The following is a 111,500-nucleotide window of genomic DNA, read 5'->3' on the forward strand; positions in this document are numbered from 1 at the left end:
GCTCAACATCAATGTGTCGCACGCGCTCCCGATGTGCATACAGGCATGACCGCGCGACATCGAACACCGCGCAAATCAACTCGATTGATTCGTCACCACAAATCTGATCGATTACCTGGTACGTTCTATCCCTTCCGACATCAAGAGCGCGGTAGCCTTTTTTAAAATGGACTTCTCCCGCTCAAGACGTTCAATGCGCGCCTCCAGCTCCTGTATTCGCTGCTGATCCGGCGTGATCGCCTTGCCCTGTGGCGTGACGCCTTGTCGCTCCAATTGAAGCTGCTGAACCCAGCGGCGCATTAGCGATTCTCCGACGCCGATCGACCGGCTGGCCTCCACGTGGCTGTATCCCTGATCCAATACCAAGCATGCTGCCTGCTGCTTGAACTCAGGGGAAAATGTACGTCTTTGCTTGCTCATCAAACACCTCTCCATGGCGAGCATTCTCGCCTAAATTGGTGTCCGGGTACATTAAACCACTACAAATCGATTGCGACGCGCTATTCTAAGTTTGCGTGTTGATGAGGTGGGCCAGACTGTGGAAGAGACGCTACAAGAAATTAGCGACAAATTAGATACAGGTACAGACGAAGACTTTGCGCGGGTAGCTTTCATCAAAGATCGCCTCGAATATTTAGGGCTGCGGTTCTGCCTGGCTCGACAAGAAATGAATCTGGTTCGGGAGGGATATTTGATGCTTGCCTGGCCTGATCGCTTGGTGCGCAAACATCCAGAGCTAGCTGGGCTCCATCCAATAGCACATCAAGCACTTACACTCGGGTAGCGTCGTCGGTGTTTGCAGTAAGTCGGACGCCATCATAAAGCCTGTCTTGATGTTGGCCTGGGTGACCTTGTAACCTAACGTCATCGCCAGGTGGGTCTTGCCTACGCCGCTGGGGCCGACCCGTACCACGTTCTCGTTGCGTTCGAGGAAGTCCAAGCCACCCTGGTAGTCGCGTTCGACAATCTCGCGGTGCAAGATACTAGCCGCTATCCAGTTATGCCGCGCTGCCGTCTACTGTTCGCGCAGTTAGGCCCAACATGTCGGCCCTGAACGAAAGAAAATCAAGTAGGTTCAGTATCCTGCCCGGTCAGCAGCGCTTCAGCTTCTCTGACCAAATCGCTCGCTGAACAATTCAAGGCTTTGGCGAGTTTCAACATGGTGTGAAAAGTGGGCTGCTTATGACCATTTTCCAGCCAACTTATAAAGACGCGCTCCAGCCCAGCCTGAAGGGCCAGATTTTCCTGGCTCAACAAAGCATCAATTCTCCGGCGACGTAACGCACGTCCAAAAGCTATTGCAGGTTCCACAACACTCCTTTACTTTCCAGTAAAGCAGCGTAAGGAACTTCGATAGCCACGTCTTTATACTATGGTATACAATTGGGGGAAATTGCTATAGTGCAATTCTTGTATTACTATCCATAATCCACACGAATTGAGGGTAAATCGGTATATCTAAAAAATTGTGTTAGTCCCTGCTGCCCTCCACAGACTTATAGGATCCATTGACGCATGACTTCTCCATCCGCACGACTCATCGAATGCATTTCCCATGTTGATCTTCCTCATCATGACGCGGTGCTCGCCTTGGTAAAGAGAGCCATTTTGCTTCCCAAGCTCATTCGACCGCTGGCGGCGGCTATCCTGGCTTACTTGTTGCTGGCTTACGTTTCCGGCCTGGGGACGAAAGCATTGCCGATTGCCGCAGTTGTCGGCGCCGTGATGCTGCTGGTTACTTTCCTTGACAACAATGTAATGCGCTGGGCGGAGAGAAACAGCTCACGCATTGCCATGGTGTTCGCGGTTCTTGCTTTGTTTTTCGGTCTTGCTGGCACGCTCCTTACCAAGAAGGAGCCGTTGATCGTTCTCGCGGCCGGCGCTGGAGGCTTTTTTGTTACCTGGATCGTGGTCACCATCGGCCTGGTATTCCTAACGCTTTTGATTCGTTTGATTTCCTTCCTCCTGCGTGCGTTTGCATCTCCCATCGCGGCCCCGGTATTGGCCATATTCGCAAAAATCCATAATCGCCTGTTGCGTACGAAATATAAAGGCTGGGTAACATCGCAGGGCACACCCATCATTGAGTTTGGCAGTGAGGGCGTGAAGAACTTTGCTCCAGGCAATGATGCGATTTTTGTGTCGTCGCCGCGTTTCCGTTGCGGTGGCGCGGCAATGGCCGCCGGGATTCCCCTGTTCACCTACCATGAGGTAGGCAATGGCGCCATTATCGACCAGCGTGTCCGTGCTGCTTACGACGCATTACGTGCCACTGCAAGCGCGAGCCACGACGACATCGCGAATCATCCGCTCATGGAATTCAACCCTGCCAACGGGCTCCCCATGGTGGCCGGGATAGGCAGTGTGGATGTGATGGGCAACACTTTTGGCACCGACAGTCATCAGTCCTATCACACCACGGATATGGGACAGGACAGCTTCAACAATCACTGATCGCATGATTTTCCTGGCTTGAACGGAAACTTGATGATCGATATTATTCATTAAATATTGAGGACGAAATATGAGTAAGGAAGTAGTGTTGAAAACCGTGATGGCCAGCTTGCTCACGTCCGTCGTGCATGTGGCTGTCGCGGCGGATATTCGTGACCAGTTCAACGTGCAAACATCAAAAGCTGAGCTGGTGGTGCCAAATGCGCGCGCTCAGGATGTGGCGGCGCAAGTCAAGGATGCCTTGTCACAGTTCGCTATTCCATCCTCATATAACGTGCACAGTCTTCCGGCGGCGTTGCCTGCTCACCCGCTGGAGCCGACGCTCCAGGATTTCCTTGTCCAGGGGCAGCCTGTCAGTGAGTACCAGTGTCGCAACGGTTACGCAGAAGTCACCAAGACCCCGGCACCGATCAAAAATCCATTCATGTTTGCCGCTGAACGCGTGCAAGCGTGTCTGTACCCGTTTGAGCGTGGCGTGAAGATTTATCTGATCTTTGCTTCCGTCAAGAAGACCGAATCGCTGACAGCCGGATTATTCAATGGCATTACCAGCGCTATCCGAGGTAAGGACGAAGATTACAACGCCAAGCGCCTGAAAGAAGAAATTGCGGCCATACGCAAGAATCTGCCCCAGTTGCTGGTTGAGAAAATCGATATTCCTGGCACGACGCTTGAGGAGCCGGACAAGGATGCAGTGGCCAAGTTGATGCCGGCCAGGAGCGAAACAATTGCCCAGCCGTCCGTGACAGCATTGCCCGCCGGTTCGCCATCGATATCTGGGAAGGTCGGCGTGGCATCACAGAGTAACAGTAAAGTGGAAGCGCGCAAGAGCCTTGCAGGAATGGGGTTGACGTATCACTCGGCCGAGCAGTTTTTTGCAGCCATTCGCCGGGATGATGACGTGGCGGTTCAGCTCTTCCTAGCCGCAGGTTCCATGAAAATACTCACCAAAGACACCAATGGCAAGACTCCAGAGCAAGCCGCCCTGGAATCGAGTGCATCGGCCGCATGGGAAGCGATCAGGCAGTTTGCAGCGGATAACCCCCAGGCTGCGGCGAAAGCCCCTACTAATCCGGCTGCGGACCCTGCACAAGCGCTTGCCGCAGCCCGCGAGTCCTTGTCTCCGGAAGTGCTGGACGGGATTGAGAAGATGATTAAAGAGCAGCGCCTGAGCGGGGCTGAAGCGGAAGCTTTTCGCACCAAGGCGACGCTGCAGTATGCCATTCAGTTTAAAGGTATCCCGAAGACGATGATGAAGTAAAGCACTTCGGTACGGCATCCTGGCAGCGCATCATCGCATCGGGTTTTGCGTGATACGGTCCAGGCCAAGTTCTGCTACGAGTTCTGGACGACCGGCGCAAGGTAATGCGTTTTCAAGGATCGTCATCACGGGAGGTGGGCGCTGGCGGCGTGCCGGCAGTGCATTCTCGTGCACTTTCATGATGAGGAAGAAGCATGTTCGACTTTTTGAATGCTGTCTATTTGGCAGCCATTCTATTTGCCAGTATTACGATGTATCCAGTCGGTGAAACCGCCGTGCCTATTCGTTTGGATGGAGCTGTGGAAGTGCGTTTCGTGCGCGAATGGTGGCGTGACGATGGCGACGGCAAGTGTTTTTATACTGGCATGGTGGTTCCGTTTGAACGTACCTGGCCGGAGGAGATTGAGCGTGGTGGCGAGAAAGTCGTCCTACCTCCAGAGCCGGGCAAGATCGCTGGCTATGTCGCGGTTATTCACCGTAAGGAGTGCAAGGGGCTGGAGGCCGAGGCCATCTTGCGCGCAGGCATCGTCCGATCACGAACACTTCTGTTCGGCAGCCGTGGTCCCCAGGTGGACAAGCACACTTTTTTCCCGGCTGGCGATATGCTCGAGACCCCAGCAGAGAAAGTACAGCCCTGGCTCCCGCAAGTTGTCGAACGCTTGGAGCGCCTCAGTGAGCAAGATAAAGTAGCCAAGGCATTTCTGACTGCTAGTGCATCAGAACTGGCCACAGTTCTGCCTGGTCGTAACGGCAAGCAGCAGCAGTCTACGGCCCTGGTACCAGAAAGTGCCAACCCAGGTCCGAGCGGAGATCAGTGACAGAACTGATCTCCGCAGCGGGGGGGAGAGGGCGGTACGCGCCTGCGTTGCGTTCTCTCATCGTGAGCCTGTGGCTACTCGACAAAATGACCATGCAGTCCTACAGACAAGGGAGTGGAGTCAGCCTTAAGAGGTCGGCGTCCAGTCGATAAACAGCAAGGCGCTCGCTCAGAACTCGGGCGTCGAGTTCACGGATTTGGCGCGGATATCCACTATCAGGCAAATGAGTTAATGCTGCGCGCAGACGCTTTCCGATGTTCTTGGCACCGGAGGCGGTCACAACAAACCATATTTTCTCGACCAAGCTGGATGGATGTTCGAAGATGCGCCTCAAAAACCAGACAAGTTTCTGAAAGTCCCGTGCACCTCGGTATCCGTTCTCTACCTCAACCCAAATCGGTCCGGAGGCACCGTGTAACAGCAGATCAGGAATCTTTTGAAGACTGCTACCTTCATCATCTTTATAGCTGAAGGCCGACAGCCTGGCTGGCGCGCTACCTGCACGAATCTGTAATTCTGACCAGCCAATGTGCTCATCGAGTCCTCGGGTCAAAGCGGCAAAAACGGAATTGCATGCTGTGCGGTGTTTGTGTGCATGACGAATCCAGTCACGTGCGTGTGCTCGTTTATCAGGTAGTTCGACGAATTCCGCGAGCGCTGCCACCCCTGCACGATTCAAAGCCAAGATCATCTCTCCCGCAACAGAGTCTCCATTGCGCTTCTTTACCAGATACCCGAGCGTCAACAAGCTACGAATTGTACGACCGGCCATTTTGCGGCTGCTTACGTCGCATTCACCGAGCACAGCCATCGAAATTTGACGTGTGGTGGCGTAGCCTACGCAAGCCAGGAACTTAAGCGTCTTGACACGATACTCACGGCCGATCTGTTGTTTGCTTTTCATTTAAGAGAAATCCTGTACATTGTTGTTACTGTGTATGGCTCATAAGCCAGAAGCTCTTCAAGCTTTTTAAGGAAGTCGACGGTCATCGGATCGCCATCTTCCCGCGTGTGTTCCATTGCGGATAGTTAAACTTAAATGTCCCGCTGCTGGGGGCTAGCCTTTGGTTTGCGGCCCATGGCCGCGCGTAAGTCCAGGTCACTGGAGAGCATTGCCGCAAGAATGAGCCGGGTAGCTTCAGCATGGCCTTTTTCTTTCCAGATGCTTACGGCATCTGCCCCGACGGCTTCATCGGCATTCGCGCTGAATTGTTGACGGTTGTCCGATCGGAGTGCCATCAGCATTTCTACAGCCCCGTCGAAGCGCAGCCTCAGTTCGCGCACCATGGTCTTGTTGAAACTGGATTCTGTCGCGGTAGTTTCGGCCAAAGCGAGCTCTTCATTCGGCAGTGTTAGTGCCTTGGCGTACCGGGTGTAGAACTCCATACGCAGTGGTGATTTTTTTGGCAGGCATGCGTAGTCGGCACGAACGCCAATAGCACGCTTGTCGGCCGCCAGCATCTGTCCCAGGTCCTGCGCAGCATCGAGAATCCAGATGATTTCATTCTCCGCGTCAAACTTGACAATGCCCAACTCGATGAACTTCTGGATGTAGCCCATCAGATCAGCCTCCTCCATGGACAGGTCCATGCAAGCCTGATCGCAGTTCAAGTAAAAGATACAGATGTAGTTACCCATCAAGCAAGAGTTGAGGTAGAGATGCACTAAGAGGCCTTGCGGACCGGTTTTTGCAATGAGGCGACTACGACGATCAGACCAGTAGGTGTTAGGCAATTTGAAGAAACGCATGGTAAAAATCCTATACTTTGATGAGATTGGTTCGGGTTGGTGGCCAGTGCTACCTGACGGTTGAGCAACTGTGAGGAAGTGTCCTTTCTACTTCCGTATAGGCTGGCCAGCGGGGCATGAAGAAATTGGCATGCAATAGGCCTAGATTTGTGCGTGATGAGTTAAATGTGATTGAGCTGGGTTCAAGCAATGCTGGAGGTTTGGATGGCTTAAGCGGTAATGTCCTCGCGAGTGGAGGTATTTATCGAAGTGCTGCACCGTGAAGTGTGCCGTAGTTGCGGGATATCGGTCTCTGTGGCTAACCGGGTAAGGGAGGTGGCGGCGACGTGGATGCGCGAGCCTGCAATTGATAACGGTGGCGTATAGTCAGGTCTGGATTGTGTTTTTAATATGAAATAAGGTAGTGCCCTTCGAAGGACCTTCGAAGCATAAAGATTAAGATAAAGATCATTGAGATGCTCAAGCAATGAGTAGCGCACGTGCGCGCGAGGAAGCTTCCTTTCGACGCTCGGATGAAGTGTTTCGCTTTTGGTTGTGCTGTGATTGTATGGAATGCGCTGCAATGATTGGGACCGGGGATGCGCGGGCAGAAATGGTTTTTTCCTGGCTTGGGGAGCTTCGGCAACGTGCGCTATATTTGCGGCGTAGATCGTTTTCGCCTGCGGCTGGCATCCAACCAGGGAGGACGCTGTCGCGTCCTCGCCGGCTTCTGGCCGGCAGCGCGGAGTCCATCGGCAGCCACGGTGAGGTGCAAATAACGGGTTACCATGAATCAGTGAATGCTTGAGGACGGTGCGGTTCGTCGAGGCAGCAACTTCCAGCTTTCGTCCTCTTATTTGCAGTGTCAGGCGGCAAAGTCGGGGGCGGGGACGTCAGGCCTGCTGATGAGCCGTTCGCTGCTTATGCGGCGGACTATTTCATGCGTTTGATTGCCCCTTTGCGCGGAGGTGTCGGCTTGCAGGCGACGAGGACGCGACAGCGTCCTCCCTGGTGGTGGTGGCGCCGCAGGCCAGGTTGCAGCAGGCGAAGGAGGTATCGAACCTGCTCGAATAGTCATGTATCAGGGGTGCCTAATCGCTATTTTTGTTCGTTCGGCGTTTCTTGTTTTTCATTTAAAAAACTCGACTTCGTTGTTTCCTCGAATAGCTCTACGGGTGGAAACAACACTTGTTGGGCCTCCATGTGTTTGAGTCAGAGTACGGCCTTCGCCCTACGGGCTGCGCGGAGTTGAAAACTCCTTGCGGGACAGCGTATTTGGCTTCACGGGCTGGACGCCCTACCAAATACTTCGGGCTAGTGCCCGATGTCCTGCGGCCCCGCGCTACGCTCGGGTTCCCCGCTTTCAGCAGCGCCCAAAGCTGACGCTCTGAGCGGTCCAGATGGACTCGACCTTATCCCTTCGGGATGCGGTCGCCTTCGAAAGCGAGGAACCCGACCGCAGTCGGGGCCGGGGGCTTTCGCCCCCCGGTGGGCGGTCAGCGCTCGGGGCGCTTCAATTTGACCTGGACGGTCAATTGCCCTTCCACCGGCTCCCCCAGTTGCACTGCCCCGCGTGGGCGCGGGGACCAGTCGCTCCGGCCGTGTGGCCTACGCGCCCCTTCGGGTGCGAGCATTTGCTGGCTGGGTGGCTTTACGTTGAGATTGTGGATGGCACCTGTCCAAGAGCGTTCCGAGCGCATTTGCTTCGCAAATGTCCCCGGGATGGAAAAGAACGCTCCGGGGCGAACTTATGATTGTTTGTTAAAAGGGGTTGCTGTATACGCAGAATTTAACATAGCTCAAACAAATTGAAACCGCTGTTCCCATCCTATACTAGGTAGGAGGAAATATGTTGCCGCAAGTCTACTATGTGGGGATTTGCGAAAAGGCAATAGTTAACCATACTCGCGGGGGGGGAGGGGGCGCCCGGTGCCTTCCCCCCCGCACCTAGTATTGCAATTCTTTTATTGGTAGCTTGGCAGTCTCCTGTTATGACACGCCTGCGTCCGCCTCGGTCGTTGTGTGAGTTGATTCGCAGAAGTAGCGCTCTAGTGTGGGCAGTGCTGCCTTGCAGTTGATGCCGAGCCAAAACTACGCTAGTTTGTGGACCGTTTTTCAAAAAAAGTGGACTTCCACTACTCCAGTAGACATTCCTCCCCTATCGCTGTTGAAGCGAATTCGCGGACATCCTCTGCCCGGGTAGGAGTTGAATGGAAGTTGGAGCTTGGCATAAGTCGACGATGACGCATTCGTGATCAGATTTTATTTTCAGTCATGCTCATCAATTACCATAGGGCGCATTGAACTTCAAGAGTGTGAGAATTCGCGTATTTTTCAACTGGACAAGATGCTATGCTCATGGGCATCAGGCGAGTTCGGCCAGAAATCGTCATAGATGCTATCAACGATACCATTTTGCGCCGTTCATGCCACAGTTGCGAAGACCAAGGAGAGGGCTTGAATTTTACAATCGAAGATATTCGGAGGGCGCTAGATGCAGCACCACCGACAATCAGCCCAGTCGGAATAATTTCTACTGGGAGATTAGCTGGAAAACCTGGAGAAGTCGAGTATACAATTCACGCAGGGTGGGACCTGTTGATTGCGAATTTATGTGATCGCTCATGGGGAGCGTTTAATGTTAGCCTCCTGCGTCATATTCGAACGCTCGAAGCAAAAGGCGTTGACATCGAACCCATTCTCGAGTTAGCGCAGTTCGAAGATTATCATTGGCGCTGGCTCGACAAGAGTTTGTTCTATAAAGGCGATTGCTACAAATGGTTCTTTCTAATTGCGGAAAACTACCCACAGGCAGCATGTCTCATCTATCACCCGAAATCTAGTGTTGTCGGTGCGGGAGATATTTTCTATGTTGAGTATATTGCCACCGCCCCCTGGAATCGCGAAAATGTTTTAGCTGAGCGTGTTTTTAAGGGCGTAGGACCGAAACTTCTGGATCGCGTAATTAGCTATGCGCAAAACGAGTTAGAGCTCAGGCCAGGATTTTCGCTGCACTCACTTCCTAAAGCCGAGCAGTTTTATGAAAAAATTGGGATGAAGGCTTTCCAAGCATACGACAAAGAGGGCATGAAGTTCTTCGAGTGGGTAGTTCCCGAATCGTTGGAGAAAGGATGACTTTATGCAAATCCTAAGTACGCTCGAGGAAGATTTTCCTTGCCCGCCTTCCACTTCGGTCGAACCTCGCAAATATTACGACGCGTTCCTCAAAGCCGAAGCGATCTTAGCAGCGGCGCCAAGAAAGTATCGAGAGACCGCTGATGCACGCCTTCCGGAGTTGACTAGCTTTATATATCGCGGCGGTGATGCAGCTTCTGCGCTCTACCGAAAACGCGATGACGCTTCTGAAGTCCTGATCAACCTTTGGTTGTCTTCTGTTCGCCGAACAGCGGGATGGTACGTCGCAGTCAATTCAATTCCTGCGTTTAAAGGTTTAGATGGGGCTATGTATGCCGATCTGCCAAAGCGGTTTAAGGATCCAGAAAGTTTGCCGAAAATTGGCCAATATTTAGCGCCTTACGGTATTGTTTTTCTTTGGGAGGAATCAATTCCTCTAATGAAGCTTGATGGCGCTGTTTTTTCTCTACCGTCGGGGCATATTGTTGTTGCGCTAAGCCTGAGATATTCTCGTCTTGATCATTTTTGGTTCACGCTCATGCATGAACTTGCGCATGTAGTGCTGCACGCTGATCAATTGGATAAGCCAATTCTGGATGATTTCGATGCTGAGTCCGACAGCCTTATTGAGAAACAAGCTGATCGACTAGGATCGGATAGCTTAATCCCGAGAAACGAATGGCGTAGTTGCCCTGCTCGATATACTAAGTCAGCTGATGATATCGTTAGCTTTGCAGAGCGGCTATGCATTCCTGCGCAATGTGTTGCTGGGCGCCTGCAGAGAGAATTGAAACGATATGATTTGTTCTCTGAGATCATTAATCAATATAACGTCAGAGAGATATTCAGTGGAAATTAATAATTACTATACACCATTTTTGAAATTCAAAGTTAATGAGGTGGCGGGCATCTCTGCAATAAATTCTAAACTGAAGGAAGAACTGACGCCCTTCTTTGATATTGCTCGTAAAGACGGTATGAGTAGAGATGAATTTGAAGAAATTGTCAAGAAGTGTTGCAGGAAGGCTGAGAAATACCTAAAAGAATTCCCCTATATATTTCTCGATTCATTTGACATTCCTGATGCAATAGCGACTGCTGGATCACCAAATTGCAGAGTTATTATTGATGAGTTTGCTGAATTTGAATACGTGCCTGTGCTAGGTTTGGATCGTGCGGCGAATCATAATCAAGCTATTTTTGATGCAAAAGCTGGTTATGAAATAATTTCTGACAAGGTGGCAATACGATTTCAACCTGACGAATTCGCTTCGTTTGATCTAATAAAAGACGAACTGCTTGAGCTAATTGAAGATGGGGGAAAAGTCTTCTCAGATTGGATCTTCGTTTTTGATTGTCGAGTTTGTTTAGATAGTAATCGGATGAAGCTCGCGACTGAAATCGCGAATTTTGTCTCAGCAGCTCATAAGGCTATTGAGATTAAAAAGTACATTGTCGTTGGTTCTTCTATTCCAGCTGCAATCACGGACATTGCAAAACCAAGTGATGAATCATTGGTGTCCAGGGCCGAGCTCGAAATTTTTCATGCGGCTCAATCAATGGTAAAAGATATATCGTTATCGCTCGGTGACTACACTATCGTGAGCCCGATGTACTCCGAACTGACAATTGCACCTGAGTTGCTGCTTAGCGTGACTGCGCCAAAGGTGTTTTATGCCTACGGAAATTACCACTACATAGCTAGAGGCGGCCGAATAAAAACTGGTGGGTACGGTCAATATGACGTAATCTTCGAGGGAATCGTGAGTAAGAGTTTCTATCGTAAGGCACCTTATTCCTGGGGGGATAATTTTATTCAGGAGCGTGCGGACGGGATGCGTGCAAAGAATGTTACCCCTTCAACGATTCTGAAGCCAACAATCTGCGCTCATATTGAATACATGGCGAGGGATTATCCAAAGTAGAATTTTTCGAACTGCGGGCTGTAAGTGCTTGCCCAACAATCTCATTAATTGCGCTGGTTGGAACACTCGAAGCAATAAGCTCAGCAATCCTTTGTCTATTCATTTTTTCTAATAAAGGGCTGCTGAAATTTGGAAATTTAATCAATTCTGAGCGCCATAAGCTCAGCAAGGCGATCTCCGGTAAATACGACGGATTTCGAGTGACTCCGCGCACATGTTTAAAGGTTACGGAGTTGTTGCGAGTTGAATTGGCAAGCATGATACCCCAATGCTTCGGTACAATTACTTCTGCTCTTTTTAGGTGGTTTACCGTGGTGACTAATGTAATTAAAGGAAAGGCTTGGTCATAATACTGAGATTGGCGCACGATCCGGTTTATTGAGTCAGTTTCACCTTTGATTTCATAACAATGCATTGTTTTGTAGACGGCGACAACGTCTGCAATTGCATTGCCATTGCAGACATGAACCTCTTCCAATGTTGCGCGCGGTGGCTTCGCCCGTCGTCCTAAATGGACAAGGAGTGCCTGTCTTATTTCTTTGTCCGTCAGTTTTTGCATAGTGGAAAGAGTTCTGCGAGGATGCTGTTCATTGAGACACCAACTAGGGTCCTGTCTAAAGTAACCTGGTATTTTCTCAGATAACGCCACGCTTCACCAGTCTGGTGTTGGTATCGTATGTGCAAGATGTAGAAACGGCATACTGTATATTTACACAATACACCACGGAGCGAAAATTTGCGCGCGTGGGTGGCGCTAGATAGGACGAAAGTGTACCGATTTTCGAGCCGATGAATACTAGTATTGGTACCGATAGCTTTTAGGGAAGTGCCGATCAATTCGCTTTCTTAACGACGCTGATGCGCCAAATTGTTGACCGGTGTGCCACTCAAACCCGCAGCGACGCAGCAATCAGCGTTGCGTCGACGACGGTACTGGCAGGATTCGAGACCACGTTAAGGTTGGACATTCGTCGGCTTGGCTTGGGCAATTGGCAGATCGCTCGGATCGTGGATCGGCTACAGAGCAAGATTTCGGATTTGCGTGAGCGCGTATGTTGAGGGAGCTATTCTGCAAATGTTGCACTATGGCTTGGTCAACGCCTCCCGGATTGATGCATTTTCCAAGAATAGTGCAGATTTTGCGGTATTTTTTAGTAGAACTGTTTCGAAGTTGTTGCTAAGAAGCCTGGGTGAGGGTGCCGCGAAACATTTCCTGGGTGGTGATCAGGCGGTTCTTGACGTCCAAAAACAACACATGGAAGGCTTCATGCGCCAAATGGCCCAGGGTCAGGCGCAGATAGTCTTTGACCGCATGCGGGGAGTTGAGGGCCTGGCCCGCCTGCAAGTCCTCGATGATGGCGCGCCGCGCCAGCTCCAGCACCGCTTGCAGCTGGGCAAACTTGGCGCTGCCCATGCCATGCACGGCGGAAAAACTCACCAGGCTGGCGCCAAACAGGCCCCGCAGGGAGCCGAAGTGCTCGACCGTATCGCGCGCCAGCTGCACCGCGCTCTTGCCGCGCACGCCCGTGCGCAGGAAGACGGCCAGCAATTCCGCGTCCGACAGCGAGTGCGCGCCATCCTCGATCAGGCGCTCGCGCGGCCGTTCACCGGCCGGCCAATCCTTGATGCCCATGCTGTTCTCCTGTTTTGCCCGGGGAGCGCGCCAACATGGCCTTCTTTGACGATGCCATGGGGCAGGCGCGGCCAGTGTGGCTTACAATATCGTTTTGCATCAGCTATTTGAAAACTCACTATGTCCAACGAGCAACCAGCAGTCGTCACCGAAGCGGCTTATCTCACCCTGCATTATCGTCTTGCTACTGTTGACGGTACTGATATTGTCACTACCTTTAGCGGAAATCCCGCCACGTTGATGCTGGGACAGGGGCAGCTGGCGCCATTCCTCGAACAGCGTTTGCTGGGCTTGCCTGAAGGCACGCACCAGACCTTCGAGCTGGCCGCAGGCGAAGGCTTTGGCGAGCGCAATCCCGAGCTGGTGCAATCTGTCTCGCGCGCCACCCTGGACGAGAATTCCGTGCCCGGTGCCGACTACAAGATCGGCGACCTGGTCGACTTCGCCGCCCCGGGCGGCGGCCGCTTTGCCGGCGTGCTGCGCGAAATGCGCGACGATTCGGCCCTGTTTGACTTCAATCATCCGCTGGCCGGCCAGCCGCTGCGCTTTGAAGTCAAGCTCATCTCGGTCCTGTAAAGAAGGAGTAGCGATGGATAAAGAACTGTTACTGGCCCAGCCCCGCGGTTTTTGCGCTGGCGTCGACCGGGCGATCGAAATCGTCGAACGCGCCTTGCAGCAATTTGGTGCGCCAATCTATGTGCGCCATGAAATCGTCCACAACGCCTATGTGGTGGCCGACCTGCGCAACAAGGGCGCGATCTTCATTGATGACCTCGATGATGTGCCTGCTGGCAATACGCTGGTGTTTTCCGCGCATGGCGTGTCGAAAGCCGTGCGCGCCGAGGCGGAATCGCGCGGCCTGAGCATCTTTGACGCCACCTGCCCGCTGGTCACCAAGGTGCACATGGAAGTGGGCAAGATGCGTCGCGAAGGCCGCGAGATCATCATGATCGGCCATGATGGCCATCCCGAAGTCGAAGGCACGATGGGCCAGGCCGAGATGGGCATGCATCTGGTGGAAACGCTGGAGGATGTAGCAACCTTGCAGGTCGCCAATCCGGACAGCGTGGCCTATGTTTCGCAGACAACGTTGTCAGTTGACGACACTCGCGACATTATCGAGGCCTTGAAAGCGAAATATCCGAATATCGCCGAACCGAAAAAGGGCGACATTTGCTACGCCACCACCAACCGCCAGGAAGCCGTGAAATTCATGGCGCCGCAAGTGGAACTGGTGATCGTTGTCGGCAGTCCAAACAGCTCGAACTCGAACCGCTTGCGTGAAGTGGCCGAGAAGATGGGCACGCCTGCCTACATGGTCGACAATGCCTCGCAAATCGACCCGGCCTGGCTGGAAGGCAAGCTGCGCGTGGGCGTGACGGCCGGTGCGTCGGCGCCGGAAGTGCTGGTGCAAGCCGTCATTGACCGCTTGAAAGAGTGCGGCGTCAGAAGCGTGCGTCCGCTCGACGGCGTGCAGGAAGCCGTCACCTTCCCGATGCCGAAAGGCCTCGATGGCATCAAGCGCGATGTTGCCTGAGGCTCTATGGCTGCCGGGTATCGATGAAATAGTTGCCTCAAAACCGAATTTAATTCGGAAATGATTAATTTATTCCAAGTTTAGTTTTTGCAAAAGATCGTTATGATTGCCTCAAGCTTGAATATGTTGTCGTTATGACTAAGCAAGGTCACGCCCGTTTTTAGTGCGTGCACCATGCTGGTGAGACGGTCCAGGGATGGCACTGCAGGAATTTTTCCTCCGGTGCCGTTTTTGTATCAGCGATGACGGTTCTGGCGGAAGTTGTTCCCGACAATGTAGATTTGATAGGGCAATCTGACCATGGATACATTCATCCAGCAAATCATCAACGGCTTGGTGCTGGGCAGCATGTATGCCCTGGTGGCCCTCGGTTACACGATGGTGTACGGCGTCTTGAACCTGATCAACTTCGCCCATGGCGACGTGCTCATGATCGGCGCCATGGTGGGCTTGAGCATCCTCAAGCTGCTGGGCATTTATGTGCCGGACTGGCCCGGCTATTTGAAACTGGCCACCGCCATCCTCGGCGCCATTCCCATCTGTATTCTGGTCAACATCATCATCGAGCGGGTCGCCTACCGCCGCCTGCGCAACGCCCCCCGCCTCGCTCCCCTGATTACCGCCATCGGCGTCTCCATCCTGCTGCAAACCTTTGCCATGATGATCTGGACACGCAATCCCTTGCCCTTCCCGCAACTGCTGTCGACCGATCCCATCAACATAGGCGGCGCCGTCATTTCGCAGACGCAAGTCTTGCTGCTGGCCCTGGCCGCGCTGTCGATGGGCGCGCTGGTGATCCTGGTGGAAAAAACGCGCATGGGCCGCGCCATGCGGGCCACGGCGGAAAATCCCCGCGTCGCCGGGCTCATGGGCGTCGATTCCGACAAGGTCATCGTGGCGACCTTTGCCATCGGCGCCTTGCTGGCGGCCGTGGCGGGCGTGATGTGGGGCGCCAATTATTCTTCCATTCAATATTCGATGGGCGCCATTCCCGGCCTGAAGGCCTTTTGCGCGGCCGTGCTGGGCGGCATTGGCAATATTTATGGCGCCATGCTGGGCGGTGTCCTGCTGGGCATTATCGAAAGCCTGGGCGCCGGCTACATCGGCGACTTCACAGGCGGTTTCCTGGGCAGCCACTACCAGGACATCTTCGCCTTCGTCGTACTGATCATCGTGCTGACCCTGCGCCCGTCCGGCATCATGGGCGAACGCGTTGCCGACCGCGCCTGACGTGACACTGGGAGAATAATCATGGCACTACTCGATTTCGACGTCAAAAAGAATCCTGCCAAGGCGTACGCCGGCATGCTGGGCCTGGCTGCGCTGCTGCTGATCTTCCCGTTTTTTGCCGCCCAGTTCGGCAACTCGTGGGTGCGCATCATCGACATGGCCTTGCTGTACATCATGCTGGCCCTGGGCTTGAACATCGTCGTCGGCTTTGCCGGCCTGCTCGACCTGGGCTACATCGCCTTCTATGCCGTGGGCGCCTACCTGACGGCCTTGCTCGCTTCGCCGCAGTTCGCCATCCTGCTCGAATCGGTGGTGAACCAATATCCGGTACTGGGCGAGGCCCTGGTGCAACTGCTGGGGCCGGAAATCCGCGAAAACGGCATCCACCTGTCGATCTGGGCCATCGTGCCGCTGGCCGCCTGCGTTGCCGGCCTGTTTGGCGCACTGCTGGGCGCGCCCACCCTCAAGCTGCGCGGCGACTACCTGGCCATCGTGACCCTGGGCTTTGGCGAGATCATTCGCATTTTCATGAACAATTTGAACGATCCCATCAATTTCACGAATGGCGCGCAAGGCATCAATCTGATCGACCCCATCCGCATCGTCGGCGTCAACCTGGCAGGCGAGGCGGGCACCAACAGCACCGTCATGGTGGGCGGCTTTTCCATGCCGTCCGTGAATGCCTATTACTTTCTGTTTCTCTTCCTGTGCATCGCCGTCGTGTTCATCACCAAGCGCCTGCAGCATTCGCGCCTGGGGCGCGCCTGGGTCGCCATCCGCGAAGACGAGATCGCCGCGAAAGCCATGGGCATCAACACGCGCAATGTGAAACTGCTGGCCTTTTCCATGGGCGCCTCGTTTGGCGGCGTGGCCGGCGCCATGTTCGCCTCGTTCCAGGGCTTTGTCTCGCCGGAATCGTTTGCCCTGACGGAATCGATCGCCGTGCTGGCCATGGTGGTGCTGGGCGGCATCGGGCATATTCCCGGCGTGATCCTGGGCGGCGTGATCCTCGCCTCGATACCCGAGGTGCTGCGCCACGTCGTCGAGCCGACCCAGCAGGCGCTGTTCGGCCACGTGGTGATCGAGGCGGAAGTGCTGCGCCAACTGTTGTACGGCCTGGCGCTGGTCCTGATCATGCTGCATCGCCCAGCCGGCCTGTGGCCATCGCCGAAGCACGAGGACCGGCCGGATCATGATGTGGACCAGCCGAATAAATCAACTGGCGTCGTGTCCGCCTAGCCCAGGGACGAGGAGCACCATGAGCGAACAGATCATTCTCAATATCGCCGGCGTGAATAAGCGTTTCGGCGGCCTGCAGGCGCTGACCGACGTGGGCATTACCATCAAGCAAGGTCAGATCTACGGCTTGATCGGCCCGAACGGCGCCGGCAAGACCACTTTTTTTAACGTCATCACCGGCCTGTACCAGCCCGACACGGGTACTTTCGAGCTGGCCGGCAAGCCGTATTCGCCGTCGGCGCCGCACAAGGTGGCCAAGGCGGGCATCGCGCGCACTTTCCAGAACATCCGCCTGTTTGGCGACATGACGGCGCTGGAAAATGTCATGGTGGGACGCCATGTGCGTTCGCACCAGGGCGTGTTCGGCGCCATTTTCCGCCACAAGGCGGCGCGCGAGGAAGAGGCGTCCATCCGCCAGCGGGCCATGGAACTGCTCGACTTCGTCGGCATCGCCCAGTTCGCCAACCGCACGGCGCGCTTCCTGTCGTATGGCGACCAGCGGCGCCTGGAAATCGCCCGCGCGCTGGCCACCGATCCCACCCTGCTGGCCCTCGATGAACCGGCGGCCGGCATGAATGCGACGGAAAAGCTGGCCCTGCGCGAACTGCTGGTGAAAATCAAGGCCGAAGGCAAGACCGTGCTGTTGATCGAGCATGACGTGAAGCTGATGATGGGCCTGTGCGACCGCATCACGGTACTCGAATATGGCAAGCGCATCGCCGAAGGCTTGCCGGCCGAAATACAACAAAACCCGGCCGTCATCGAGGCTTACCTGGGGGGATCGCACGCATGAGCAACAATGGATTGAACCGGAATGTCTTGAAGATTGCGGGCCTGCACGTGGCCTATGGCGGCATCAAGGCCGTGAAAGGCATCGACCTGGAAGTCAATCAGGGCGAGTTGATCGCCCTGATCGGCGCGAACGGCGCTGGCAAGACGACGACCCTGAAAGCCATCACGGGCACCTTGCCAGCGTGCAAGGTCGAGGGCACGATCAGCTATATGGGCGAGTCGCTGAAGGGCACGAAATCGTTTCACCTGGTGGAAAAGAAACTGGCCATGGTGCCGGAAGGGCGGGGCGTGTTTACCCGCATGTCGATCCGCGAAAACCTGATGATGGGCGCCTACACGCGCACGGACAAGGTGGGCGTCGAGGACGATATCGCCAAGTGGTTCGACGTGTTTCCTCGTCTGAAGGAGCGGGCGGCGCAGATGGCCGGCACCCTGTCGGGCGGGGAACAGCAGATGCTGGCCATGGCGCGCGCGCTGATGTGCCACCCGCAGTTGCTGCTGCTCGACGAGCCGTCGATGGGCCTGTCGCCCATCATGGTCGAGAAAATCTTTGAAGTGATTCGCAAGGTGTCGTCCGAAGGCATCACGATTCTGCTGGTCGAACAGAATGCCCGCCTGGCCCTGCAGGCGGCGCACCGCGGTTACGTGATGGATTCCGGCCTGGTGACCATGAGCGGCAACGCGGCCGCCATGCTCGACGACCCGCGCGTCAAGGCGGCCTATCTGGGAGAGTAAGCGGCGAGACGCAGTGGAAAAAGTCAGCAGGCATAAAAAATGCCCCGGCTAGGCCGGGGCATAATGGCATCCGTGGGGGAGTAGCGGGATGGATGCCTGGAGGAGCTGGTGAGACGGGAGCGCCGTGGCGCTCCTTTGACAATTACTTGGCGGCAGCGCGTGGCACGACTTTTTCAGCCGCTTGCGTGAACTGGTTCACGGCCGATGCCAGGTTCGCTTCGATGGCTTCGACGGCTTGCTTGCTGGTTTTCGAGAATTGCTCGTAGCCTGCATTGGCGTTGCCGATGGCACTTTTCAGGATGGCAACTGCGTTTTCCGAGCCGGCTGGCGCGTTCTTGGTGACTTCTTCCACCAGCGAAATCACTTTACGGTTGGTTTCAGCGATTTGCGATTCTGCCGCTTTGCTGAATTCAGCTTGCGTGCCGGACGTGATGGCAGCCAGGTGACGGCCGTAAGCGATGGCTTTCTCGGCGCTAGGCTGGGCTTGCGCTGCGCTCAGCGAGAAAAATTCTTGTGGATCTTTTGCCGACAGCAATTGCTTGGCGGCGGCGGTCGATTCTTCCAGGGTTGCCTTGGCGGCGGTCAGGTTCAGTTCGACGATCTTCTCGATGCCTTCGAAGGCCTTGCCCGTCAGCGACGAGAACAGGGCGAATTGGGCTTCCAGGTTGGCTTTGGTAGCGGACGAAAACTGCTCAGGAATTGAAAACATATAAATCTCCAAAAATATCGAATCTGGTTAATTTGATGCTGCGTGTACCGTTTGGGGAAGCAGGTGAATCTAAATTTTTCAAGCTGAACAAGAATTGTGCAACGCAACAAACCCTATTCTACGGTGAAAAAAAGCGAAGTCAAGCGAATCTTGTGCGATGCAACAATTGAATAGATTTGCATCAAAAGCCGTTGTTTCTAAACAGAAATATTTGATTTCTGACTGCTAATGGTTTAATCCTAAACTTTCATTTCCCCGCCTTTCGGGACGGGTGCGGCGCAGCATGCTAGACTTTGGCTCCCGTACCGGCGCAGTGCCCCGGTGTGTATCCTGTTTCCCGAGCCGATACCATGTCCAATCTTCCCGCCGCGGCTGACGCCAGCGGCAAATCCTCATTGCTTGCCACCCTGACACCGATGGCCTTGCCTGCTTTCTTTGTGTTGTTGTGGAGCACAGGTTTTATCGTGGCCAAGTTTGGCCTGCCGTACGCGCCGCCGCTGACCTTCCTGCTGCTGCGCTTCCTGGGCGTGCTGGTGATCCTGCTGCCGCTGGTGCTGATCCTGCGCGCACCCTGGCCCGTGGGCCAGTTCCGCCAGATCGCCGTGGCCGGCATATTGATGCAGGCGGGCTACCTGGCCGGCGTCTGGTGCGCCATCAAGCTGGGCATGCCGGCCGGCCTGTCCGCCCTGATCGTCGGCATGCAACCCGTGCTGACAGCCTGTGCCGCGCCGCTGATCGGCGAATCCGTGCGTCCGCGCCAGTGGCTGGGCCTGTTCTTCGGCCTGCTGGGCGTGGCCCTGGTCGTGTATGCGAAGATCAACCTGGTGGGCTTGACGGTGGAAAGCGTACTGCTGTGCGTGTTTGCATTGCTGTCGATGACGGCCGGCACCATGTATCAAAAACGCCATTGCCCGCAGTTTGACTTACGCACCGGCACGGTGGTGCAGTTTGCCGCTTCCATCGTCGTGGTCTTGCCATTTGCCCTGTATTACGAAGGGCTGGACATGCACTTTAGCAATGTGCAGTGGACAGGCAATTTCATCGGAGCCTTGCTGTGGTCGGTACTCGTGCTGTCCATCGGCGCCATCTTCCTGCTGTTTGCCCTGATCCGCCGCAGCGATGCGACGAAAGTGACGGGCTTGCTGTACCTGACCCCGCCGACGACGGCCGTGATGGCCTGGCTGATGTTTGGCGAAGCGTTTAATATGCTGGGCATTGCCGGCATGCTGGTGGCCGTCGTCGGCGTGGTATTTGTGGTCAAGAAATAAGAACGCGCAGAGAACAGCAGGAGAGCAGGGCAGTGAACAAACACGTATCTGGAGTACCCGAAGAATATACACAGCAGCAGGCCGTGGACGCTGCCATCGTGTCGCGCCGCTCGATCCGCGCCTTTTTGCCCACGCCGGTGGCGCCGGAAGACATCGCGCGCATCCTGGAAGTGGCGGCGCGCGCGCCGTCCGGCGCCAACATGCAGCCGTGGAAAGTGTACGTGCTGACGGGCGAAGCGCGCCAGCGCTTGTCGCGCCGCATCCTTGATGCTTATCAAGCACCAAAGGCGCCCGACGCACCGGCCCGCACGGCATCGTATACTTATTACCCGCGCCAGTGGACGGCGCCATTCATCGAGCGCCGGCGCAAGATCGGCCTGGATCTGTATCAGTTGCTGGGCCTGGAGCGGGGCGACACGGCCGGCATGGCAGCCCAGCACGGGCGCAATTTCCAGTTTTTTGATGCCCCTGTCGGTCTGATCTTTACCATCGAGCGGGTGCTGGAGCAGGGTTCCTGGCTCGACTATGGCATGTTCTTGCAAAACATCATGCTGGCGGCGCGCGCGCGTGGACTCGACACCTGTCCGCAAGCCGCGTTCATCCATTACCATGACATCATCCGCGACGAGCTGGGCGTTCCCGCCAGTGAAATGGTGGTGTGCGGCATGGCGCTTGGCCATGCCGATCCGGACAAGGTCGAGAACCGCTTGAGCACGCAACGCGAGCCGCTCGATGGCTTTGTTAAATTCATGGACAAATAAACACTGCCATCGATTGGCACAGGCAAACAGGCCATTAAGGATGAGCTTGTTTGCTGATCACCAACGATTTGTATTCCATTACTGCAATAAATACTGTCTTAACTGTTAAATAGGCTTGCGATTACTCTGCATTTCGCTACACTGCAATAAGGCAACAGCTTCACGGGGAATTATCGAATGGCTAAGTTTAAACTTGCGCTGGGTGTCCTGGCTTCCCTGTTGTTTGCACTGGCGCCGGCTGCGGCCGTGCACGCCAAGGAAGCGAACGGCAAATCCTCAGCCGCCAAGAAACAAAATACCAAGAAAATCAAAGTCGTGCTGCGCAAGGGCGCGACGGCCGCGCCGCGCGAAAAAACCGTGCGCCGGGTCGTCACGGTGCGCGGCAAGCGCAAGGTCGTCTATCAAAAAGTCACCAGTGTCGCCGTGCCCATGGCCGCGCCGATGCCCACCATGGGCGACCTGGCTGGCCTGAACCTGACGCGCGATCCGCTCGACCTCAAATCAAGCGTGGCGCTGGTGCTCGACCAGAACAACGCTGAAGTACTGTTTGAAAAGAATTCCAATGTGGCCTTGCCCATCGCCTCCATCACCAAAATGATGACGGGCCTGGTGGTGGTCGAAGCGCGCCAGGACATGGAAGAGCTGCTGACGGTCACGGACGAGGATGTCGACCGCGCCAAGTTCAGCAGCTCGCGCCTGAAAGTGGGCTCGCAGCTGACGCGCGGCAATATGCTGCACATCGCCCTGATGAGTTCGGAAAACCGCGCCGCCTCGGCCCTGGGGCGCAACTATCCGGGCGGCTTGCCCGCCTTTGTCGACGCCATGAACAGCAAGGCGCGCCAGCTGGGCATGATGGATACGCATTACGTCGATTCCAGCGGCTTGTCGAAAATGAACGTGGCCAGCGCGCGCGACCTGGGCAAGCTGGCCATGGCCGCGCTCCAGCATCCGCTGCTGCGCCAGTACTCGACGGACCCGAAAGCCATTGTCGAAGCCAGCGGCCAGCCCATGCAGTTTGGCAATACGAATCACCTGGTGGCCAATCCGGGCTGGGACATCGGCTTGCAGAAAACCGGCTTCATCAACGAGGCGGGACGTTGCCTGCTGATGCAGACGGTGATCGAAGGGCGTGCCGTGATCATGGTCTTCCTCGATTCCAAGGGAAAACAATCACGGACGGCCGATGCGGGCCGCATGCGCAAGTGGCTGGAAGCGCTGAAGCCTGCCAACATGAGTTTGCCTGGCGGTTAATGCAGAAGGCTGTCATTACGACGCCTGACAAAACCGTCGCGAGCGGTAGTGATTTGTGGCCAAGAAGCGCCACCGTACTCCAGTTCTAGCTCAGTTCTAGCTCTAGTACGGTGAGCATCGCAGGCCGCAAAGCGCGCCGTGCAGCAGGTTTGGTCAGGCGTTCTCAGTCTTGGGGGATAAAACCCAAAGTAAGCGAAATCTGGTTCGCCGTTTCCACCAGGTCGACCAGCCACTCATCCTGCAAACGGTCGGCGGGCGCCGAAATCGACAATCCCGCGATCAGCTTGCCGGAGTCGTCGCGGATGCCGGCAGCCATGCAGCGCACGCCCAGTTCCAGTTCCTCATTGTCGCGCGCATAGCCGCGCTCGCGCACCAGGCTCAGTTCGCGTTCGAGCTTTTGCAGATCCGTGATGGAATTCTTGTTATGCCCGGCCAAGCCCGTGCGCGTGGCATAGGCGCGGATGGCTTTCGGCTCATCGACGGAGAGGAAGAGTTTGCCTGTCGAGGTCAGGTGCAGCGGACCGCGTCCGCCGATGGCGCGCACCACCTGCATGCCCGAGCGCTCGGAAAAGGCGCGGTCGATGTAGACGATCTCGTCGCCCTGGCGCACGGACAGGTTGATGGTTTGCTGGGTTTTCTTGTGCAGCTGGCGCATGAAGTCCAGCGCCGCTTCGCGCACGCTGAGGCGGCTTTTCACCACATTGCCCAGTTCCAGCAGGCGCATGCCCAGGCGATACGTGCCCGGTTCGATGCGGTCGACAAAGCGCGTCAGCACCATATCGTTGAGAATGCGGTGCGCCGTCGAAGGATGCAGGCCGGACACTTTCGACAATTCCTTCAGGCTGACCGGGTCGGAATATTTGGCCAGGGCATCGAGCAGGGCGACCATGCGCTCGATCACCTGGATCGTTGTCTTCGGGGCAGCGACCGGTTCAATTTTCATGATGGATTTGGTGCAATGCAGTATTCATCCTTCTTTATACCATGATGTGAAAAAATAGTGAAATGTTCCGAGATATTCAGCGAAAAAATTGTCACAATCCCTATGCCGGCCATCATAATGTGGCCATGTGTGTCACTTTGGAAAACCATGCAACCTGTAAATGAATTCAAGAGCAAGAGTGGCCTGAAACGCATTGTCTCCGCCTTTTTCTATTCGCTTGACGGCTTGAAGGCCGCCTGGCGCCAAGAACACGCGTTTCGCCAGGAACTGGGCCTGTTCGTCGTCGGTACGGTGATTGCCTTGCTGCTGCGTATCTCTGCCTTTGAAAAACTGGTGCTGATCGGCGTGCTGCTGCTGGTATTGATCGTCGAACTGATCAACTCCGCGCTGGAAGCCGTGGTCGACCGCATCTCGCTGGAGCGCCATCCGCTGTCGAAGAATGCCAAGGATTTCGGCAGCGCGGCCGTGCTGCTGACCTGTATTCTGGCCTTTGCCACCTGGGCGGTGGTGTTGTTCAACCGTTTCTATTAACCGTTCAATTCCCGCAGCGCGCTGTCCATATGCGAAAAACGCATATCAAACGGTGAAACGCTTCGTTCTCTTTATGGTCGTCGGGCCGTAATCTGGTGGCTCTGAAAGTTCAACCACCGGGGATCTTAGATGCTGTCGAAAAAAATCATCATTGCCGCCGCCATCAGCGCGTTTGCCGTCCTGCAAACGGCGCAAGCTGCCGATATCACCCTGCTCAACGTGTCGTATGACCCGACGCGCGAGCTGTACCAGGATGTGAATACGGCGTTTGCCAAGGAATGGAAAGGCAAGACGGGCGACAATGTCAAGATCAAGCAGTCGCACGGTGGTTCCGGCAAGCAGGCGCGTGCCGTCATCGACGGCCTGGAAGCGGATGTGGTGACCCTGGCCCTGGCCTATGACATCGACGCGCTGGCCGAGCACAAGCTGCTGGCCGGCGACTGGCAAAAGCGCTTGGCGCACAACAGCTCGCCGTACACCTCGACCATCGTGTTCCTGGTGCGCAAGGGCAACCCGAAAGGCATCAAGGATTGGAACGACCTGATCAAGCCGGGCGTGTCCGTCATCACGCCGAACCCGAAAACCTCGGGCGGCGCCCGCTGGAACCACCTGGCAGCCTGGGGCTACGCCTTGCGCCAGCCGGGCGGCAACGAAGCCAAGGCCAAGGACTTCCTCGGCAAACTGTATAAAAACGTGCCCGTGCTCGATTCCGGCGCGCGCGGCGCCACCACGACTTTTGTCGAACGCGGCATCGGCGACGTGCTGATCGCCTGGGAAAACGAGGCGTATCTTGCAGTCAAGGAACTGGGCCCGACCAAGTTCGACATCATCACCCCGTCCGTCAGCATCCTGGCCGAGCCGCCGGTCGCCGTGGTCGACAAGTTTGCCGACAAGCACGGTACGCGCAAGGTGGCCGAGGCTTACCTGAACTACCTGTACACGGACGAAGCGCAAGACATCATCGCCAAGAACTATTACCGTCCTGCCACGGACAAGGCGGCGAAGAAATACGCGTCGCAGTTTGCCAAGGTCAACCTGTTCACCATCGACCAGGTCGCCGGCGGCTGGACGACCGCACAAAAGGCGCACTTTGCCGACGGCGGCATCTTCGACCAGATCTACCAACCTAAGTAATACCGGATGGCAATCGGCAACGATTGCCACACCGTGACTGAAAGGCAATCATCATGGCGCTGCGCAGCTTTTCCGATTACCGGGTACTGATCGTGCCGGGCTTGCATAACAGCGGTCCCGAACATTGGCAGAGCCGCTGGCAGCGCCTGTATCCGCAATTCGAGCGGGTCGAGCAGGATGACTGGTCCACGCCCGACCTGGCCACCTGGTCGGCGCGCCTGGATCGGGTGCGGCGGCAGGATGCGCGCCCGACCCTGATCGTTGCCCACAGCTTCGGCTGCCTGACGACGGCGCACAGCCTGGCGCGCGATCCGCACGGGGTAGCCGGGGTGCTGCTGGTGGGGCCGGCCGATCCGGACAAGTTTGGCGTGGCGAAAGCCTTGCCGCAAAAGCGCCTGCCTTGCCCCGGCATCCTGATCGCCAGCCAGACAGATCCCTGGATGACGGCCGAGCATGCCACGCAATGGGCGCGCCGCTGGAATTGCAAGTACATCGATGGTGGCGAGCTGGGCCACATTAACGCGGAGTCGAACTTGGGCGACTGGATCTATGGCCAGGCACAATTACAGACGCTGTTTGATCTGGCGCAAGGAGAGCGCCGCCACCGCCAGGCCGCTTGAGTATCTGTCCTAAGCTACTGCGGCTATTGCGGCTGCTGCGCCTGGCGATTTGCGGCCTGCAATGCTCACCGTGCTGAGCACGGTTGCGCTTCCTGGTCACTACTCGCTGCCGCTCGCTACGCTTCTGTCAGATACGCATTACTATATTATTATTGAACGCCTACCACTCATTGAGGAGATCACGATGACTTTACGCCTGGGCGATGTCGCCCCTGATTTTGAACAAGACAGCTCCATCGGCCCGCTCAAGTTCCACGAATGGGCTGGCAATTCCTGGGTGGTGCTGTTCTCCCACCCGGCCGACTTCACGCCCGTGTGCACGACGGAACTGGGCCTGACCGCCAAGCTCAAGCCGGAATTCGACAAGCGCAACGTGAAGGCCATCGCCCTCTCCGTCGACGCGGCCGAATCGCACAAGAGCTGGATCAAGGATATCGAAGAAACGCAAAACACCGTGGTGGGTTTCCCCATCATCGCCGACGTCGACAAGAAAGTGTCGGTGCTGTACGACATGATCCACCCGGAACAGTCCGTCACGGCAACCGTGCGTTCCGTCTTCATCATCGACCCGAACAAGAAAGTGCGCCTGATCCTCACGTATCCGCTGAGCACCGGCCGCAACTTCAATGAAATCCTGCGCGTCATCGATGCCCTGCAATTGACGGACGGCTACACGGTGGCCACGCCAGGCAACTGGAAAGACGGCGACGACGTCATCATTCCATTGACCGTGCAAGACCCGGACGTGATCAAGCAGAAATATCCGAAGGGCTTTACGGCAGCGAAACCATATTTGCGCCTGACGCCGCAGCCGAACAAGTAAGAGCACCGAAAAAACGTCCATGGCGTCGTTGCATTGCCTCGCCGTACATTCGTACTGTCTTCGGCAACGCGCCTAGCCCTGAACGTTTTATTCGGCACTCTTGTTCCTACAAAAACGCACCTCGCCGGTGCGTTTTTTTTCGTCCAGCGTTTCCATTACTAAGTATGCAAAATCCATCTAAGCAAATGAGAAATGGTTAGTTCTTTTTATAACGATTGCATGTGAATATTGCGGCCTATAACTCAAAAATGTAATAAGAAGGAGTGTCCGTATGTCTGCAGTAGCACCGGTCAAGGCGCGCGGAGCGCCGTTTCGGGTCATGCCAGGGTTTAAGCTGTCACTGGGCTTCACGCTCTTTTACCTGGCCTTGATCGTCCTCATCCCGCTGTCGTCGGTGTTCCTGAAAACCTTCACCATGACATGGGACGCCTTCTTCAGCGCCGTTACGTCCGACCGCGTGATGGCGTCGTACCGTTTGACGTTCGGCGCCTCGTTGATCGCCGCCCTGTTGAATGTGGTGTTTGGCGGCATCCTGGCCTGGGTGCTGGTGCGCTACAAGTTCCCTGGCAAGCGCATCATCGACGCGTTGGTCGACTTGCCGTTCGCCTTGCCCACAGCCGTGGCCGGTATCACCCTGACGGCGCTGTACTCCTCGAATGGCTGGTTCGGCCAGTTCATCGAAGGCGTGCTGGGCATCAAGGTGGCGTTCACGCCGCTGGGCGTGGTGGTGGCGCTGACCTTCATTGGCTTGCCCTTCGTCGTGCGCACCGTGCAACCGGTGTTGGAAGACGCGGAAAAGGAACTGGAAGAAGCCGCTGCCAGCCTGGGCGCCAACTCCCTGCAGACGTTTATCCGCGTCATCTTTCCCACCATCCTGCCATCGTTGCTGACGGGCTTTGCGCTGGCTTTTGCGCGCGCCACGGGCGAGTACGGCTCCGTGATTTTTATCGCCGGCAACATGCCGATGGTGTCGGAAATCACGCCGTTGTTCATTATTACCAAGCTGGAGCAATACGATTACGCGGGCGCCACGGCCATCGCCGTGGTGATGCTGGTGGTCTCCTTTTTGCTGCTGTTGACGATTAACCTGCTGCAAGCGTGGACGCGTGGAAAGGCCAAGAAAACATGAGTACGAATATCACTGCCGTCGCCGGCGCGGACAATGCCCTGCCCAAAACGCGCCGCATCGAACCGAATATCGGCCCCGTCGTGCTGGAGCCATTGTGGGTGCGCACGGTCCTGATCACCATCGCCCTGCTGTTCCTGACGACCTTCCTCATCGTGCCCCTGGTGGCCGTGTTTGCCGAAGCGTTCAAGAAGGGCTGGGAAGCGTATATCGCCGCCATCATCGATCCGGACGCGATTTCCGCCATTAAATTGACCCTGATCACGGCCGCCATCGCCGTGCCGCTGAACCTGGTATTCGGCGTGGCCGCTTCCTGGTGCATCGCCAAGTTCGAGTTTCGTGGCAAGAGCATCCTGCTGACCCTGATCGACTTGCCGTTTTCCGTCTCGCCCGTGATTTCCGGCCTGATCTATGTGCTGATGTTTGGTGCCCAGGGCTGGTTCGGCCCGTGGCTGCAGGCGCACGATATCAAGATTTTGTTTGCCGTGCCCGGCATCGTGCTGGCCACCATCTTCATCACCTTCCCGTTTGTGGCGCGTGAACTGATCCCGCTGATGCAGTCGCAGGGCAGCGAAGAGGAAGAGGCCGCCATCGTGCTGGGTGCATCGGGCTGGAACACGTTCCGCAGGGTCACTTTGCCGAACATCAAGTGGGGTCTGCTGTATGGCGTGATCCTGTGTAACGCCCGCGCCATGGGCGAGTTCGGTGCCGTGTCCGTGGTGTCCGGCCATATCCGTGGCGAAACCAACACCATGCCGCTGCAAGTGGAGATTCTGTACAACGAGTACAACTTCGCCGCCGCGTTTGCCGTCGCCTCCCTGCTGGCCTTGCTGGCCCTGGTGACCCTGGCCCTGAAAGCTTTCATTGAGTGGCGTTTGAACGAGAGCGACGCCGACGATTCCGCCTTACGTTCTACGGAGCACTGATCATGACCATCGCAGTTAAAAACATCAATAAACGTTTCGGCGATTTCGTCGCTCTCGACAATATCTCGCTGGACTTTCCCGCCGGCGAACTGACGGCCCTGCTGGGCCCTTCGGGTTGCGGCAAGACCACCTTGCTGCGCATCATTGCCGGCCTGGAACATCCGGACAGCGGGCAAGTGCTGCTGGACGCGGAAGATGCGTCAAACCGCCACGTGCGCGAGCGGCAAGTCGGTTTCGTGTTCCAGCACTATGCGCTGTTCAAGCACATGACCGTGTTTGAAAACGTGGCCTTCGGCTTGCGCGTGAAGTCGCGCAGCGAGCGTCCTTCGGAAGACCAGATCCGCCGCAAAGTGAAAGATTTGCTGGAACTGGTGCAGCTGGACTGGCTGGCCGACCGCTATCCGCCACAATTGTCGGGCGGCCAACGCCAGCGCATCGCCCTGGCGCGCGCCCTGGCTGTCGAGCCGCGCGTGCTGCTGCTTGACGAGCCGTTCGGCGCACTCGACGCCAAGGTGCGCAAGGAATTGCGCCGCTGGCTGCGCCGCCTGCATGACGACTTGCACGTGACCAGCATTTTCGTCACGCATGACCAGGAAGAAGCGCTGGAAGTGGCCGATCAGGTGGTGCTGATGAACAAGGGCACCGTCGAGCAACTGGGTTCGCCAGAACAAGTCTACAACCACCCGGCCTCGCCGTTTGTGTATGGTTTCCTGGGCAACGTCAACCTGTTCCACGGCCGCGTGCATGACGGCGTGATGGCCACCGGCGACGCCAGTTTCGAGGTGCCCGATTATGCGGGCGTGAGCGACAGCAAGGGCACGGCCTATGTGCGTCCGCACGACCTGGAAATCGACCGCTATACGCAGGGCGCGGAAGGCATCGTCGTGAAACTGAGCCGCGCGCACGCGATCGGCCCGCTGGCCCAGCTGGACTTGCAGCGCGTCGATAACAGCGAACTGATCGAAGCGGTGATGTCGAATGAGCGTTTTACCCATTTGCAGCTCAAGGAAGGCGAGACCCTGGTGGTCCGCCCGAAACGCCTGCACGTGTTCGTCGAACCAACAAGAACCTAAAAGGCTGGAACCACCATGAATTTTCAACAACTGCGTTCCATCCGCGAAGCGGCCCGCCGCGGCTATAACCTGACGGAAGTGGCCAACGCGCTGTTCACGTCGCAGCCGGGCGTGAGCCGGCAAATCCGCGAACTCGAGGATGAGCTGGGCGTGGTCATTTTCGAGCGCAACGGCAAGCGCTTGACGGGCTTGACGGAGCCGGGCAAGGGCATTTTGAAAATCGTCGACCGCCTCTTGATCGAGGCGGAAAACCTGCAGCAGGCCAGCCTCGAATACAGCGGCCAGACCAGCGGCACCTTGTCGGTGGCGGCCACGCACACGCAGGCGCGCTATGCGCTGCCGAAAGTGGTGCAAAGCTTCCGCGCAGCATTCCCTGACGTGCGCATCGCGCTGCAGCAGAGCGCGCCCGAGCATATCGCGGAATGGGTGCTGTCCGGCAAGACCGACATCGGCATCGCCACGGAAGGCCTGAGCCAGTTCCCCGACCTGGTGTCGTTCCCGTGCTACCGCTGGAGCCATCTGATCGTCGTGCCGGACGGCCATCCGCTGCTCGAACACTCGCCGATCCGCCTGGAAGACCTGGCCAAGTACCCCCTGATTACCTACGACAAGGGTTTTACGGGGCGCGGACATATCGACGACGCGTTTGCCAAGGCGGGCGTGGCCACCGACATCATCCTGACGGCCATGGATTCCGACGTCATCAAGCAATACGTGGCGCTGGGCCTGGGCGTGGGTATCGTTGCTTCGATGGCATTCGACCACGGCCGCGACAAGGGCTTGCGGGCCGTGGAAGCGTCGCACCTGTTCGCCACCAACACGACACGCCTGGCCGTGCGCCGTGGCGCCTACCTGCGTTCGTATGCCTACGAATTCATTTTGCAGCTGGCGCCGGACCTGACGCGCGAAGATATCGACCGCGCCATGGCGGGCGAGGAAGCCCTCTAGGGCATGGCCGCCCGCTGCGCCCGCGTCAGGCTGGCCACGGCGCGCGTGTACGAATCGTGCACCAGCTCGGCCAGGTAGTCGGCGGGGAACCGCGCCACGTCGACGATGGTTACCCAGTGAAAACGGCCCATGTAGCGGGCCGGTTTCACGCCGGGCATGTCCGTCAGCTCGATAAAACGTTCGGCGCTGGCGCGCAGGCTGAAGCGCCACTGTTCAGGCGTGCTGGTCTTGAAGTAGGCAAACTTCTTGCCGCTCACTTCGTACACGAGGATGTTCGACGGCGGGCCGTACAGGACGGCCTGCGCGCCGGGCAGGGCCGCGCATAGTTCCTTCAATGCGGCGACCTTCATTCTTCGACCGCCACGAACTGCTGCGTGTTATGGTCAAAAGCAAACGCCCCACCGGCGGGTGCATCCAGCAGCCTGATAAAGCGGTCATCGACGCTGAGCACGGCGCCCAGCGACACCAGGGCCACGTTGGCGCTGTCGTTCATGTAGGCGTCGCTTTCGTCATTGGCCGTGAAGCGCCAGCCGCTGTCGCTGTCGTTGTCCGCTACCTCGCGGTACAGATAGCCGACAGGCGCGCCGTCTTCCAGCACTTTTTTTGTCACGAAGCACAGGCCCGCATAGCGGTTGACGAGGTTGTCGTCATCGTCGTGCTGCGTATTGATGATGTGGCAGGCCGCGAAGGTGATGGTGTCCTTGGCGTGCAGATCGGCGATGTAGCGGGGCATGTTGTCGAGCTTGCCAGTGAAGCGGCCATGCGCTTCCACGGTATCGACCAGCACCCACATGCGCTCGGCGCCCGGTGCTTGCGGGTCGTCGCTGTGGAAGGCGAAGATCAACTTGACCACCTCGCCGGGGCGCACCTGGGCGATGGCGTCGGGTGGGGATTTGTAAAAAGTGTAGGGGTGGCGCGCCGCCAGTTCGGCAGCGTCGGCCAGGTGCCAGCTGGGCATGGTGATCCGTCATCGGAGTGGAAGAACTCCCATGGTAGCTGATTGCCCGCCTGCCTGGCCACAGCGCTGCGATGTTCAGGCCGCCTTGCGGGTGAACAGTCTGGCAGCCAGCAGCACGCCGGCCGCACCCATGATCCAGGCCGTGGTACTGCTGGAAAAGCCGAGCAGCGTATTGGTGGCGATCTTGCCTGCCTGCGGCTTGATCAGCGCCATGCGGCGTTTCGTCATCTGCACGCCCAACTCGCTCAAGCGCTTTGTCGTCAGCCGCGCCTCCGCTTCCGGCAGCAGCACGGTTTCTTCATCGGCCACATGGTGCAGCACATCGCGCATCAGTTCCAGCAGCAGGGCGTCATGCTGGGAGGCGGCGGCATCCGTTGCGCGCAACTGCGCGATCAGGCGGCGCATTTGCTGGTGCTCCGGCACGCTTTTCTGCATGACCGCGGCATCGCCAACGAGTTGGCGCATTTCGGGGTAAAAGATTTCTTCTTCCAGGCTCGCGTGGATTTCCAGCGCGCTGCAGATGGTTTCAGCCAGGGCCTTTTTGACGGCGTGCTTTTTGTTGATGGTGTATTGGTGAAAGGCCAGCAGCACATGGCTATGGTCGAAGCGGATCATGTCGGTGATGGAGGGGCTCAACTTGTTCAAAGTCTGCATGGCGTGCTCCGTGATGGATGTCGGCAGGAGCAAGCATGATAGGACGCGGCCAGGCGCCGTTCGGCAGCAAACATGGCGATTGTCTGCGCTGGCGCAATATGGCGCGCGATAATATCGGATGGGCTTGTTTGAATAGCGCATGCGCGAGTGCGCATTAACAACACTTCACTCCAGCCCGCCCAATTCGCGCTCCAGTTGCACGCAGCATGACACTGCGCAAAGCAGACTCATACAATCAATGCATGAGACCGATTGGAATTTTCAATGGTCGAGGATGTTTCTTTTATTGCATTTTGATTTCCTGAATGATATCTTTTGTCCAAGCGCAAATAAATGTGACAAAAATATAATTAACATTGCAAATTTTGAAATCGATCAATAGGGGAAACCATGAATACGACTAAACATGCTGTGCTGGGTCTCTGCCTCGCCGTGTCGGCTTGCCTGGCGCCGCTGGCGCAAGCGGCCAGCTGGGTAGAAATCAGCAATCCTGCCAAGGGCGGCTTCACGGTGGGCGGCAATACCGTCACCTACGGCCCTATTGCTGCCGAGTCAGTCTGGGTATATGACGGTGCCAACCCGGCCGGCGCGCAAAGCGCGGCCGCGATCAAGAGCCTGGTCACCACCCAGTTCGGCTTGCCAACCAGCGGCACCGCTTCCCTCGTGCTGGCTTCCCAGGGCGACCTGGCCAGCAGCAAGTCCGGTACTTTCAGCATCAATTCCAGCTTCGACTACCTGGCCATCCATTATGGCCGTGGCGAATTGCTGTTCCACTGGGATAGCCCGGTCGCGGCCAACACGGTGTTCAATTTCGGCAACCTGCCGCGTGGCATCAGCAACTTCCGCGCCTATAGCGCCGTGTCGGCCGTACCGGAACCGGCCACCTACGGCATGCTGTTGATGGGCCTGGGCTTGCTGGGCTTCATGGCGCGCCGCCGCCGGGGCTAATCCCGGGATAGCCAGACGCAAGTGCTGATAAAAAAAGCCCGGAGGCGCATCGCGTCTCCGGGCTTTTTTATATGCCGGCGTGCCGCTTACCAGCTGTAGCCAGCCTTGGCGTAGTAGTAGCGGCCGTTGAAACCGTTCGGCGCGAAGATGCTGTACGGCTGCGTGCCTGCCACGTTCAGGTTGCCGGCGCTGGTCACTTGCGCCGGGTAGCGGTTGGTGACGTTGTCGATGCCGGCCACCAGGCGCCAGTTCTTGCCCAGCTTCACGGAACCGGACACGTCCAGCACCCATTGCGGGTCATACGTCTGGTCCAGCTTGACATCGTTCTGCGGCACCGTGAAGCTGCCGTAGCGTGTCACCAGGCCGTGTACGTTCCAGATGCCGAAGCCGTAGTCGGCGGCCAGGCTGAACTTGTCTTTCGGCGACGTCACCGTGATGCGGTCGATACTCTGGCGGTCGATCAGCTTCAGGTTGTTGGCCGTCAGGATGGCCGGGTTGTCGGCGATTTTCTGTACCTTGCTCTTGTTGTGGTTGTAGGCCACGGTAAAGTCCAGGCGGTCCTTGTCCTGCAGGTCGATGCGGTAGGTGCTGACGATGTCGACGCCTTGCGTGCGCGTGTCGACGGCATTCGTGAAGTAGCGCGCCGCGCCCACCGGCGTGCCTTGCGCTGCCAGCTGGGACTTCAGCGCATCGTTCAGCGCCAGGTTGGCCGAGAACAGGATGCGGTTGTCGATGTCGATGCGGTAGGCGTCGATGCTGGTGGTGAAGTTGCGGTTCGGCTGGAATTGCAGGCCCAGGCTGTAGTTGCGGGCTTTTTCCGGCTTCAGGTCCTGCGCTCCCAGGGCGCGCGCCTGCGGCGTGTTGACGGCGAAGGTACCCGTCTCGATCGGCGTGTTGACGCCGTTGATGACCTGGAAGTTGGTGGTGGTGATGGTGTAGTACTGCTGCGCCAGCGACGGCGCGCGGAAGCCGCTCGACATCGTGCCGCGCAGGGACAGCGCATCCGTGAAGGCATAGCGGGCCGAACCCTTGGCCGAGGTGGTGCTGCCAAAGTCGCTGTAGCGCTCATGGCGCAGGGCCACGCCGCCGGACAGCTGTTTCGTCACTTCCGCTTCCAGGTTCACATACAGCGATTCGTTGTGGCGCGAATGGCTGCCCGCGTTGGCCGGGCGGAAACCGGCAAAGCCTTGCGAGCCGGTGCCGATGTACGACGCCTCGTCGCCGGCGCCGATGCTGTATTTCTCGCGGCGTGCTTCCGCGCCGACGGCCACCGTCAGCGGACCCGTAAAGTAAGACACGGGGAATTCGCGCGCCGCGTCCAGGTTGAACACGGTCTGCTCGTTTTTCAGCGAACCGGCATAGAAATGTGTGGGGCTGTTCGCGCCCTGCACGCCGATCGACAGGTTGATCGTGTTATCCAGGTCCAGCTCGAATTTGTTGCTGCCGTAGTTCAGGCTGGCATCCCAGCGCCAGCCGGCCGCTTCGCCGCGCAGGCCCGTGACGATGGACTGGTCCGTCAGGGTGCTGTTTTGCAGTGGCAAGAAGCCTTCCGGGTACACGGGCGTGCGCAGGGCGGTGCCGTTGTAGGCCGTGCGCCAGGTGGCGGCGGCCGACGTGTCGCGCTTGCCATAGTTGCCGAAGGCATACCAGTCGATATTGTCGTTGATGCGGTATTCGCTGTTGACGAAGACGGTGGCTGGCTGGGTTTCTGCGTCGCCATAGCGCTGGTTGACCTTGCCGTAGCGGGGCTCGGCCGGGTTGCGGAAGTCGGCGCCGGCGCGGTTGGTCGGGTCGCGGTCTGCAAACTCGGCCGAGATGCGCACCCAGCCGTCGTCGCCCAGCTTGAAGCCGGCCGAACCCTTGATGCTTTTTTGCTTGCCGTCATGTTCCTGCGTCTGCGCATAGCCCACTTCGACGTCGCCGCCGGCCGCGCCTTTTTTCAGGATGATGTTGATCACGCCGGCAATGGCGTCGGAACCGTACTGGGCCGCCGCGCCATCGCGCAGCACTTCCACGTGGTCGATGGCGGCCAGCGGGATGGCGTTCAGGTCGACGGGTGCCGAGCCGCGGCCCAGCGAACCGTTGACGTTGACGACGGCAGACGTGTAGCGGCGCTTGCCGTTTACCAGCACCAGGGTCTGGTCGGGCGACAGGCCGCGCAGCTGCGCCGGACGCACGGCGTCGCTGGCGTCGGCGCCCGTGGCGCGGGCAAAGTTCAGCGACGGCAGCAGGCGGCTCAGCACGGTGGCCAGTTCCGTCGATCCCGTGCTTTGCAGGTCGCGCGAGGTGAGGATGTCGATCGGCGATTCGGAATCGATGGTGCGGCGGTTCTTCGCGAAGGTACCGGTGACCACCACCGATTGCAGTTCGCCATCGGCTGGCAATTCCTGCTGCGCTTGCGCTTGCATCGGCAAGCTGAAGCAGGCGATCAGGCTGGCGGCGAGGACGGTTTTCACGGGGAGGGCGGGAATGTGGGGGCGGGCGGTGCTTGAACTCATCGACAATATCTCTCGGTTAGGGGATGCGCGGACCATGGCGGTCCGGTGATGACATCAGAGTAACAGTGGGCTTGGGGCGTGCTTACGAATAGTTGTGTCTATCGATATGCAATAAATATCTGAACCACGGCCAAATGGCGCGGGTAGCGCATATAGCCTTGTTTCCAGCATACGACCGGGCATGGCAAGGCTGCAATGCTGCACGGCAGTAAATTGCGGGGTGTTGTATAAATGCGACTATGCGCGATGAGAGTTGGTCGTCTGGCCTTGCATCATGCTGCACTGCACTGCACTGCACTGCACTGCACTGCACCGCCAGACGCGGCCGCTTACTGTCCCGGGTTGGGCAGGCTGGCGTGGATGGCATCGACGGCCGCCACCAGTTCCGGCGACAGGGTGATGTGCCAGGCATCGATGTTCTGCTGCAACTGCTGCAGGCTGGTGGCGCCGATGATGGTCGAGGCGACGAACCAGCGCGAATAGCACCAGGCCAGCGCCAGTTGCGCTGGCGTCATGCCATGCGCGCGCGCCAGCGCCGCATATTGCCGCGCCGCTTCGACGGTGGCGGGGCGGATGTAGCGGGGGCTCCAGCCGGCGGGGAAGATGGTCAGCCGTCCCTTGGCCTGCGGATCGTCGAGGTATTTCGCCGTTAGCTGGCCGAACGCCAGCGGGCTGTAGGCCAGCAAGCCCACGTTCTCGCGGTGGCAGGTTTCGTCCAGCAGGCTGGTTTCAAAATGGCGCGCCGTCAGGTTGTACAGGTTCTGGATCGAGGCGATGCGCGGCAGGCCTTTGATTTCGGCCTGCTTGATGCATTCGGAAACGCCCCACGACGATTCGTTCGACACGCCGATGTGGCCGATCTTGCCTTCATCGACCAGCTTGCCCAGCACGGCCAGCGTGTCCTCGATGGCCACCGACGCGTGCTCCTTGCGCGGATTGTAGACGCTGGCGCCAAAGATGGGCAGGTTGCGGCTGGGCCAGTGCAGCTGGTACAGGTCGATGTGCTCCGTCTGCAGCCGGCGCAGGCTGCCTTCGACGGCGGCGCGGATGTTTACCGCGTCGTGGTCGGTCTTGCCATTGCGGATCCAGTGCATGCGCGAGTTCGGCCCCGCTACCTTGCTGGCCAGGACGATGTCGCCGCGCTTGCCGCTTTTCTTCAGCCAGCTGCCGATGTAACGCTCGGTGCTGCCCTGCGTCTGCGCGCTGGCCATCACCGGATACATCTCGGCCGTATCAATGAAATTGATGCCGCGTTCCAGCGCATAATCGAGCTGGCTGTGCGCTTCCGCTTCGCTGTTCTGCTCGCCGAAGGTCATCGTGCCCAGGCAGATTTTACTCACTTCCAAACTGCTGGCGCCCAGCTTGATCTTTTCCATGCGCCTTCCTTAGCGGGCCTGCTTGCCGCGCAGCGCGCGGGCGCAATCCTTGATCAGCGCAGGGCCGGCGTAAATCAGGCCGCTGTACAGCTGCACCAGCTGCGCGCCCGCTTCGAACTTGGCCACGGCGTCGCTACCCTGCATGATGCCGCCCACGCCGATGATGGGCAGCGCATCGCCCAGTTCCGCCTTCAGCAGGCGGATGACATTATTCGACAGCTCGAACACGGGTGCGCCCGACAGGCCGCCCGCTTCGGCGCCGTGCGGCATGCCTTCCACGGCGCTGCGCGAGAGGGTCGTGTTGGTGGCGATGACGCCGTCGATCTGGTGGCGCGTGAGCGATTCGGCGATGCTTTTTACCTGTTCGCCATCCATGTCCGGCGCGATTTTCAGGGCCAGCGGCACGTAGCGCTTGTGCTTGTCGGCCAGGCGCGCCTGCGCCTCTTTCAGCTGCGACAGCAGGGCGTCGAGTTCCGATGCGCCCTGCAGCTGGCGCAAATTCTTCGTGTTCGGCGAGGAGATGTTCACCGTCACATAGCTGGCATACGGGTAGACTTTTTCCAGACACAGCAGATAGTCGTCGGCCGCCCGCTCGATCGGCGTGTCGGCGTTCTTGCCGATGTTCAGGCCCAGCACGCCGGCGCGGTTCTGGTAGAACTTCGACGCCTGCACATTGGCCACAAAGGCGTCCACGCCGCCATTGTTAAAACCCATGCGGTTGATGATGCCCTGCGCCTGCGGCAGGCGGAACATGCGCGGTTTCGGATTGCCCGCCTGCGCGCGCGGCGTGACGGTACCCACTTCGATCGAGCCAAAACCCAGGTCGGCCAGCGCATCGATGTAGGCGCCATCCTTGTCCAGGCCGGCGGCCAGTCCGACGGGGTTCGGGAAGGTGATGCCCATCACCGTGCGCGGATCGGCCGCCGGCTTGCCGGACAGCCTGGTCAGGCCCAGCGCGCTGGCGCGTTTCAGGGCCGGCAGGGTGAAATGGTGGGCCGCTTCGGCATCCATCGAGAACAGCAGCGGGCGGGCGAGGGAGTACAGGAATTTTTCAGACATGGGGCGCTTTGAGTAGGTGTGCGGGCCAATGGGAAGAGCTGGTGGCCGGCGATGTAATTGCCGGTATTTTACCGTGTTCCGCGCTGGCTCCGGTGTATAGTTGTCATTGGCATCAAGCAACATTGAGTCCGACCCGGACCGTTGACATCCTCTGCTTCCTTACATCATAAGTGAGACATCGATTGAAAAAGACACGCATCTTGACCGCCATCGCGGCCGCCAGCGCACTGCTGCTGAGCCACCCGGCCCTGGCCCTGCCGAATACCCAGGACACCCGCATGCTGAGCGAACCGGCCGTCTCCAGCCGGCACATCGCCTTCATCTACGCGGGCGATGTGTGGCTGTCGAACCTGGACGGCGGCGGCGCGCGGCGCCTGACCTCCGACCTGGGCGACAAGTCCAATCCCGTGTTCTCGCCCGATGGCAGCCTGATCGCATATAGCGCGAATATCGATGGCAATGTCGACGTGTATGTGATCGCGGCGGCGGGCGGCGTGCCGCGCCGCCTGACCTTCCACCCGGGTGCCGACCTGGCGCAGGCGTTCACGCCCGATGGCCAGTCCGTGATGTTCACCTCGCCCCGCGCCGCCTTCAACAACCGCTTTCAGAAATTGTTTACGGTACCGGTGGCGGGCGGCGTGGAAACACAGCTGGAGATCCCCAACGCCTCGCGCGCCGCCTATTCGCCCGATGGCAAGCGCATCGCCTACAACCCCCTGATGCCGGCCTTCAAGCAGTGGAAACGCTACCGTGGCGGCACCAATTCCTGGCTGTGGCTATTCTCGTCGTCCGACAAGTCGATTGAAAAAATCCCCCAGCCGACGACGCGCTCGAACGACGTCGACCCCATGTGGCTGGGCGACACCGTGTACTTCCGTTCCGACCGCAACGGCGAATTCAACCTGTTTGCCTATGACGTGAAGACCAAGGCCGTGCGCCAGCTGACGCAGCACACTGACTTCCCCGTGCTGAACGCCTCGGCGGCGAACGGCAAGATCGTCTACGAACAGGCCGGCTACCTGCACGCGTTCGACATCGCCAGCGGCCAGGCACACAAACTGACCATCGGCGTGGCCAGCGATCTGGGGCAGACGCGCCCGCGCTGGGTCAAGAATGCGAAGTACATCCGCGACGCTTCCATCTCGCCATCGGGCGCGAGGGTCGCGTTCGAGTACCGGGGCGAGATCGTCACCATCCCCGCCGACAAGGGCGATGTGCGCAACCTGACGCAGACGGCCGGCGCCAACGAGCGCTCGCCGATCTGGTCGCCCGATGGCCGCTCGGTCGCGTATTTCTCGGACGAGTCGGGCGAGTATGAATTGCATGTGCTCTCCCAGGATGGCAAGGGCGCGGTGCGCAAGTTCAAGCTCAATGGCAGCGGTTTCTATGACAACGCCGTCTGGTCGCCCGACAGCAGGAAGATCGCCTTTGCCGACAATGGCTGGAGCATGTATGTGATCGATGTCGGCACGGGCAAGGTGCAGAAGATCGCCACGGAACCGATGTATGGCGTCGACAAGAGCATGCGCGCCTCGTGGGCGCCCGATTCGCGCTGGCTGGCCTACACGCTCAATTCGCCCACCTATACGCGCAGCGCCTACATCTATTCCATCGAACAGAACAAGTCGATGCCCGTCACCGATGGCCTGTCCGACGTGGCCCAGCCCGTGTTCGACAAGAGCGGCAAGTACCTGTACTTCTTTGCCTCGACGAATGCCGGCCCCAGCAACAACTGGTTCTCGCAGCAGAACACGGACAACCTGGTGACGCGCACGGTATGGATGGCCGTGCTGCGGCGCGACTTGCCGTCGCCGCTGATCAAGGAAAGCGACGAGGAAAAGGCTGCCGGCGCGGACGCCAAAAAAGACACGGCGAAGGCGGAAGCGGAGCCGAAGAGCGAAGCGAAGATCGATCCGAAAACGGGCCGCGACGACCCGAAAGTGACGGTGCTGCCGGTGGCGCCCATCCACATCGATTTCGACGGCATCGCCACGCGCATCGTCGACTTGCCGCTGCCTGCCGCGCAGTTCTCCAATCTGACCGCTGGCGCGGCGGGGCAGATCTTCCTGCTGCGCGAAAGCGATGGCAAGAAGGCCGTGCAGCGCTTTGATCTGAAGGAGCGCAAGGCGGAAACGGTGGTGGCGGAAGCCGATGATTTCGACATTTCCGCCGATGGCAAGAAGCTGCTGTACCGCCAGAAGGATAACTGGGCCATGGGGTCCGCCACGGGCAAGCTGCTGGCGCCAGGCGAAGGCAAGGTCAAGGTCGATGCCATCGAAGTGAAGGCCGACCCGCGCGCCGAATGGACGCAGATTTTCAACGAAGTGTGGCGCATCAACCGCGATTACTTCTATGACCCGGGCATGCATGGCGTGGACTGGAAAGCCATGCGCGACAAGTACGCCGTCTTCCTGCCCGAGCTGTCCAGCCGCGCGGACCTGAATCGTTTGATCCAGTGGATGTGCAGCGAGCTGGCCGTGGGCCACCACCGTGGTGGCGGCGGCGATGATTTCATCGAGGCGAAGAAGGTGCCGGGGGGCTTGCTGGGTGCCGACTACGAAGTGAGCGACGGCCGTTACCGCTTCAAGAAGGTGTACGGCGGCTTGAACTGGAATCCTGAACTGCGCGCGCCGCTGACGGAACCCGGCCTGAACGTGAAGGCCGGCGAGTACCTGCTGGCCGTCGACAGCCGCCCCTTGGCGCCGCCGACGAATATCTACAGCGCCTTCGAGAATACGGCCGGCAAGGCCATCGACCTGACCGTCGGTCCTTCGGCCGATGGCAGGGGCGCGCGCACGATCACCGTGGTGCCCGTGCCAAGCGAGGACGCCTTGCGCAACCGCGACTGGATCGAAGGCAATATGCGCAAGGTGAACGCGGCAACCAATGGCAAGGTGGCGTATGTGTACGTGCCCAATACGGCAGGCCTGGGCCATACCTACTTCAAGCGCTATTTCTTCCCGCAGGCGGACAAGCAGGCCATCATCGTCGATGAACGCTTCAATGGCGGCGGCAGCGTGGCCGATTACTACATTGAGATCCTGCAGAAGAAGGAAATCGCCTGGTGGACCATGCGCTATGGCGCGGACATGAAGACGCCATCGGCCTCGATCCAGGGGCCGCGCGCCATGCTGATCGACGAGACGGCCGGCTCGGGCGGCGACCTGCTGCCGTGGATGTTCCGCAAAAATAACATGGGTCCGCTGATCGGCAAGGCGACCTGGGGCGGTCTGGTGGGCATCCTCGGCTTCCCCGTGCTGATGGATGGCGGCACGATCACGGCGCCGAACCTGGCCTTCTGGACCCGCGAGAATGGCTGGGGCGTGGAAAACGAAGGCGTGCCGCCCGATATCGAAGTCGAGCAGACGCCGGCCGACGTCATCGCCGGCCGCGATCCGCAGCTGGAAAAGGCGATCGAGGTGATCCAGGCCGAGCTGGCGAAGAACCCGCCCGTGCGTCCGGCGCGTCCGGCGTTTCCGGACAAGAGCAAGTAAAAACGGCAACCCCGTTGCAAAGACTGGTGTCGGACCCTGAGGGTCCGACACCGGCCCTTCGCCGTTGGCTTTGATTTACAGTATCACCCACTGCCCCTTGATGCGCGCTTCCAGCGGCTTGAAGTTGATTTTATATGCCATCTTCGGGCTTTGCTCGATCCAGTAGCCCAGGTAGCGATGTAGCCGGGTAGGTCGGATGAGCGGGGTAACGCCCCGCGTAATCCGACGCCATTATTGGCGCCGCGGGTGGTGTCGGATTACGCGCTTGAGCGCTAATCCGACCTACCATGCTTTGTTCGATCGGCCGGGTAGCCGCGTAGGTCGGATTAGCGGAGCGTAATCCGACACCATTGTTGGCTTTGCAGGGGCGGATTACGCGCTTGCGGCCTCGGCACCCGCCGCCAATCCGACAGCATTGTTCGGCCCCGGGTTTACAGTATCACCCACTGCCCCTTGATGCGCGTTTCCAGCGGCTTGAAGTAGATTTTATATGCCATCTTCGGGCTTTGCTCGATCCAGTAGCCCAGGTAGCGATGTAGCCGGGTAGGTCGGATGAGCGGGGTAACGCCCCGCGTAATCCGACGCCATTGTTGGCGCCGCGGGTGGTGTCGGATTACGCGCTTGAGCGCTAATCCGACCTACCATGCTTTGTTCGATCGGCCGGGTAGCCGCGTAGGTCGGATTAGCGGAGCGTAATCCGACACCATTGTTGGCTTTGCAGGGGCGGATTACGCGCTTGCGGCCTCGGCACCCGCCGCCAATCCGACAGCATTGTTCGACCCCGGGTTTACAGTATCACCCACTGCCCCTTGATGCGTGCTTCCAGCGGCTTGAAGTTGATTTTATATGCCATCTTCGGGCTTTGCTCGATCCAGTAGCCCAGGTAGATGTAGGGCAGGCCCAGCTCCTGCGCCTGGGCGATTTGCCACAGCACGTTGTAGGTGCCGTACGAGGCGCCCGGCACGTCCGGATCAAAAAAGGTGTAGACGGACGACAGGCCGTCGGCCAGCACGTCGATGATGCTGACCATGCGCAGGATGCCGCCGGGATCGCGAAATTCCACCAGGCGCGTATTGACCCGGCTTTGCAGCAGGAATTGCGCGTACTGGTCGCGGCTGTCCTGGTCCATGCCGCCGCCCGCGTGGCGCGTGCTCTGATAGCGCAGGTACAGCTCGTAGTGCTCGTCCAAAAAGGAGAGGGTGGCCACGCCCGCCTGCAGCTCGGCGTGCCGGCTCCACGCACGGCGCTGGTTGCGGTTCGGCGTGAACGACTGCGTCACCACGCGCACGGGAATGCAGGCCTGGCAGCCGTCGCAATACGGGCGGTAAGTAAAAATGCCGCTGCGGCGAAAACCGTTGCGCACCAGTTCCGAATACACGTCGCTGTTGATCAGGTGCGAAGGCGTGGCCACCTGCGAGCGGGCCTGGCGGTCGTCCAGGTAGCTGCACGGGTAGGGCGCCGTCGTGTAGAACTGGAGGGTGGCAAACGGTAGTTCGTTCAGGTGCGTCATGCTGATCCTGTCTGGTCTGTCCGCGGCGGTGTGCCTGGCGCTGTGCCTGGAGCTATCATAACTTTTTTATGCCGGTGCTGCAGATTGCCAGTCCGTGATTTGCGCTGCTTCAATGGCGCTTCGCAGATGGGCCAGGAAACGCGCGCGCGAAATGGGCGCCGCGCCCAGCGAGGCCAGGTGCCTGGTTTCCTGCTGGCAGTCGATCATGGCCACGCCGCGCGCCTTGAGGAAACGCACGAGGTGCGCCAGCGCGATCTTCGAGCCATCCGTCACGCGCGCGAACATCGATTCGCCATAGAACATGCGCCCGATCGACACGCCATACGCGCCGCCCACCAGTTCACCGTCGAGCCACAGTTCCGAGGAGTGCGCGTAGCCCAGCTTGTGCAGGCCCGTGTAGCCGGCGATGATCTCGTCGGAAATCCAGGTGCCGGGACCGTCCTTGCGCGGCGCCGCGCAGGCGCGCATGACGGCCTCGAAATCGCTGTCGAAGCGCAGCTGCCATCGCCCGTCGGTGGCGGCGCTGCGCTCGACCTTGCGCAGCGTCTTGGCCAGGCTGTCGGACACCTTGAAGTCGTCCGTCATCAGCACCATGCGCGGATCGGTGCTCCACCACAGGATGGGCTGGCCTTCGGAAAACCAGGGGAAGATGCCGTGCCGGTAGGCGTCGAGCAGGCGCGCGGGCGACAGGTCGGCGCCGGCCGCCAGCAGGCCGGGCGCCTCGCCGGTCAGGGCGCGCGAGACGTCGGGAAACGGGGTATGGATGTCGAGCCAGGGAATCATGCAGTATCGGTGATGGCGGTGGCGGCGGGGTCAGGCAGCGTGTCCGGTATCGGTATCGGCATCGGCATCCGGGCGGGCCATCGGACGCGTGATGTCGCCCGTATGGAAACCGTAGCTGCCGCCTTTGCGGATTTTGACACGGTCGGCAAAGAACAGTTCCAGGGTGGCGCGGATGGTGGGGAAGGCCAGGTCGTCCCAGGGAATCTGCGCTTCCGTAAACAGCTGCACGTCCAGGCTTTCGATGCCCGGCGCGAAATCGAGGTCGCGCAGGCGCGCCAGGTAGAACAGGTGCACCTGATGCACGCGCTGGACGTTCAGCAAGGAAAACAGGGGGCCAAGTTCGATGTTCGCACCCGCTTCCTCCACCGTTTCGCGCTCGGCCGCGTCGGACGTGGTCTCGTCGTTTTCCATGAAGCCTGCCGGCAGAGTCCAGTAGCCGTAGCGGGGTTCAATGGCCCGCTTGCACAGCAGCACCTGCAACTGGCCATCCTGCTCCCATACGGGAATCGAACCGACCACCATTTTCGGGTTCTGGTAATGGATGGCGTCGCAGTTGGCGCAGACATAACGCGGACGGTTGTCGCCTTCCGGGATGGACAGGCTGACAGGATGGGCGCATTCGGAGCAGAATTTCATGGGCAGGCTAGCAATAGGGATGGCATCGGTAAAGTGATAGTGTAGCGCTTACTGTACACCGATTGCGTGCCGTGTGGCGTGATGGGCGGGCACAATCCCCACTGACGATCGGCCAAACGTTGAATGCGCTTCCTGGTGCACTTTTAATAAAATGGCTCTATTGCAGCAGAATTTGAGATAGCTATTGCCTAAGTACCCCGTTTGCGCATATAATTCGTCTGCGGGGTGGAGCAGTCTGGCAGCTCGTCGGGCTCATAACCCGAAGGTCACAGGTTCAAATCCTGTCCCCGCAACCAATACCGGAAAGCCGCTGATTCTTGCAAAAGATCAGCGGCTTTTTCATTTCTGGCTGACGCTATGCATCGTCCACCCATCGGCAATCCGCGCGCGCCGGTCCTGCAGTGGAATTGTCAATTCTTGCCCTTTACGCCGCGCAACAATCTGGTATATAATTCTTGTGCGGGGTGGAGCAGTCTGGCAGCTCGTCGGGCTCATAACCCGAAGGTCACAGGTTCAAATCCTGTCCCCGCAACCAATTCGAAGCCGCTGATTCTCGCAAGAGGGTCAGCGGTTTTTTCGTTGTGCGCAGCGCTTCACTCCTGCGCCTGGCGTGCGTACACCACCAGCCGCAGATGGCGGTCGGCGTCGATCGTCAGCGAGGTGTGCTCGTAGGCGAGCTGCGCGCCATCGACGTCCAGGTGGCGCACGCCTTCGCACGGCGCATGCACGTCATGGCGGCGCCACCACAGCTTGAACTCGGGCGAGACTCTTTCCAGTTCCTCCACCAGCGCGTGGATGTCCGCTTCCTGCGTGGCGCGCGCGTAGTCGCGGCGAAAGCTCGACAGCATCAGCGGCGCCTGCTCTTCCCAGCCGACCAGGCGCTGGCGCAGCAGCGGGTCGGTAAACAGCAGCCATAGCAGATTGCGCCGCGCAGCGGCATGCGCGCCAAAGCCAAACAGGGCATCGGCGTGCGCATTGAACACCAGCACGTCCCAGCGCAGGTTGAGCACATAGGCCGGATGCGCCAGTTCGTGCAGCAGGCGGCGCACCAGCGGCGGCACCACGCAAAACGTCTTGCCCTCTTCGGCGGGCGGACGCGCGTGCGCCAGCAGGAACAGGTGGCGCCGTTCCGCCGCATCGAGTTTCAGCACTTCGGCCAGCTTGTCGAGGAAGGCGCTGGAGACGCCGATGTCGCGCCCCTGTTCCAGCCAGGTGTACCAGGTCAGCCCCACGCCAGCCAGTGCCGCCACCTCTTCGCGGCGCAAGCCCGGCGTGCGCCGCCGGCCGCCGCCGGGCAGGCCCACGTCTTGCGGCGAGAGCCGCGCGCGCCGCGCCTGCAGGTAGGCGGCCAGTTCGTGGCGGGTGCGTTGCAAGCTGCGCATGGTGCTGTCTTTCAGGTGAGCCTGTTGCTACAAGTAATAGCATAAACAGTTAAATTGTAATTGTTTATATTGTATTCCAGAATGCCTGCTTTCTTTTTGAAGGCTGTCCATGCTTGATTCCTCCTCTTCCATTTCGCGCGCGCCCGTCGCTGCCACCGCTGCGCTGCCTGCCACTGTCTACCTGATCGCCATGGGGGCCTTCGCGCTCGGCATGGCGTCGTACGTGACGGCGGGCCTGATGCCGATGATCGCCGGCGCCTTTGCCGTCTCCGTGGCGATGGCCGCGCAGCTGGTGACGGCGTTCACCTTGGCCTACGGCTTAGGTTCGCCGCTGGCCGTGGCCTTGCTGCCGGCGCGCGCGCAGCGCTCCGGCTTGTTGTGGGCGCTGGCCGTGTTCGTGCTGGCGAATGGCGCCAGCGCGCTGGCGCCAGGCTTTGCCAGCTTGCTGGCGCTGCGCGCCGTCGCCGGCATCGGCGCCGGCGTCTACCTGGCGCTGGGGATCGCGGCGGCGGCGGGCGTGGCGGCGCCACAGCAGCGGGGCAAGGCCATCGGCGTGATCATGGGCGGCATGGCCAGCGGCACGGTGCTGGGCGTGCCTTTGAGCTTGCTGCTGGCGCAGCAGCTGGGCTGGGCCGCCGCACTGTGGCTGGTGGCGTTCCTCGGTGCGCTGGCGCTGGCCGGCTTGCTGTGGAAGCTGCCCGTGCTGCCGCCGGCGCCTGCCATCGCGCTGCGCCGCAAGCTGGCCTTGCTGGCGGACGGACAGGTGCTGGCCATCTTGCTGGTGTCGCTGCTGGCGGCCATTGCCAGCCTGGGCATGTACACGTTTGTCGCGCCGCTGCTGGCATGGTCCGCGCACGGCGAGGCGCTGTCCGTCACGCCCTTCCTGTGGGCCTGGGGCGTGGGCGGCATCGCCGGCAGTGTGCTGGTCGGTCCATTGGCCGACAGGCTGGCCGCGCCGACACTCACTCTGTGCATCCTGCTGTTGCTGGCGCTGGCCCTGGGCGCGCTGCCGCTGGCGGCCGGCTGGTCGGCATGGCTGATGCTGGCGCCTGTCGTGCTGTGGGGCGCTGCCGGCTGGGCCCTGCAAGTGCCGCAGAACCAGCAGCTGCTGGCCGTGCGCACGGCGCAGGGCGACGGCAACCTGGCCATCGCCCTCAACGAGTCGGCGCTTTACCTGGGCAGCGCCATCGGCGCGGCCGCCGGTGGCGTGCTGCTGTTGCTGGACTGGCCGGCGTGGTCGCTGGCGCTGGGCGCGGCGGCGGTGGCTGGCCTGGCGGCTCTGCTGCAGCTGGCGCAGTGGCGTAATGCGGACCAGTAGGTGTGGCAGGTGAGGCTGGCCGCATTCTTCTATACTGCAGCTCCTTGCACAGGAGCGTACCCATGTCACACAGTACAACAGCGCCGGGTTTGCCCGATATCCTCGCTCCCGGTTTGCGGGTGGTGTTTTGCGGCCTCAATCCCGGTGCGGACGCGGCCATCGCCGGCCACCATTTTCTTGGTCGTGGCAACCGCTTCTGGCCCGTGCTGCACCTGGCCGGCTTCACGCCGCACCAGGTGGTGCCGCAGGACGACGGCAGCGTGCTGGCATTTGGCATCGGCCTGACGGCGGCCGTCGGGCGCCCGACGCAGCGGGCGGACCAGGTGGCGACCGATGAATTCGCGCAGGCGGCGGCGGGCCTGCTGGAAAAGCTGGCGCTGGCGCAGCCGCAATGGATCGCCTTTTTGGGCAAGGCCGCGTATGCGGCCATGACGGGCCAGCGCACGATAGGCTGGGGCGAACAGCCGGAGCGCTTCGGCGGCGCGCGCGTGTGGATACTGCCCAACCCGAGCGGGCTCAATCGCGGCTATTCGAAGGAACGGCTGGTCGAGGCGTATGCGCAACTCCAGCGTGCGCTGGGCTGAGGCTCATTTGATGTTCAGTCGATGTTCAGTCGATGCTCAGCTGGCGCGCGCGCAGCAGCGGCGTGACGAAATCGAAGAAAGCGCGCAGTTTCAATGGCAGCGGCGTTTGTCCCTTGTGCAGCAGGCTGACGGGCAAGGGCGCCGCCTCGAACGGTGCGAGCACGATGCGCAGCGCTTCGTCGCGCAGGGCGTCCATGACCTGATACGACAGCACGCGGATCAGGCCCGCATCCAAGGTGGCGGCGGCGATTGCCGCATCCACCGTATTGACGGCCAGGCGCGAATGCACGGGCACGGATTGCCTTGATCTGCCCGTGCCGAAGTCCCAGGCACGGCGCGATTCCAGCACCTCGAAACTGACGCAGGCATGCGCGGCCAGGTCGCCCGGCGTGGCCGGCGTGCCATGCCTGGCCAGGTAGGCGGGACTGGCGCAGACGACCCGGCGCACCGTGCCGACGCGCGTCGCCACGAAGCTGCTGTCGGGCAGTTCGCCGATGCGCACGGCCACGTCCACTTGCTCGTCCATCAGATGCATGACCCTGTCGGTCAGCACCAGCTTGATCTCGATCTCGGGATACTGGGCCAGGAAGGCCGCCACCACGGGCACGATGTGCAAGCGCCCGAAGACGACGGGCGCCGTGATCGTCAGCTCGCCTTTCGGCGTCGCATATTCACCCGTTGCCGTGCGCTCCGCTTCGCCGATTTCGTCGAGGATGCGGCGGCAGGCGGCCACATAGGCGCCGCCCGCCTGCGTCAGCGACAGCTGGCGCGTGGTCCGGTGCAGCAAGCGCGTGCCGAGGTGCGACTCCAGCGCCGCCACCTTGCGGCTGACATTGGCCAGCGGCATGCCGAGCTGGCGCGCGGCCGCCGACAGGCTGCCCGCGTCGACCACCGCCAGCAAGATGCCCATGGATTCGAGCCTGTCCATCGCTTGCTCCCCTGTGAGTACTATCAAAATATGGAAGAATGATTCTCGATGTTAGGGGATTCTCTTTGCTGGTGCAAGTACGTAAGCTGGACTCCTTCGCCATGGCATGTCGCCGTGGCACCCTGAAAGGAGAGCGCCATGCGCCCCATGCCCCACCCCCCTCTGGCGCCAGACAGTGTGCCAGCCGCGCCGCGCGGCAAGATCCTCATGATGGCGGTGATCGCCGGCGCGGTGATCACCAACATCTATTGCACCCAGCCGATCCTGCCGCTGATCCAGGCGGGCCTGGGCGTCGACCTGGCGGCCGTCAACCTGGTGGCCGGCGCCGCGCTGCTGGGCTTTGCGACAGGGCTGGCGCTGCTGCTGCCGCTGGGCGACCGTTACGACCGGCGTACCCTGGTGCTGGGACAGATCGCACTGGCAGGCCTGTTCGCCGTGGCGGCCGCGCTGGCGCCCGGTATCTGGCCACTGATCGGCGCCTCGTTTGGCCTGGGCATCGTCAGCTGCGTGCCGCAGCAGCTGGTGCCGCTGGCCGCCAGCATGTCGCCGCCCGGCGAACGAGGGCGCTCCGTCGGCATGGTCGTCAGCGGCATCATGGTGGGCATCCTGCTGGGGCGCACGGTGGCCGGCGTGGTGGGCGAAGCCTTCGGCTGGCGCGCCGTGTACGCCATGGAAGCGGCCTTCATGCTGCCCGTATGGATCGCGGCGGCGGCCCTGCTGCCGCGCGGGAAACCGGGCAGCGAGTTGTCCTATCTTGGCTTGCTGGCGTCGCTGTGGCCACTGGCGCGCGACCACCGGCCTCTGCGTGAATCGATGCTGGTCCAGGCCCTGTTGTGGGCGTGCTTCAATGCGTTCTGGGTCAACCTGGCGGCGTTGCTGGCCAACGGCGCATGGCATCTGGGCAGCGCCTGGGCCGGCGCCTTCGGCATCATCGGCGCGGCCGGTGCGCTGGCCGCCACCCTGGGCGGCAGGGCCACCGACAAGCTCGGTTCGCGCACCGTCATCGGCTTGAGCATCGCCATCGTCACGCTGTCCTACCTGCTGCTGGCCGGCGCCGCCTCGTCGCTGGTCTTGCTGGTGATCGGCGTCATCGTGCTCGACATCGGCGTGCAGGCGGCCCTGGTGGCCAACCAGACGCGCGCCTTTGCTGTCGATCCCGCTGCGCAGGGGCGCATCAACAGCCTGTACATGACGGCCACCTTCATCGGCGGCGCCGTCGGCGTTGCCATCAGCGGCTGGCTGATGCAGCGCTATGGCTGGACGGGTGTGGCCGTGTTTGGCATCGGGCTGGGGATGCTGGCGGGCCTGATCCACCTGGCCGGAGCACGCGCACAGCGGCGCGCGGCCAGCTTCACTTAGCGTGGCTGGTCCAGCTGCGCGTACACGGCCTTGGCGATCTTGCCCAGTTCCTGCCTGGGCAGGTTCGCCGACAGCGCATAGCCAAGCTGGCCGTCGATCCAGTAAAACACGCCGAGGTCTCCGAGGTCCTTTTCCTGCGTGTAGCGGAAGGCCGTTTCCTGCTTGCCGGCGCGTTCTTTCGCCACATACAGGGTCAGGCGCTGGCCTTTGCCATCCTCATACATGAACTGTGCCACGGGGCCGTCGCCATCGCCTGGCAGCAGGCGTCCGCCGATCAATTGAAAGCCGAGTGGCGACAGGGCGGGCGGCTGCAGTGCCGTGCCCAGGCGTTTCGACAGCCATTGCACCAGATGCGTTTCCTGTTCCGCGCCCACTTCCACCGGGTGGCGCACTTCCGGCGTGTAGACGGCGTGGGCGATGGCGGCGCTGCGCGCCAGGGACATCGGGCTGCCGCTGGCGGGCGCGCCTTCGCCGCCGCGCAGCAGCCAGCCGCCCGCGCCGCCCGCGACCAGCAGCACGATGGCCGCTGCCGCCTGCATGGCGTGGCGGTGCCAGGCGCCATTCGCCGCCGCAGGCGACGCTGCCTGCAGCAGCGCCGGCGGCACGGTTTCATCGAGCACGGGGTCGAACAGGGCGCGCAGCTGCCGGTTCTGTTCACGCCAGGCGTCGACCCGGGCCGCATCGTCCGGATGCGCGCGCAGGTGGGCGTCGATGGCGGCGCGCTGTTCCTCGGGCAGGACGCCGTCGGCCAGGGCGTGCAGTTGCGCTTCGCTGATGGCTTGCGTAGTCATTTCACGACTTTCAGGGTGGGCACGCCATGGCCGTCGGCAGGGCGGCCGTCGAGCAGTGCGCGCAGTTTCTCGCGCCCGCGCGACAGCCGCGACATGACGGTGCCGACGGGGATGCCCAGAGTGGCCGCCACCTGCTCGTACGGCATCTGTTCCAGCGCGACGAGCAGGATCACTTCGCGCTGGCCCAGCGGCAGGCGGCCCAGCGCCGCATCCATTTCGCCGATGGCGATGGCTTGCCCTGGCGCGCGCTCGGGCGCGGGCAGCAGGGCATCGTCGTCGAGTTCCTGCAGCGGCGGGCCGGCGCGGCGCAACTGGTCCACGTGCAGGTTATGCATGATGGAAAACAGCCAGGGCCGCATCTCGCCGCTGCGCTGTTCCAGCTTGCGCCAGGCCCGCTCCACGGTGTCCTGCACCAGGTCGTCCGCATGCAGGGCGCCGGCCAGCGCGCGCGCATAGCGGCGCAGGCCGGGCAGGCACGCTTGCAGCTGGTGGCTGTCCTCTTGCGTGGTCATGGTGGCGGCGGGGTGGAAGGCTCAGGGCTTGACGACGTGCCACACGTTCTTGAAGTTGTCGCCCGTCGCGTCGCCCGGCTTCTTGTCTTCCTTGTACAGGTACAGGGGCTTGCCCTTGTAGGTCAGCTGCATGGCGCCATTGTCTTCGCGCTTGATGCTGCCGTACGGGGCGGCGGGTGCCGCTTCGGTGGCGATGACGGCGGGCCAGGCCACCAGGCAGCCGCCGCTGCAGGCGCTCTTGCCGCTGTCGGCGACATCCTTGTCGAACACGTAGACGGTCATGCCGCTGGCATTGACCAGCATGCCGTTGGCGGGCATGGCGTCGGCGGCGAAGGCCAGCGGGGCGGAAAGCAGGGCGGCGAGGGCGGTGGCGGCGAAAGTGGTGGTGAAGCGCATGGCGGTCTCCTTGAGGTTGTTGAGGGCTTGCAAGGGATAGACGCCTGCCGCCCGCCATTTATTCCCGGGTCGGTGAACTATTTTTTTCCGGCGCATGCAGGCTGGCCCACAGGTGGGCGGCGGCCATGGTACGGTGCGGCGCGTAGTGGCGCAGCCACTGTTCCGTGCGCGCCATGTCCGGCTTGGCTTCTTCGCCGAGCAGCTTTTGCAGCGCGGCGCGGATGGCCACGTCGCCATGCAGCGAGCAGTCGGCATAGCCGTAGCCGCGCAGCAGCGCGTAATTGACGGTCCACGGGCCGATGCCCTTCACGGCCAGCAGCGCTTGCGAGATGGCCGACACGTCGCCGGAGGGCGGCAGCTCCAGCGACAATGCTCCATCGTTGACGAGATGCGCCAGGCGCAGCACGGTTTCCGCCTTGGCGCGCGAAAATTTACGGCTGGTCAGGTCCTCGATGGCCAGCCGCGCCACATCCTGCGCCTCCGGATAGCACCACAAGCCGCTGCTGTGCCGGCGCCCCGCCTGCAGAATGAAGGTACGTCGCAGGGCGATGGCAAACGGCAGGTTGATCTGCTGGCCGATGATGGCCCAGGTCAGCGCCTCGAACGGGCTGGCCGATTGCACGATGCGCAAGCCCGGATTAAGCCGCACCAGCGGCGCCAGCAGCGTATCGTTGGCGGCCAGTTGCGCGAACGGCAGCGGGTCGATGCGCAGGCCGAGGATGTTCAGCAGCGCGCCATGCAGCGGCGCCTGCAGGCCGGTGTTGGCGGCGCCATCGATCTCGGCGCGGCAGATGGCCGCAGCGTCTGTCAACGCCACGTCCAGCGCCACGGGCACGCCTTGCAGCAAAATGCCCTTGCGCAGGCCTGTAGGCGTGACCTGCTCCGCCACGGCTTCCCCGTCGCGGCTGTGAAAGGCGATGACATCGTCGCGGCGGTAGCCGGCGGGCAGGGGGAGGGTCCAGTGCAGCAGGGTCATGGTGGTCAAATCAGGGAAGGTAGCAGGGGCGCGCCGCTGGCGCATCTCGTTTCTTGCTTGTCCGGCTTCAGCGCGCGCAAATATCGGTGGTGGGCGGGCTCAGGGCGGCCGCGTGCTGGATCTGCAGGGCGGCCGGCACGCCATTTTTCACGGCCGTCAGTTCGGCCAGGATGGAAATGGCGATTTCGGCCGGCGTCTTGCTGCCGATGTACAGGCCGATGGGCGCGTGCAGGCGCGCCAGCTGGTCGGCGCTGACATCGAACTGCAGCAGCCGTTCGCGCCGCTTGGCATTGTTGGCACGCGAACCGATGGCGCCGACATAAAAAGCGGGCGACTTCAATGCTTCCATCAGCGCCAGGTCATCGAGCTTGGGATCGTGGGTGAGGGCGACGACGGCGCTGCGGCTGTCGAGTCTTAGTTCCAGCACCAGGTCGTCGGGCATGGCATGCAGCAGGGGTACGCCGGGCACATTCCAGCCGCCGCGGTATTCCTCGCGCGGGTCGCAGACGATGACGCGGTAATCCATGGCCGTGGCGATTTGCGCCACAAAGCGCGACAGCTGGCTGGCGCCGATGATCAGCAAGCGCCAGCGCGGGCCATGCTGCGTGGTCAGCACGCCATTGTCCAGGGCCAGCACGGCGCCTGGCGCGGCGCGCTGCAAGGTCACGCCGCCGGTATTCAGGTCGAGGCGGCGCTCGACCAGTTCATGGGCTTCCAGGCGCGCCAGCAGCTCGGCTACGCCGCTGTCCGCATGCAGCGGTTCGATGGCCAGTTCGATGGTGCCGCCGCAGGGCAGGCCGAAGCGGTGCGCTTCGTCGGCGCTGATGCCGTAGCTGACGATGTCCGGCCGCGTGCGCACGATGCCGTGCGTGCGCACAGTGTCGATCAAGTCGTCTTCGATGCAGCCGCCGGAAACGGAACCGACCACCGTGCCGTCTTCGCAGATGGCCAGGGTCGCGCCCACGGGGCGGGGACTGGAACCCCAGGTCTTGATGACGGTGACGAGTTCGCAGCGCTGCCCGGCGGCGAGCCAGGCGGCACAGGTTTTCAGGACTTCAAGGTCGATGCTATCCATGGGGTGCGCAGTGTGCTTGCCGTGCCGGGTCGGCAAAGTATGGAATATTCTTCAATATTGTGGCTATACTACGCTCTCCAACAGCCTGCGGAGAGATTTCATGTCAAACGACCACGAGACCCAAGACGACGGCATTCCCAAGTTCGGCAAGCTGCTCATCGCCCTGTTCCTGGCGGTAGTGTTTTGCGGCGCCCTCACATGGGTCATGGGCACCTACTTCCCCAACTTCCCCGGCGCCTGACCAAACCTGCTGCGTCAGGCGCCGCCTTGCTGCATCAGGTCTAAGGTTTCAACGGCTTCTTCGCCGCCTGCTTGGCGCGCACGTCGGCCACGGCGCGGTTGATGGCGGCCATGCGCGAGTTGGTGCCAGGGTGCAGGGCCGTGTAGCCGTTGGCGACCGTGGCCGGCACTTGCGTGGCCAGGCGCTGCCAGAAGCGTGCGGCGTTGTCGACGTTGTAGCCGGCGCGCGCCAGCAGGTAGATGGCCAGGGCATCGGCCTGGGCATCGAGTTCCTGTGGCATGGCCTTGATGCCGGCGGCGCCCGTCAGCATCGACACGTCGGGCTGCACGGCGCCCAGGCTGTCGATGATGCTGCCGGAAGTTCCCGCCGTGCGCTGGCTGCGCGCGTGGTCGAGAATGTTGTGCGCCATTTCGCGGGCGATGACAAAGGCGATGCCTTCATCGTTCTGCGCCGCGTTGATCATGCCGCGCGTGAGCATGATGCGCGAACCGTCCGAATAGGCATTGATATTGTCCGCATTGCCCAGGGCGACACGGAAGGCGCAGGCGCGCGTGACGGGAATTTTCAGGTCCTGTTGCTGGCCTTCGCGGGCGATGGTCATGTTCAGGCTGGCACTCTTGGATGCCAGCGGGCCGACGATGGCGCCGAATGGACCTTCCGCCTTGGGGCCGGCCGGCAGCGGCTTGCCTTCGGCCGCCAGCAAGGCGTCGCCCTTGCGCAGTCCGGCGCGCGCGGCGCCGCTGCCCGGCAGCACGCCGGACACCTGCATCTGTTCGCCGTAACCGAGCGCCGCCTGTGCCGCGTCGGCATAGATGCCAGGGTAGGAATACTTGTTCTGGGCCGTGAAGCCCAGCAGGTTGCGCGCATACGTCTTGCACAGGTCCGCATTGTTGATCAGCAGGGGCGCCGAGACTTTCGACAGGCGGTCCTGCAGCGCCACCATCTTCACCAGTTCTTCCTGCGCCGCCTTTTGCTGCGCCGTGAAGGCGGGAGCGTCGGGCGCCGGCACCACGTTGAACGGGCCGCTGACATTCGTGCCCGGGGTGGTACAGCCGGCGAGGATGGCCGCGCTGGCCAGCAAAAGGGGAGTGGCCAATCGGCGCAGCGAAGTTTGGGCTGGGATCAGATGGCGGAAACCTGGCATAAGTAAGTCCTTAATGTTTGCCGGTGCTGCCGAAACCGCCAACACCGCGTTCGCTGTCGCCGAATTCCTCGACGACGTTAAAGCCCACTTGCAGCACCGGCACGATAATTAGCTGCGCCAGGCGTTCCATGGGATTGAGCGTGAATGCGCTCTGGCCCCGGTTCCAGGTCGATACCATCAGCTGGCCCTGGTAATCGGAGTCGATCAAGCCTACCAGATTCCCCAGCACGATGCCGTTTTTGTGGCCCATGCCGCTGCGCGGCAGGATCATGGCAGCATACGACGGGTCGCCGATGTGGATGGCCAGGCCGGTGGGAATGAGCACCGTCTGTCCCGCTTCGATGGTGATGGCGTCGTCGATGCAGGCGCGCAGGTCGAGGCCCGCGCTGCCCGGCGTGGCGTAGGCTGGCAGCAGTTCTTTCATGCGTGCGTCGAGGATCTTGATGTCGATATTTTTCATGAATCTGATTAACTAAGCTAAGTCGTATGAGTGGTTATTTGAGCAGCGAATTCTTGGCGATGCGCTTGGAGATTTCCGAAATCAGCTGGCGTGCCAGGTTCAGTTTCGAGGCGCGCGGCAGCACGGTATGGCCTTCTTCATCGAAGAGGATGATGGTGTTGTCGTCCTGGCCAAAGGTGTTCTGGCCGATGTTGCCGACCAGCAGGGGGATGCCTTTCTTTTCGCGCTTGGTCGAACCGAATTCCACCAGGTTTTCCGACTCGGCGGCAAAGCCGACACAGTAGGGGTAGCCGGCCAGGTTGGTGCGTGCCGCCACGGTGGCGAGAATGTCCGGGTTTTGCGCAAACTGCAGTTCCGGCACGGAGCCGTCGGCCTGCTTTTTCATTTTCTGCTCGCTGGCGTTGACGACACGCCAGTCGGCGACAGCGGCGACGGCGACGAAGACATGCTGGTCGTCGACGTGGGCCAGCACGGCATCGTGCATCTGCTGCGCGCTTTGCACATTGATGCGGCGCACGCCGAAGGGCGAATCGAGGGCCGTGGGGCCGGAAATGAGCAGCACCTCGGCGCCCGCTTCGCGCGCCGCGCGCGCCACCGCGTAGCCCATCTTGCCCGAGGACAGATTGGTGATGCCGCGCACGGGATCGATGGCCTCGAAGGTGGGGCCGGCCGTCACCAGCACGCGCTTGCCGGCCAATACTTTCGGCTGGAAGGCGGCGATCAGTTCCGTCAGCAGCTGTTCCGGTTCCAGCATGCGGCCCAGGCCCGTTTCACCGCAAGCCTGCTCGCCGGCGGCGGGGCCAAACAGCTCGATGCCGTCATCGCGCAGCTGCTGCACATTGCGCTGCGTGGCGGGGTTCTGCCACATTTCCACGTTCATGGCCGGCGCCACCAGCAAGGGCAGGTGGGAAGGACGGGCCAGGCACAGGGTCGACAGCAGGTCGTCGCACACGCCATGCGCCAGCTTGCGCATGAAGTCGGCCGAGCATGGCGCGATCAGGATGGCATCCGCGTGGCGCGTCAGATCGATATGCGCCATGTTGTTGTCGATGCGCGGGTCCCACTGGCTGGTGTGCACGGGGTGGCCGGACAGCGCCTGCATCGTCACGGCCGTGATGAAGTGGCTGGCCGCATCGGTCATCACCACTTGCACCGAGGCGCCCGCTTTTGTGAGCGCGCGGCACAATTCCGCCGCCTTGTAGCAGGCGACGCCGCCCGAGAGTCCCAGGACGATTTTTTTGCCGGACAGTTCCATGCCGTTCTCCCGCAGTCGTGATTACTTGTTTACCCGGCGCAGTTCATCGATGATGAACAGGGCCGCGCCGATGCAGATGGCGCTGTCGGCGATATTGAAAGCGGGGAAATGGCCCCAGCTTTTCCAGTGGAAGTCGAGGAAATCGACCACGTGGCCATACATCAGACGGTCGATGGCATTGCCCAGCGCACCACCGAGTATCAGCGCCAGGGCCCAGCAGAACATGCGCTGGCCCGCGTGCTTTTTCAGCAGGTAGATGATGTAGATGGCGGCCGCCAGGGCGATGCCGGTGAAGAAATAGCGCTGCCAGCCGCCCTGGTCGGACAGGAAGCTGAACGCGGCGCCCTTGTTATACGCGAGCACCAGGTTGAAGTACGAGGTGATGACCATCTCTTGCGCATAGCGGAAGGTCTTCAGGATCGTGATCTTGGTGATCTGGTCGAACAGGATGACGATGGCGGCGATGCCCAGCCAGGGCACCAGCGACGATGAGGAGGACGATTTCGATGAAAAACGGTTTTTAGTGGCCATATTTTTCCAGGGAAGATAAAGCCGCCGCTGCCCTTGCAGGCCGCGGCGGTGGGAGCGGGGCGGGAGTCATCCGGCCCCGGCTTGCTGTTTTAGGCGAAGCGGCGAACTTCGCCCTTGCCAAACAGGTTGCTGACGCAGCGGCCGCACAGGGTAGCATGCGCGGCGTCCGTGCCCACGTCCGCACGGTAGTGCCAGCAGCGCTCGCACTTCGGTGCCGTCGATGCGGCCACGACCACCTCTTCGGCCGCTTCGTCGGCCACTTCAGCCACGGTTGCCTGCGAGGTGATGAAGACGAACTTCAGGTCGTCGCCCAGGGTCGTCAGCAGCTTGTACTTCATCGGCGCGGCCTTGATCGTCAGCTCCGCCTGCAGCGAGGAACCGATGGCGCCCGAGGTGCGCAAGTCTTCCAGCTGCTTCGTCACATCCGTGCGCACGGCGCGCAGGGCCGTGTATTTCTCCAGCAGGCCGGCGGCGTCCGCCACTTCCGGCAGCTGCCACCAGGTTTGCGTGAAGATGGTTTCGTCGCTGGCGGCATACGCTTCGCTTCCTGCGAAGACGGCCCACGCTTCTTCTGCCGTGAACGACAGGGCCGGGGCCATCAGGCGCAGCAGGCTTTGCGTGATGTGCCACAGGGCGGTCTGCGCCGAACGGCGCGCATGTGACGTCAGGCCCGAGGTGTACAGACGGTCCTTCAGGATGTCCAGGTAGAAGCCGCCCAGGTCTTCCGAGCAGTAGGTCTGCAGTTTTGAGACCACCGGGTGGAATTCGTAGCGCGCGTAGTTGTTCTCGATCTGCTGCTGCAGCGAGGCCATGTTGGCCAGCGCATAGCGGTCGATCTCGAACATGTCCGCCACCGGCACGGCATCCGTGGCCGGGTTGAAGTCCGACGTATTGGCCAGCAGGAAGCGCAGGGTGTTGCGGATGCGGCGGTACGATTCCGTCACGCGTTTCAGGATTTCGTCGGAGATCGACAGCTCGCCCGTGTAGTCGGTCGAGGCGATCCACAGGCGCAGGATGTCGGCGCCCAGGGTGTCGGAGATCTTTTGCGGCGCCAGGGTGTTGCCCAGCGACTTGGACATCTTCTTGCCTTCGCCATCGACCGTAAAGCCGTGCGTCAGCAGGGCTTTATATGGCGGACGGCCATTCAGCATCGACGACACCAGCAGGGAGGAGTGGAACCAGCCGCGATGCTGGTCCGAACCTTCCAGGTACAGGTCGGCCGGGAATTGCAGCTGCGTCGAGTGCGAACCGTGGCCCTGCGGGCCGCCCAGCACCGTCTGGTGCGTGGCGCCGGAATCGAACCACACGTCCAGGGTGTCCTTGTTCTTGGCGTAGATGGCCGCTTCGTCGCCGATCAGGTCTTTCAGATCCAGCGCCTGCCATGCCTCGATGCCGTCTTTTTCGATCAGCTTGGCCACTTGCTCCAGCAATTCCGGCGTGCGCGGATGCAGGTCGCCCGTTTCCTTGTGCACGATGAAGGCCATCGGCACGCCCCACTGGCGCTGACGCGACAGGGTCCAGTCGGGACGGTTGGCGATCATGCCGTGCAGGCGCGCCTGGCCCCAGTCCGGGAAGAACTCGGTGTCGGCGATGCCTTTCAATGCCGTCTCGCGCAGGGTCGCGCCGCCGTCTTTTGGCGTCACGTCCATGCCGGCGAACCACTGCGAGGTGGCGCGGTAGATGACGGGCTTTTTATGACGCCAGCAATGCATGTAGCTGTGGTCGAACATCTTGACTTCGAACAGGGCGCCCGCTTCTTTCAGGGCGGCGCAGATCGGCTTGGAAGCATCCCAGATGCTCATGCCGCCGAACAGGGGCAAGGTCGAAACGTAATTGCCGTCGCCCATGACGGGCTTGATGATGTCGTCGTCCTGCATGCCGTGCGCCTTGCACGAGATGAAGTCGTCCACGCCATACGCGGGCGCCGAGTGCACCACGCCCGTGCCGCTTTCGGCGGTCACGTAGTCGGCCAGGTACATCGGCGAGAGGCGGTCGTAGAAAGCGTCCGACGCGTGCAGCGGATGGCGGAAGCTGATGCCTTCCAGCGCGGCGCCGTCGCAGGTGGCGATCGTCGTGCCATCGAGCTTGAAGCGCGCCAGGCAGGATTCGACCAGGTCTTGCGCCAGGATCAGCAGCAAAGGCTGGCCGTCGCGCGTGGTTTCGACCAGCGCGTATTTCAATTCAGGATGGACGTTCAGCGCCTGGTTCGACGGGATGGTCCAAGGCGTGGTGGTCCAGATGACGACGAAGCCGTTTTCGGTCGGCAGTGTCGGCAGATTGAAGGCTTTGGCCAGCTTGTCGAATTCGGCGAACTTGAAGCCGACATCGATGGCCGGGTCGCGTTTGTTTTCGTATTCGATTTCAGCTTCCGCCAGCGCCGACTGGCAATCAAAACACCAGTTGACCGGTTTCAGACCACGGTAGACGTAGCCTTTTTCCAGCAGCTTGCCCAGCGCGCGCAGCTCGTCGGCTTCATTGCCGTGCGCCATGGTCAGGTAGGGGTTGTCCCATTCGCCCAGCACGCCCAGGCGGATAAAGTCCTTCTTCTGGCGCTCGACCTGCACGTTGGCGTAGGCGCGGGCTTTTTCCAGCACTTCGGCCGTCGGCAGGTTCTTGCCGTGCAGTTTTTCGATCTGGATCTCGATCGGCATGCCGTGGCAATCCCAGCCCGGTACATACGGCGCGTCAAAGCCGGCCAGCGAGCGCGATTTGACGACCATGTCCTTGAGGATCTTGTTGACGGCGTGGCCCAGGTGGATGTCGCCATTCGCATACGGCGGGCCGTCATGCAGGATGAATTTCGGACGGCCGGCGGCAGCCTTGCGCACGCGCTCGTAGATTTTCTTGTCTTGCCATTGCTGTACCCATTGCGGCTCGCGCTTGGCCATGTCGCCGCGCATCGGGAACGGGGTTTCCGTCATGTTGACCGGGTATTTGCTTTCTGGCTTCTTGTTCTGCTTGGGCGCGGCTGGCTTGTTTTGATCGGACATAGTCTTCTTTACTTGTATGGTGTAGATGTTTTGCAGCAGGTGTGTGGCGGCGGCGGGCGCCGCCAGGCGGCGGAGTTGGCCGGGGTCAAATTCGGTCGGTGGCGGTAATGGCGCTGCGGCGCTGCGCAAAATAGGCGCGTGCCTGGTTCGAGTCGCGTTCGATGGCGGCCGTCAGGGTGGGCAGATCATCGTATTTCTCTTCGTCGCGCAGCTTTTCCAGGAATTCCACGCGCACCAGCTTGCCGTAGCAGGACTGATTGAAGTCGAACAGATGCACTTCCAGCAAGACGCGGCCGCTGTCATCGACGGTGGGGCGCACGCCCAGGCTGGCCACGGCCGGCAGCGGTTGCGGGCCCAGGCCATGCACTTGCACGATGAAAATGCCGGACAGGGCGGGGCGGTGCGCCACGCGCAGGTTCAGGGTGGGGAAACCCAGGGTGCGGCCCAGTTTCTGGCCATGGATCACATGGCCGGAAATGGCGTAGGGATGGCCCAGCAGCTGCGTCGCCAGCGGGAAATCGCCGGCGGCCAGCGCCAGGCGCACGGCCGACGAGGAAATGCGCGTGCTGCCATTCATCACGGTCGGTAACGTTTCAACGTGAAAACCGTATTGGCGGCCCGCTTCCTGCAGCATGGCCACGTCGCCGGCGCGCCGGGCGCCATAGCAAAAGTCGTCGCCGACCATCAGCCACTTCACGTGCAAGCCGTCGACGAGGACTTTTTCCGTGAATTCCTGCGGCGTCAGGGCGGCGAACTGGGCGCTGAAGTGCTCGACGACGACACGGTCGATGCCGGCATCTTCCAGCGACTGCAGCTTGTCGCGCAGGTTGGCGATGCGTTGCGGGGCTTTCGACAGGTCGCCAGCGCGCTGCGCGAAGAATTCGCGCGGATGCGGTTCGAACGTCATCACGGCCGCCTCGATGCCGAGCTCGGTCGCTGCCTCGCGCACGCGCGCCAGCAAGGCCTGATGGCCGATGTGGACACCGTCAAAATTGCCGATGGTCAAAGCGCAAGGCGCGCGTGCCTGGGCATTGGGAAGTCCGCGGAATACCTTCATGGGAATCTGATGAAAAACTGTGCCAAAAGGGGGATTATACGGACTGTTTCAGGGATGCACAGCCGCAAGGGCGGCCTGAAGGGTAATTTCCCCCCTGAAATGGACAAAAAGCGTTGCCGGCAACTGAGCTGGCAACGCTTTTGGTATGGATTCAGTACACTCTCAACGTCGAACCCAAGCGTGGCGAGCGGCAGTGATTTGTGGCCGAGAAGCGCAACCGTACGCTGGTACGGCGAGCATCACAGGCCGCAAAGCGCGACGCGCGGTAGCTTGGGTGCGATGTCAATTACTTGTTCATCAACGTCCAGTAGCGTGCCAGGTCTGCCGCGCCATCCGTGCCTTTGACGGCTTTCAGCGCGGTGATGGCGTTGGATTTCTTGCCGGCGTGGATGTAGGCGATGCCCAGGTGCAGCTTGGCTTCTTCCGCGTACTTGGCGGTGCCCATTTTCACGGCGTCGTTCATCAGGGCCAGGCCCTTCTCGGTTTGGCCGTCATACACCAGGGCGAAGCCCAGCTTGCTCAAGCTGTCGGCGTCCTTGTTCTTGACGTATTCCGCTTCCGACTTGGCGGCGTTGGCCTTCAGGTCAGCCTGGGTTTTCAGGGCAAGGTCTTTCAGGCGCTGGTGGCGGGCCGCATCGGCGCCGGTACCCAGCACGCCTTTTTTGTAGCCTTGCTCGATGATGGCCAGTGCTTCGCCCGGATTGCCTGCCTGCAGGGCCAGCTGGCTGATTTCCATGTATTCGGAAGGCTTGGTGAACAGGCCGTTGGCCAGGCGCAGGCGTTGCACGTCCAGGCCCAGGCGTTGCGAGAAGCCAGGCTTGCCCGATACGCGGTTCAGCAGGTCAGCCCAGTAGCTGGTCTTTGGATAGCTGGCGGCCAGTTTTTCCAGGGTGGCGACGTAGCCAGCCTTGTCGTTCTGCTTCAACTGGATGTTGGCCAGCATTTGCAGGCTCGCTTCCGAGTTGCCGCCGCGTGCCTGCAGCTCTTTTGCCGCTTCGGCGTAGTTGCCGCTGACGTAGTAGGTCTGGATCAGCAGTTCGCGCATCTGTGGATCTTCGCGGTCTTTCAGCGAGCGTTTGATCCAGGTGATGGTGTTAGGCCAGTCCTTGGCGCGGTAGTACATGCCGGCCAGGGCTTGCGTGAATTTCGGGGCTTCGGCGGCGCTCAGGCGGCCGGAGTTGATGACGGCTTCGAAGGCCTTGATGGCGGTACCGTTGTCGCCGGCGGCGGCAGCGGCCGAAGCGCGTACGCGTTCGATCTGGTAGCTTTCAAAGGCGGTCTTGCCGCCCACGCTGTCTGCTTCGCGCAGTTTGGCCAGCGCTTCCTTGTTTTTGCCGCTGCTAGCGAGTTTTTGTGCTTCTTGCAGTGGCTTGCCGACTTCGGCGCGCACGGTGTCGGCGGCATATGCCAGCGAGCCCAGGCCGATTACAGGAGTTGCTGCGGTAAAACCGATAGCGGCCATGACGAGGCCGAGATGAGCGAGACGAAACTTGGACATGAGAAAGTCTTTCAGTAAAAAGCGAATAGGCAGGAAGTCCTGCCTATTCGGATGTAAAGATAACCTGATTGCTACAGCTTACTGGAATTGCTCGTTGCCGACCAGACCGATTTTGGTCACGCCCAGACGCTGCGCCGACGCCATGACACCGGCGACGACTTTGTATTCCACCAGCTTGTTAGGACGCAGATGCACTTCTGGCTGGTCTGCTTGCGCAGCAACATTGCTCAGTTTGGCTTCCAGCGTATTACGATCAGGTACGACCTGATTGTCCCACAAGATAGTGCCATCAAAATCGACATCGATCGTGACGACCACTGGTTCGGTTGTCGGTGGCGGCGGGGTGCCGACCGGCATGTTCAGGTTCACCGAGTGGTTTTGCTTAGGAATCGTGATGATCAACATGATAATCAGCACCAGCATCACGTCGATGAGGGGCGTCATGTTCAGTTCCATCATTGGTTCCGGATCCGCGCCTGGAGCGCTTCCCGAACCGACATTCATACTCATAGTGTTTCCTTTAAGAAGTCCAACGAAGCACCGGGCGAAACTGCCGCCCGGCAAGCTTCCTTCAGTGGCGCCCCTGTGTTGCCGGGACGCCGCTGTCAGTCGCTATCAGCCCTTGTCAGGTGGTTCGGTGATGAAGCCGACCTTCTGGATCCCGGCACGTTGGGTCGTGTAAATAACCCGGCCGATCGATTCGTAGCGTGTTTCTTGGTCGCCACGAACGTGTACTTCCGGCTGCGGTACTTTCACTGCTTCAACTTTAAGATAATCGAACAGCTCGTTCGTGTCTTTCAGTCTGGTCTGGCCCAGGTAAATCTCGCCATCCTTGTTAACAACGATGTTAACGTTTTGCGGCTTGGTTTGAAGGGCTTGATTGGCCTCAATCGGCAGATCGATTTTCTGCAGCTTAAGGACAACCGGACTCGTGATCAAGAAAATGATCAGCAAAACCAACATGATGTCGACAAGCGGCGTCGTGTTGATTTCTGACATTACCTGATCTTGTTCTCCGCTGTCGGAGCCGACGGACATCGACATGATTCTTATCCGATCTTTTTAGCGCCGGCAGCACGGCCAGCTTCGCTGGTGGACATTACGCCGGAAACCAGGACCGAGTGAACGTCGGCGCTGAACGAGCGGATGTCTTCCATTGCGGTTTTGTTACGACGAACCAACCAGTTGTAACCCAGAACGGCAGGAACAGCGACCAGCAGACCGAAAGCGGTCATGATCAGTGCTTCACCAACTGGACCTGCAACTTTGTCGATCGATGCGTTACCGGTCATGCCGATAGCGGTCAGTGCGTTGTAAATACCCCAAACGGTACCGAACAGACCGATAAACGGTGCGGTCGAACCAACGGTTGCCAGGAAGGACAGGCCATCTTGCAGACGCGATTGAACTTTGTCCGAAGCGCGCTGGATCGACATCGTCACCCAGGTCGACAGATCGATTTGTTCCAGCAGGGCGCCGTCATGGTGAGCCGTTGCCTTGGTGCCCGATTCAGCGATGAAGCGGAATGGCGAACCTTCTTCCAGGGTTGCCGAACCAGCAGCGATCGAAGGAGCTTTCCAGAATTTGGCAGCTGCTTCTTTAGCTTGCTTGAAGATCTTCATTTGATCGATCAGCTTGGTGATGATGATGTACCAGGTACCGATCGACATGATGACCATGATGATCAGGGTAGCGCGTGGCACGAAGCCGCCGTCCCATACTGCTTGCAGGCCGAACGGGTTGTGGACTTCTTCGGTTTTGGCTGGAGCTGCTGCGTCAGCGGCTGGAGCGGCTGCGTCTGCTGCTGGGGCTGCTGCGTCAGCAACTGGTGCTGGTGCTGCTGCAGCGTCTGCCGCTGGAGCCGTAGCTGCTGCCGATGCTGGCGCGTCAGCGAATGCCGGAGCTGCTACCAGAGCGGTAGTAGCGGTAACGGACAACAGAACCGCGGCAAAAAATGCGGACAAACGGGTATTCTTAAACATGCTTCCTCCAAAATTAAAAATAACAGATCGCTGAACGTAATGACAACGAAATCATAGTGTGAGACAGGGGATAACTGCCTCGGGTTTTAATCCAGCGACCAAACGTATTGCATTTGCTGCCAGCCTTGTTCCGGCTTGCCGTCGACTGTTGCCGGCTTAAATGTACAGCGGCTGATACCTTGCACCGCAGCTCTGTCCAGGTCTCTGAAGCCGCTGGACTTCACGATCTTCGAATCAGCGACCTTGCCGTCCACACCGATCAGGAACGACAGTGTCACGACACCGGTTTCCTCGTTGCGCTGCGACGACTTTGGATAAGTCGGCTTTTCGCAGACGCTGAAGTCAACCACGGCCGGTGTGCGCACCGATTTGGCTGGTCCAGGAGTTGGCGCAGGCTGTGCAGGCGGTGCTGGCGGTGCCAATACATTCGTGGCTGGCTTCACAGCAGTCGTATTTGCAATCACGTTCTGTTGTGGTGGCGGCTGCTGCACGTTCACCTCGACTGGCGGAATGAATGGCGGCGGTGGTGCCTTCATTTCTGGCGGCGGTGGTGGCGGTGGAAGATCCTTCGGTGGAGGCGGTTTGACTTCCTCGATAATCTTGGTTTCAACCGGTTCCATCATTTTGGTGACCAACCGCTTGCCCAAGCCCGTCACGATCCCGTAAGCCGCGAGAACGTGCAGCAGGACAACGATAGTGATGCCTGTGTAGTTCTTGGGACTTTTCTCGTTCGAAAAATTCATGCCTGCTTTCTCCAAATACCATCTCTTGTCTTGCAACTGAACCCCAAAATGACGACACAAAGCTCCAGCCGTATCCGGGACGTCGCCGAATTATACATACGAATTCTTTATTTTACACAGATTTTTAACGCCTAAAACCGGTTAAATTTTTGGCGCTTTTGCGCCCTGAAAACGTACTTGCTTATGTCATCTTTGCACGCTTTCGGACAGAAAAAAAGGCGGTCTTATCGGTTTTTTACAGCTGTTTTGGACGACTACTGCTAAGTTCTCCGATGTGCCGATATGGCGGAATTATATTTCGTGATATTCAATATGGAAACTGCTAAATTTGGAGAAAAATCTTTCTTTTTGGAAATATTTTAGGTCTGAACCAGACCACTTAGCCTGGCGCGCGCACCAAACAGGTGCGGGAAGGACTTTGCACAGGTCAAAAAAAGCGGCCCCGGAGCCATCTCCGAGGCCGTATGGCCATACTGAATTCCTATGTAGCCATAGGCAACGCTTATATTCTTGCTATTGATTATTATCAATAAACCTATTTATGGCCGGACAGCTGGGTCATCGCGGCGGTTCCGTTTTTCCCTCCGGCAATTTAATGTCCCCAGGACGAGCCCCTGCGGGTCGACCGTATCGAGATGCACATCGAAGCCCCACAGGCGCGCCACGTGTTTGATCACTTCCGCCGCCTGCTGGTTCAATGGCCGGCGCTGGAATTGCGTATGGCGCAAGGTCAGGGCACGGTCGTCGCGCGTATTGACGGACCATACCTGGATATTCGGTTCGCGGTTGCCCAGGTTGTACTGTTCCGCCAGCTGCTGGCGCACATAGCGGTAGCCGGCGTCGTCATGAATGGCCGAAATGGCCAGTTTTTCATTTTTATCATCGTCGAGGACGGCAAAGAAATGGAATTCACGGATCAGGCGCGGCGACAGGTATTGGGCGATGAAGCTTTCATCCTTGAAATTGCGCATGGCAAAGTCCAGGCTCTTGCGCCAGTCGCTGCCGGCCATGTCGGGAAACCAAACGCGGTCTTCGTCCGTCGGGTGCTCGCAGATGCGGCGGATATCGCTCATCATGGCAAAACCCAGCGCATACGGATTGATGCCGCTGTAATAAGGACTGTCGATGGGCGGCTGGTAGACCACGTTGGTATGGCTTTTCAAAAATTCCATCATGAAGCCGTCGCCCACCACGCCTTCATCGTAGAGCTGGTTCAGGATGGTGTAGTGCCAGAAGGTGGCCCAGCCCTCGTTCATGACCTGGGTTTGCCGCTGCGGATAGAAATACTGTGAAATCTTGCGCACGATGCGCACCATCTCGCGCTGCCACGGTTCCAGCAGCGGCGCGTACTTTTCGATGAAGTACAGCAGGTTTTCCTCGGGTTCCGGCGGAAAGCGGGGGATGGCCTTGCGCTGGTCTTCCTCTTCCTCGTCCTCGTCGCGGCGGGGCAGGGTGCGCCACAGCTGGTTGATCTGCGACTGCACGTATTCTTCGCGTTCTTTCTGGCGCGCATATTCCTTGGCCATGGACAGCTTGGCCGGGCGCTTGTAGCGGTCCACGCCATAGTTCTGGATGGCGTGGCAGGAGTCGAGCAGCAATTCCACGGCATCGACGCCGTGGCGCTGCTCACATTCTGCAATATAGTTCTTGGCAAACACCATATAGTCGATGATGGCGTCCGCATCCGTCCAGGCGCGGAACAGATAATTGCCCTTGAAGAAGGAATTGTGGCCATACGCCGCATGCGCGATCACCAGCGACTGCATGGTCAGGCTGTTTTCTTCCATTAAATAGGCGATGCACGGGTTCGAGTTGATGACGATCTCGTAGGCCAGGCCCATCTGGCCCCGCTTGTAGCTTTTCTCGGTGGACAGGAAATGCTTGCCGAACGACCAATGGTTATACGAGACGGGCATGCCCACCGACGTGTAGGCATCCATCATCTGCTCGGCCGTGATGATTTCCAGCTGGTTCGGATAGGTGTCGAGGCCAAACTGTTTCGCCACCCGGCGGATTTCCTCGTGGATTTGTTCGATCAGCTCGAACGTCCATTCCGACTGCTCGGGCAGGGCGTTCGGGTGGCGCAGGCGCACGAACGGCTCGCCCGGGGTGCTGCTGGCGCGGTCAAAGGCTGCACTCATCATTTCACCTGTTTCTTGAACAGTTCGCGGAAGACCGGATAGATATCGGCCGGCGTGACGATCTTTTGCATGGCGAAATGGGCGTGATGGTCGAGCACGCCCGCATATTGCTCCCACAGGTTTTGCTGCGGGCCATCGGTGATCTCGACATACGTGTAGTACTGCACCTTGGGCATGATGGTATTGATCAAGAGCTGGCGGCACAGCACGGAATCGTTGTCCCAGTTGTCGCCGTCCGACGCCTGCGCCACGTAGCTGTTCCACTGGCCGGCGCCGTAGCGCTCGTCGATGATGGTGTTGAGCAGATGCAGGGCCGACGACACGACGGTGCCGCCCGATTCGCGCGAATTGAAGAATTCATGCTCGTCCACTTCGGCCGCCGCCGTATGGTGGCGGATGAACACCACCTCGATCTTGTCGTAGGCGCGCTTGAGGAACAGGTATAACAGGATGAAAAAGCGCTTGGCCGTATCCTTGCGCGACTCGTCCATGGAACCGGAAACGTCCATGATGCAGAACATCACGGCTTGCGTCATGGGCTTGGGTACCTTGATGCGGTTGCTGTAGCGCAAGTCGAACGGGTCGATGAAGGGGATGGCCAGCAAGCGCGTGTGCAGGTGGTGGATCAGGCGCCGCAGCTCCTGCACTTGCGGATCGCTGTCGGGCAAGCCTTGGTGCAGCAGGGTGGCCAGTTCGTCTTCCGCCTGCGCCAGCTGCTTGCGGGCGCCGCCGCCGACGGCGATGCGCCGGCCCAGCGCGCCGCGCAGCGAACGCAGCACGTGGATGTTCGATGGCGTGCCCGACATATTGTAGCCGGCGCGCTGGTTCTTGAATTCCGTCGTGGCCGTCAGCTGGGTTTTCACCATGTGCGGCAATTCCAGGTCCTCGAAGAAATAATTCATGAATTCTTCGCGCGACAATTCAAAGATGAAATCGTCTTCCGTCGTCTCGTCGCTGTTGCCCGCCTTGCCCCGTCCGCCGCCAGCGCCGCCTTTCGGCCGCGCGATCTGGTCGCCCTTCAGGTATTCCTTGTTGCCGGGATTGACCACTTCCCAGACGCCGCCATGCGCGTGGCCGAACGCCGGTTCGCCCACGTCCTTGACGGGGATGCTGACCTTTTCGCCATTCTCGACGTCCGTGATCGAGCGCCCCTTGATGGCGCGCCCCACGGCATCCTTGATCTGGCCCTTGTAGCGCCGCAGGAAACGCTCGCGGTTGACGGCGGATTTATTCTTGCTCTGCAAGCGCCTGTCGATGAGGTATGTCAAAGGGTGCCTCCTTGCTTCTCGTCTTGCGCGCTCCGTCCGTTGCCGGGCGGGAGCGCGCCCGCTGTCGCGCTAGGATGACTTGCGTACGCGCAAGTACCACTCGCATAACAGGCGTACCTGCTTGGCCGTGTAGCCTTTTTCCACCATGCGGGCCACGAAGTCGGCGTGCTTGTTGGCATCGTCGGCGCTGGCCTTGGCATTGAACGATATCACCGGCAGCAATTCCTCCGTATTCGAGAACATTTTCTTCTCGATCACCGTGCGGAACTTTTCATAACTGGTCCAGGCGGGATTCTTGCCGCCGTTGGACGCCCGCGCGCGCAGTCCGAAGTTGACGATTTCATTGCGGAAATCCTTCGGATTGGAAATCCCCGCCGGTTTCTCGATCTTTTCCAGTTCGTTGTTCAACGATTCGCGGTCGAAACTCTCGCCCGTGTCCGGATCGCGGTATTCCTGGTCCTGTATCCAGAAGTCGGCGAACGTCACATAGCGGTCGAAGATGTTCTGGCCATATTCCGAATAGCTTTCCAGGTAGGCCGTCTGGATCTCCTTGCCGATGAATTCCACGTAGCGCTGCGCCAGGTGTTCTTTTATATAGGAGAAGTAGCGCTGCTCGAGTTCCGGCGCGAACTGCTCGCGCTCGACCTGCTGCTCCAGTACATATAATAAGTGCACGGGATTGGCGGCCACTTCGGAATTATCAAAGTTGAACACTTTGGAGAGGATCTTGAAGGCGAAGCGCGTCGACAGCCCGTTCATGCCTTCGTCGACGCCCGCGTAGTCCACGTATTCGTGCATGGACTTGGCTTTCGGGTCCGTGTCCTTGAGGTTTTCGCCATCGTAGACCAGCATCTTGGAAAAGATGCTGGAGTTTTCCGGGTCTTTCAGGCGCGACAGGATGGCGAACTGCGCCATCATGCGCAGGGTACCCGGGGCGCACGGGGCTTTTTCCAGCGAGGAATTGGCCACCAGCTTGTCGTAGATCTTGATTTCATCGGACACGCGCAGGCAGTACGGCACCTTGACTATATAGATACGGTCAAGGAAGGCCTCGTTGTTGCGGTTGTTCTTGAAGGTCTTCCATTCCGATTCGTTCGAGTGGGCCAGGATGATGCCGTCAAACGGAATCGCGCCGAAGCCTTCCGTGCCCTTGTAGTTGCCTTCCTGCGTGGCCGTCAGCAGCGGGTGCAGCACCTTGATCGGCGCCTTGAACATTTCGACGAATTCCATCAAGCCCTGGTTGGCCAGGCACAGGCCGCCCGAATAGCTGTAGGCGTCCGGATCGTCCTGCGCATAGTCTTCCAACTTGCGGATGTCGACCTTGCCCACCAGGGACGAAATATCCTGGTTGTTCTCGTCGCCCGGCTCCGTCTTCGAGATGGCGATCTGTTTCAGCACGGAAGGGTAGCGCTTGACGACGCGGAACTGGTTGATATCGCCATTGTATTCGTGCAGGCGTTTCACGGCCCACGGGCTGGGGATGTTGCGCAGGTAGCGGCGCGGGATGCCGTAATCCTCTTCCAGGATGGTGCCATCCTCTTCCTCGTTGAACAGGCCCAGTGGCGACTCGTTGACGGGCGAGCCTTTCAGGCAATAGAAGGGCACGTGTTCCATCAGCGACTTGAGTTTTTCCGCGATCGACGACTTGCCGCCGCCGACAGGTCCCAGCAAGTACAGGATCTGCTTGCGTTCTTCCAGGCCTTGCGCCGCGTGGCGGAAATACGAGACGACCTGCTCGATGACTTCCTCGGTGCCGTAGAACTCGCGGAAGGCGGGATAGATCTTGATGACCTTGTTGGCGAAGATGCGCGACAGGCGCGTGTCGTTGCGCGTGTCGACCAGCTGCGGCTCGCCGATGGCGGCCAGCATGCGTTCGGGCGCGCTGGCATACGTCAGCTTGTCCTTCTTGCACAGGGCCAGGTATTCGGTGAGCGACATTTCCTCTTCGCGGGTGCGCTCGTAGCGTGCTGCATAGTTGTCAAAAATGGTCATGTCGAATGTCCTTTAATGTAAAACTAAACTGCCAGTCACCATGGCCGCCCGCCTGGCACTTGCCTGGGCTTGCCGCTTGAACTTTTCCTGTACCCCGTATCGATTTTTATTGTTGTTTCAAGCCCGGCTGTCTTTGCGAGTCCGGATTGCCCGAACCAAAAAACTGGCGCTTGATGCCGTGTGCTGACGTGGCCAGCCGGCTTTTTTTTCATGTGCTGATAGCGCTTGATGCACCTACCCTTACCCCATGAAATTAATTATTGCTCTAAAGGATCAGGAAGTCAAAAGATATGTCGTAATATCCTTAATACATGTGTGTAAATGATTGATTTTATTGGATAAATCGTCAAAATTTTCAGCGTTTAAGATGAACTTTTTAGCGCCTCTTGAATCATCATACGACAATTCGCCAGCATGTGCCGGTGCCGCCCCGATGGCCGCCGCCACGGCCTTGCCACAAGCTCGACGCTGGCCCTGCGCCGGTGAGCCTGGCCATCTTGCGCTAAGATGCCCGCATGTTTGATGGCAGCCGCCATGGCGCGTCACTGCGCGCCGCCCTGGCGTGTGCATGCCAGCATTTTTATCGACACCCTATAAGGAACACCCATGATGAACCCCCAATTGCGCGCGATCGTCCGCGGCATGCCGAAAGCCGAACTGCATATCCATATTGAAGGCTCGCTGGAACCCGAACTGATTTTCGCACTGGCCAAGCGCAATGGCGTGCCTCTGGGCTATGAATCGGTGGAACACTTGCGCAGCGCCTATGCTTTCACGGATTTGCAATCTTTTCTCGACATTTATTACGCTGGCGCAAGCGTGCTCCTGAAAGAGCAGGATTTCTATGACATGACGCAGGCCTACCTGCAGCGCGCCGAGGCGGACAATGTCTTGCACACGGAAATTTTCTTCGACCCGCAAACGCACACGGCGCGCGGCGTGGCGATGGCCGATGTGATCAACGGCATTTACCGCGCCTGCCAGGACAGCCCCGTCAGCGCGGCCCTGATCCTGTGCTTCCTGCGCCACCTGAGCGAGGAAGAAGCGTTCGAGACCCTGGAAGACGCGCTGCCGCACCGCGACAAGTTCATCGGCATCGGCCTCGATTCGTCGGAAGTGGGCAACCCGCCCGAAAAATTCTCGCGCGTGTTTGCCCGTTGCCGCGAACTGGGACTGCATCTGGTGGCCCACGCGGGCGAGGAAGGCCCGCCGGCCTACATCCGCACGGCGCTCGACGACTTGCAGGTCGAACGCATCGACCATGGCGTGCGCTGCCTGGAAGACGCGGACCTGACGGCCCGTCTGGCGCGCGAACAGATCGCCCTGACCGTCTGCCCGCTGTCGAATACCAAGCTGCGCGTGTTTGACCAGATGCATGACCATAACTTGGTGCAATTGCTCGACGCCGGCCTGCTGGTGACGGTGAACTCGGACGACCCCGCGTATTTCGGCGGCTACATGAACGACAACTTCGACGCCATCTTCGATTCCCTGCCACTGGGCCTGGCGCATGCGCAGCGCCTGGCGCGCAACGGTTTCATCGCCGCCTTCTTGCCGCAGGCGCGCAAGGATGCCTTCCTCGCCACCGTCGATGCGTATTTCGCGCAGCACGCCGCCGCCCACGGCGCCACGCACTAATCTTTTCATAAAGACCCGCCGCCCATGTTCCGCCTCTCCCTGAAAATGACCGGCCGCGACTGGCGCGCCGGGCAACTGCGTTTCCTGCTCGTCGCGCTGATCGTGGCCGTGGCGGCCCTGTCGGCCGTGGGCTTCTTTGTCGACCGCCTGCGCGCAGCCCTGAACCGCGACGCGCACCAGTTGCTGGGCGCCGACCTCGTCATCAGCGCCGACCAGCCCGTCAATCCGGCCTGGCGCGCCGAGGCCGTCAAGCGCGGTTTCATGCTGGCCGACACGGTGACGTTTCCCAGCATGGCGCAGGCGGGCGAGGGCGAGCAGTCGACCTCGCAGCTGGCGTCCATCAAGGCCGTCTCGCCCGGCTACCCGCAGCGGGGCAAGCTGAAAATCACCACGCATGCGAGCGAGGCGCAGGATGCCGTGGGCCGGCCGACAGACCAGGTGCCGGCGCCGGGCACCGTGTGGGTCGATGCGGCCATCCTGTCCAGCCTGAACGCGAAGCTGGGCGACAGCTTGAAACTGGGCGACAAGGCATTTACCGTCACGCAGCTGATCGCCAGCGAGCCGGACCGTGGCGCCTCGTTCCTGAATTTCGCCCCGCGCGTGATGCTGCCGCTGGGCGACCTGGCCGCCACGGCGCTGGTGCAGAATGGCTCGCGCGTGTCCTACCGCTTGCTGCTGTCGGCGCCGCCGGCCAAGGCGGGCGAAATTGCGCAATATCAAGCCTGGCTGGAAAGCCAGATCAAGACGCAGGCCATCAAGGGCGTGCGCATCGAATCGCTGGAATCGGGCAGCCCGCAGATGCAATCGACCCTGGACCGCGCCGACCGTTTCCTGTCGCTCGTCGGCCTGCTGTCGGCCATGCTGGCCGCTGTCGCCGTGGCGATGGCGGCGCGCCGCTTCATGCTGCGCCACCTGGACGCCTGCGCCATGCTGCGCTGCCTGGGCCTGACGCAAAACCAGGTCACGGCCATGTACGTGATCGAATTTTTACTCGTCGGCCTGGCCGGCAGCGTGGTTGGCGTGATGGTGGGCTTCGGCGGCCACCTGGTGCTGCTGGAGCTGCTGGGCAAGCTGGTGCAAAGCGACTTGCCGCCCGTCTCGATGCTGCCCGCGCTGCAGGGCGTGGCCACCGGCATGCTGCTCTTGCTGGGCTTTGCCCTGCCGCCGATTTTGCAGCTGCGCAATGTCCCGCATAACCGCGTGATCCGCCGCGAACAGGAACCGCCGCAGGCGCTGGCCGTGGCGACCTACGGCCTGGGCATCGCCGCCTTCGTCGTGCTGCTGCTGTGGCAGGCGGGCGACGTGAAACTGGCGCTGATGACGGCGGCCGGCTTCCTCGGCGGCTTTGCCCTGTTCGGCCTGGCCGGCTGGCTGGGCATCAAGTCGCTGAAGACCTTGCGCGGCGCCTTCAATCACCAGGGCTGGCGCTTTGCCGTCACGTCCCTGCAGCGCCGTCCGGGCGCCACCGTCATCCAGGTGGTGTCGCTGGCCCTGGGCCTGATGGCCTTGCTGCTGCTGACCGTCGTGCGCGGCGACCTGATGGTGGCCTGGCGCAACGCCACGCCGCCCGATGCGCCGAACCGCTTCATGATCAATATCCTGCCAGAACAAAAAGACCCGATCGCCGCGCGCCTGGCCAAAGCCGGCGTGGCCAACGCGCCCCTGTATCCGATGATACGCGGGCGCCTGGTGGCGGTGAATGGCAACGCCATCACGGAGACTACCTACGAGGACGACCGCGCCAAGGGCCTGGCCGACCGCGAGTTCAATCTGTCGACGATGGCCACCATGCAGGAAGAAAACAAGCTGGTGGCCGGCAAGTGGTTCGGCAATGCGCCGGGCGCGCCAGCCGAGGCATCGGTGGAAGAGGGCATCGCCAAGACCCTGAAACTCAAGCTGGGCGACAAGCTGCGCTTCGATATCGCCGGCCAGAGCGTGGAAGCGGCCATTACCAGCTTGCGCAAGCTGGAATGGGGCTCGATGCGCGTCAATTTCTTTGTCATCATCAATCCGGCCGCCATGGCCGATACGCCGCAGACGTGGATCACGGCATTTCATTTGCCGCCGGCGCAGGTGGACCTGGGCAATGCCTTGCTGCGCGAGTATCCGAACCTGACGGTGGTCGACGTGGGCGGCGTGCTGAAACAGATCCAGGGCGTGCTGGACCAGGTGGTGACGGCCGTCGAATTCCTGTTTGCGTTCACTTTGGCCTCGGGCTTGCTGGTGCTGTATGCGGCCCTGATGGGCTCGCAGGACGAGCGCACGCGCGAAGCGGGCCTGCTGCGCGCCCTGGGCGCCACGCGGCGCCAGCTGGCGCAGGCGCAGCTGATCGAGTTCTCGCTCGTTGGCGCGCTGGCCGGCTTGCTGGCGGCGACGGGGGCGGCGGCCATGGGCTGGGCCCTGGCCACGTACCAGTTCAAGTTCGCCTGGAGTTTCGCGCCCGGCGTGTGGGCCTTTGGCTTGCTGGCCGGCGCCCTGTGCGCGATCGCCGGTGGCTGGCTGGGCTTGCGCAATGTGCTGAAACATCCTCCGCTGCAGACCTTGCGCGAAGGCTAAACCTGAACGCTGTCGCCCGCCTGCGCGCGTAAAAACTGCGCGTAGGACATGACCGGCTGCCCCAGCTGGTGCGGCGGCACGTCGAACAGGGCCCAGAAATACGTGATGCGGCCCTGGCACACCGTTGGCGCGGCGCAATAGCGGAACCAGTTTTCGCCGATGTGCGCCGCATACATGCCATCGCTGTCGGCATCGGAAAAGTAGGGAATCACGCGCATTTCCAGCAGGGCATGCAGCAGGGATTCGGGTGCGTCGCTGTCGCGCGCCATTTCGTACTGCGTATGCAGGCTGCGTTCCGTCTCGACGATCATCAGCCGGGCCTGGCCCTCGCGCGTGAAGAACAGGATGCCGCTGGGATTGGGGAAAATGTAGAACTCGACAAAGCCGTGGCGCTGGCACAGTTCATGGACGACGGCGGCCAGCGCTTCGTCTTGCAGGAAACTGTAGTCGTGCAGCAGCAGCAGGTCGCGCACGGTGTCGGTTTTCTGCAGGAAAAATTCACGCTGCAGGCTGATGATTTCCTGCTCCAGGATATCGAGCGCATCGTCATCGCTCTTCTTGATATAGCGGTCGATCAAGCCCCGGTTGAAGGCCGTCACGGCCATCTTTTCATCGGCCGCCCCCGTAAATAAAATCTTCTTGCAAGGCAAGTCGCGGACGGCCTGGCAAAACTCCAGCCCATTCATCTGCGGCATCGAATAATCGACCACCAGCACGGATGGCACGGCGAAGCGCTGCGCCTGCGCGCTGATGCGCCAGATGCGTTCGATGTCGATGGCGACATTGCAATCGTTGGGCGCCATGTTTTGCAGGTCGAAATTCACGTGCAGGGGCATGGCTTCGCGCTGGCCCGCCTGCTGCAGCCAGCGCAGGGCCGTGCTGGTGTCATGAAAGGTCTTGCGCGCCAGCGCGGGGTCGAGCTGGAACGCCATGCTTTTCAGGAAGGAATCGCTGTCATCGATCAGCACGGTGAGGGTCGGATGGGTGTAGACGGGCAGTTGCATGCGTCACCTTGCTAGGAAGTGGGTTGGAAGCGGGCAGGCACGGGCTGGGGGAATTCCAGGATGAAAATCGCATACGCATGCTCGCGCGAGACGCAGCGGATGCGCGCCTGCCAGGCGTGGGCGATTTGCCGGCACAGGGCCAGGCCGATGCCGCTGCCGTTGTGCACCGGATACGAATAAAAGCGCTCGAAGATCAGCGGCAGGCGGTTCGGCGCGATGCCGCAGCCCGTGTCGATGAACAGCAGCCTGGGCACCGGACGGGCGCCGTCGATGATGATGCGCACGCGGCCCTTGCCGGCCCGCTGCACGGCTTTCAGTGCATTTCTCAGCAAATTGAGCAGGATCACCACGCACAGCTCGTCCTGTCCCGCGAACTGGAAGTCGGCGCGCACGTCCACCGTGACGCTGGCGCGCTGCTTGTTGCCGGTAAACGGATAGCGCTTGAGCACGGAATGCACCATGGCCAGCATCGACAGCGCCTGGCGCGGTTCCAGGTTGCGGTTGACGGCGCTGGCGCTCAGCAGGAACAGATCGATCATGTGCTGCATGTGGCGTACCTCGAACTGGATGCGCGACAGCGCTTCCTCGATGGGCGGCATGGCCCCGGTATCGCCGGCCAGCTGCGGCATCAAGCGGCGCATGCCGCGCACGTTCGCTTCCACGCTGGTGAGCGGGGTGCGCAGTTCGTGTGCCACGGAACCGAGCCCGGCCGCCAGGCCCGCCAGGCGTTCCCGTTCCAGCACCTTGCCGCCCACCTTCACGACGGAGAGCGCGGCGATGGTGAACCAGTGCACGGGCAGTTGCTGCAGCACTTCGCGCCGCAGCAGGAAGCCGCCTTCCCCTTGCAGGATGACGGCCACGCAGGCGGCACTGGTGCCGATCAGGTAGGCGCGGCAAGCGAGCTTCGTCTCAAAATGGAACAGCACCACCAGGCCGATCAGCAGCGATTCGCTCCAGATGGACGATGCATGGTTCATCACAAACATGAAGGTAAAGAAAAACGGCAGGATGTAGCTGAGCGCGAACAGCAGGTAGCGCGACAGCCAGCGGGCCGAGAAGCGGCGCGCGAACAGGCCGGCCACGCAGATGCCCACGCCCGTCAGGCGCAAGGTCAGGTTTTCATATGCCTGGGGAAAAAAGAATTGCCACAGCAAGTAGTACAGCGGCATCGCCACGGTGCCCACGGCGGCCAGCATGGCGACCCGGCTGGCCAGGTTTGCATGCGGCACTCTTTCATGCAGCAGCGTATGGACCAGCGTCTGGCGCACGCGTTGCCGCCAGTGTGTCCATCGTCCTTGCCATTGCTGCGTCATGACTCTGCCTTGATGCTCTCCAGAACGTCATCATCGCGTAATTTTTCCTGGTTGAACGGCTAACTGGCCTGAGCTTGATATACGTCAATGGACGGGTTCGCAACACGGTCAAGGCTTTAATTTGCAACAAACATTTCCCTAGGATAAATCACATGACCATTGCCAACACCCTTCAAACCCCATCCTTTGTCCGCGCCGAACACTGCCTGCCCGACTACATCGCGCGGCGCATGGATGCGCATCACGTCACGCGCATCGAACAGTTACTCGGTGGACAGCACCCGCATGCCTGGCAGCCCACACCGGCGCACGCCATTTTTTTGGCGGGCAACGACTACCTGTCCATCGCCGCCGAGCCTGCCCTGGTGGCGGCCCAGGTGGCATCGCTGCAGGCGAACGCGGGCGGCATGCTGATGTCGGCCGTGTATTTGCAGGAAGGCAGCGAGCAGCACCGGCTGGAAAGCCGGCTGGCCCGCTACATGGGCTGCGAGGATGGCATCCTGGCGCAGTCGGGCATGGCGGCCAATGTGGGACTGCTCCAGTGCATCGCCGGCCCCGGCATTCCCGTCTACCTCGATATGCAGGCCCATGCGTCACTGTGGGAGGGCGTGCTGTCGGCCCAGGCCCAGGCCGTGCCCTTCTTGCACAACGACATGGCGCACTTGCGGCGGCAGGTGGCCAGGCATGGCCGCGGGGTGATCGTCGTCGATGCCCTGTACAGCACCAACGGCAGTCTGGCGCCGCTGCTGGAACTGCTGGAGATCGCCGAGCGCAGCGATTGCGTGGTGGTGGTCGACGAGTCGCATTCGCTGGGCACGCATGGTCCGCAAGGCGCGGGTCTGGTGGAAGAGTGGGGCCTGGGCCACCGCGTGCATTTCCGCACGGCGTCGCTGGCCAAGGCGTTCGCGGGGCGGGCCGGCTTCATCAGCTGCTCCAGCCGCTTCAAGGGATATTTCTTGTCCGAATCGCGCCCCGCCATCTTCAGTTCCTGCCTGCTGGCGCATGAGCTGGCCTGGCTGGGCGCGGCACTCGACTTCATCATGGCCGCCGATGGGCGCCGCGCCGCCTTGCGGCGGCACACGCTGCAGGTGCGCGAAGGCTTGCGCGAGCTGGGCTACAACGTCAGCGATGGCACGGAGCAGATCGTGGCGCTGGAGGCGGGCGGCGAACCGGCCACCCTGGCCCTGCGCCAGGCGCTGGAGCGGCAGGGCATTTATGGCGCCATGTTTTGCGCCCCGGCGACGGCGAAAAACCGCGCGCTGGTGCGCCTGACCCTGAATGCGGCGCTCGACGAGGCGGCTATCGCCAGGGTGCTGGCCGGCTGCGCCGCCATCCGCGCCGAGGCGGGCGTGGAGCACTGGCAGTCGACGCGGCGTTTGCGCAAGCTGGCGCTGGTGTAAGGCCGGCGGTGCGCAGGCTGGCTCAGTTGGCCAGCTTGCCGAGAGTGGCGGACAGCGCCGTCAATGCGTCCGCCGGCGCGTCCTGCAGCAGCTCGCGGCCCACCGCGTGCGCCGTGGCGCTGGCATGGTGCAGCAGTTCCTGGCCGGCGGCGGTCAGCACGGCATAGCCGACGCGGGCGTCGCGCGTATCGGCCTGGCGCGCCACCAGGCCGATTTTTTCCAGCGGCATCAGCGAACGCGTGACGCCGGATGCTGTCAGCGCCAGGCGCTCGGCCAGGTCGATGCGGCGCAGGCGCGCACCGGGCGCACGCTGCAACTGGTACAGCAATTGATAGTCGCTGAAGCTCAGGCCGTGCAGATTGCCCAGGGCGCTGTCGAAGCGGCGCACCATCAGCGCCTGGGCGCGCGCCAGGCGCAGGCAAAAGTCCAGCGCGCCATCGCCATCGGGCGAAAGGGAAGTGTGATCGGTCATGCCATCCTTGTTATTCACGGTATTGACTGCGAAGTGCTTGAGTGCGCAAGTGTAAGGCACCTTGGCTCAGTATAGCGGCTGACCTTGTTCCAGCCACTGCGCGCGGTGCAGGGCCAGCAGGCCGGCCAGTTCGGCATCCGCATCGAAGGCCGGGTCGTCGGGCAGCTTGAGCGTATCGATGACTTCGCAGCGAAAAGCGGCCGCGCCATCGCGCCGCCAGTCCGCCTGCAGCGCGGCATTGCGGTGCTTGCCCAGGTTCAGCTCGAAGCGGTGGCGATTCAGCATGCCTGGCGCGTTGCGGCTGCTGTCAAGCAAGGCGCGCCCGCTGGGCAAGTGGCGCAGGGCGATGATGCCCAGCGGCGGCGGCTGTTGCCGATAAGCAGCTTTCAGGGCTGCTTGCTGTGTTTTATCCATGGTGGAACTTCCTCAAGGTTGAATGACGCAATCGGCTTCTCCGATGCGGGGGATGCCGGTCAGCAGGGCGGCGGCCACGGCGGCGGCCAGCAGCAGGGCGCCGCCGCCGCAGAACAGCTCGCCCACGCTGGCGTGGCGCAGCAGCGCGCCCGTGGCCGCCGCCGACAGTGGAGCCAGGCCCAGGAAGATGCCCATGAATAGCGCCATCGCCCGGCCCAGCATGGCGGGCGTCACGCGTCGCTGTATCCACGTAAAGATGGCCACCTGCAAGTAGCCGCCCAGCAGCCCCGTCAAGGCCAGCAGGGCCGCGCCTTGCCAGGCCGCGCTGATTTGTCCCAGCGCCATCAGCAGCACGGCCACGGCAGCATCGACGGCCAGCAGGGTGGCGCCGAAATGCCGGCGCAGCCAGGCGCCGCCCAGGCCGGAGCACAGCATGCCGGCCAAGGTGCCGGCGCCATGCGCGCCCATCAGCAGGCCCAGCGCCGCAGCGCCCTGCAGGCGCTCGCTGGCCAGCACGGGCAAGGCCACTTGCAGCGGACCCATGACGAAGAAGGCCACCAGCGCCCAGTAGGCATAACAGCTGCGCAGGGGAACGTCGCGCCACACCATGGCCAGGCCCGCCGCCATCTCGCGCCACATGCCTTGTGCCGCAGCGGCGGCCAGCGGCCGCAAGGCCACCTGGCGCAAGGTCCAGGCCGAGAAGACAAACGTCAGCGCATCGATGGCGAAGGCGGCGGCCAGGGCCGTCATGGCGGTTTGTCGGGCGCCATCGTGAGCGCCGAGCACGAGCGCCGCCAGCAGGGGGCCGGCCAGCAAGGACAACTGGCGCGCGCCCATCTGCAAGCCATTGGCTTTCTGCAGCGATGATGCCGGCACGGCTTGCGGCAGGATGGCCGTGCCGGCCGGAATGGCGAAGGCGGACGCGATGCCCAGCGCCAGCGCGGCCGCATAGGCCAGCGCCAGGCTGGCCTGGTCCAGCCACAGCAGTGCCGCCAGTAGGAACAGGATGGCGGCCTGTGCATATTTACTCAGCAGCATCACGCGGCGGGCCGAGTAGCGGTCGGCGATAGTGCCGCCCAGCAAAATCAGCACGGCGCGCGGGGCGCCCATCAGGGCCACGGCGATCCCCAGGCTGAGGCTATCGCCCGTCAGGCTCAGCACGAGCCAGGGCAGGGCCAGCATGCTGAACTGGTCGCCCAGCATGGAAACGAGGCCGCCGCCCAGCAGCCAGCGGAAGTTGGTATTGCGCAGCAAATGCGTGTCTGGCGTGGAGGGCATGCTCGTCTCGTCCGTGGTTAAAAATTGCATGGTAGTTGATTAAAGCTTGAGTGGTCAAGCATATTGCCAATCAATATGGCAATGACCCTGTGGCAATCAGCGCTGGCGCTGGATGGGGCGCCGGCGCTTGCGCTATCATGGCGGCCATGACTGATACCACTGCCCCTACCCTGTACGAGACCATCGGCGGCGCCCCCGTGCTGCGTGAAATGGTCGACCGTTTTTACGACTTGATGGAACTGGAAGCCGAGTTCGCCGGCATCCGCGTCATGCATCCGCCCTCGACGGACGGCTCGCGCGACAAGCTGTATTTCTTCCTCACGGGCTGGATGGGCGGCCCCGATTTGTATATCGAGAAATTCGGCCACCCGCGCCTGCGCGCGCGCCACTTGCCGTATGCCATCGGCACCAGCGAGCGCGACCAGTGGCTGCGCGCCATGGCCTGGGCCATGGAAGACACGGGCATCGAAGAGTCCCTGCGCGTGCGGCTGATGGAATCGTTCTATCAGACGGCCGACTGGATGCGCAACAAACCGGACTGATCCCATGAGCCCAATCGAGTTTTACAGCCTGCTGGGCGCCGCCATCGTCGCCATCATCCTGCTGCTATTGATCTTGCTGCGTCCGCGTGGCGCCGCCGGTGATGGCGCCACCACCCTGGCGCTGGTGCAGCAGCACCAGCAGCAAAGCCTGGAACGCATCGACCGGGTCGAGCGCGAAGTGCGGCTGCAATTGCAGGCGTCGGCGCAAGCCACGCGCCAGGACCTGGCCACCAGCCTGGCGCAATTCCAGGCGGCCACCCTGCAGCAGCTCGACAGCCTGCGCACGCAGATGCAGGCCCAGGGAAAAGTCGGGCGCGAAGAGCAGGCGCAAAGCCTGGCGCGCTTTGCCGACAGCACGAATCACACTTTGGCGCAGCTGACGGAGTCGAATGCGCAGCGCATGCTGGAAGTGCGCGCCACCCTGGAAAACAAGATCCGCGACTTGCAGGCAGACAACGGCGCGCGCCTGGAAGAAATGCGCAAGACGGTCGACGAGAAGCTGCATGCGACACTCGAGACGCGGCTCTCCGCCTCGTTCCAGCAAGTGTCGGAACGGCTGGAAAAAGTCCACCAGGGCCTGGGCGAGATGCAGCAGCTGGCGTTGGGCGTGGGCGACTTGAAGCGGGTACTCACCAACGTCAAGACGCGCGGCACCTGGGGCGAGGTACAGCTGGAAATGCTGCTGGAGCAGGTACTTACTGTCGACCAGTACGCGAAGAATGTGGAAACCATCGCCGGCAGCGGCGCGCGCGTGGAATTCGCCCTCAAGCTGCCTGGCCTGCTGGATGGCGGGCCGCCCGTGTGGATGCCGATCGACGCGAAGTTCCCCAAGGAACAATACGAGCGCCTGGTCGAGGCGGCCGAACGTGCCGATGCCGAGGGCGTGGCCCTGGCCGGGCGCGAGCTGGAACGGGCCGTGCGGGGCGAGGCGAAAACCATCGCCGAAAAATACCTGGCACCGCCGCACACCACCGACTTCGCCATCCTCTTCCTGCCCACCGAAGGCTTGTATGCGGAAGTGATGCGCCGCCCGGGACTGGCCGATGAATTGCAGCGCCTGCACCGGGTCAGCATCGCCGGACCGTCCACCCTGACGGCCTTGCTCAACAGCTTGCAGATGGGTTTCCGTACCCTGGCGCTGGAAAAGCGCTCATCGGAAGTGTGGCAAGTGCTGGGCGCCGTCAAGACGGAGTTCGGCAAGTTTGGCGACGTACTGTCGCAAACGAAGCTGACCCTGGAAAAGGCGGCGAAAAATATCGAAAACGCGGAAGTGCGCAGCCGGCAAATGGCGCGCAAGCTGAAATCCGTGGAAGCCTTGCCGGGCGAGGCGGCCGCCCTGCTGTTGGGCAAGGCGGACGAGGCAGGAACCGGCGACGCTGCCGGCGACGCCGAGTAAGGCGCCGCCTCAGGCCGGCCGCGCCACGCGGCGGCGCAGCGCGCTGTAACCGACCAGCGCCAGGCCGGCCAGCAGCATGGCCCAGGTTTGCGGTTCCGGCACGGCTGGCAAGACGCCCGGGTTCGTGGGCGGCAAGGACGGCATGATCACGGTGGGCGGCACGACGATTATGCTGCTGCCCTGGTCTGGCGGCAGGCCGCCACCACCGCCGCCGCCGCCACCGCCGATATAGCCGGCCGGCGCCGGGACGTTGCTGGCCGTGCGCACATAATCGAAGGGCAGGAAAGGAATGCTGGCCACGGCGGGCGGCACGGCGCCGCCCGTGAACGAGCCGCCGCGCAGGGCATCGGGATTGTCGATCAGCGGCACGCCAGCGTCTGCCGGTGCGGCCGGTGCCGGCGCTGCGGCGACGGGGGCGCCGCCAGGAGCGGCACCTGCCGCGGGGGCCGCCGCCGGCGTCTGCGTGATGCGGCTGACGTTGCGGCACACGGTGGGCACCAGGATGCATTGACCCTGCACGCAATACACGAGACCCCGTTCCTGCATCTGGTCCGACCAGCCTGCCCGCGTGACATTGCGGCAGACCCGGCCCGGCCCGAAGTGCATCTCGCTGATGCGCGCATTGTAGTTGCCCTTGCCGCGGATGGCGTCGCGGCTGATCACCACGATTTCATCATACTGGCGCGCGCGCATGCGCTCCTTCAATTGCTCGCGCACCTGCGGCGCGATATCCGTGTAGCGGTCGACGGCGCCCACCACATCGCCCATGTAAGGATCGACGCCGGGGCGGTTCCAGCTGCAGTTTTCCAGCACATCGGCGCGCGCGCCTGCTTTCGCATAGGCGGGCAGGGGCGCCATCGACATGACCCCGACCAGGCACAGCGTGCCCAGCATGCCGGCCATTGCCATCCAGGAAGGTTGTTCTGCCAGTCTTGTTGAGGAAATCATATCAAAATTGAATTATTTGGTTGAGACTCGATGTTATCACCGAAGAAACTTAGATATCAACAAATAAATAAAATAATTATAACGATTGTTGTTTCGATAGATATGTTCCGTAAGGAAATAGTTATTATTTTTTCTTGTTTTCTGGTGGGCGCGGCGCGGACTGGCAGGCCGCGCAGGATGCAGGGGCGCGCGCTGGCATGCCGCGCAAGGCGGCAGGGTGGAGAGGAGTGGAGAGGAGTGGAGCGGTGGCGCCGCCGGGCGGCGCCGGGCCGCGGCGTTAGAAGCGGCCTGCGCAGGCTTGCATATTGAATGCCGGGTAGCCGATGGCAGGCAATTTGTGCAGCCAGCCCAGCATCAGGGTGCGGGCGCCCTGCGCATCAGGAATCTGCCCGCCGTGTTGCAGATCCGCGGCGATGGCGGCCAGTTCACCGCAAATAGGCTGTTTGCCGGACTGCGCCGCCAGTAGCGATGCCAGCAGTTCCGGCAGTACGGCCGCCGCTGGAGCCGCCTGGCGCGTGGCGCGGTACTGCTGCCAGTAGCGTTCGGCGCTCTCCGCCTCAAAGCTGGGGGCAAAGCCGAAGGTGGCGGCATCGCGTTGCAGGCGGTAGACGGTGTGGAAGTAATGCGGGCCTGTCAGCTCGCCGGGAAACAGGTCGCGCCGCAGGACGTCGAGGGCCAGCGTGCCGTCCCCTTCCACGCGCACAGGGCTGGGAGTATCGAACTGGTCGACGCTGACCATGCCGGGCGTGTTTCCTTGCATTAAGATGATCTTCTGCGTGTAGTGGCGCCCGCCCAGGTGGCCGCACAGGGCCACGAACTGGTCGCTGAGCAGCGTGACGGCGGGAATGGCGCCGCAGCCCGGGCGCAAGGGCGTGTTTTCCTGCCACACCAACGCCTGGTCGCTGGCGCGCGTGAGGCGAATGCTGCCCACGCTTTCGCCGTGCAAGTCGCCGCTTGCCTCCTCGATGCGCTCGTCGTAGCGCACCGTGTAGCCATTGCTGCGGGCTTCTCCCGCATACGCCGTCATGCCCTGCAGCAGGGCCAATGCCACTATCAGCTTCATGTCAGTCCTCGCAACAGCACAATATCCACCAGGTCGCCGGCCGCCACATGGCCTTGTTCCGCGTGTAGAACGATAATGCAATTGGCTTGCGTCATGGAGTGCAGGATGCCCGAGCCTTGCGCTCCAGTCAAGCGCACGTGCTGGCTTCCGTCCGGGTCCCGTTCGACGATGCCGCGCTGGTATTCCGTGCGGCCCCGTTTCTTGCGGATGGGGTCTTGCGCCGCCACTTGCAGCAGGAGCGGGCTGGCAGTCTGGGTATCGACGCCCATCAGGCGCAGCAAGGTGGGGCGTGCCAGGAAATAAAACGCCGCCATCACGGCCACGGGATTGCCGGGCAGGCCCAGCAGCAGGGCTGAGTGGCCGTCGCTGGCAATATTGCCAAAGGCCATGGGCCGGCCAGGGCGCATGTTGATTTGCCAGAAAGCCACGTCACCGAGGCGCGCCAGGATCTCGCGCGTAAAATCGGCCGCACCGCTGGAGACGCCGCCCGAAGTGATGATGACGTCGGCCTGCGCGCAGGCGCCGCGCAGGGCCGTCTCCAGCGCTTGCGGGTTGTCCTTGACGATGCCCATGTCCAGCACTTCGCAACCCAGGCGGGTCAGCATGCCCAGCAGGGTATAGCGGTTGCTGTCGTAGATGCAGCCCGGTTCCAACGCTTCGCCGATCGAGCGCAATTCGTCGCCGGTGGAAAAGAAGGCCACGCGCAGGCGCCGGCGCACAGGCACCGTGGCGATGCCCAGCGAGGCCAGCAGCCCCAGTTCGGCCGGTCCGAGTATTTTGCCCTGCAGCAGGGCTGGCTGGCCCTGCATCAAGTCCTCGCCCTTGAAGCGGCGGTTGTCGCCGGGCCGGATGCAGTCCGGCGCCAGAGTAATGCTGTGCTCGCTGGATTGCCGCACCAGCTCCTGCGGCACCACGCCGTCGCAGCCGTCCGGCATCACGGCGCCCGTCATGATGCGCGCGCATTGCCCCCGTTGCACGGGGACCGTGCCGGGCCGGCCGGCCAGGATGGTGTCGACCACGGCCAGGGTCACGGGAGCATTTCCGCCGAGGTCGGCGCCATGCAGCGCATAGCCATCCATGGCGGAATTGTCGTGCGCGGGCACGCTGATGGGCGAGATGATGTCGGACGCCAGGATGCGCTCGAGCGCCTGCGGCAGTGCCAGTTGTTCAAGGTCGGCGATGGGCGCGACGGCGTCGGCCAGGATGGCTTGCGCCATCGGCACGGACAGGCCATGCGCCTGCAGGGCGGCCAGGTCCTCCGGCGTATTCACGTTGCCGAACGCGCCATGCTCCTGGAACAGCACTTCGGCCAGCTTCAAGGGGCCGTGCCAGGTGCGCATGCGCCGCTCGCCGGCCGCCAGGTAGGCCTCCAGCTGCGGCAGGGCGGAGGTTTTCACCAGGCAAAAGACGGGATGGGGACGGCGCACGGACGAGCCCGTCGCCGGGTCCATCTCTTCGGTGACGGCAATGGCCAGGTCGGCATCGTTCTCGCTCAGGCCGGCCGCCAGTCGCACCGCCAGGTCGGGCGGCAGCAGCGGTGAATCGCAAGGAACAGTGAGCAGATAGGGCGTGCGGGCGTGCCGCATGCCGCTGTGCAAGCCTGCCAGCGGTCCCAGCTGGCCGGGCAGCAGGTCGGGCCAGACGGGCAGGCCAAAGCGGGCGTAATCTTCCGCGTGGGCATTCGCGCTGATGGCCAGCTGGCCCACTTGCGGCGCCAGGCGCTGCAGCACGTGGCGCGCCAACGGCTGGCCGTGCAGGGGCAGCATGCCCTTGTCGCTGTGGCCCATGCGCGTGCCGAGGCCGCCAGCCAGGACCAGGCCGGTAATGTCGTGTGTGTTGATCATGTGAGGTAGGAAAAATGGTGCATGCGCCATGGTAGCAGCGCGGGGCGTGCGCCGCCCCGGATTCAGCCGCCGATATACGACATTTCCACTTTCTTTTTGCCGTGCTCAAGTGCACCGCCCGTCAAGTCCGTCTGGCTGGTGCGCAATTGCGAATAGCGGTCGCTGCGGCCACGCCATAAATGCGCCACCACGGTGGATATTTCCGCATCGCTATTGCCGCCGCGCAGCAGGCTGCGCAAGTCGTGGCCGCTGGTGGCGAACAAACACGTGTACAGCTTGCCTTCGGTCGAGAGGCGGGCGCGGCTGCAGTCGCCGCAAAACGCTTGTGTGACGCTGGAAATGAGGCCGATCTCGCCGCCGCCATCCGCATAGCGCCAGCGCGCCGCCGTCTCGCCCGTGTAGTTGCGATTGACGGGCAGCAAGGGCAGGTGTTCGCTGATGCGCCGCACGACCTCGGCCGAAGGGATGACTTCCTGCAGGTTCCAGCCGTTCGACGCACCCACGTCCATGTATTCGATGAAGCGCAAAATGTAGGGCGTGCCCTTGAAGTGGCGCGCCATGGGAACGATTTCCTGCTCGTTCATGCCGGCCTTGACGACCATGTTGATCTTGATGGGGCCGAGGCCCGCCGCGTGGGCAGCGTCGATGCCGTGCAGCACGTCGGCCACGGCGAAATCGACATCGTTCATGCGCTTGAAGGTGGCGTCGTCGAGCGAATCGAGCGACACGGTCACGCGGTTCAGGCCGGCATCCTTGAGCGCTTGTGCCTTCCTTGCCAGCAAGGAGCCATTGGTGGTCAGGGTCAGGTCCAGCGGCTGGCCGGACGGCGTGCGCAGGGCGGCCAGCATGGCGATGAGCTTTTCGATATTCTTGCGCAGCAGCGGCTCGCCGCCCGTCAGGCGGATTTTTTCCACGCCGTGTTCAACGAACAGGCGCGCCACGCGCGTGATTTCCTCGAACGACAGCAAGTCCGTGTGCGGCAGGTAGACGTGGTTCTTGTCGAACACGTCTTTCGGCATGCAGTAGACGCAACGGAAATTGCAGCGGTCGGTAATCGAGATGCGCAGGTCGTGCAGGGGCCGGCCCAGGCGGTCGGCGACGTTGCCGCTGGGACTTTCCAGCCGTTCGGGTATCGCCAAAGTCCCGTTGCGGGCCTCGGCGAGGTAGATAATCTTGTCAGCCATGAAAGGTAATGCCGCTTACGTTAAGTCGTTCAAGGCAGATACGATAGCACGAGGCCGAAGATGGCACAGGCGAGCAGCAATTTGATGGTGCCTACTTGATACCTGATCAGCGCCACGCCGGCCGCCAGCGCGATGGCCATCGCTACCCAGTCCCAGTGCGGCTGCGCACTTTCTTGCCAGAAGACATGGTGGCCAAAGAACAGGGCCAGGCTGGCGATGACGCCGACCACGGCCGCCGAGATGGCCGTCAACGGCGCGCTCAGACGCAGGTTGCCGCGCGATGCCTCCACCAGCGGCGCGCCGGCCAGGATGAAGATGAACGAGGGCAGGAAGGTGAACCAGGCCGTGACCAGCGCGCCGCACATGCCCGCCAGCCACAGAGGGGCGCCATGGCCCAGCACGGCCTGGCTCCAGCCGCCGACAAAACCGATGAAGGCAACAATCATGATCAGCGGGCCAGGCGTGGTTTCGCCCAGGGCCAGGCCATCCATCATCTGCGCGCTGGTGATCCAGTGGTATTGCTCGACGGCACCCTGCACCAGGTAAGGCAGCACGGCATACGCGCCGCCAAAGGTCAGCAGGGCGGCCTTGCTGAAAAACACGCCCATCTGCGCCAGCGGGTGCGCGTGTCCGCCTGCCAGGGCCAGGGCCAGCCAGGCGAGGAAGGCCAGGGCCACGCCCAGCGCAGCCATGGCCAGCAGGCGCGGCCAGGTGAAGCGCGCGTGCGCCGGCGTCGGCGTGTCGTCGTCGATCAGGGCGGGAGGGTGGCGGCTGGCGGCGCCGTGCTGCGCGCCGCCGGCATGGAACTGGCGCGGCAGCCAGTGGCTGCCAGCCATTCCCAGCAGGGCGGCGCCGAGCACGATCAGCGGAAATGGCAGATGCAGCGCGGCGATGCCGATAAATGCCATGGCTGCAATGCCGATCAGGCTGGGATTGCGCAAGGTGCGCCGGCCCAGGCGCCAGGCGGCGGCCAGCACGATGGCGACGACGGCCGGCTTGATGCCGTACAGGATGGCGGCGATGGCGCCCACGTGGCCGTAAGCCATGTATAGCCAGGACAGGACGATCAGCAGCAGCAGCGAGGGCAGCAGGAACAGCAGTCCCGCCATGATGCCGCCGCGCGTGCGGTGCATCAGCCAGCCGATGTAGATTGCCAGCTGGGTCGCTTCCGGCCCCGGCAGCAGCATGCAGTAATTCAAGGCATGCAGGAAGCGCTGTTCGGAAATCCAGCGGCGCTTTTCCACGAGTTCAGCATGCATCATGGCAATTTGTCCGGCCGGGCCGCCAAAGCTGACACAGCCCAGCTTGAGCCAGTACCAGAAGGCGCTGCGCAGGCTGACGGCGGCGGGTGGAAGGTTGGCGTGCTCGTGCATGGCGTTCCTGTGCATGGCGGGCGGAGGGCTGGCAAAGGTGATGGGCATAAAAAAGGGGAAGCCTGAGCTTCCCCTTTCATCATTGGCGGCTGGGCGAACCCGGCGCGCTTATGGACGCTGCGTGTTGACCTGGATCAACGGCTCGTCCGATTGCGGCGGCAATGGCTTGCGTTCGCGTGGCTTGCGTACCGGTGCGACTGCCTTGGCGGCCGCTTCCTGCGCCAGGCGCAGTTTTTCCGGATCGGTGGCAGCCAGGGTCAGGCCTGCCGAACCAAGCACCGCGTCCAGGTCCAGTGGCGCGGCCACGGGGGCTGGCGCTGGTGCTGGCGCAGGAGCAGGGGCGGGAACGGGAGCAGGAGCAGGAGCAGTAACTGGCTCAGCGGTTGGAGCAACTGCTGGCGCAGCGTCGGCAACCACGGGAGCGGCTTCCTCTGCGGCGGGCATTTCAGCGGCTGGCACCACTGCTGGTGCATCCTCGATCACGGCGATGGCTTCGACCAGCGGCGCCGCTTCCACCACGGGTGCGGCTTCCACGATGGCGACAGGCACGGCTTCGACGATGATTTCCGCTGGCGCTGCGACTGCTTCAGGCGCGGCTTTTTCGGCAAAGCTGTACTCGGCAGCTGGTGCTGGCTCGGCAGCGGCTGGTTCAGCTTGCGCTGCAGCAACGACTGCTTCGGCCGGGGCTGCCGGTACGATCACTTCGGCGGCAGGTGCTGCTGCAGCAAGCGTTTCAGCGGCTGGCACAGCTTCAGCAGCTGGCGCAACGTCTTCCATCTTGGCGATGTCCGCGACCTTGGCCACTTCCACCACTTCGATGACTTCGACGACGGCGGCTGGCGCGGCGTCGGCGGCAGCTTCCACTGGCGCGGCGACGGCGACGACAGCGGTCGTCACGACAGCCACAGGAGCGGCAACGCTGTCGGCTTCCGGCGCCGGGGCAACCGTAAAGCTGATCACGGGGGCGTCCTGGCCTTCGGTGTCGCCGTTTGCCGATTCAATCAGCTCGCCCGTTTCACGGTCGCGGCGGTTGCGGTTGCGGCCACCACGGCGGCGGCGGCGGCGCGGTTCTTCGCCCTCGACGTCGCTTTCCGACTCTTCGCCTTCAGGGCCGGCGTTCGCCGGGGCTTTCAGCAAGCTCGTTGGCGCGTCGTCGGCGGCAGGGCCGTTTGACGGCACGACCACGTTGACAGCGGTGGCGGTGACGCCCAGCAGTGCCAGCTCTTCAGTTTTCACTTCAGCAACAACAGCCTTGTCGGCGCGTGGTTCGCGCGCTTCGCGTGGCTGGCGTGGCGGGCGTTCCGCGCGCTCTGGACGTTCCGCGCGTTCCGGACGCTCGGCGCGTTCCGGACGTTCGCCGCGTTCGCGTGGTGCGGCCGTGGCGTCGCCTGGCTCGCGCGCTTCACGCGGTTCGCGTGGCGGACGCGGCGGGCGTGGCGGACGGGCGGCTTTTTCCAGTGCTTCCGCTTCTTTCGCGGCATCGTCCTGGGCTGGACGACCCTGGCCTGGTTCGCGTTCTTCGCGGCCAGGCTTGCCGTTGCGGCCACGGCCACGCGGACCACGGCTGTTGCGGTCGCCGCGGTCGGCGCCGGCCGGCTTGGCTGGTGCGACAGGAGCAGGGGCGGGCGCCACCGGTGCCGGGGCGCCGGTGAAGAAGCTGATGATCTTGGCGATCAGGCCTTGCGGTGCGGCGGGTGCAGGCGCCGGGGCGGCCTTCACTTCCACCGGCTTGCGCTCGACCAGCGGTGCCGGCTGGTCAGGCGTGATCGTCTTGACGACGGCTTCCTGGCGCGGCTTGGCTTCTTCCTTCTGGCGCTTGCTGTAAGCCATGTCGGTTTCAGCATGTTCGGCCAGGTTGTAGCTGGCCTGGCTGTCTTCCAGACGCGGGTCGTCGTGCTTGATGCGTTCCAGCTTGTAGTGCGGCGTTTCCAGATGCTTGTTCGGGATCAGGATCACGGCGATGCGGTGGCGGTTCTCGATTTTCAGCACTTCGCCGCGCTTTTCGTTCAGCAGGAAGGCGCCCACGTCGACGGGCACTTGCACGTGGATGGTGGCCGAGTTTTCCTTCATCGCCTCTTCCTGAATGATGCGCAGCACCTGCAGGGCGGACGATTCGGTATCGCGGATGTGGCCGGTGCCGGAGCAGCGCGGGCACGTCACGTGCGAGCCTTCGGACAGCGAAGGACGCAGGCGCTGACGCGACAGTTCCATCAGGCCGAAGCGCGAAATCTTGCCCATTTGTACACGGGCACGGTCATGGTGCAGCGCATCTTTCAGGCGCTGTTCCACTTCGCGCTGATTTTTTGCCACTTCCATGTCGATGAAGTCGATGACGATCAGGCCGCCCAGGTCGCGCAAGCGCAGCTGGCGGGCCACTTCTTCGGCCGCTTCGCAGTTGGTGTTGAAGGCGGTGGTCTCGATGTCCGAGCCGCGCGTGGCGCGCGCCGAGTTGACGTCGACGGAAACGAGCGCTTCGGTATGGTCGATCACGATGGCGCCGCCCGATGGCAGCGGCACGGTGCGGCTGTACGCCGTTTCAATCTGGTGTTCGATCTGGAAGCGCGAGAACAGCGGCACGTCGTCGCTGTAGCGTTTTACGCGGTGCACCATGTCGGGCATCACGTGGCTCATGAACTGATGCGCCTGGTCGTAGATCTCGTCGGTGTCGATCAGGATCTCGCCGATGTCCGGCTGGAAGTAGTCGCGGATGGCGCGGATGACCAGCGACGATTCCTGGTAGATCAGGAAAGCGCCGTTGGCCGACTTGCCGGCGCCTTCGATAGCGCGCCACAGTTGCATCAGGTAATTCAAGTCCCACTGCAGTTCATCGACGTTGCGGCCGATGCCGGCGGTGCGGGCGATTACGGACATGCCAGCTGGCAAGTCCAGTTTATCCATGGTTTCGCGCAATTCCTGGCGCTCTTCACCTTCCACGCGGCGCGATACGCCACCACCACGCGGGTTGTTCGGCATCAGCACCAGGTAGCGGCCGGCCAGGGAAACGAACGAGGTCAGGGCGGCGCCCTTGTTGCCGCGCTCTTCTTTTTCCACCTGGACCATGATTTCCTGGCCTTCGCGCAGCGCTTCCTTGACGGAGGCGTTACGCACGTCGACGCCTTCACGGAAGTACGTGCGGGCAACTTCCTTGAAAGGCAGGAAGCCGTGGCGGTCTTCGCCATAGCTGACGAAGCACGCTTCGAGCGATGGCTCGATGCGCGTGATCACGCCCTTGTAGATGTTGGATTTGCGCTGTTCGCGCCCGGCTGTCTCGATATCGATGTCGATCAGTTTTTGTCCGTCGACAATCGCTACGCGCAGTTCTTCTTGCTGCGTGGCATTAAACAACATGCGTTTCATTTTTATAACTCCGCGACCCGTAGGCCATCTCAAAGCCGCTTCCGGAGAAGCGGCGAAGTACAGGGATATATGCGAGAACGGGAGTGCTGGCGGGGGAAATGCCCAGGCGTGCGGAGCAACAACGCGTACGAGGTAAACGTTACGGCCGCAACAGGCGCGGTGAGGTCGATCGTCATGCCGAGTGCACAGGACACCTGCAACTCATCTGAAACAGCCCGGACGAGAATGAACTGCATCGGGGGCAGAGAATGCAAGTGGTCAGCAAATTCAGAGCCAAATCGTAAGCCGGCTCACATTACAGGGATCGCGATGGCGAGGCTTGGCCTCAGCCTATTCATCGACAACCCTCAGTATTGTGACCTCATACGGGGTTTGGCGAAAACGGCAAGCGTTATCAACTTCATCAACCCGCGAGCCCGACTCGATAAGTCGCGCTAACGGGTACTTATCCTTATAATCCCACACTCACTTCTGCATCTCCACGCGTTATCCGATTACAACTACGGTGCAACCTTGATTCGCGCAGGGATGGTGCATATACATTTTTTTCCACCGAATTTGCAATTTGGCGAGGCCGGTGGAGACGCCCCTGTGTAAAATGTGCTTTTATTCTTACACTCGCAGCAGCCAGGGCCGCAGCAAAAACAATTATATATTCAAAATGAAGGACTTAGAGAGATTTCTGGGAAGACATAGTAAATGAAGAGTCAAAATGATGTTGTTCCCCCTTCAACACCCCCGGTTCAGCCGCAAGCCCAATTCGTAACGATCGCCGAGGAAGAAGCAGGCCAGCGCATCGACAACTACTTATTAAGAGTGTGCAAGGGAGTGCCTAAAAGCCACATCTACCGGATATTGCGTTCGGGAGAAGTGCGGGTCAATAAAGGCCGTATCGATCAGCTGTACCGTCTTGCCGCCGGCGACGTGGTGCGCATTCCGCCCGTGCGCGTGGCCGAAAAGGCCGCCACCGGCGCGCCTGCCGCCGAATTCAAGATCATCTTCGAAGATGCGCAGCTGCTGGTCATCGACAAGCCGGCCGGCGTGGCCGTGCATGGCGGCTCGGGCGTGTCCTTCGGCGTGATCGAGCAATTGCGCGCTTCGCGCCCCGATGCCAAGTTCCTGGAACTGGTGCACCGCCTGGACCGCGACACCTCCGGCCTGTTGTTGCTGGCAAAGAAACGTTCCGCGCTGACCAATTTGCACGAGCAGATGCGCGACGGCGTCACGGACAAGCGTTACCTGGTGCTGGTGGCGGGCGACTGGAAGAATGCGCGCCAGCATATCAAGTTGCCATTGCATAAATATACGACGGCCGAAGGCGAACGCCGGGTGGCCGTGCAGGCCGATGGGCTGGCGTCGCACACGGTGTTTACACTGTTGCATAAATATCACAACTTCGCCTTGCTGGAAGCGGAATTGAAGACGGGACGCACGCACCAGATCCGCGTGCACCTGTCGTCGTCCGGCTTCCCCATTGCCGGCGACGATAAATATGGTGATTTTGCCCTCAACCGTGCCCTGTTGAAAGCCGACAGCACGCGCGGCGCCCTGAAGCGCATGTTCCTGCACGCGCACCAGATCACGTTTACGCATCCGGAAAACGGCAAGACGATGACCCTGAACGCGCCGCTGGCTGCCGAATGCGAGCGTTTCTTGGTAAGCTTGGGCAAACCATTGGCCGTTGCCGCACGATAAGCAAGCAAGCGTGCGCGCGACACTACTCACAAGGTAGTCAGTCGCCATCATTCATTCTCAAGGAGCCGGCGGCGTGTGTCGTCGGGAAACATGGCAAGAAAGCAATTTGATCTGATCGTCTTCGATTGGGACGGCACCCTGATAGACAGTACCTCGACCATCGTCAAGTGCATCCAGGCGTCAGCCAAAGACCTGGGCTTGCCTGTTCCCACCGAGCTGCTGGCCTCGCATGTAATCGGCCTGGGCCTGCAGGAAGCCATGCAGCTGGTGATGCCCGACGTGGAGCCGAAATACCATGCGCGCATGGCGGAACGCTACCGCTATCACTATCTGTCGCGCGACCACGAACTGGCATTGTTTCCCGGTGTCTACGAGATGCTGCAGGAACTGTCGCAGCAGGCCTATTTCCTGGCCGTCGCCACGGGCAAGAGCCGCGTCGGCCTGAACCGCTCGTTGAATGCCGTCAAGCTGCTGTCGCTGTTCGATGCCACGCGTTGCGCTGATGAAACTTTTTCCAAGCCGCATCCTGCCATGCTGCAGGAACTCACGCGTGAATTGGGGCAGGACATGCGCCGAACCGTGATGATCGGCGACACCAGTCATGATTTATTGATGGCAAGCAATGCGGGCGCGGTTGGTATTGCCGTAGAGTATGGAGCGCATCCGGTCGAGCAGTTGCAGGCTTGCAAGCCGCTGTACTCGGCCCCGACGGTGGCGCATCTGCACCAATGGCTGAGCGAGCACGCATGATGGCCGATCTCGTGGATATCCTGATTTGCGCCGCCGACGCCGTCGCCGATGGTGGCAAGGGCGTGCGCTTTCCCGTCTCTGCCGGTGGCGAAGCGACCACCGGCTTTGTCGTGCGCCATGGCGGCAAGGCGTATGGCTACCTGAACCGCTGCGCCCACGTGCCGATCGAGCTGGACTGGGCCGAAGGCGAGTTTTTCGAGTCCAGCGGCTTGTACCTGATGTGTTCGACGCATGGCGCCATCTATGTGCCGGAAAGCGGCTTTTGCGCTGGCGGTCCCTGCAAGGGCGGCCGTTTGCGTCCGATTCCCGTGGCCGAGCGCGATGGCCAGCTGTACTGGCAACCGGATGAGTATGTCAAACCCCTGCCGGCCTGAGTCCCGGCACGGCCTTTTGCAATTTAAGCAAAGTGAATTATGAGCGATAACACGAATGACAAGCTGGACAGCAGCGCGCCCGCCAGCGGCAGCGGCGCCCCCGCCGGCCATTGGGAACGCGACGTGCTGGAAAAGCTGGTATTTGCCACATTGCAAGAACAGCGCGCGCACCGCCGCTGGAGCATCTTCTTCAAGGTCTTCAGCCTGCTGATCGTGCTGTTCGCCCTGTGGGTGTTTTATGACTACAACAGCACCGACGACAGCGAAACCCTGGGCCGCCACACGGCCCTGATCGACATCAGCGGCGCCATCGAATCCGAAGGCAGCGGCTCGGCCGCCGTCGTCATCCCGGCGCTGGACAAGGCGTTCTCCGATAGCGGCTCGGTCGCCGTGGTGCTGCATATCAATAGCCCTGGCGGCAGTCCGGTGCAGGCAGGCATGATCGTCGACGAGATGCAGCGCCTGCGCAAGGGCTACCCGGACAAGCCTTTGTATGTGGTGGTCGATGAAATGTGCGCCTCGGGCGGCTATTACATCGCCGCCGCCGCCGACCGCATCTACGTCAACAAGGCCAGCGTGGTCGGTTCCATCGGCGTGCTGATGGATGGCTTCGGCTTTACGGGCGTGATGGAAAAAGTCGGCGTCGAGCGCCGTTTGCTGACGGCCGGCGAGAACAAGGGTTTCATGGACCCGTTCAGCCCGCTGACGGACAAGCACAAGGCGTATGCGCAGGGCATGCTCAATGAAATCCACCAGCAGTTCATCGATGTGGTGCGCGCGGGACGGGGCAAGCGCCTGAAGGAAACGCCGGATACCTTCTCGGGACTGTATTGGACGGGCGCGAAAGCCGTCGAAATGGGCCTGGCCGATGACTTTGGCACGGTTGACAGCGTGGCGCGCGATATCGTCAAGGCGGAAGACATCGTCGACTACACGCAGCATGAAGGCTTGCCGGAACGGGTGCTGAAGAAATTTGGCGCGGCCATGGGCGCCGGTGCCATGAAGGCAGCCGTGCAGCAGTCACAGCCGGCGTTGCGCTGAGAGCATGACTCTTGGCTGGCAGGCAAGCCAGTCGAGAATGATTTTCAATAAGGTGGTAAATTGCCTTGAAAATCGACCTCCTTGGGCTATAGTGAAGCAGTAGTTCTTTTCAAGGAGGGGCGATATATCAACTATGTTGTCAGTACTAACTTGATTGGTAGGTCTTGGAACTACTCGCCACATCGCAGATGTGGTTTTGAGTGAATTTACATTCCTCACTAAAGTCCCGATGGGGCTTGGGAACGGCGGCGCAATGCCGCCGTTTCCTTTTGTTGCGTGCTTTTGCCGTTTCTTTTTCCCGTTTGTCTGCCGCGATCGATGGCGGCGGGCGCGACAGTGTAGTGCCTGGCCGCGTGGGAAGGCCAATGTGTATTTGATGCATGCATGCGAGGGCAGGGCATGGTTATCCTGGCGCGGCCTTCAGGCGGTACAGTCGTTGCAGTGCGCCGGCGCGATCGGGGTGGCGGATGGCTGCGCCTGCGCCACCATGCCCTTTGCTGCGGCATCGTCGCCGTGCGCCTTGTCCGCCGACACGGGCGCCGCCTGGTGGTCGGGTTCCTCTTGTTCCTGAGCAAAGCCGCCCTGTTCCAGCCAGCACAAAAAATGGCATTGCGCATCGGCATGCCAGCGCACCTGGCTGGCCGGGCCGGGCGTGTCATTCGCCGTGCGTACTTCCTGCTCCGGCGCGGACAGCGCGCGGCGCCAGCGCGCCACGCCGAGTTGCACCTTGTGCATCGCCGCCTGTTCGCTGGCGATACGGATGCGCATGTCGTCGATGCTGCCTTGTAAGGCAATGGTGTCGATGTGCTTCATACAATGTCCTTGTGAGTCGTTGCCTGGTTATTATTCCTAAAGCTCGTTAGGCGGATTCCTAACGAAGTTTCAGTCTATCAATGCGATATTCCGAGCGCTTGATATATCTCAAAGGAAACATCCATTTGTCGCCAATTCTCACCTTGTTCTTTTCCGTCTTTCTGCATCCGTCATGGTTTCCTGCCATACATTCCCGGCGCAAGCGGCGCGCGGCGCCGCTTCACGCTGTCAGCCGCTTCTGGTAAAGTCACGCCCATGAGTAAATTATCCCTAGACCGCATCCTGCAATCGCAGGGTTTTGGCACCCGTAAATATTGTCGTTCCCTTATCGATGATGGCGATGTCGTCATCGATGGCGTTACCCAGACCAATTACCGCACCACCGTCGAGACCGAAGGCCTGGTGCTGCACGTCTTTGAAGAAGAGTGGGTCTACCGCCAGCACCTGTACCTGGCGCTGTACAAGCCCGCCAATTTCGAATGCTCGCGCAAACCCAGCCATCACCCTGGCGTGCTGACCCTGCTGCCGGAACAGTTCACCTGGCGCGAAGTCCAGCCCGTCGGCCGGCTCGACCACGACACCACCGGCATGCTGCTGATGTCCGACGATGGCCCGTTTATCCATGCACAATCGTCGCCGAAGCGCCACGTTCCCAAGATTTACCAGGCCACCACGCAAGAACCGGTGACCGATGAACTGGTGGCGCTGTTGCTGGCCGGCGTGCAATTGCATGACGAACCGGCTCCGCTGGCGGCCCTCGTCTGCGTCAAGCGCGGCGAGCACCAGCTGGAAATCGTGCTGGAGCAGGGCAAATACCACCAGGTCAAGCGCATGCTGGCCGCCGCCGGCAACCACTGCAGCGCGCTGCACCGTTCCGCCATCGGCAGCCTGACCCTGGAATCGCTGGGCATTGCGGAAGGCGAGTGGTGCTACCTCACGCCCGAGCAGATCGCCCTGCTGGCCTGACCCTATTGCTGATTGCCAAAGCCGGGAATGTCCCGGCTTTTTGGCGTCTTTAGCCTCCAACTGCCTGCATTTGACGAAGTTTCCCGTACATGAAATTAGCAACCCTGAAAGATGGCACGCGCGACGGCCAGCTGGCCGTCGTCTCGCGCGACCTGAAAACGGCGCACCTGGCCGACGGCATCGCTTCGACCCTGCAAAAGGCGCTCGACGACTGGAGCTTTATCGCGCCCCAGCTGGACTTGCTGTACCAGACCATCAATAGCGGGCGCGGCCACCGTGCCTTCGATTTCGACCCGGCCAACTGCATGGCGCCCCTGCCGCGCAGCAGCCTGCGCGTGGCGGGCGCCGCATATCTCCAGCAGGTCGAGCGGGCCTGCAAGGCGGCGGGAACCGAGCTGCCCGCCAATCTGCGCGACGCGCCGCGGATGTACCAGGGTGCCAGCGACGATTTCCTCGGCGCCCAGGATGACATTACCCTGGCGCATGAGCAGTGGGGCATCGACTACGAGGCGGGCATCGCCGCCATCACGGATGACGTGGCCATGGGTTCCACGCCGGACCAGGCGCACCTGAACATCAAGCTGCTGATGCTGGTCAACGACGTTACCTTGCGCAACCTGGCGCCGGAGGAACAGGCGGGCGGCCATGGCTTCCTGCAGTCGAAACCGGCCATGGCCTGCTCGCCCGTGGCGGTTACGCCCGACGAGCTGGGCGACGCCTGGCGCGGCGGCAAGGTACATTACGCCGTGCGCTGCAGCCTGAACGGCAAGGTGTCTGGCCAGCCCCATGCGGGCGCCGACATGGCCTTCAATTATCCGCAACTGCTCGCGCATCTGTGCCAGACGCGCAATGCGCGCGCCGGCAGCGTGGTGAGCGCGGGCGGCGTCGCCAACAAGGAAGTCAAGAAGGGATTTTCCAGCATCGTTGAGCGGCGTAACCAGGAGATGATCGCCGATGGCGTTGCCAGTACGCCGTATTTGCTGTTTGGCGATGTGGTGCGATTGGAAATGCTGGGGGATGACGGCAAGTCGCTGTTTGGCGCCATCGAGCAGACCGTCAAGCAGGCGGAAGCGCGGAAAAATCGTTAGTGACCCGAGAAAATGGCCATGACTGCGTTGCAGCCCCTCGCCGTACTAGTCGTACTGTCTTCGGGGCCGCGCCTTGTCCTGACCGTTTTTCGGTCCCCTCTGACATGGACGCCTGCGGCGCCTTGTTTCATCTGGGCAAAGGAAATACAGGGGATTTGCCCTCCTGTTCCGCCGATGGCGGGCGCTCGCTTGAACCGATAATGCTCCATGCCCAGTCCGTATTGCGCCTAGCCAGGCCGCAGGACTTCACCGGAGTTGATTGATGTCGGAAGACAGCGACGCAGAAAAGACCGAAGCCGCGTCACCGAAGCGCCTCGAGCAGGCGCGTGAGGAAGGCGACGTTCCGCGATCGCGTGAAGTTGCCACGTTTACGGTGCTGATGGCGTCCGGCTGCTGCCTGTGGTTTGCCGGCGACGCCATCGTGCGCCGGCTGACGGCTGTCATGGTCTCCGGGCTGAGCCTGAACCGGGAACAGATACTCGACCCCGATGCGATGATGCTGCGCATCGGCTACGACGTCAGCTCGGTCTTGCTGACCTGCTTGCCGTACGCGCTGGCCATCATGCTCGTGGCGCTGGCCTCGCCCATCCTGGTGGGCGGCTGGCTGTTCAGCTCGAAGGCGTTTACCCCCAATTTTGGCAAGCTCAACCCGATCCGCGGCCTGGGCAATATGTTTTCAAAGAATGCCCTGGTGGAATTGCTGAAGGCCATCGCCAAGACGCTCGTCGTTGGCGTCGTGGCCTGGATGGTGATGCAGCATCAGAAAGACGCCGTGCTGGGTCTGTCCGTGGAATCCCTGCGCGCCGGCTCGGCTCACCTGATCAGCTTGCTGATCACGGCCTTCCTGCTGATCGTTGGCGCACTCGGCCTGATCGCCGCCATCGACGGCCCCTACCAGATGTGGCACTACGCCAACAAGATGAAAATGACCCTGCAGGAAGTCAAGCAGGAGTCGAAGGAATCGGACGGCAATCCGCAGATCAAGGCGAAGATCCGCCAGATGCAGCATGAAATGTCGCGCCGCCGCATGATGGCCGACGTACCCACGGCCGACGTGGTGGTGACCAACCCGACGCACTATGCGGTGGCGCTGAAATACGGCGAGAATTCGCGCGGCGCGCCGCAGGTGGTGGCCAAGGGCATCGACGAAGTGGCGGCGAAGATCCGCGAACTGGCCGGCGAGCACAAGGTCGCCATCCTGGAAGCGCCGGCGCTGGCGCGTGCGCTGTACAAGCATACCGAGATCGGCGACGAAATTCCCGAGGCGCTGTATGGCGCCGTGGCCGAAGTGCTGGCCTATGTGTTCCAGCTGCGCAGCTACGGCAATGGCCACGGCCAGCGCCCCGACAAGCCGAAGCAGCTGGACGTGCCGCCCGAACTCGATCCGCAGAATCCCGCATCACAGACACCACCGGCAGCCGATGCCGCTGACAAGAATAAAGGAAGTACACCATGAACGGCCTGAGAATGCCAGCCTGGCTCAGTGGCATGGGGGGCAACGCCAGCAAGGGCATCGCCGCGCCGGTCATCATCATCATGCTGCTGGCGATGATGGTGCTGCCGCTGCCGGCCTTCATCCTCGACATTTTCTTCAGCTTCAATATCGCGCTGTCCATCATCGTGCTGCTGACGGCGCTGTACACGGTCAAGCCGCTCGACTTCATGGCCTTCCCGACCATTCTGCTGGTGTCGACCATGCTGCGCCTGTCGCTGAACGTGGCGTCCACGCGCGTGGTGCTGACGGAAGGCCATACGGGCGCCGACGCGGCCGGTAAAGTGATTGAAGCCTTCGGCCACTTCCTGATTGGCGGCAACTTCACGGTCGGTATCGTCGTGTTTATCATTTTGACGATCATCAACTTTACCGTGGTGACCAAGGGTGCGGGCCGTATCGCCGAAGTGGGCGCGCGTTTCGCGCTGGACGCCATGCCGGGTAAACAGATGGCCATCGATGCCGACCTGAACGCCGGCCTGATCGGCGAAGACGAAGCGCGCCGCCGCCGCACGGAAGTGGCGCAGGAAGCGGAATTCTATGGCGCCATGGACGGTGCCAGTAAATATGTGCGCGGCGATGCCATCGCCGGCATCATGGTGACCGTCATCAATATCGTCGGCGGCTTGCTGGTGGGCTTGCTGCAGCACGACATGGGCTTTGCCGACGCGCTGAAGAACTACACCTTGCTGGCCATCGGTGACGGCCTGGTGGCGCAGATTCCTTCGCTGATCATTTCCACGGCGGCCGGTATCGTCGTCTCGCGCGTGGCCAGCGAACAGGACATCGGCACGCAGCTGGTCGGCCAACTGTTTGCGAAACCGCAAGTGCTGTACATTACCGCCGCCATCATCGGCGGCATGGGCCTGATCCCCGGCATGCCGAACATGGTCTTCATCCTGCTGGCGTCCTCGCTGGCCGGCTGCGCCTATCTGATCAGCAAGAAGCGCACGCAGGAAAAAGCGGCGGCCGAAAAGCCTGCCGAGGCGCCGCAAGCGACTGTCGCGCCCGAACAGGAAGAGGCCAGCTGGCAAGACATCATGCCTGTCGACACCCTGGGCCTGGAAGTGGGCTACCGCTTGATTCCCCTGGTCGACAAGACGCAGGGCGGCGAATTGCTCAAGCGCATCAAGGGCATCCGCAAGAAATTCGCCCAGGAAGTGGGCTTCCTGGCGCCGCCCGTGCATATCCGCGACAACCTGGAACTGAAGCCGTCGGCCTACCGCATCACCCTGAAGGGCGTGGAAGTGGGCGTGGGCGAAGCCTTCAATGGCCAGTTCCTGGCGATCAATCCCGGCATGGCCAGCGGCAGCCTGCCTGGCGTCTCCACCACCGACCCGGCCTTCGGCCTGCCGGCCACGTGGATCGACGCGGGCCTGCGCGACCAGGCGCAATCGATGGGCTACACGGTGGTCGATGCGGGCACCGTGGTGGCGACGCACCTGAACCACCTGATCACCTCGCATGCGTCGGAACTGCTGGGCCGCGCGGAAGTGCAGTCGCTGCTCGACCACCTGGGCAAGGAGTCGCCGCGCCTGGTGGAAGACCTGGTGCCGAAGATGCTGTCCCTGTCGACCCTGCAGAAGGTGCTGCAGAACCTGCTTGCCGAAGGCGTGCACATCCGCGACATGCGCACCATCATCGAAACCCTGGCCGAGCATACCGTCAACACGCAAGACCCGAGCGACCTGACGGCGCTGGTGCGCGTGGCCCTGGGCCGCGCCATCGTGCAGCAGCTGTTCCCCGGCGCGGCGGAATTGTCCGTGATGACCCTCGACAGCCGCCTGGAGCGCCTGCTGATGCAAGCGATGGGCAATGGCGGCGACGGCGCCGGCATCGAGCCGGGCCTGGCCGACACCATCGCCCACCAGGCGGGCCTGGCCGCGCAGCAGCAGGAAGCGCTGGGCCTGACGCCGGTGCTGCTGGTGCCGGCGCCATTGCGCGCCCTGCTGTCGCGCTTCCTGCGCCGTGCCTTGCCGCAGCTGAAAGTGCTGTCGCATGCGGAAGTGCCGGAGACCAAGACGATCCGCGTGACCAGTTTGGTGGGTGCGCAATAGTTGGCATAGTTAATGCCGGGCGCAGACCCCCGCCAGCGTTAGCGCGGCGCTTTGCGTTGGCGTCAGTGGGGGGCTGACCCCAGCATTTGCAGCAAAGCAAACCCGAGCGAAAGGCCGGGGTCGAACCCTCAGGGTTCGACCCCGGTTGTTGCTTTGGGTTAAAAAAAGCAATGCCGGGACTGACCCTCGGCATCGCCAACATCAAGGTCATTGCCACGGTGCGAGGGGAGCCTGCTCCCGGATGTCGTTAGCGTCAGTCGGGCGGATGACCCATCCATCGTTTATGTCAAGAAAGCATCAATTTCCTCCCGGCAAACTGAATAACGGGTACTTTCCCGTCCTGTTCCTTCGATCGTTTCCTCAGTGCATCGCTAATAATGGAAACTGTCCGAGTGATCTGTGTCCATGTGGAAGACAGCACTCAAGCAACAGGAGTCGATGATGGTCACACAGTTCAGCCAATATTGCGCCACCCCCGCCTTGGGAGGCCGGTCATGAATGTGAAGAAATTTACGGGCGCCTCGTCGCGCGATGCGCTGCGCAAGGTGCGCGAAGCGCTGGGCCCCGATGCCGTGATCCTGTCGAACCGCCAGGCCGATGGCGTGGTGGAGATCCTCGCGCTGGCCAATGACGACGCCGCTTCGCTGGCGTCGCCGCCGGCCGCCTCCGAAATGGCCCAGCCCCGTCCCCAGTTGCAGACCCAGTTCGCCACGCCGCAGCGTGCGGCCGCCCCGGCCCAGCGCCCGGCCGCGCCACGTCCCGCCGCGCCGCGCCAGGCTGCTTCCGAGCCGATGGACATGGCCCGCATGCAGCAGATGATGGCCAGCGCGCTGGCGCATGTGAAGGAAAACGCCGCCGCCGAGATGAGCGGCATGATGAATGAAATCCGCGCCATGCGCGGCATGATGGAAACCCAGTTGGCGGAAATCTCGTGGGGTTCGACGCAGCAGCGCGAACCGCAAAAAGCCGTGGTGCTGCGCGAAATGCTGGCCGCCGGCTTCTCGGCCAGCCTGGCGCGCTACCTGATCGACAAGCTGCCCGCCGGCCTGGACGGCGCGCAAAGCATGCGCTGGATCAAGACTGTCCTCAGCCGCAACCTGAACACCGTGGCCAATGAAGACGCCATGCTGGAGCAGGGCGGCGTGTTTGCCCTGGTCGGCCCGACCGGCGTCGGCAAGACCACCAGCACGGCCAAGCTGGCCGCGCGCTGCGTGATGCGCCACGGCCCGGAAAAGCTGGCCCTGATCACCACGGATGCCTACCGTATTGGCGCGCACGAGCAGTTGCGCATCTACGGCAAGATCCTCGGCGTGATGGTGCATTCGGTGAAGGACGAGGCCGACTTGCGCATTGCCCTGAAGGAATTGAAGAACAAGCACACGGTGCTGATCGATACGGTGGGCGTGAGCCAGCGCGACCAGATGGTGACGGAACAGGTGGCCATGCTGTCGGGCGCCGGCGCCGACGTGAAACGCCTGCTGTGCCTGAATTCCACCGCGACGCAGGAAACCCTCAACGAAGTGGTGCGCGCCTACCAGGGCAGCGGCCTGGCCGGCTGCATCATGACCAAGCTCGATGAAGCGGCCTCGATCGGCAATGTGCTCGACGTGGTGATCCGCCAGAAGCTGAACCTGTTTTATGTATCGAACGGCCAGCGCGTGCCGGAAGACCTGTACCTGGCCGACCGCGGCTACCTGATCGACCGCGCCTTCAAGCTCAAGCGCGACTCGGCGGCGACGCAGTTTTCCGACGCCGAACTGCCGCTGCTGATGGCGCAGGCGGCCGCCCGCAACAATGAAGCGCGCGGGGTGCACCTTGGCTAACTTTGATTTCGACCAGGCCGAAGGCCTGCGCCGCATGCTGGCCGGCCCGCAGCCGCGCGTGATGACTTTTTTGTCGGCCACGCCGCAGGATGACAAGGGCGCCATGCTGGTCAACCTGGGTGCGTCGCTGGCGTATGGCGGCAATGACGTGCTGCTGCTCGACGCCACCGGCGGCAGCGATGGCGTGGCTGCGCGCCTGGGACTGGCGCACGGCGCCAGCCTGCGCGACGTGGCGCGCCAGCAGTGCGGCCTGAACCAGGTCATCCACCAGGTGCCGCAAGGCTTCGGCGTGGCCAGCCTGGGCGCGCGCAACCATTTGATGGACAGCATGGACTATGCCACGGCCGACGAGATGCGCCGCCTGGGCAAGACCTTCGAGGTACTGGCGCGCCAGAGCGGCATCGTGCTGGTCGACGGCGTCATGGCCGACGAGGGCGACTGCTTCCCCGTGCCGCTGATGGCCTCATCGGATATCGTCGTGCAAGTGTCCACCAGCGCCACCTCGATCAAGGCCGCCTACTGCCTGATCAAGCGCCTGAGCCAGGAAATGGGACGCCGTCCGTTCGGCATTCTTGTCACCGGCGCTTCCGAATCCGAGGCAAAAGTGGTATACGATAATATGGCGCAGGCGGCGAGCCGCTATCTGGCCGTGAAACTGACGTCGATGGGCTCGGTGCCTGCCGATGAATACCTGCACCGCGCGGCGCGCCTGGGCCGCAGCGTGGTCGATGCGTTTCCGCTGGCGGGCGCCTCGGTGGCGTTTCGCGGCCTGGCCGAACGGCTGGCGCGCTCGGCCGCACCGGTGCTGGGCGGCACCTTGTACCAGACGGGGAGCCCGCACCAGTTCAGCGCCTGAAGCCAACCGTAGCACCAGATAAGATGAGAAAACAATAAGCAGCCTATGTACACGGTCAAAGGGAAATCGAACAAGGACTATTTGCTGACGGAGCATATTCCGCTGGTAAAGCGTCTGGCGCACCATATGAAGGCGAAATTGCCGCCTTCGGTCGAGGTCGATGACCTGATTCAGGCCGGCATGATCGGCCTGCTCGATGCGATTACCCGTTATGAAGAGACGCACGGCGCGCAGTTCGAGACGTATGCCGTGCTGCGCATCCGCGGCGCCATGCTCGATGAATTGCGCACCAGCGACTGGCTGCCGCGCAGCATGCGTCAGAACATGCGCAAGATCGAAGAGGCAATGAGCACCTTGCAGCAGCGCCTCGGCCATCCGCCGACGGAGTCGGAAGTGGCGAAACTGCTGAAAATGTCGCTGGCCGACTACCAGGAAATGCTGGGCGACGGCGGCGGCCACCAACTGGTGTACTACGAAGATTTTCATGATCCGGACGGCAATGACAGCTTTCTCGACCGCCATTGCGTGGACGAGGACAGCGACCCCTTGCGTTCCCTGCTCGATACCGATTTCCGGCAATCCGTGATCGATGCCATCGATGCGCTGCCGCCACGCGAGAAAATACTCATGGGCCTGTATTACGAAGAAGAGCTGAACCTGAAGGAGATCGGCGCGGTGATGGGCGTATCGGAATCGCGCGTCTCGCAGCTGCATACCCAGGCCGTCGCGCGCCTGCGCGCAACCTTGAGGGAGCAGGCGTGGACTGGTCCAGCGTAATCGGGCTGGCGCTGGCGCTGGCGGGCCTCTTGGTCGGCCAGGCACTGGAAGGCGGCAAGATGGCCTCCCTGCTGCAGCCGGCTGCCTTCGCCATCGTGGTCATCGGCACCTTCGGCGCCGTGCTGCTGCAAACGCGGCTGCGCACCTTCGTGCGCGGGCTGGAAATGCTGCGCTGGGTGTTCCTGCCGCCGGCGGACACGCGTGCCGCGCTGGCGCGCGATATCGGACAATGGAGCTTGACGGCGCGCCGCGACGGCCCGCTGGCGCTCGAGCGCCTGATGGAAAACACCCCGGACCGCTTCAACGCCAAGGGCTTGCGCATGATCGTCGACGGCATCGCGCCCGACAAGCTGCGCCAGCTGCTCGACGTGGAAATCTCCGCCTACGAGATGGCCGAGCGCCAGGCCGTCAAGGTATGGGAGTCGGCGGCCGGCTACTCGCCCACCATCGGCATCCTGGGCGCCGTGCTGGGACTGATACACGTGATGGAAAACCTCACCGACCCGAGCAAGCTGGGCGGCGGCATCGCCGTGGCCTTCGTGTCGACCATCTATGGCGTGGGCCTGGCCAATCTGCTGTTCCTGCCGGTGGCGAACAAACTCAAGGCCATCGTCTCGCGCCGCGTGCTGCAGTATGAAATCACGGCGGCGGTGCTGTACGACATCGCCACCGGCGACCATACGCGCATCATCGAAGAGCGCGTTTCCAGCCTTTTGCACGAGCATTGACCATGATGCGGCGCGCGCGCAGAAAGTATGACGAAGAGCCGGACAACCAGGACCGCTGGCTGATTTCGTACGCCGACTTTATCACCCTGCTGTTCGCGTTTTTTGTTGTCATGTATGCGATTTCGCAAGTCAACGAAGGCAAGTACCGCGTGTTCCAGAATGCCATCGGCCAGGCTTTCAGCCTGGACAAGGGCGCGCCGCCCATCATCATGGAAGCGCCGCAAGCCATCCCGCTGCCGAATCCCGCCCTGAAGCGCCGCACGGAAGCCATCCGCCGCGAGCGCGAACACATGACGCGCCTGGCGCAGGACCTGACCTCGACCCTGGCGCCGCTGGTGAAGGAAGGCAAAGTGCGGGTCACGCAGACGAGCCGTGGCGTGAGCGTGGAAATCAATGCCAGCGTGCTGTTCGACCCGGGCGCGGCGGGACTGACTGCCGAGTCGGACCAGGCCCTGCGCGCCGTGGCCGTGCTGCTCAAGGACGACCCTCACGCGGTGCAGGTGGAAGGGCATACGGATGTCCAGCCCATCAGCAACTCGAATTTTGCCTCGAACTGGGAACTGTCGGCCGCGCGCGCCAGCGCTGTCGTGCGCCTGTTCATCGCCAGCGGCGTGCAGGCCTCGCGCCTGACGGCCGTGGGCCATGCCGACAATATTCCCGTGGCGCCGAACGCCACGCCGGAAGGACGCGCGCGCAACCGCCGGGTCGCCGTGACGATCTTGTCGGGCATCCCGGAAACCGTCACGGAAGTGCCGACGGCGCCTGCGGGGCCCGCTCCGGCGCCGGTGCCAGCCAACTGAAAGGCGTCGCGCGTGGCGCTGTGAATCGGCACCGTCAAGCGAAGTCCGTCGCCGCCAGGCGAAGATGCGGGCGGCGCGGATGTCTATGGCTGCCTGCGGCGGCGAAGCCGTCAATGAAGGTGACGGTGGCGAAGCCGTCAATTGCCGGCCGCCGCTTGGTACAATCGCAGCCTTCCCATTCTTCCATTTCTCCATCATGAAAAGCAGTTCCCAGGGCGGCCTCGTGTATTCCACTGAAACAGGGCGCATGTGTCCCGCTTGCCGCCAGCCGCTGGCGCAATGCGCATGCAAGGCGCAAGCCAAGGCGGCGCCCGTGGGCGACGGCGCCGTGCGCGTGTCGCGCCAGACCAAGGGACGCGGCGGCAAGAGCGTCACCGTGGTAAAAGGCTTGCCGCTGGACGCCATTGCCCTGGCACTGCTGGGCAAGCAGCTGCGCACCCAGTGCGGTTCGGGCGGCACCGTCAAGGACGGCGTGATCGAAGTGCAGGGCGACCATGTCGACACCATCCTGGCCGCGCTGGTCAAGCTGGGCCACCAGCCGAAAAAGGCCGGCGGCTGAGCAGGGCCCGGCGTGCGCGGCGCGTGCGGCAGCTTGCCGCGCGCCTGTGGTAACGTGCGTTTCCTGTCCACCCACGTCCACGCACACGCCCACCCATCACCATGAACGTCAAACTCACCGGCATCGCCATCGCGGCGCTCGCCGCAGCGCTGGCGCTGGCCTGCTGGCCCGCCGCCGACACCGCGAACCCTGACGGCGCGGCGGCCGCGGCGGCCGGTGCCGCCAGCGCGTCGCAAGGACGCAGCCTGGCCGCGTATTTCAGCATCGATGCTGCTCCCGTGCCCGGCGCGCCGCCCGTTGCCGTCACCCTGGCGCAGCGGCTGGAACGCCTGGCGGCCAGCGGCAAGCCGGAAGACGCGTATGCGGCCTACCAGTTGCTCGACGACTGCATCGCCTTCGGCCAGGAAGGGCGGCTGCCGGCGCTGGAGTTCGAACTGGGGCGCGAGATGACGGCGGAGGAAAAAGCCGCCCAACAGCAACTCTGTGCGGGCATGACGCAGCGCCAGCGCGACGAACGCCTGGCCTACCTTGCCACTGCCGCCAGGGCAGGCGTGCCGGGCGCGGCCACCCTGTTCCTGTCGGAAGGCCCGTTCGGCGACCGCAGCGCGCTGCGCAACCGTCCCGACGATCCGCTGGTGCAGGAGTGGAAGCGGCAAGCCATCGCCCAGCTGACGGCACAGGCGGACGAGGCGGAACTGAGCAGCGTTTCCACCCTGATGATGGCCTACCTGCGCGATGGTGAGGTGGTGCGCAAGGATGCGCCCCAGGCGTATGGCTATTTGCTGGCCCTGCGCATGGTGTACGACGATATCCTTGCGCCAGGCACGACGAATCCCTACCAGGATGAATACTGGCACTGGCTGCAAAACGAATTGACACCCGAGCAGCAGGCCGCCGCCGCCCTCAAGGCACAGGCCATCGCCGCGAAATTCCGCCAGCATGGGGGCCGTCCCGCGCAGGGCTGAGTGCGTAAGCTGGCCCGTGCATGACTGGCCCGGGCAGCGGCCCGTCACGGCATGGCGCAGACCTGGCATGGACCAGCCTGGCATGCACCAGGCCGGGGATGGACGAGGCCGGGTATGGACCAGCCCGGGCATGAGGCGCCCGGCTGTGGCCCCGGCCGAGCATGAACAAGCAAGTGCATGAGCAAGCCCTTGCATGGGGCCGCCGCTGCCGCCCCGTGCGTGCGGCGGCAATTCGAGCGGCCGCTCAGGCAGCCGCTCAGGCAGCCGTCTTGCGGCGCCGTATGCTATACCCGATCAGGCCCAGCCCGGCCAGCAGCATGGCGTAGGTTTCCGGTTCGGGCACGGCCGTGGTGATGGAAATGTCCAGCACGGAATCACGCGTGCCGGTGCCGCTCGCCACCAGGGTGTAGGTGCCTGGTCCCAGCAGGCCGTTGAAGGTCGAATGGGCAAAGGCGCCCAGCACGCCGGTGAAGGTGTCCGATTGCACCAGGTTATTGCTGGAGTCGAACAGGTCGATGTTGACGCCGGTCAGGCGGGGACCGAATTCAGTGGCGCCGGTGACCAGCCATGCGGCGTTGCCTGTAAATGCCTGCACGCCGGCACCGACCGTAAAGGTGGTCGTTTGCAGCAGCGAGCCGCGTTCCGTCGTGAAGGTATCGACGAACAGCGTGTCGTTCACCAGCAGTGGCGTGGCCACCACGGCGGTCGAGACCAGATGGTTGTAGAACACGGCTTGCGTTTCAGCCTGCGCGACCGGCGCCAGCAGGGTGCAGCCGAGCAGCAGCGCCGCGCCAGCCTTGGATACGGTGAGAGAGTTCATAGCATGCTCCTGTGTACTGTCAATTGAAATGGCGTGCGTCGTGGCGCAGCGCAAAAGCGCAGGCTGGACGCGTGGAATGGGTTAGCTATGCCGGCGGGGAACGATGTTCGTGTCAGTGAGGAAAGTCTCACCGGGAGTTGGGCGGCGTACGCTAGGGATGAGCATATCGTTATCATTTGCCGCACGTTTGAGCGTGCTCAAATGTGCGGGGGACGCGGACCGCAGCTGTTGTTTCTGCGTGCAGGCCATCGCATCGCATGGCATCGCATGGCGTGGCATGACATGGCATCGCATCGCATGGCATCGCATGGCGTGCGGGCAGGGCGCTGGCGGATGCGCACGCCAGGCGAAGCTTGTGGCATCATGGCGGGTTGCCATGATTGCAAGCCACAGCATGACCCTGTCTGCCCCTCCCTCCGCCCGGGCTCCCGGCCCCGATCTGCTGCGTGCCGTGGCCATCGCCTGGATCATGCTGTATCACCTGGAAAGCTATGGCCTGCGCCTGCCCGGCCGCCTGATCGCCTATGGCTGGATGGGCGTGGACCTGTTTTTCGTCCTCAGCGGCTACCTGATCGGCTGGCAGTTGCTGCGCCCATGGGCGCTGGGCACGCCTCCCGCGTGGCGCCCGTGGTGGACGCAATTCATGCTGCGCCGCGCCCTGCGCATCCTGCCTGCCTATGGCACCGTGCTGGCGCTGTATGTGCTGCTGCCCGCGTCCCGCGAGGCGGAGCTCATGCGGCCGCTGTGGCAATTCCTGACCTTCACCATCAATGTGCTGCCCGGCGCGCCCGAGGCGCGCGCCTTTTCGCATGCCTGGTCGCTGTGCGTGGAAGAGCATTTTTATCTGCTGCTGCCGCCTGTCGCGTGGTGGCTGGCGCGCCGGCCCGCCGCCGGCAAGACGGTGGCCGCGGCGCTGGGCGTGCTGTTGGGCGGCATGCTTCTGCGTGCCTGGCTATGGCGGCAGGAACTGGCGCC

At 61.5% G+C, this 111,500-nt stretch carries 99 protein-coding genes, 2 tRNA genes and 5 pseudogenes (1 of these 106 running past the window's edge); 52 read left to right on the forward strand and 54 right to left on the reverse strand.

The window, feature by feature from the left end; genetic code table 11:
• From ACQ4WR_RS15660 to ACQ4WR_RS15670, 3 genes and pseudogenes are all read right to left on the reverse strand, one after another.
• Positions 1 to 420, reverse strand: a pseudogene (locus tag ACQ4WR_RS15660) (transposase); the annotation flags it as partial.
• A 379-nt stretch (positions 421 to 799) separates the two neighbouring features.
• Positions 800 to 940, reverse strand: a pseudogene (locus ACQ4WR_RS15665) (ATP-binding protein); the annotation flags it as partial.
• Positions 941 to 1,065: 125 nt separating this feature from the next.
• Positions 1,066 to 1,311, reverse strand: coding sequence for a helix-turn-helix domain-containing protein (locus tag ACQ4WR_RS15670; protein ID WP_436488339.1), 246 nt, complete (start codon positions 1,309 to 1,311; stop codon positions 1,066 to 1,068).
• 204 nt (positions 1,312 to 1,515) lie between these two features.
• Between ACQ4WR_RS15670 and ACQ4WR_RS15675 the strand changes: the two genes are divergently transcribed.
• The 3 genes from ACQ4WR_RS15675 to ACQ4WR_RS15685 all read left to right on the forward strand — a co-directional run bounded on the left by ACQ4WR_RS15675 (position 1,516) and on the right by ACQ4WR_RS15685 (position 4,533).
• Positions 1,516 to 2,454: a hypothetical protein gene (locus ACQ4WR_RS15675; protein WP_436488340.1), complete on the forward strand. Its 939-nt coding sequence runs from the start codon at positions 1,516 to 1,518 to the stop codon at positions 2,452 to 2,454.
• 70 nt (positions 2,455 to 2,524) lie between these two features.
• The gene (locus tag ACQ4WR_RS15680; RefSeq protein WP_436488342.1) at positions 2,525 to 3,715 is read left to right on the forward strand and encodes a hypothetical protein; all 1,191 of its coding nucleotides are present in this window, start codon (positions 2,525 to 2,527) and stop codon (positions 3,713 to 3,715) included.
• Between the two features lie 194 nt (positions 3,716 to 3,909).
• Complete coding sequence (locus ACQ4WR_RS15685) at positions 3,910 to 4,533, forward strand: hypothetical protein (RefSeq protein WP_436488344.1); 624 nt, start codon at positions 3,910 to 3,912, stop codon at positions 4,531 to 4,533.
• Between the two features lie 100 nt (positions 4,534 to 4,633).
• Here ACQ4WR_RS15685 and ACQ4WR_RS15690 read toward each other — a convergent pair whose 3' ends face one another.
• Together ACQ4WR_RS15690 and ACQ4WR_RS15695 are read right to left on the reverse strand one after the other, a co-directional pair.
• Positions 4,634 to 5,437 carry a replication-relaxation family protein gene (locus ACQ4WR_RS15690; protein ID WP_436488345.1) on the reverse strand — a complete coding sequence of 268 codons (804 nt, stop codon included), beginning with the start codon at positions 5,435 to 5,437 and terminating at the stop codon, positions 4,634 to 4,636.
• Between the two features lie 131 nt (positions 5,438 to 5,568).
• Positions 5,569 to 6,282 (reverse strand): hypothetical protein, encoded by a 714-nt coding sequence (locus ACQ4WR_RS15695; RefSeq protein WP_436488347.1) that lies wholly within the window; start codon positions 6,280 to 6,282, stop codon positions 5,569 to 5,571.
• 2,436 nt (positions 6,283 to 8,718) lie between these two features.
• Here ACQ4WR_RS15695 and ACQ4WR_RS15700 point away from each other — a divergent pair.
• From ACQ4WR_RS15700 to ACQ4WR_RS15710, 3 genes are read left to right on the forward strand one after another with little or no spacing between them, the layout of a single operon-like run.
• Positions 8,719 to 9,396 (forward strand): GNAT family N-acetyltransferase, encoded by a 678-nt coding sequence (locus ACQ4WR_RS15700; protein WP_436488349.1) that lies wholly within the window; start codon positions 8,719 to 8,721, stop codon positions 9,394 to 9,396.
• 4 nt (positions 9,397 to 9,400) lie between these two features.
• On the forward strand, positions 9,401 to 10,255 hold the full coding sequence (locus ACQ4WR_RS15705; RefSeq protein WP_436488351.1) for an ImmA/IrrE family metallo-endopeptidase: 855 nt from the start codon (positions 9,401 to 9,403) through the stop codon (positions 10,253 to 10,255).
• On the forward strand, positions 10,245 to 11,321 hold the full coding sequence (locus ACQ4WR_RS15710) for a beta family protein (protein ID WP_436488353.1): 1,077 nt from the start codon (positions 10,245 to 10,247) through the stop codon (positions 11,319 to 11,321). The genes ACQ4WR_RS15705 and ACQ4WR_RS15710 overlap by 11 nt, the downstream gene beginning before the upstream one ends.
• Here ACQ4WR_RS15710 and ACQ4WR_RS15715 read toward each other — a convergent pair.
• Positions 11,248 to 11,880: a sce7726 family protein gene (locus tag ACQ4WR_RS15715; protein ID WP_436488354.1), complete on the reverse strand. Its 633-nt coding sequence runs from the start codon at positions 11,878 to 11,880 to the stop codon at positions 11,248 to 11,250. The two genes, ACQ4WR_RS15710 and ACQ4WR_RS15715, sit on opposite strands and share 74 nt — an antisense overlap.
• A gap of 621 nt (positions 11,881 to 12,501) precedes the next feature.
• Positions 12,502 to 12,954, reverse strand: a pseudogene (locus ACQ4WR_RS15720) (UPF0758 domain-containing protein); the annotation flags it as partial.
• A 120-nt stretch (positions 12,955 to 13,074) separates the two neighbouring features.
• On the opposite strand from ACQ4WR_RS15720, the gene ACQ4WR_RS15725 reads away from it, so the two are divergent.
• From ACQ4WR_RS15725 to ACQ4WR_RS15750, 6 genes are all read left to right on the forward strand, one after another.
• On the forward strand, positions 13,075 to 13,530 hold the full coding sequence (locus tag ACQ4WR_RS15725; RefSeq protein WP_034785165.1) for an FKBP-type peptidyl-prolyl cis-trans isomerase: 456 nt from the start codon (positions 13,075 to 13,077) through the stop codon (positions 13,528 to 13,530).
• Between the two features lie 13 nt (positions 13,531 to 13,543).
• Positions 13,544 to 14,491 carry a 4-hydroxy-3-methylbut-2-enyl diphosphate reductase gene (ispH, locus tag ACQ4WR_RS15730; protein WP_102292652.1) on the forward strand — a complete coding sequence of 316 codons (948 nt, stop codon included), beginning with the start codon at positions 13,544 to 13,546 and terminating at the stop codon, positions 14,489 to 14,491.
• A gap of 300 nt (positions 14,492 to 14,791) precedes the next feature.
• A complete protein-coding gene (locus tag ACQ4WR_RS15735; protein WP_102292651.1) occupies positions 14,792 to 15,721 on the forward strand; it encodes a branched-chain amino acid ABC transporter permease in 930 nt (309 codons plus the stop codon).
• Between the two features lie 21 nt (positions 15,722 to 15,742).
• Positions 15,743 to 16,960, forward strand: a complete 1,218-nt coding sequence (locus tag ACQ4WR_RS15740; RefSeq protein WP_436488356.1) for an ABC transporter permease subunit — start codon at positions 15,743 to 15,745, stop codon at positions 16,958 to 16,960.
• A gap of 19 nt (positions 16,961 to 16,979) precedes the next feature.
• On the forward strand, positions 16,980 to 17,753 hold the full coding sequence (locus ACQ4WR_RS15745; protein ID WP_436488358.1) for an ABC transporter ATP-binding protein: 774 nt from the start codon (positions 16,980 to 16,982) through the stop codon (positions 17,751 to 17,753).
• Between the two features lie 11 nt (positions 17,754 to 17,764).
• Entirely contained in the window at positions 17,765 to 18,487 is a 723-nt protein-coding gene (locus ACQ4WR_RS15750) for an ABC transporter ATP-binding protein (RefSeq protein ID WP_436488754.1), read from the forward strand.
• Between the two features lie 142 nt (positions 18,488 to 18,629).
• On the opposite strand, the gene ACQ4WR_RS15755 is transcribed toward ACQ4WR_RS15750, so the two are convergent.
• A complete protein-coding gene (locus ACQ4WR_RS15755; RefSeq protein ID WP_046685995.1) occupies positions 18,630 to 19,196 on the reverse strand; it encodes a phasin family protein in 567 nt (188 codons plus the stop codon).
• Between the two features lie 350 nt (positions 19,197 to 19,546).
• On the opposite strand from ACQ4WR_RS15755, the gene ACQ4WR_RS15760 reads away from it, so the two are divergent.
• The 3 genes from ACQ4WR_RS15760 to pbpG all read left to right on the forward strand — a co-directional run bounded on the left by ACQ4WR_RS15760 (position 19,547) and on the right by pbpG (position 22,476).
• Positions 19,547 to 20,464, forward strand: coding sequence for a DMT family transporter (locus ACQ4WR_RS15760; RefSeq protein ID WP_374755217.1), 918 nt, complete (start codon positions 19,547 to 19,549; stop codon positions 20,462 to 20,464).
• Between the two features lie 83 nt (positions 20,465 to 20,547).
• Positions 20,548 to 21,225, forward strand: a complete 678-nt coding sequence (locus tag ACQ4WR_RS15765; RefSeq protein ID WP_436488361.1) for a nitroreductase — start codon at positions 20,548 to 20,550, stop codon at positions 21,223 to 21,225.
• 177 nt (positions 21,226 to 21,402) lie between these two features.
• The gene (pbpG, locus tag ACQ4WR_RS15770; RefSeq protein WP_436488363.1) at positions 21,403 to 22,476 is read left to right on the forward strand and encodes a D-alanyl-D-alanine endopeptidase; all 1,074 of its coding nucleotides are present in this window, start codon (positions 21,403 to 21,405) and stop codon (positions 22,474 to 22,476) included.
• A gap of 163 nt (positions 22,477 to 22,639) precedes the next feature.
• Here the strand turns inward: pbpG and ACQ4WR_RS15775 are convergent, their stop codons facing one another.
• The gene (locus tag ACQ4WR_RS15775; protein WP_102292644.1) at positions 22,640 to 23,419 is read right to left on the reverse strand and encodes an IclR family transcriptional regulator; all 780 of its coding nucleotides are present in this window, start codon (positions 23,417 to 23,419) and stop codon (positions 22,640 to 22,642) included.
• Between the two features lie 147 nt (positions 23,420 to 23,566).
• On the opposite strand from ACQ4WR_RS15775, the gene ACQ4WR_RS15780 reads away from it, so the two are divergent.
• The 8 genes from ACQ4WR_RS15780 (at position 23,567) to ACQ4WR_RS15815 (ending at position 30,600) form a co-directional block, all read left to right on the forward strand.
• Positions 23,567 to 23,950 carry a diacylglycerol kinase gene (locus ACQ4WR_RS15780; protein ID WP_102292643.1) on the forward strand — a complete coding sequence of 128 codons (384 nt, stop codon included), beginning with the start codon at positions 23,567 to 23,569 and terminating at the stop codon, positions 23,948 to 23,950.
• Between the two features lie 129 nt (positions 23,951 to 24,079).
• Positions 24,080 to 25,084, forward strand: coding sequence for a sulfate ABC transporter substrate-binding protein (locus tag ACQ4WR_RS15785; protein ID WP_436488365.1), 1,005 nt, complete (start codon positions 24,080 to 24,082; stop codon positions 25,082 to 25,084).
• Between the two features lie 53 nt (positions 25,085 to 25,137).
• On the forward strand, positions 25,138 to 25,704 hold the full coding sequence (locus ACQ4WR_RS15790; RefSeq protein WP_092795819.1) for an RBBP9/YdeN family alpha/beta hydrolase: 567 nt from the start codon (positions 25,138 to 25,140) through the stop codon (positions 25,702 to 25,704).
• A 184-nt stretch (positions 25,705 to 25,888) separates the two neighbouring features.
• Positions 25,889 to 26,527: a peroxiredoxin gene (locus ACQ4WR_RS15795; RefSeq protein WP_034747512.1), complete on the forward strand. Its 639-nt coding sequence runs from the start codon at positions 25,889 to 25,891 to the stop codon at positions 26,525 to 26,527.
• A 319-nt stretch (positions 26,528 to 26,846) separates the two neighbouring features.
• On the forward strand, positions 26,847 to 27,656 hold the full coding sequence (gene cysT / locus ACQ4WR_RS15800) for a sulfate ABC transporter permease subunit CysT (RefSeq protein ID WP_102292641.1): 810 nt from the start codon (positions 26,847 to 26,849) through the stop codon (positions 27,654 to 27,656).
• Positions 27,653 to 28,579 carry a sulfate ABC transporter permease subunit CysW gene (gene cysW, locus ACQ4WR_RS15805; RefSeq protein ID WP_436488367.1) on the forward strand — a complete coding sequence of 309 codons (927 nt, stop codon included), beginning with the start codon at positions 27,653 to 27,655 and terminating at the stop codon, positions 28,577 to 28,579. Before cysT ends, cysW begins: the two co-directional genes overlap by 4 nt.
• A 2-nt stretch (positions 28,580 to 28,581) precedes the next feature.
• The gene (locus tag ACQ4WR_RS15810; RefSeq protein ID WP_035821525.1) at positions 28,582 to 29,652 is read left to right on the forward strand and encodes a sulfate/molybdate ABC transporter ATP-binding protein; all 1,071 of its coding nucleotides are present in this window, start codon (positions 28,582 to 28,584) and stop codon (positions 29,650 to 29,652) included.
• A 15-nt stretch (positions 29,653 to 29,667) separates the two neighbouring features.
• A complete protein-coding gene (locus tag ACQ4WR_RS15815) occupies positions 29,668 to 30,600 on the forward strand; it encodes a CysB family HTH-type transcriptional regulator (protein WP_102292639.1) in 933 nt (310 codons plus the stop codon).
• Here ACQ4WR_RS15815 and ACQ4WR_RS15820 read toward each other — a convergent pair.
• From ACQ4WR_RS15820 to ACQ4WR_RS15830, 3 genes are all read right to left on the reverse strand, one after another.
• Positions 30,597 to 30,950, reverse strand: coding sequence for an MmcQ/YjbR family DNA-binding protein (locus tag ACQ4WR_RS15820; protein WP_436488369.1), 354 nt, complete (start codon positions 30,948 to 30,950; stop codon positions 30,597 to 30,599). The two genes, ACQ4WR_RS15815 and ACQ4WR_RS15820, sit on opposite strands and share 4 nt — an antisense overlap.
• Positions 30,947 to 31,558, reverse strand: a complete 612-nt coding sequence (locus tag ACQ4WR_RS15825; protein ID WP_436488371.1) for an immunity protein Imm33 domain-containing protein — start codon at positions 31,556 to 31,558, stop codon at positions 30,947 to 30,949. Before ACQ4WR_RS15825 ends, ACQ4WR_RS15820 begins: the two co-directional genes overlap by 4 nt.
• Positions 31,559 to 31,633: 75 nt before the next feature.
• Positions 31,634 to 32,212 (reverse strand): hemerythrin domain-containing protein, encoded by a 579-nt coding sequence (locus ACQ4WR_RS15830; RefSeq protein ID WP_436488373.1) that lies wholly within the window; start codon positions 32,210 to 32,212, stop codon positions 31,634 to 31,636.
• A gap of 390 nt (positions 32,213 to 32,602) precedes the next feature.
• On the opposite strand from ACQ4WR_RS15830, the gene ACQ4WR_RS15835 reads away from it, so the two are divergent.
• Positions 32,603 to 33,160 carry a PEP-CTERM sorting domain-containing protein gene (locus tag ACQ4WR_RS15835; RefSeq protein ID WP_436488375.1) on the forward strand — a complete coding sequence of 186 codons (558 nt, stop codon included), beginning with the start codon at positions 32,603 to 32,605 and terminating at the stop codon, positions 33,158 to 33,160.
• Positions 33,161 to 33,246: 86 nt separating this feature from the next.
• Here the strand turns inward: ACQ4WR_RS15835 and ACQ4WR_RS15840 are convergent, their stop codons facing one another.
• From ACQ4WR_RS15840 to ACQ4WR_RS15850, 3 genes are all read right to left on the reverse strand, one after another.
• Positions 33,247 to 35,658 carry a TonB-dependent receptor plug domain-containing protein gene (locus tag ACQ4WR_RS15840; RefSeq protein WP_436488377.1) on the reverse strand — a complete coding sequence of 804 codons (2,412 nt, stop codon included), beginning with the start codon at positions 35,656 to 35,658 and terminating at the stop codon, positions 33,247 to 33,249.
• Between the two features lie 329 nt (positions 35,659 to 35,987).
• Positions 35,988 to 37,034 (reverse strand): aldo/keto reductase, encoded by a 1,047-nt coding sequence (locus ACQ4WR_RS15845; protein WP_436488379.1) that lies wholly within the window; start codon positions 37,032 to 37,034, stop codon positions 35,988 to 35,990.
• A gap of 9 nt (positions 37,035 to 37,043) precedes the next feature.
• Entirely contained in the window at positions 37,044 to 38,093 is a 1,050-nt protein-coding gene (locus tag ACQ4WR_RS15850) for a quinone-dependent dihydroorotate dehydrogenase (RefSeq protein WP_102292634.1), read from the reverse strand.
• A gap of 200 nt (positions 38,094 to 38,293) precedes the next feature.
• Between ACQ4WR_RS15850 and ACQ4WR_RS15855 the strand changes: the two genes are divergently transcribed.
• On the forward strand, positions 38,294 to 41,587 hold the full coding sequence (locus ACQ4WR_RS15855; RefSeq protein ID WP_436488381.1) for a S41 family peptidase: 3,294 nt from the start codon (positions 38,294 to 38,296) through the stop codon (positions 41,585 to 41,587).
• 75 nt (positions 41,588 to 41,662) lie between these two features.
• Here the strand turns inward: ACQ4WR_RS15855 and ACQ4WR_RS15860 are convergent.
• The 5 genes and pseudogenes from ACQ4WR_RS15860 to ACQ4WR_RS15880 all read right to left on the reverse strand — a co-directional run.
• Positions 41,663 to 41,761: pseudogene (locus ACQ4WR_RS15860) on the reverse strand (arginyltransferase); the annotation flags it as partial.
• A 257-nt stretch (positions 41,762 to 42,018) separates the two neighbouring features.
• A pseudogene (locus ACQ4WR_RS15865) lies at positions 42,019 to 42,117 on the reverse strand (arginyltransferase); the annotation flags it as partial.
• Positions 42,118 to 42,374: 257 nt separating this feature from the next.
• Positions 42,375 to 43,097 carry an arginyltransferase gene (locus ACQ4WR_RS15870; RefSeq protein ID WP_436488383.1) on the reverse strand — a complete coding sequence of 241 codons (723 nt, stop codon included), beginning with the start codon at positions 43,095 to 43,097 and terminating at the stop codon, positions 42,375 to 42,377.
• A 66-nt stretch (positions 43,098 to 43,163) separates the two neighbouring features.
• Positions 43,164 to 43,880 (reverse strand): leucyl/phenylalanyl-tRNA--protein transferase, encoded by a 717-nt coding sequence (aat, locus tag ACQ4WR_RS15875; protein WP_102292631.1) that lies wholly within the window; start codon positions 43,878 to 43,880, stop codon positions 43,164 to 43,166.
• A 30-nt stretch (positions 43,881 to 43,910) separates the two neighbouring features.
• Entirely contained in the window at positions 43,911 to 44,516 is a 606-nt protein-coding gene (locus ACQ4WR_RS15880) for an NUDIX hydrolase (RefSeq protein ID WP_436488385.1), read from the reverse strand.
• Between the two features lie 219 nt (positions 44,517 to 44,735).
• Here ACQ4WR_RS15880 and ACQ4WR_RS15885 point away from each other — a divergent pair.
• Both ACQ4WR_RS15885 and ACQ4WR_RS15890 read left to right on the forward strand, forming a co-directional pair.
• Positions 44,736 to 44,812 (forward strand) — tRNA-Met (locus ACQ4WR_RS15885).
• A gap of 162 nt (positions 44,813 to 44,974) precedes the next feature.
• Positions 44,975 to 45,051 (forward strand) — tRNA-Met (locus tag ACQ4WR_RS15890).
• Positions 45,052 to 45,109: 58 nt separating this feature from the next.
• Here ACQ4WR_RS15890 and ACQ4WR_RS15895 read toward each other — a convergent pair.
• Positions 45,110 to 45,898, reverse strand: a complete 789-nt coding sequence (locus ACQ4WR_RS15895) for a helix-turn-helix transcriptional regulator (RefSeq protein ID WP_436488387.1) — start codon at positions 45,896 to 45,898, stop codon at positions 45,110 to 45,112.
• 109 nt (positions 45,899 to 46,007) lie between these two features.
• Here ACQ4WR_RS15895 and ACQ4WR_RS15900 point away from each other — a divergent pair, with 109 nt between their 5' ends.
• Entirely contained in the window at positions 46,008 to 47,216 is a 1,209-nt protein-coding gene (locus ACQ4WR_RS15900) for an MFS transporter (RefSeq protein ID WP_436488389.1), read from the forward strand.
• 62 nt (positions 47,217 to 47,278) lie between these two features.
• Positions 47,279 to 47,800 (forward strand): G/U mismatch-specific DNA glycosylase, encoded by a 522-nt coding sequence (gene mug / locus ACQ4WR_RS15905; RefSeq protein WP_436488391.1) that lies wholly within the window; start codon positions 47,279 to 47,281, stop codon positions 47,798 to 47,800.
• Between the two features lie 25 nt (positions 47,801 to 47,825).
• Here mug and ACQ4WR_RS15910 read toward each other — a convergent pair whose 3' ends face one another.
• The gene (locus ACQ4WR_RS15910; protein ID WP_436488393.1) at positions 47,826 to 48,728 is read right to left on the reverse strand and encodes a LysR family transcriptional regulator; all 903 of its coding nucleotides are present in this window, start codon (positions 48,726 to 48,728) and stop codon (positions 47,826 to 47,828) included.
• 147 nt (positions 48,729 to 48,875) lie between these two features.
• On the opposite strand from ACQ4WR_RS15910, the gene ACQ4WR_RS15915 reads away from it, so the two are divergent.
• The gene (locus ACQ4WR_RS15915; protein WP_436488395.1) at positions 48,876 to 50,087 is read left to right on the forward strand and encodes an MFS transporter; all 1,212 of its coding nucleotides are present in this window, start codon (positions 48,876 to 48,878) and stop codon (positions 50,085 to 50,087) included.
• Here the strand turns inward: ACQ4WR_RS15915 and ACQ4WR_RS15920 are convergent.
• The 5 genes from ACQ4WR_RS15920 to ACQ4WR_RS15940 form a co-directional block, all read right to left on the reverse strand.
• Entirely contained in the window at positions 50,084 to 50,878 is a 795-nt protein-coding gene (locus tag ACQ4WR_RS15920) for an anti-sigma factor family protein (RefSeq protein WP_436488397.1), read from the reverse strand. The genes ACQ4WR_RS15915 and ACQ4WR_RS15920 overlap by 4 nt on opposite strands.
• Positions 50,875 to 51,390 carry an RNA polymerase sigma factor gene (locus ACQ4WR_RS15925; RefSeq protein WP_436488399.1) on the reverse strand — a complete coding sequence of 172 codons (516 nt, stop codon included), beginning with the start codon at positions 51,388 to 51,390 and terminating at the stop codon, positions 50,875 to 50,877. Before ACQ4WR_RS15925 ends, ACQ4WR_RS15920 begins: the two co-directional genes overlap by 4 nt.
• 21 nt (positions 51,391 to 51,411) lie before the next feature.
• Positions 51,412 to 51,786 carry a COG4315 family predicted lipoprotein gene (locus tag ACQ4WR_RS15930; RefSeq protein ID WP_102294382.1) on the reverse strand — a complete coding sequence of 125 codons (375 nt, stop codon included), beginning with the start codon at positions 51,784 to 51,786 and terminating at the stop codon, positions 51,412 to 51,414.
• A gap of 58 nt (positions 51,787 to 51,844) precedes the next feature.
• Complete coding sequence (locus ACQ4WR_RS15935; protein WP_436488756.1) at positions 51,845 to 52,762, reverse strand: DNA-3-methyladenine glycosylase family protein; 918 nt, start codon at positions 52,760 to 52,762, stop codon at positions 51,845 to 51,847.
• A 67-nt stretch (positions 52,763 to 52,829) separates the two neighbouring features.
• Positions 52,830 to 53,837, reverse strand: coding sequence for an XdhC family protein (locus ACQ4WR_RS15940; protein WP_436488401.1), 1,008 nt, complete (start codon positions 53,835 to 53,837; stop codon positions 52,830 to 52,832).
• Positions 53,838 to 53,937: 100 nt separating this feature from the next.
• Between ACQ4WR_RS15940 and ACQ4WR_RS15945 the strand changes: the two genes are divergently transcribed.
• On the forward strand, positions 53,938 to 54,078 hold the full coding sequence (locus tag ACQ4WR_RS15945) for a hypothetical protein (protein ID WP_180979395.1): 141 nt from the start codon (positions 53,938 to 53,940) through the stop codon (positions 54,076 to 54,078).
• A 40-nt stretch (positions 54,079 to 54,118) separates the two neighbouring features.
• On the opposite strand, the gene ACQ4WR_RS15950 is transcribed toward ACQ4WR_RS15945, so the two are convergent.
• The 14 genes from ACQ4WR_RS15950 to ACQ4WR_RS16015 all read right to left on the reverse strand — a co-directional run bounded on the left by ACQ4WR_RS15950 (position 54,119) and on the right by ACQ4WR_RS16015 (position 71,139).
• Positions 54,119 to 55,174, reverse strand: coding sequence for a M48 family metalloprotease (locus ACQ4WR_RS15950; protein ID WP_436488403.1), 1,056 nt, complete (start codon positions 55,172 to 55,174; stop codon positions 54,119 to 54,121).
• Positions 55,175 to 55,232: 58 nt separating this feature from the next.
• On the reverse strand, positions 55,233 to 55,682 hold the full coding sequence (dut, locus tag ACQ4WR_RS15955) for a dUTP diphosphatase (protein ID WP_102294375.1): 450 nt from the start codon (positions 55,680 to 55,682) through the stop codon (positions 55,233 to 55,235).
• Positions 55,683 to 55,716: 34 nt separating this feature from the next.
• The gene (gene coaBC / locus ACQ4WR_RS15960; RefSeq protein ID WP_102294374.1) at positions 55,717 to 56,937 is read right to left on the reverse strand and encodes a bifunctional phosphopantothenoylcysteine decarboxylase/phosphopantothenate--cysteine ligase CoaBC; all 1,221 of its coding nucleotides are present in this window, start codon (positions 56,935 to 56,937) and stop codon (positions 55,717 to 55,719) included.
• A 21-nt stretch (positions 56,938 to 56,958) separates the two neighbouring features.
• On the reverse strand, positions 56,959 to 57,468 hold the full coding sequence (gene lspA, locus ACQ4WR_RS15965; protein ID WP_076568171.1) for a signal peptidase II: 510 nt from the start codon (positions 57,466 to 57,468) through the stop codon (positions 56,959 to 56,961).
• A gap of 89 nt (positions 57,469 to 57,557) precedes the next feature.
• A complete protein-coding gene (gene ileS, locus ACQ4WR_RS15970; protein WP_436488406.1) occupies positions 57,558 to 60,458 on the reverse strand; it encodes an isoleucine--tRNA ligase in 2,901 nt (966 codons plus the stop codon).
• Positions 60,459 to 60,543: 85 nt separating this feature from the next.
• Entirely contained in the window at positions 60,544 to 61,515 is a 972-nt protein-coding gene (locus tag ACQ4WR_RS15975; RefSeq protein ID WP_436488408.1) for a bifunctional riboflavin kinase/FAD synthetase, read from the reverse strand.
• A 286-nt stretch (positions 61,516 to 61,801) separates the two neighbouring features.
• Entirely contained in the window at positions 61,802 to 63,013 is a 1,212-nt protein-coding gene (locus ACQ4WR_RS15980) for a tetratricopeptide repeat protein (RefSeq protein WP_102294372.1), read from the reverse strand.
• Between the two features lie 78 nt (positions 63,014 to 63,091).
• A complete protein-coding gene (locus ACQ4WR_RS15985) occupies positions 63,092 to 63,523 on the reverse strand; it encodes an ExbD/TolR family protein (protein ID WP_180979394.1) in 432 nt (143 codons plus the stop codon).
• A 105-nt stretch (positions 63,524 to 63,628) separates the two neighbouring features.
• Complete coding sequence (locus ACQ4WR_RS15990) at positions 63,629 to 64,057, reverse strand: ExbD/TolR family protein (RefSeq protein ID WP_102294371.1); 429 nt, start codon at positions 64,055 to 64,057, stop codon at positions 63,629 to 63,631.
• Between the two features lie 5 nt (positions 64,058 to 64,062).
• Positions 64,063 to 64,995: a MotA/TolQ/ExbB proton channel family protein gene (locus tag ACQ4WR_RS15995; protein ID WP_219726814.1), complete on the reverse strand. Its 933-nt coding sequence runs from the start codon at positions 64,993 to 64,995 to the stop codon at positions 64,063 to 64,065.
• 86 nt (positions 64,996 to 65,081) lie between these two features.
• Positions 65,082 to 65,738 (reverse strand): energy transducer TonB, encoded by a 657-nt coding sequence (locus ACQ4WR_RS16000; RefSeq protein ID WP_102294369.1) that lies wholly within the window; start codon positions 65,736 to 65,738, stop codon positions 65,082 to 65,084.
• A 539-nt stretch (positions 65,739 to 66,277) separates the two neighbouring features.
• Entirely contained in the window at positions 66,278 to 67,879 is a 1,602-nt protein-coding gene (locus tag ACQ4WR_RS16005; RefSeq protein WP_436488758.1) for a SpoVR family protein, read from the reverse strand.
• On the reverse strand, positions 67,879 to 69,147 hold the full coding sequence (locus ACQ4WR_RS16010; RefSeq protein ID WP_102294367.1) for a YeaH/YhbH family protein: 1,269 nt from the start codon (positions 69,145 to 69,147) through the stop codon (positions 67,879 to 67,881). Before ACQ4WR_RS16010 ends, ACQ4WR_RS16005 begins: the two co-directional genes overlap by 1 nt.
• Positions 69,148 to 69,216: 69 nt before the next feature.
• Positions 69,217 to 71,139: a PrkA family serine protein kinase gene (locus tag ACQ4WR_RS16015; RefSeq protein ID WP_102294366.1), complete on the reverse strand. Its 1,923-nt coding sequence runs from the start codon at positions 71,137 to 71,139 to the stop codon at positions 69,217 to 69,219.
• Positions 71,140 to 71,745: 606 nt separating this feature from the next.
• Here ACQ4WR_RS16015 and ACQ4WR_RS16020 point away from each other — a divergent pair.
• Together ACQ4WR_RS16020 and ACQ4WR_RS16025 are read left to right on the forward strand one after the other, a co-directional pair.
• Positions 71,746 to 72,777, forward strand: a complete 1,032-nt coding sequence (locus ACQ4WR_RS16020) for an adenosine deaminase (protein WP_102294365.1) — start codon at positions 71,746 to 71,748, stop codon at positions 72,775 to 72,777.
• A 24-nt stretch (positions 72,778 to 72,801) separates the two neighbouring features.
• The gene (locus ACQ4WR_RS16025; protein WP_436488412.1) at positions 72,802 to 75,333 is read left to right on the forward strand and encodes an ABC transporter permease; all 2,532 of its coding nucleotides are present in this window, start codon (positions 72,802 to 72,804) and stop codon (positions 75,331 to 75,333) included.
• On the opposite strand, the gene ACQ4WR_RS16030 is transcribed toward ACQ4WR_RS16025, so the two are convergent.
• Positions 75,330 to 76,337 (reverse strand): response regulator, encoded by a 1,008-nt coding sequence (locus ACQ4WR_RS16030; RefSeq protein WP_102292821.1) that lies wholly within the window; start codon positions 76,335 to 76,337, stop codon positions 75,330 to 75,332. The genes ACQ4WR_RS16025 and ACQ4WR_RS16030 overlap by 4 nt on opposite strands.
• An 11-nt stretch (positions 76,338 to 76,348) precedes the next feature.
• Entirely contained in the window at positions 76,349 to 77,605 is a 1,257-nt protein-coding gene (locus ACQ4WR_RS16035) for a sensor histidine kinase (protein ID WP_436488415.1), read from the reverse strand.
• Between the two features lie 197 nt (positions 77,606 to 77,802).
• Here ACQ4WR_RS16035 and cqsA point away from each other — a divergent pair, with 197 nt between their 5' ends.
• A complete protein-coding gene (gene cqsA / locus ACQ4WR_RS16040) occupies positions 77,803 to 79,050 on the forward strand; it encodes an alpha-hydroxyketone-type quorum-sensing autoinducer synthase (RefSeq protein ID WP_102292823.1) in 1,248 nt (415 codons plus the stop codon).
• A gap of 22 nt (positions 79,051 to 79,072) precedes the next feature.
• Here cqsA and ACQ4WR_RS16045 read toward each other — a convergent pair whose 3' ends face one another.
• The 3 genes from ACQ4WR_RS16045 to ACQ4WR_RS16055 form a co-directional block, all read right to left on the reverse strand.
• A complete protein-coding gene (locus ACQ4WR_RS16045) occupies positions 79,073 to 79,522 on the reverse strand; it encodes a MarR family winged helix-turn-helix transcriptional regulator (RefSeq protein WP_436488417.1) in 450 nt (149 codons plus the stop codon).
• A gap of 66 nt (positions 79,523 to 79,588) precedes the next feature.
• A complete protein-coding gene (locus ACQ4WR_RS16050) occupies positions 79,589 to 79,936 on the reverse strand; it encodes a GIY-YIG nuclease family protein (RefSeq protein ID WP_102299627.1) in 348 nt (115 codons plus the stop codon).
• Between the two features lie 12 nt (positions 79,937 to 79,948).
• Positions 79,949 to 81,244 carry an MFS transporter gene (locus tag ACQ4WR_RS16055; RefSeq protein ID WP_436488419.1) on the reverse strand — a complete coding sequence of 432 codons (1,296 nt, stop codon included), beginning with the start codon at positions 81,242 to 81,244 and terminating at the stop codon, positions 79,949 to 79,951.
• Between the two features lie 116 nt (positions 81,245 to 81,360).
• Between ACQ4WR_RS16055 and ACQ4WR_RS16060 the strand changes: the two genes are divergently transcribed.
• A complete protein-coding gene (locus tag ACQ4WR_RS16060) occupies positions 81,361 to 81,756 on the forward strand; it encodes a group II truncated hemoglobin (protein ID WP_034785429.1) in 396 nt (131 codons plus the stop codon).
• 4 nt (positions 81,757 to 81,760) lie between these two features.
• Complete coding sequence (locus tag ACQ4WR_RS16065; protein WP_102299264.1) at positions 81,761 to 83,152, forward strand: DNA recombination protein RmuC; 1,392 nt, start codon at positions 81,761 to 81,763, stop codon at positions 83,150 to 83,152.
• A gap of 9 nt (positions 83,153 to 83,161) precedes the next feature.
• Here the strand turns inward: ACQ4WR_RS16065 and ACQ4WR_RS16070 are convergent, their stop codons facing one another.
• The 6 genes from ACQ4WR_RS16070 to ACQ4WR_RS16095 all read right to left on the reverse strand — a co-directional run bounded on the left by ACQ4WR_RS16070 (position 83,162) and on the right by ACQ4WR_RS16095 (position 92,921).
• A complete protein-coding gene (locus tag ACQ4WR_RS16070) occupies positions 83,162 to 84,055 on the reverse strand; it encodes an MHFG family PEP-CTERM protein (protein WP_436488421.1) in 894 nt (297 codons plus the stop codon).
• A 322-nt stretch (positions 84,056 to 84,377) separates the two neighbouring features.
• Complete coding sequence (locus ACQ4WR_RS16075; RefSeq protein WP_436488423.1) at positions 84,378 to 85,163, reverse strand: hypothetical protein; 786 nt, start codon at positions 85,161 to 85,163, stop codon at positions 84,378 to 84,380.
• On the reverse strand, positions 85,160 to 87,007 hold the full coding sequence (gene moeA, locus ACQ4WR_RS16080) for a molybdopterin molybdotransferase MoeA (protein ID WP_436488425.1): 1,848 nt from the start codon (positions 87,005 to 87,007) through the stop codon (positions 85,160 to 85,162). Before moeA ends, ACQ4WR_RS16075 begins: the two co-directional genes overlap by 4 nt.
• Positions 87,008 to 87,069: 62 nt before the next feature.
• Positions 87,070 to 88,191 carry a GTP 3',8-cyclase MoaA gene (gene moaA, locus ACQ4WR_RS16085; protein WP_436488427.1) on the reverse strand — a complete coding sequence of 374 codons (1,122 nt, stop codon included), beginning with the start codon at positions 88,189 to 88,191 and terminating at the stop codon, positions 87,070 to 87,072.
• Positions 88,192 to 88,220: 29 nt separating this feature from the next.
• Positions 88,221 to 89,564: a chromate efflux transporter gene (chrA, locus tag ACQ4WR_RS16090; protein ID WP_436488429.1), complete on the reverse strand. Its 1,344-nt coding sequence runs from the start codon at positions 89,562 to 89,564 to the stop codon at positions 88,221 to 88,223.
• A gap of 108 nt (positions 89,565 to 89,672) precedes the next feature.
• Positions 89,673 to 92,921 carry an Rne/Rng family ribonuclease gene (locus ACQ4WR_RS16095; RefSeq protein WP_436488431.1) on the reverse strand — a complete coding sequence of 1,083 codons (3,249 nt, stop codon included), beginning with the start codon at positions 92,919 to 92,921 and terminating at the stop codon, positions 89,673 to 89,675.
• 699 nt (positions 92,922 to 93,620) lie between these two features.
• Between ACQ4WR_RS16095 and ACQ4WR_RS16100 the strand changes: the two genes are divergently transcribed.
• From ACQ4WR_RS16100 to ACQ4WR_RS16115, 4 genes are all read left to right on the forward strand, one after another.
• Positions 93,621 to 94,616 (forward strand): RluA family pseudouridine synthase, encoded by a 996-nt coding sequence (locus tag ACQ4WR_RS16100; RefSeq protein WP_102293660.1) that lies wholly within the window; start codon positions 93,621 to 93,623, stop codon positions 94,614 to 94,616.
• A gap of 90 nt (positions 94,617 to 94,706) precedes the next feature.
• A complete protein-coding gene (locus ACQ4WR_RS16105) occupies positions 94,707 to 95,366 on the forward strand; it encodes an HAD-IA family hydrolase (protein WP_102293663.1) in 660 nt (219 codons plus the stop codon).
• Entirely contained in the window at positions 95,363 to 95,740 is a 378-nt protein-coding gene (locus ACQ4WR_RS16110) for a Rieske (2Fe-2S) protein (RefSeq protein WP_436488433.1), read from the forward strand. Before ACQ4WR_RS16105 ends, ACQ4WR_RS16110 begins: the two co-directional genes overlap by 4 nt.
• A gap of 39 nt (positions 95,741 to 95,779) precedes the next feature.
• Positions 95,780 to 96,781 (forward strand): S49 family peptidase, encoded by a 1,002-nt coding sequence (locus tag ACQ4WR_RS16115; protein WP_102293658.1) that lies wholly within the window; start codon positions 95,780 to 95,782, stop codon positions 96,779 to 96,781.
• Positions 96,782 to 97,201: 420 nt separating this feature from the next.
• Here the strand turns inward: ACQ4WR_RS16115 and ACQ4WR_RS16120 are convergent, their stop codons facing one another.
• A complete protein-coding gene (locus tag ACQ4WR_RS16120) occupies positions 97,202 to 97,594 on the reverse strand; it encodes a hypothetical protein (protein WP_436488435.1) in 393 nt (130 codons plus the stop codon).
• A 255-nt stretch (positions 97,595 to 97,849) separates the two neighbouring features.
• On the opposite strand from ACQ4WR_RS16120, the gene ACQ4WR_RS16125 reads away from it, so the two are divergent.
• The 11 genes from ACQ4WR_RS16125 to ACQ4WR_RS16175 all read left to right on the forward strand — a co-directional run bounded on the left by ACQ4WR_RS16125 (position 97,850) and on the right by ACQ4WR_RS16175 (position 109,705).
• The gene (locus ACQ4WR_RS16125; RefSeq protein ID WP_436488437.1) at positions 97,850 to 98,560 is read left to right on the forward strand and encodes a pseudouridine synthase; all 711 of its coding nucleotides are present in this window, start codon (positions 97,850 to 97,852) and stop codon (positions 98,558 to 98,560) included.
• Between the two features lie 89 nt (positions 98,561 to 98,649).
• Entirely contained in the window at positions 98,650 to 99,648 is a 999-nt protein-coding gene (locus tag ACQ4WR_RS16130; protein WP_436488439.1) for a fumarylacetoacetate hydrolase family protein, read from the forward strand.
• Positions 99,649 to 99,910: 262 nt separating this feature from the next.
• Positions 99,911 to 101,104: a flagellar biosynthesis protein FlhB gene (flhB, locus tag ACQ4WR_RS16135; protein WP_102293655.1), complete on the forward strand. Its 1,194-nt coding sequence runs from the start codon at positions 99,911 to 99,913 to the stop codon at positions 101,102 to 101,104.
• A complete protein-coding gene (gene flhA, locus ACQ4WR_RS16140; protein ID WP_102293654.1) occupies positions 101,101 to 103,197 on the forward strand; it encodes a flagellar biosynthesis protein FlhA in 2,097 nt (698 codons plus the stop codon). Before flhB ends, flhA begins: the two co-directional genes overlap by 4 nt.
• Before the next feature lie 494 nt (positions 103,198 to 103,691).
• Positions 103,692 to 105,020, forward strand: a complete 1,329-nt coding sequence (flhF, locus tag ACQ4WR_RS16145) for a flagellar biosynthesis GTPase FlhF (protein ID WP_436488442.1) — start codon at positions 103,692 to 103,694, stop codon at positions 105,018 to 105,020.
• A complete protein-coding gene (locus tag ACQ4WR_RS16150) occupies positions 105,013 to 105,876 on the forward strand; it encodes a MinD/ParA family ATP-binding protein (protein ID WP_102297169.1) in 864 nt (287 codons plus the stop codon). Before flhF ends, ACQ4WR_RS16150 begins: the two co-directional genes overlap by 8 nt.
• Positions 105,877 to 105,921: 45 nt before the next feature.
• Positions 105,922 to 106,653, forward strand: a complete 732-nt coding sequence (locus ACQ4WR_RS16155) for an RNA polymerase sigma factor FliA (RefSeq protein WP_102297166.1) — start codon at positions 105,922 to 105,924, stop codon at positions 106,651 to 106,653.
• The gene (locus ACQ4WR_RS16160; protein ID WP_102297163.1) at positions 106,635 to 107,381 is read left to right on the forward strand and encodes a flagellar motor protein; all 747 of its coding nucleotides are present in this window, start codon (positions 106,635 to 106,637) and stop codon (positions 107,379 to 107,381) included. Before ACQ4WR_RS16155 ends, ACQ4WR_RS16160 begins: the two co-directional genes overlap by 19 nt.
• A 5-nt stretch (positions 107,382 to 107,386) precedes the next feature.
• Positions 107,387 to 108,181: a flagellar motor protein MotD gene (gene motD, locus ACQ4WR_RS16165; RefSeq protein WP_102297178.1), complete on the forward strand. Its 795-nt coding sequence runs from the start codon at positions 107,387 to 107,389 to the stop codon at positions 108,179 to 108,181.
• A 196-nt stretch (positions 108,182 to 108,377) separates the two neighbouring features.
• Positions 108,378 to 108,740: a translation initiation factor Sui1 gene (locus ACQ4WR_RS16170; protein ID WP_102297175.1), complete on the forward strand. Its 363-nt coding sequence runs from the start codon at positions 108,378 to 108,380 to the stop codon at positions 108,738 to 108,740.
• Between the two features lie 101 nt (positions 108,741 to 108,841).
• A complete protein-coding gene (locus ACQ4WR_RS16175; RefSeq protein WP_436488446.1) occupies positions 108,842 to 109,705 on the forward strand; it encodes a hypothetical protein in 864 nt (287 codons plus the stop codon).
• 256 nt (positions 109,706 to 109,961) lie between these two features.
• Here ACQ4WR_RS16175 and ACQ4WR_RS16180 read toward each other — a convergent pair whose 3' ends face one another.
• Entirely contained in the window at positions 109,962 to 110,525 is a 564-nt protein-coding gene (locus ACQ4WR_RS16180; protein ID WP_180979523.1) for an FxDxF family PEP-CTERM protein, read from the reverse strand.
• 376 nt (positions 110,526 to 110,901) lie between these two features.
• Between ACQ4WR_RS16180 and ACQ4WR_RS16185 the strand changes: the two genes are divergently transcribed.
• A protein-coding gene (locus tag ACQ4WR_RS16185) for an acyltransferase family protein (RefSeq protein ID WP_436488448.1) crosses the window boundary here: on the forward strand, positions 110,902 to 111,500 show its 5' portion. It continues 571 nt past the right edge of the window; only the first 599 of its 1,170 coding nucleotides appear in the window; the start codon lies at positions 110,902 to 110,904; its stop codon lies beyond the right edge, outside the window.

The organism is Janthinobacterium amylolyticum, assembly GCF_051380655.1.
Taxonomy (GTDB): Bacteria; Pseudomonadota; Gammaproteobacteria; order Burkholderiales; family Burkholderiaceae_D; genus Janthinobacterium.

Bases quoted from the DNA above. Each gene is read 5' to 3' on its own strand.
- ACQ4WR_RS15920 (WP_436488397.1), bottom strand. From the start codon at position 50,878: ATGACTACGCAAGCCATCAGCGAAGCGCAACTGCACGCCCTGGCCGAC.
- ACQ4WR_RS15990 (WP_102294371.1), bottom strand. From the start codon at position 64,057: ATGTCGATGTCCGTCGGCTCCGACAGCGGAGAACAAGATCAGGTAATG.
- ACQ4WR_RS16045 (WP_436488417.1), bottom strand. From the start codon at position 79,522: ATGACCGATCACACTTCCCTTTCGCCCGATGGCGATGGCGCGCTGGAC.
- ACQ4WR_RS15840 (WP_436488377.1), bottom strand. From the start codon at position 35,658: ATGAGTTCAAGCACCGCCCGCCCCCACATTCCCGCCCTCCCCGTGAAA.
- moaA (WP_436488427.1), bottom strand. From the start codon at position 88,191: ATGGCTGACAAGATTATCTACCTCGCCGAGGCCCGCAACGGGACTTTG.
- ACQ4WR_RS15850 (WP_102292634.1), bottom strand. From the start codon at position 38,093: ATGTCTGAAAAATTCCTGTACTCCCTCGCCCGCCCGCTGCTGTTCTCG.
- ACQ4WR_RS16075 (WP_436488423.1), bottom strand. From the start codon at position 85,163: ATGAAGCTGATAGTGGCATTGGCCCTGCTGCAGGGCATGACGGCGTAT.
- cqsA (WP_102292823.1), top strand. From the start codon at position 77,803: ATGACCATTGCCAACACCCTTCAAACCCCATCCTTTGTCCGCGCCGAA.
- ACQ4WR_RS16100 (WP_102293660.1), top strand. From the start codon at position 93,621: ATGAAGAGTCAAAATGATGTTGTTCCCCCTTCAACACCCCCGGTTCAG.
- ACQ4WR_RS16155 (WP_102297166.1), top strand. From the start codon at position 105,922: ATGTACACGGTCAAAGGGAAATCGAACAAGGACTATTTGCTGACGGAG.
- flhF (WP_436488442.1), top strand. From the start codon at position 103,692: ATGAATGTGAAGAAATTTACGGGCGCCTCGTCGCGCGATGCGCTGCGC.
- ACQ4WR_RS16015 (WP_102294366.1), bottom strand. From the start codon at position 71,139: ATGACCATTTTTGACAACTATGCAGCACGCTACGAGCGCACCCGCGAA.
- ACQ4WR_RS16130 (WP_436488439.1), top strand. From the start codon at position 98,650: ATGAAATTAGCAACCCTGAAAGATGGCACGCGCGACGGCCAGCTGGCC.
- ACQ4WR_RS15675 (WP_436488340.1), top strand. From the start codon at position 1,516: ATGACTTCTCCATCCGCACGACTCATCGAATGCATTTCCCATGTTGAT.
- ACQ4WR_RS16175 (WP_436488446.1), top strand. From the start codon at position 108,842: ATGAACGTCAAACTCACCGGCATCGCCATCGCGGCGCTCGCCGCAGCG.
- ACQ4WR_RS15835 (WP_436488375.1), top strand. From the start codon at position 32,603: ATGAATACGACTAAACATGCTGTGCTGGGTCTCTGCCTCGCCGTGTCG.
- ileS (WP_436488406.1), bottom strand. From the start codon at position 60,458: ATGTCCGATCAAAACAAGCCAGCCGCGCCCAAGCAGAACAAGAAGCCA.
- ACQ4WR_RS15945 (WP_180979395.1), top strand. From the start codon at position 53,938: ATGTCAAACGACCACGAGACCCAAGACGACGGCATTCCCAAGTTCGGC.
- ACQ4WR_RS15785 (WP_436488365.1), top strand. From the start codon at position 24,080: ATGCTGTCGAAAAAAATCATCATTGCCGCCGCCATCAGCGCGTTTGCC.
- ACQ4WR_RS16105 (WP_102293663.1), top strand. From the start codon at position 94,707: ATGGCAAGAAAGCAATTTGATCTGATCGTCTTCGATTGGGACGGCACC.
- ACQ4WR_RS15895 (WP_436488387.1), bottom strand. From the start codon at position 45,898: ATGCGCAGCTTGCAACGCACCCGCCACGAACTGGCCGCCTACCTGCAG.
- ACQ4WR_RS16070 (WP_436488421.1), bottom strand. From the start codon at position 84,055: ATGGCCGGCATGCTGGGCACGCTGTGCCTGGTCGGGGTCATGTCGATG.
- ACQ4WR_RS15900 (WP_436488389.1), top strand. From the start codon at position 46,008: ATGCTTGATTCCTCCTCTTCCATTTCGCGCGCGCCCGTCGCTGCCACC.
- ACQ4WR_RS15915 (WP_436488395.1), top strand. From the start codon at position 48,876: ATGCCCCACCCCCCTCTGGCGCCAGACAGTGTGCCAGCCGCGCCGCGC.
- ACQ4WR_RS15725 (WP_034785165.1), top strand. From the start codon at position 13,075: ATGTCCAACGAGCAACCAGCAGTCGTCACCGAAGCGGCTTATCTCACC.
- ACQ4WR_RS15760 (WP_374755217.1), top strand. From the start codon at position 19,547: ATGTCCAATCTTCCCGCCGCGGCTGACGCCAGCGGCAAATCCTCATTG.
- ACQ4WR_RS16170 (WP_102297175.1), top strand. From the start codon at position 108,378: ATGAAAAGCAGTTCCCAGGGCGGCCTCGTGTATTCCACTGAAACAGGG.
- ACQ4WR_RS15935 (WP_436488756.1), bottom strand. From the start codon at position 52,762: ATGACCCTGCTGCACTGGACCCTCCCCCTGCCCGCCGGCTACCGCCGC.
- ACQ4WR_RS15755 (WP_046685995.1), bottom strand. From the start codon at position 19,196: ATGTTTTCAATTCCTGAGCAGTTTTCGTCCGCTACCAAAGCCAACCTG.
- ACQ4WR_RS15735 (WP_102292651.1), top strand. From the start codon at position 14,792: ATGGATACATTCATCCAGCAAATCATCAACGGCTTGGTGCTGGGCAGC.
- ACQ4WR_RS16180 (WP_180979523.1), bottom strand. From the start codon at position 110,525: ATGAACTCTCTCACCGTATCCAAGGCTGGCGCGGCGCTGCTGCTCGGC.
- moeA (WP_436488425.1), bottom strand. From the start codon at position 87,007: ATGATCAACACACACGACATTACCGGCCTGGTCCTGGCTGGCGGCCTC.
- ACQ4WR_RS15825 (WP_436488371.1), bottom strand. From the start codon at position 31,558: ATGCCCAGCTGGCACCTGGCCGACGCTGCCGAACTGGCGGCGCGCCAC.
- ACQ4WR_RS15880 (WP_436488385.1), bottom strand. From the start codon at position 44,516: ATGAAATTCTGCTCCGAATGCGCCCATCCTGTCAGCCTGTCCATCCCG.
- flhB (WP_102293655.1), top strand. From the start codon at position 99,911: ATGTCGGAAGACAGCGACGCAGAAAAGACCGAAGCCGCGTCACCGAAG.
- ACQ4WR_RS15975 (WP_436488408.1), bottom strand. From the start codon at position 61,515: ATGAAGGTATTCCGCGGACTTCCCAATGCCCAGGCACGCGCGCCTTGC.
- cysW (WP_436488367.1), top strand. From the start codon at position 27,653: ATGAGTACGAATATCACTGCCGTCGCCGGCGCGGACAATGCCCTGCCC.
- ACQ4WR_RS16095 (WP_436488431.1), bottom strand. From the start codon at position 92,921: ATGAAACGCATGTTGTTTAATGCCACGCAGCAAGAAGAACTGCGCGTA.
- ACQ4WR_RS16020 (WP_102294365.1), top strand. From the start codon at position 71,746: ATGATGAACCCCCAATTGCGCGCGATCGTCCGCGGCATGCCGAAAGCC.
- ACQ4WR_RS16000 (WP_102294369.1), bottom strand. From the start codon at position 65,738: ATGAATTTTTCGAACGAGAAAAGTCCCAAGAACTACACAGGCATCACT.
- ACQ4WR_RS15820 (WP_436488369.1), bottom strand. From the start codon at position 30,950: ATGAAGGTCGCCGCATTGAAGGAACTATGCGCGGCCCTGCCCGGCGCG.
- ACQ4WR_RS15790 (WP_092795819.1), top strand. From the start codon at position 25,138: ATGGCGCTGCGCAGCTTTTCCGATTACCGGGTACTGATCGTGCCGGGC.
- ACQ4WR_RS15690 (WP_436488345.1), bottom strand. From the start codon at position 5,437: ATGAAAAGCAAACAACAGATCGGCCGTGAGTATCGTGTCAAGACGCTT.
- ACQ4WR_RS15830 (WP_436488373.1), bottom strand. From the start codon at position 32,212: ATGCAGACTTTGAACAAGTTGAGCCCCTCCATCACCGACATGATCCGC.
- mug (WP_436488391.1), top strand. From the start codon at position 47,279: ATGTCACACAGTACAACAGCGCCGGGTTTGCCCGATATCCTCGCTCCC.
- ACQ4WR_RS16030 (WP_102292821.1), bottom strand. From the start codon at position 76,337: ATGCAACTGCCCGTCTACACCCATCCGACCCTCACCGTGCTGATCGAT.
- ACQ4WR_RS15980 (WP_102294372.1), bottom strand. From the start codon at position 63,013: ATGTCCAAGTTTCGTCTCGCTCATCTCGGCCTCGTCATGGCCGCTATC.
- ACQ4WR_RS16060 (WP_034785429.1), top strand. From the start codon at position 81,361: ATGACTGATACCACTGCCCCTACCCTGTACGAGACCATCGGCGGCGCC.
- ACQ4WR_RS15810 (WP_035821525.1), top strand. From the start codon at position 28,582: ATGACCATCGCAGTTAAAAACATCAATAAACGTTTCGGCGATTTCGTC.
- ACQ4WR_RS15780 (WP_102292643.1), top strand. From the start codon at position 23,567: ATGCAACCTGTAAATGAATTCAAGAGCAAGAGTGGCCTGAAACGCATT.
- pbpG (WP_436488363.1), top strand. From the start codon at position 21,403: ATGGCTAAGTTTAAACTTGCGCTGGGTGTCCTGGCTTCCCTGTTGTTT.
- ACQ4WR_RS15995 (WP_219726814.1), bottom strand. From the start codon at position 64,995: ATGTTTAAGAATACCCGTTTGTCCGCATTTTTTGCCGCGGTTCTGTTG.
- ACQ4WR_RS16005 (WP_436488758.1), bottom strand. From the start codon at position 67,879: ATGAGTGCAGCCTTTGACCGCGCCAGCAGCACCCCGGGCGAGCCGTTC.
- ACQ4WR_RS15740 (WP_436488356.1), top strand. From the start codon at position 15,743: ATGGCACTACTCGATTTCGACGTCAAAAAGAATCCTGCCAAGGCGTAC.
- ACQ4WR_RS15940 (WP_436488401.1), bottom strand. From the start codon at position 53,837: ATGGATAGCATCGACCTTGAAGTCCTGAAAACCTGTGCCGCCTGGCTC.
- ACQ4WR_RS16120 (WP_436488435.1), bottom strand. From the start codon at position 97,594: ATGAAGCACATCGACACCATTGCCTTACAAGGCAGCATCGACGACATG.
- dut (WP_102294375.1), bottom strand. From the start codon at position 55,682: ATGAAAAATATCGACATCAAGATCCTCGACGCACGCATGAAAGAACTG.
- ACQ4WR_RS15695 (WP_436488347.1), bottom strand. From the start codon at position 6,282: ATGCGTTTCTTCAAATTGCCTAACACCTACTGGTCTGATCGTCGTAGT.
- ACQ4WR_RS16125 (WP_436488437.1), top strand. From the start codon at position 97,850: ATGAGTAAATTATCCCTAGACCGCATCCTGCAATCGCAGGGTTTTGGC.
- ACQ4WR_RS15815 (WP_102292639.1), top strand. From the start codon at position 29,668: ATGAATTTTCAACAACTGCGTTCCATCCGCGAAGCGGCCCGCCGCGGC.
- ACQ4WR_RS16025 (WP_436488412.1), top strand. From the start codon at position 72,802: ATGTTCCGCCTCTCCCTGAAAATGACCGGCCGCGACTGGCGCGCCGGG.
- coaBC (WP_102294374.1), bottom strand. From the start codon at position 56,937: ATGGAACTGTCCGGCAAAAAAATCGTCCTGGGACTCTCGGGCGGCGTC.
- ACQ4WR_RS16055 (WP_436488419.1), bottom strand. From the start codon at position 81,244: ATGCAATTTTTAACCACGGACGAGACGAGCATGCCCTCCACGCCAGAC.
- ACQ4WR_RS15795 (WP_034747512.1), top strand. From the start codon at position 25,889: ATGACTTTACGCCTGGGCGATGTCGCCCCTGATTTTGAACAAGACAGC.
- motD (WP_102297178.1), top strand. From the start codon at position 107,387: ATGCGGCGCGCGCGCAGAAAGTATGACGAAGAGCCGGACAACCAGGAC.
- aat (WP_102292631.1), bottom strand. From the start codon at position 43,880: ATGATTCCCTGGCTCGACATCCATACCCCGTTTCCCGACGTCTCGCGC.
- ACQ4WR_RS16115 (WP_102293658.1), top strand. From the start codon at position 95,780: ATGAGCGATAACACGAATGACAAGCTGGACAGCAGCGCGCCCGCCAGC.
- ACQ4WR_RS15910 (WP_436488393.1), bottom strand. From the start codon at position 48,728: ATGGACAGGCTCGAATCCATGGGCATCTTGCTGGCGGTGGTCGACGCG.
- ispH (WP_102292652.1), top strand. From the start codon at position 13,544: ATGGATAAAGAACTGTTACTGGCCCAGCCCCGCGGTTTTTGCGCTGGC.
- ACQ4WR_RS15680 (WP_436488342.1), top strand. From the start codon at position 2,525: ATGAGTAAGGAAGTAGTGTTGAAAACCGTGATGGCCAGCTTGCTCACG.
- ACQ4WR_RS16110 (WP_436488433.1), top strand. From the start codon at position 95,363: ATGATGGCCGATCTCGTGGATATCCTGATTTGCGCCGCCGACGCCGTC.
- ACQ4WR_RS15715 (WP_436488354.1), bottom strand. From the start codon at position 11,880: ATGCAAAAACTGACGGACAAAGAAATAAGACAGGCACTCCTTGTCCAT.
- cysT (WP_102292641.1), top strand. From the start codon at position 26,847: ATGCCAGGGTTTAAGCTGTCACTGGGCTTCACGCTCTTTTACCTGGCC.
- ACQ4WR_RS15870 (WP_436488383.1), bottom strand. From the start codon at position 43,097: ATGACGCACCTGAACGAACTACCGTTTGCCACCCTCCAGTTCTACACG.
- ACQ4WR_RS15745 (WP_436488358.1), top strand. From the start codon at position 16,980: ATGAGCGAACAGATCATTCTCAATATCGCCGGCGTGAATAAGCGTTTC.
- lspA (WP_076568171.1), bottom strand. From the start codon at position 57,468: ATGGCCACTAAAAACCGTTTTTCATCGAAATCGTCCTCCTCATCGTCG.
- ACQ4WR_RS15775 (WP_102292644.1), bottom strand. From the start codon at position 23,419: ATGAAAATTGAACCGGTCGCTGCCCCGAAGACAACGATCCAGGTGATC.
- ACQ4WR_RS15845 (WP_436488379.1), bottom strand. From the start codon at position 37,034: ATGGAAAAGATCAAGCTGGGCGCCAGCAGTTTGGAAGTGAGTAAAATC.
- ACQ4WR_RS15925 (WP_436488399.1), bottom strand. From the start codon at position 51,390: ATGACCACGCAAGAGGACAGCCACCAGCTGCAAGCGTGCCTGCCCGGC.
- ACQ4WR_RS15685 (WP_436488344.1), top strand. From the start codon at position 3,910: ATGTTCGACTTTTTGAATGCTGTCTATTTGGCAGCCATTCTATTTGCC.
- ACQ4WR_RS15930 (WP_102294382.1), bottom strand. From the start codon at position 51,786: ATGCGCTTCACCACCACTTTCGCCGCCACCGCCCTCGCCGCCCTGCTT.
- ACQ4WR_RS16065 (WP_102299264.1), top strand. From the start codon at position 81,761: ATGAGCCCAATCGAGTTTTACAGCCTGCTGGGCGCCGCCATCGTCGCC.
- ACQ4WR_RS15985 (WP_180979394.1), bottom strand. From the start codon at position 63,523: ATGAGTATGAATGTCGGTTCGGGAAGCGCTCCAGGCGCGGATCCGGAA.
- chrA (WP_436488429.1), bottom strand. From the start codon at position 89,564: ATGCACGAGCACGCCAACCTTCCACCCGCCGCCGTCAGCCTGCGCAGC.
- flhA (WP_102293654.1), top strand. From the start codon at position 101,101: ATGAACGGCCTGAGAATGCCAGCCTGGCTCAGTGGCATGGGGGGCAAC.
- ACQ4WR_RS16050 (WP_102299627.1), bottom strand. From the start codon at position 79,936: ATGGATAAAACACAGCAAGCAGCCCTGAAAGCTGCTTATCGGCAACAG.
- ACQ4WR_RS15705 (WP_436488351.1), top strand. From the start codon at position 9,401: ATGCAAATCCTAAGTACGCTCGAGGAAGATTTTCCTTGCCCGCCTTCC.